This window comes from Kocuria flava, from assembly GCF_001482365.1.
GTDB lineage: Bacteria > Actinomycetota > Actinomycetes > Actinomycetales > Micrococcaceae > Kocuria > Kocuria flava.
Window position 1 is genome coordinate 171,509 of sequence record NZ_CP013254.1, and the last position, 111,949, is coordinate 283,457.

General features: G+C 71.6%; 107 protein-coding genes and 4 pseudogenes (2 of these 111 cut by a window edge). 63 read left to right on the forward strand and 48 right to left on the reverse strand.

From position 1 onward, the window contains the following. The 4 genes from AS188_RS00760 to AS188_RS00775 all read left to right on the forward strand — a co-directional run. Positions 1-560, forward strand: partial view of a succinate dehydrogenase/fumarate reductase transmembrane subunit gene (locus AS188_RS00760; RefSeq protein ID WP_083529110.1) — the 3' portion only. Its footprint begins 256 nt before the window's first position; the window shows 560 of its 816 coding nt (coding positions 257-816); its start codon lies off the left edge, out of view; its stop codon occupies positions 558-560. Between the two features lie 52 nt (positions 561-612). After that, positions 613-1,329: a 2Fe-2S iron-sulfur cluster-binding protein gene (locus tag AS188_RS00765; protein ID WP_058857234.1), complete on the forward strand. Its 717-nt coding sequence runs from the start codon at positions 613-615 to the stop codon at positions 1,327-1,329. A 253-nt stretch (positions 1,330-1,582) separates the two neighbouring features. Beyond that, positions 1,583-2,953: an O-acetylhomoserine aminocarboxypropyltransferase/cysteine synthase family protein gene (locus tag AS188_RS00770; RefSeq protein WP_058857235.1), complete on the forward strand. Its 1,371-nt coding sequence runs from the start codon at positions 1,583-1,585 to the stop codon at positions 2,951-2,953. After that, the gene (locus tag AS188_RS00775; RefSeq protein WP_058857236.1) at positions 2,950-3,444 is read left to right on the forward strand and encodes a CoA-binding protein; all 495 of its coding nucleotides are present in this window, start codon (positions 2,950-2,952) and stop codon (positions 3,442-3,444) included. Before AS188_RS00770 ends, AS188_RS00775 begins: the two co-directional genes overlap by 4 nt. A gap of 85 nt (positions 3,445-3,529) precedes the next feature. Here the strand turns inward: AS188_RS00775 and AS188_RS00780 are convergent, their stop codons facing one another. Together AS188_RS00780 and ilvD are read right to left on the reverse strand one after the other, a co-directional pair. Beyond that, entirely contained in the window at positions 3,530-5,008 is a 1,479-nt protein-coding gene (locus AS188_RS00780; protein WP_058857237.1) for an alanine/glycine:cation symporter family protein, read from the reverse strand. A 212-nt stretch (positions 5,009-5,220) separates the two neighbouring features. Then, positions 5,221-7,056 (reverse strand): dihydroxy-acid dehydratase, encoded by a 1,836-nt coding sequence (gene ilvD / locus AS188_RS00785; protein WP_058857238.1) that lies wholly within the window; start codon positions 7,054-7,056, stop codon positions 5,221-5,223. Between the two features lie 173 nt (positions 7,057-7,229). On the opposite strand from ilvD, the gene AS188_RS00790 reads away from it, so the two are divergent. After that, the gene (locus tag AS188_RS00790) at positions 7,230-8,753 is read left to right on the forward strand and encodes a gluconokinase (protein ID WP_058857239.1); all 1,524 of its coding nucleotides are present in this window, start codon (positions 7,230-7,232) and stop codon (positions 8,751-8,753) included. Between the two features lie 132 nt (positions 8,754-8,885). Next, positions 8,886-9,179, forward strand: a complete 294-nt coding sequence (locus tag AS188_RS00795; RefSeq protein WP_058857240.1) for a hypothetical protein — start codon at positions 8,886-8,888, stop codon at positions 9,177-9,179. Positions 9,180-9,315: 136 nt separating this feature from the next. On the opposite strand, the gene AS188_RS00800 is transcribed toward AS188_RS00795, so the two are convergent. From AS188_RS00800 to AS188_RS00810, 3 genes are read right to left on the reverse strand one after another with little or no spacing between them, the layout of a single operon-like run. Beyond that, the gene (locus AS188_RS00800) at positions 9,316-10,506 is read right to left on the reverse strand and encodes an acetyl-CoA C-acetyltransferase (protein WP_058857241.1); all 1,191 of its coding nucleotides are present in this window, start codon (positions 10,504-10,506) and stop codon (positions 9,316-9,318) included. Next, positions 10,503-11,201 (reverse strand): CoA transferase subunit B, encoded by a 699-nt coding sequence (locus AS188_RS00805; protein ID WP_058857242.1) that lies wholly within the window; start codon positions 11,199-11,201, stop codon positions 10,503-10,505. Before AS188_RS00805 ends, AS188_RS00800 begins: the two co-directional genes overlap by 4 nt. Next, positions 11,198-11,932, reverse strand: a complete 735-nt coding sequence (locus AS188_RS00810) for a CoA transferase subunit A (protein ID WP_058857243.1) — start codon at positions 11,930-11,932, stop codon at positions 11,198-11,200. Before AS188_RS00810 ends, AS188_RS00805 begins: the two co-directional genes overlap by 4 nt. A gap of 145 nt (positions 11,933-12,077) precedes the next feature. On the opposite strand from AS188_RS00810, the gene AS188_RS00815 reads away from it, so the two are divergent. Continuing rightward, positions 12,078-12,878: an IclR family transcriptional regulator gene (locus AS188_RS00815; RefSeq protein WP_058857244.1), complete on the forward strand. Its 801-nt coding sequence runs from the start codon at positions 12,078-12,080 to the stop codon at positions 12,876-12,878. A gap of 10 nt (positions 12,879-12,888) precedes the next feature. Here AS188_RS00815 and AS188_RS00820 read toward each other — a convergent pair whose 3' ends face one another. Next, positions 12,889-13,644: a 3-hydroxybutyrate dehydrogenase gene (locus AS188_RS00820; protein ID WP_058857245.1), complete on the reverse strand. Its 756-nt coding sequence runs from the start codon at positions 13,642-13,644 to the stop codon at positions 12,889-12,891. A gap of 288 nt (positions 13,645-13,932) precedes the next feature. Between AS188_RS00820 and AS188_RS00825 the strand changes: the two genes are divergently transcribed. Together AS188_RS00825 and AS188_RS00830 are read left to right on the forward strand one after the other, a co-directional pair. Further along, a complete protein-coding gene (locus AS188_RS00825) occupies positions 13,933-15,141 on the forward strand; it encodes a cobalamin-independent methionine synthase II family protein (RefSeq protein ID WP_058857246.1) in 1,209 nt (402 codons plus the stop codon). 283 nt (positions 15,142-15,424) lie between these two features. Continuing rightward, a complete protein-coding gene (locus AS188_RS00830; RefSeq protein WP_058857247.1) occupies positions 15,425-16,831 on the forward strand; it encodes an MFS transporter in 1,407 nt (468 codons plus the stop codon). Positions 16,832-16,940: 109 nt separating this feature from the next. On the opposite strand, the gene AS188_RS00835 is transcribed toward AS188_RS00830, so the two are convergent. Beyond that, on the reverse strand, positions 16,941-17,423 hold the full coding sequence (locus tag AS188_RS00835; protein WP_058857248.1) for an Lrp/AsnC family transcriptional regulator: 483 nt from the start codon (positions 17,421-17,423) through the stop codon (positions 16,941-16,943). A 238-nt stretch (positions 17,424-17,661) separates the two neighbouring features. Here AS188_RS00835 and hisC point away from each other — a divergent pair, with 238 nt between their 5' ends. The 5 genes from hisC (at position 17,662) to AS188_RS00860 (ending at position 22,309) form a co-directional block, all read left to right on the forward strand. Next, positions 17,662-18,723: a histidinol-phosphate transaminase gene (hisC, locus tag AS188_RS00840; RefSeq protein ID WP_058859634.1), complete on the forward strand. Its 1,062-nt coding sequence runs from the start codon at positions 17,662-17,664 to the stop codon at positions 18,721-18,723. 29 nt (positions 18,724-18,752) lie between these two features. Next, positions 18,753-20,456, forward strand: coding sequence for a thiamine pyrophosphate-binding protein (locus AS188_RS00845; protein ID WP_058857249.1), 1,704 nt, complete (start codon positions 18,753-18,755; stop codon positions 20,454-20,456). A 100-nt stretch (positions 20,457-20,556) separates the two neighbouring features. Beyond that, complete coding sequence (locus AS188_RS00850) at positions 20,557-21,384, forward strand: GAF and ANTAR domain-containing protein (protein ID WP_083529113.1); 828 nt, start codon at positions 20,557-20,559, stop codon at positions 21,382-21,384. A 177-nt stretch (positions 21,385-21,561) separates the two neighbouring features. Beyond that, positions 21,562-21,816 carry a hypothetical protein gene (locus tag AS188_RS00855; RefSeq protein WP_058857250.1) on the forward strand — a complete coding sequence of 85 codons (255 nt, stop codon included), beginning with the start codon at positions 21,562-21,564 and terminating at the stop codon, positions 21,814-21,816. Positions 21,817-22,024: 208 nt separating this feature from the next. Then, positions 22,025-22,309, forward strand: coding sequence for a hypothetical protein (locus AS188_RS00860; protein ID WP_058857251.1), 285 nt, complete (start codon positions 22,025-22,027; stop codon positions 22,307-22,309). Positions 22,310-22,420: 111 nt separating this feature from the next. Here the strand turns inward: AS188_RS00860 and AS188_RS00865 are convergent, their stop codons facing one another. Continuing rightward, positions 22,421-22,681, reverse strand: a complete 261-nt coding sequence (locus AS188_RS00865) for a hypothetical protein (RefSeq protein WP_147050563.1) — start codon at positions 22,679-22,681, stop codon at positions 22,421-22,423. A 65-nt stretch (positions 22,682-22,746) separates the two neighbouring features. Between AS188_RS00865 and AS188_RS00870 the strand changes: the two genes are divergently transcribed. Next, entirely contained in the window at positions 22,747-23,334 is a 588-nt protein-coding gene (locus AS188_RS00870; RefSeq protein WP_236945019.1) for a CGNR zinc finger domain-containing protein, read from the forward strand. 9 nt (positions 23,335-23,343) lie between these two features. Here the strand turns inward: AS188_RS00870 and AS188_RS00875 are convergent, their stop codons facing one another. The 3 genes from AS188_RS00875 to AS188_RS00885 are packed head-to-tail and all read right to left on the reverse strand — an operon-like array spanning position 23,344 to position 27,162. Further along, entirely contained in the window at positions 23,344-23,754 is a 411-nt protein-coding gene (locus AS188_RS00875) for a DUF1622 domain-containing protein (protein ID WP_058857254.1), read from the reverse strand. Between the two features lie 58 nt (positions 23,755-23,812). Beyond that, the gene (locus AS188_RS00880; protein WP_058857255.1) at positions 23,813-25,231 is read right to left on the reverse strand and encodes an MFS transporter; all 1,419 of its coding nucleotides are present in this window, start codon (positions 25,229-25,231) and stop codon (positions 23,813-23,815) included. A 35-nt stretch (positions 25,232-25,266) separates the two neighbouring features. Further along, the gene (locus AS188_RS00885; protein WP_058857256.1) at positions 25,267-27,162 is read right to left on the reverse strand and encodes an FAD-dependent monooxygenase; all 1,896 of its coding nucleotides are present in this window, start codon (positions 27,160-27,162) and stop codon (positions 25,267-25,269) included. 206 nt (positions 27,163-27,368) lie between these two features. Between AS188_RS00885 and AS188_RS00890 the strand changes: the two genes are divergently transcribed. Next, the gene (locus tag AS188_RS00890; RefSeq protein WP_058857257.1) at positions 27,369-28,169 is read left to right on the forward strand and encodes an IclR family transcriptional regulator; all 801 of its coding nucleotides are present in this window, start codon (positions 27,369-27,371) and stop codon (positions 28,167-28,169) included. On the opposite strand, the gene AS188_RS00895 is transcribed toward AS188_RS00890, so the two are convergent. The 6 genes from AS188_RS00895 to AS188_RS00920 all read right to left on the reverse strand — a co-directional run bounded on the left by AS188_RS00895 (position 28,163) and on the right by AS188_RS00920 (position 34,987). Beyond that, positions 28,163-28,996, reverse strand: coding sequence for an HpcH/HpaI aldolase family protein (locus AS188_RS00895; protein WP_058857258.1), 834 nt, complete (start codon positions 28,994-28,996; stop codon positions 28,163-28,165). The two genes, AS188_RS00890 and AS188_RS00895, sit on opposite strands and share 7 nt — an antisense overlap. Continuing rightward, a complete protein-coding gene (locus tag AS188_RS00900) occupies positions 28,981-29,766 on the reverse strand; it encodes a 2-keto-4-pentenoate hydratase (RefSeq protein ID WP_058857259.1) in 786 nt (261 codons plus the stop codon). Before AS188_RS00900 ends, AS188_RS00895 begins: the two co-directional genes overlap by 16 nt. Positions 29,767-29,864: 98 nt before the next feature. Continuing rightward, positions 29,865-31,031, reverse strand: coding sequence for a 3,4-dihydroxyphenylacetate 2,3-dioxygenase (gene hpaD, locus AS188_RS00905; protein ID WP_058857260.1), 1,167 nt, complete (start codon positions 31,029-31,031; stop codon positions 29,865-29,867). Between the two features lie 49 nt (positions 31,032-31,080). Then, entirely contained in the window at positions 31,081-32,634 is a 1,554-nt protein-coding gene (gene hpaE, locus AS188_RS00910; RefSeq protein WP_058857261.1) for a 5-carboxymethyl-2-hydroxymuconate semialdehyde dehydrogenase, read from the reverse strand. 62 nt (positions 32,635-32,696) lie between these two features. Further along, a complete protein-coding gene (locus tag AS188_RS00915) occupies positions 32,697-33,407 on the reverse strand; it encodes a GntR family transcriptional regulator (RefSeq protein ID WP_058857262.1) in 711 nt (236 codons plus the stop codon). Continuing rightward, a complete protein-coding gene (locus tag AS188_RS00920; protein WP_058857263.1) occupies positions 33,407-34,987 on the reverse strand; it encodes a fumarylacetoacetate hydrolase family protein in 1,581 nt (526 codons plus the stop codon). Before AS188_RS00920 ends, AS188_RS00915 begins: the two co-directional genes overlap by 1 nt. Positions 34,988-35,485: 498 nt before the next feature. On the opposite strand from AS188_RS00920, the gene AS188_RS00925 reads away from it, so the two are divergent. From AS188_RS00925 to AS188_RS16295, 3 genes are all read left to right on the forward strand, one after another. Further along, a complete protein-coding gene (locus AS188_RS00925) occupies positions 35,486-36,124 on the forward strand; it encodes an iron transporter (protein ID WP_058857264.1) in 639 nt (212 codons plus the stop codon). A gap of 144 nt (positions 36,125-36,268) precedes the next feature. Beyond that, positions 36,269-36,616 carry a YdeI/OmpD-associated family protein gene (locus AS188_RS00930; protein ID WP_083529115.1) on the forward strand — a complete coding sequence of 116 codons (348 nt, stop codon included), beginning with the start codon at positions 36,269-36,271 and terminating at the stop codon, positions 36,614-36,616. Positions 36,617-36,900: 284 nt separating this feature from the next. Further along, complete coding sequence (locus AS188_RS16295) at positions 36,901-37,377, forward strand: excalibur calcium-binding domain-containing protein (protein ID WP_083529116.1); 477 nt, start codon at positions 36,901-36,903, stop codon at positions 37,375-37,377. A 99-nt stretch (positions 37,378-37,476) separates the two neighbouring features. Here AS188_RS16295 and AS188_RS00940 read toward each other — a convergent pair whose 3' ends face one another. Next, entirely contained in the window at positions 37,477-38,361 is an 885-nt protein-coding gene (locus AS188_RS00940) for a protein kinase family protein (RefSeq protein WP_058857265.1), read from the reverse strand. Positions 38,362-38,462: 101 nt separating this feature from the next. Between AS188_RS00940 and AS188_RS00945 the strand changes: the two genes are divergently transcribed. Both AS188_RS00945 and AS188_RS00950 read left to right on the forward strand, forming a co-directional pair. Beyond that, complete coding sequence (locus tag AS188_RS00945; RefSeq protein WP_058857266.1) at positions 38,463-39,347, forward strand: sugar phosphate isomerase/epimerase family protein; 885 nt, start codon at positions 38,463-38,465, stop codon at positions 39,345-39,347. An 8-nt stretch (positions 39,348-39,355) separates the two neighbouring features. Beyond that, positions 39,356-40,351, forward strand: coding sequence for a Gfo/Idh/MocA family protein (locus tag AS188_RS00950; RefSeq protein WP_058857267.1), 996 nt, complete (start codon positions 39,356-39,358; stop codon positions 40,349-40,351). A 249-nt stretch (positions 40,352-40,600) separates the two neighbouring features. Here the strand turns inward: AS188_RS00950 and AS188_RS00955 are convergent, their stop codons facing one another. The 10 genes from AS188_RS00955 to AS188_RS01000 form a co-directional block, all read right to left on the reverse strand. After that, entirely contained in the window at positions 40,601-41,938 is a 1,338-nt protein-coding gene (locus tag AS188_RS00955; protein ID WP_236945002.1) for an ISL3 family transposase, read from the reverse strand. A gap of 300 nt (positions 41,939-42,238) precedes the next feature. Beyond that, the gene (locus tag AS188_RS00960) at positions 42,239-43,015 is read right to left on the reverse strand and encodes an urease accessory protein UreD (protein ID WP_204356410.1); all 777 of its coding nucleotides are present in this window, start codon (positions 43,013-43,015) and stop codon (positions 42,239-42,241) included. A 92-nt stretch (positions 43,016-43,107) separates the two neighbouring features. After that, positions 43,108-43,764: an urease accessory protein UreG gene (ureG, locus tag AS188_RS00965; RefSeq protein WP_058857269.1), complete on the reverse strand. Its 657-nt coding sequence runs from the start codon at positions 43,762-43,764 to the stop codon at positions 43,108-43,110. A gap of 36 nt (positions 43,765-43,800) precedes the next feature. Further along, positions 43,801-44,520 (reverse strand): urease accessory protein UreF, encoded by a 720-nt coding sequence (locus tag AS188_RS00970; protein WP_083529118.1) that lies wholly within the window; start codon positions 44,518-44,520, stop codon positions 43,801-43,803. Continuing rightward, entirely contained in the window at positions 44,501-44,989 is a 489-nt protein-coding gene (locus AS188_RS00975; RefSeq protein WP_058857271.1) for an urease accessory protein UreE, read from the reverse strand. Before AS188_RS00975 ends, AS188_RS00970 begins: the two co-directional genes overlap by 20 nt. 42 nt (positions 44,990-45,031) lie before the next feature. Continuing rightward, positions 45,032-46,744, reverse strand: a complete 1,713-nt coding sequence (gene ureC, locus AS188_RS00980) for an urease subunit alpha (protein WP_058857272.1) — start codon at positions 46,742-46,744, stop codon at positions 45,032-45,034. Beyond that, positions 46,741-47,097: an urease subunit beta gene (locus tag AS188_RS00985; RefSeq protein WP_058857273.1), complete on the reverse strand. Its 357-nt coding sequence runs from the start codon at positions 47,095-47,097 to the stop codon at positions 46,741-46,743. The genes ureC and AS188_RS00985 overlap by 4 nt, the downstream gene beginning before the upstream one ends. 28 nt (positions 47,098-47,125) lie before the next feature. Continuing rightward, complete coding sequence (locus tag AS188_RS00990; RefSeq protein WP_058857274.1) at positions 47,126-47,428, reverse strand: urease subunit gamma; 303 nt, start codon at positions 47,426-47,428, stop codon at positions 47,126-47,128. Between the two features lie 31 nt (positions 47,429-47,459). Further along, a complete protein-coding gene (locus tag AS188_RS00995) occupies positions 47,460-48,413 on the reverse strand; it encodes an energy-coupling factor ABC transporter permease (RefSeq protein ID WP_169797977.1) in 954 nt (317 codons plus the stop codon). 196 nt (positions 48,414-48,609) lie between these two features. Then, entirely contained in the window at positions 48,610-50,301 is a 1,692-nt protein-coding gene (locus AS188_RS01000; protein ID WP_373865638.1) for a purine-cytosine permease family protein, read from the reverse strand. Positions 50,302-50,840: 539 nt separating this feature from the next. On the opposite strand from AS188_RS01000, the gene trpS reads away from it, so the two are divergent. Together trpS and AS188_RS17045 are read left to right on the forward strand one after the other, a co-directional pair. After that, on the forward strand, positions 50,841-51,881 hold the full coding sequence (gene trpS, locus AS188_RS01005; protein ID WP_058857277.1) for a tryptophan--tRNA ligase: 1,041 nt from the start codon (positions 50,841-50,843) through the stop codon (positions 51,879-51,881). Between the two features lie 166 nt (positions 51,882-52,047). Continuing rightward, positions 52,048-52,215 (forward strand): hypothetical protein, encoded by a 168-nt coding sequence (locus AS188_RS17045; protein WP_169797978.1) that lies wholly within the window; start codon positions 52,048-52,050, stop codon positions 52,213-52,215. A gap of 7 nt (positions 52,216-52,222) precedes the next feature. On the opposite strand, the gene AS188_RS01010 is transcribed toward AS188_RS17045, so the two are convergent. Then, positions 52,223-52,756, reverse strand: coding sequence for a GNAT family N-acetyltransferase (locus AS188_RS01010; protein ID WP_109223041.1), 534 nt, complete (start codon positions 52,754-52,756; stop codon positions 52,223-52,225). Between the two features lie 120 nt (positions 52,757-52,876). Between AS188_RS01010 and AS188_RS01015 the strand changes: the two genes are divergently transcribed. From AS188_RS01015 to AS188_RS01035, 5 genes are all read left to right on the forward strand, one after another. After that, complete coding sequence (locus AS188_RS01015; RefSeq protein WP_058857279.1) at positions 52,877-53,107, forward strand: tautomerase family protein; 231 nt, start codon at positions 52,877-52,879, stop codon at positions 53,105-53,107. Between the two features lie 110 nt (positions 53,108-53,217). Continuing rightward, positions 53,218-53,751: a GAF and ANTAR domain-containing protein gene (locus AS188_RS01020; protein ID WP_058857280.1), complete on the forward strand. Its 534-nt coding sequence runs from the start codon at positions 53,218-53,220 to the stop codon at positions 53,749-53,751. Positions 53,752-53,926: 175 nt separating this feature from the next. Continuing rightward, a complete protein-coding gene (locus AS188_RS01025) occupies positions 53,927-54,232 on the forward strand; it encodes a DUF4193 family protein (protein WP_058857281.1) in 306 nt (101 codons plus the stop codon). A gap of 1,063 nt (positions 54,233-55,295) precedes the next feature. Further along, entirely contained in the window at positions 55,296-56,651 is a 1,356-nt protein-coding gene (locus AS188_RS01030) for a hemolysin family protein (RefSeq protein WP_058857282.1), read from the forward strand. Positions 56,652-57,038: 387 nt separating this feature from the next. Then, entirely contained in the window at positions 57,039-58,370 is a 1,332-nt protein-coding gene (locus AS188_RS01035) for a TerC family protein (RefSeq protein WP_058857283.1), read from the forward strand. Between the two features lie 258 nt (positions 58,371-58,628). Here the strand turns inward: AS188_RS01035 and AS188_RS01040 are convergent, their stop codons facing one another. Both AS188_RS01040 and AS188_RS01045 read right to left on the reverse strand, forming a co-directional pair. Next, complete coding sequence (locus AS188_RS01040) at positions 58,629-59,195, reverse strand: recombinase family protein (protein WP_083529122.1); 567 nt, start codon at positions 59,193-59,195, stop codon at positions 58,629-58,631. A 257-nt stretch (positions 59,196-59,452) separates the two neighbouring features. After that, a complete protein-coding gene (locus AS188_RS01045) occupies positions 59,453-59,680 on the reverse strand; it encodes a hypothetical protein (RefSeq protein WP_058857285.1) in 228 nt (75 codons plus the stop codon). 719 nt (positions 59,681-60,399) lie between these two features. On the opposite strand from AS188_RS01045, the gene AS188_RS01055 reads away from it, so the two are divergent. The 3 genes from AS188_RS01055 to AS188_RS01065 are packed head-to-tail and all read left to right on the forward strand — an operon-like array spanning position 60,400 to position 63,419. Continuing rightward, a complete protein-coding gene (locus AS188_RS01055) occupies positions 60,400-61,038 on the forward strand; it encodes a recombinase family protein (protein WP_058857287.1) in 639 nt (212 codons plus the stop codon). A 55-nt stretch (positions 61,039-61,093) separates the two neighbouring features. Continuing rightward, positions 61,094-62,509, forward strand: a complete 1,416-nt coding sequence (locus tag AS188_RS01060) for a Mu transposase C-terminal domain-containing protein (protein ID WP_236945020.1) — start codon at positions 61,094-61,096, stop codon at positions 62,507-62,509. Next, positions 62,496-63,419 carry an AAA family ATPase gene (locus tag AS188_RS01065; RefSeq protein WP_083529124.1) on the forward strand — a complete coding sequence of 308 codons (924 nt, stop codon included), beginning with the start codon at positions 62,496-62,498 and terminating at the stop codon, positions 63,417-63,419. The genes AS188_RS01060 and AS188_RS01065 overlap by 14 nt, the downstream gene beginning before the upstream one ends. A gap of 128 nt (positions 63,420-63,547) precedes the next feature. Here AS188_RS01065 and AS188_RS01070 read toward each other — a convergent pair whose 3' ends face one another. After that, positions 63,548-64,000 (reverse strand): hypothetical protein, encoded by a 453-nt coding sequence (locus tag AS188_RS01070; RefSeq protein ID WP_058857289.1) that lies wholly within the window; start codon positions 63,998-64,000, stop codon positions 63,548-63,550. A 478-nt stretch (positions 64,001-64,478) separates the two neighbouring features. Here AS188_RS01070 and AS188_RS01075 point away from each other — a divergent pair, with 478 nt between their 5' ends. From AS188_RS01075 to AS188_RS16300, 3 genes and pseudogenes are all read left to right on the forward strand, one after another. Next, a complete protein-coding gene (locus AS188_RS01075; RefSeq protein ID WP_186815390.1) occupies positions 64,479-65,816 on the forward strand; it encodes an ISL3 family transposase in 1,338 nt (445 codons plus the stop codon). 43 nt (positions 65,817-65,859) lie between these two features. Beyond that, positions 65,860-66,330 (forward strand): hypothetical protein, encoded by a 471-nt coding sequence (locus AS188_RS16745; protein ID WP_147050637.1) that lies wholly within the window; start codon positions 65,860-65,862, stop codon positions 66,328-66,330. Beyond that, positions 66,314-66,642 (forward strand): annotated as a pseudogene (locus AS188_RS16300) (histone-like nucleoid-structuring protein Lsr2). Before AS188_RS16745 ends, AS188_RS16300 begins: the two are co-directional and overlap by 17 nt. Positions 66,643-66,707: 65 nt before the next feature. On the opposite strand, the pseudogene AS188_RS17800 reads toward AS188_RS16300, so the two are convergent. Next, a pseudogene (locus tag AS188_RS17800) lies at positions 66,708-66,890 on the reverse strand (hypothetical protein); the annotation flags it as partial. Between the two features lie 347 nt (positions 66,891-67,237). On the opposite strand from AS188_RS17800, the gene AS188_RS01080 reads away from it, so the two are divergent. From AS188_RS01080 to AS188_RS01105, 6 genes are all read left to right on the forward strand, one after another. Continuing rightward, on the forward strand, positions 67,238-68,191 hold the full coding sequence (locus tag AS188_RS01080; RefSeq protein WP_058857290.1) for an L-lactate dehydrogenase: 954 nt from the start codon (positions 67,238-67,240) through the stop codon (positions 68,189-68,191). A gap of 147 nt (positions 68,192-68,338) precedes the next feature. Continuing rightward, positions 68,339-69,955, forward strand: coding sequence for an L-lactate permease (locus AS188_RS01085; RefSeq protein WP_058857291.1), 1,617 nt, complete (start codon positions 68,339-68,341; stop codon positions 69,953-69,955). A gap of 77 nt (positions 69,956-70,032) precedes the next feature. Then, complete coding sequence (locus tag AS188_RS01090) at positions 70,033-70,926, forward strand: universal stress protein (protein WP_058859639.1); 894 nt, start codon at positions 70,033-70,035, stop codon at positions 70,924-70,926. A 580-nt stretch (positions 70,927-71,506) separates the two neighbouring features. Next, positions 71,507-72,157 (forward strand): succinate dehydrogenase cytochrome b subunit, encoded by a 651-nt coding sequence (locus tag AS188_RS01095; RefSeq protein WP_236945021.1) that lies wholly within the window; start codon positions 71,507-71,509, stop codon positions 72,155-72,157. Continuing rightward, complete coding sequence (locus AS188_RS01100; protein ID WP_058857292.1) at positions 72,154-74,139, forward strand: fumarate reductase/succinate dehydrogenase flavoprotein subunit; 1,986 nt, start codon at positions 72,154-72,156, stop codon at positions 74,137-74,139. The genes AS188_RS01095 and AS188_RS01100 overlap by 4 nt, the downstream gene beginning before the upstream one ends. A 13-nt stretch (positions 74,140-74,152) precedes the next feature. Next, a complete protein-coding gene (locus AS188_RS01105) occupies positions 74,153-74,905 on the forward strand; it encodes a succinate dehydrogenase/fumarate reductase iron-sulfur subunit (RefSeq protein WP_058857293.1) in 753 nt (250 codons plus the stop codon). Between the two features lie 116 nt (positions 74,906-75,021). Here AS188_RS01105 and AS188_RS01110 read toward each other — a convergent pair whose 3' ends face one another. Together AS188_RS01110 and AS188_RS01115 are read right to left on the reverse strand one after the other, a co-directional pair. Beyond that, complete coding sequence (locus AS188_RS01110; RefSeq protein WP_058857294.1) at positions 75,022-76,500, reverse strand: anion permease; 1,479 nt, start codon at positions 76,498-76,500, stop codon at positions 75,022-75,024. Between the two features lie 134 nt (positions 76,501-76,634). Then, positions 76,635-76,868 carry a hypothetical protein gene (locus AS188_RS01115; RefSeq protein ID WP_058857295.1) on the reverse strand — a complete coding sequence of 78 codons (234 nt, stop codon included), beginning with the start codon at positions 76,866-76,868 and terminating at the stop codon, positions 76,635-76,637. Positions 76,869-77,181: 313 nt separating this feature from the next. Here AS188_RS01115 and AS188_RS01120 point away from each other — a divergent pair, with 313 nt between their 5' ends. Both AS188_RS01120 and AS188_RS01125 read left to right on the forward strand, forming a co-directional pair. Then, positions 77,182-77,604, forward strand: coding sequence for a hypothetical protein (locus AS188_RS01120; RefSeq protein ID WP_058857296.1), 423 nt, complete (start codon positions 77,182-77,184; stop codon positions 77,602-77,604). 578 nt (positions 77,605-78,182) lie between these two features. Further along, complete coding sequence (locus AS188_RS01125) at positions 78,183-78,422, forward strand: hypothetical protein (RefSeq protein ID WP_058857297.1); 240 nt, start codon at positions 78,183-78,185, stop codon at positions 78,420-78,422. Positions 78,423-78,503: 81 nt separating this feature from the next. Here AS188_RS01125 and AS188_RS01130 read toward each other — a convergent pair whose 3' ends face one another. Then, positions 78,504-79,136 (reverse strand): recombinase family protein, encoded by a 633-nt coding sequence (locus AS188_RS01130; RefSeq protein WP_058857298.1) that lies wholly within the window; start codon positions 79,134-79,136, stop codon positions 78,504-78,506. A 358-nt stretch (positions 79,137-79,494) separates the two neighbouring features. Here AS188_RS01130 and AS188_RS01135 point away from each other — a divergent pair, with 358 nt between their 5' ends. From AS188_RS01135 to AS188_RS01160, 6 genes and pseudogenes are all read left to right on the forward strand, one after another. Continuing rightward, on the forward strand, positions 79,495-79,989 hold the full coding sequence (locus AS188_RS01135) for an SRPBCC family protein (RefSeq protein WP_058857299.1): 495 nt from the start codon (positions 79,495-79,497) through the stop codon (positions 79,987-79,989). Positions 79,990-80,151: 162 nt separating this feature from the next. After that, complete coding sequence (locus AS188_RS01140) at positions 80,152-80,580, forward strand: DUF1801 domain-containing protein (protein ID WP_058857300.1); 429 nt, start codon at positions 80,152-80,154, stop codon at positions 80,578-80,580. Between the two features lie 149 nt (positions 80,581-80,729). Beyond that, positions 80,730-81,939: pseudogene (locus AS188_RS01145) on the forward strand (thiolase family protein). After that, positions 81,939-82,727, forward strand: coding sequence for an enoyl-CoA hydratase/isomerase family protein (locus AS188_RS01150; RefSeq protein WP_058857301.1), 789 nt, complete (start codon positions 81,939-81,941; stop codon positions 82,725-82,727). Before AS188_RS01145 ends, AS188_RS01150 begins: the two are co-directional and overlap by 1 nt. Next, positions 82,724-83,594, forward strand: a pseudogene (locus tag AS188_RS01155) (3-hydroxyacyl-CoA dehydrogenase family protein). Before AS188_RS01150 ends, AS188_RS01155 begins: the two are co-directional and overlap by 4 nt. A 217-nt stretch (positions 83,595-83,811) precedes the next feature. Further along, positions 83,812-84,528: a tyrosine-protein phosphatase gene (locus AS188_RS01160; RefSeq protein WP_058857302.1), complete on the forward strand. Its 717-nt coding sequence runs from the start codon at positions 83,812-83,814 to the stop codon at positions 84,526-84,528. On the opposite strand, the gene AS188_RS01165 is transcribed toward AS188_RS01160, so the two are convergent. Continuing rightward, entirely contained in the window at positions 84,506-84,922 is a 417-nt protein-coding gene (locus tag AS188_RS01165; RefSeq protein WP_058857303.1) for a PaaI family thioesterase, read from the reverse strand. The genes AS188_RS01160 and AS188_RS01165 overlap by 23 nt on opposite strands. Positions 84,923-85,086: 164 nt before the next feature. Here AS188_RS01165 and paaZ point away from each other — a divergent pair, with 164 nt between their 5' ends. After that, positions 85,087-87,171 (forward strand): phenylacetic acid degradation bifunctional protein PaaZ, encoded by a 2,085-nt coding sequence (gene paaZ / locus AS188_RS01170; protein ID WP_147050643.1) that lies wholly within the window; start codon positions 85,087-85,089, stop codon positions 87,169-87,171. Between the two features lie 178 nt (positions 87,172-87,349). Here paaZ and AS188_RS01175 read toward each other — a convergent pair whose 3' ends face one another. The 3 genes from AS188_RS01175 to paaI all read right to left on the reverse strand — a co-directional run bounded on the left by AS188_RS01175 (position 87,350) and on the right by paaI (position 89,913). Then, entirely contained in the window at positions 87,350-87,973 is a 624-nt protein-coding gene (locus tag AS188_RS01175) for a TetR/AcrR family transcriptional regulator (RefSeq protein ID WP_058857305.1), read from the reverse strand. A 96-nt stretch (positions 87,974-88,069) separates the two neighbouring features. After that, on the reverse strand, positions 88,070-89,410 hold the full coding sequence (locus AS188_RS01180) for a phenylacetate--CoA ligase family protein (protein WP_058857306.1): 1,341 nt from the start codon (positions 89,408-89,410) through the stop codon (positions 88,070-88,072). A 2-nt stretch (positions 89,411-89,412) separates the two neighbouring features. Beyond that, the gene (paaI, locus tag AS188_RS01185; protein ID WP_058857307.1) at positions 89,413-89,913 is read right to left on the reverse strand and encodes a hydroxyphenylacetyl-CoA thioesterase PaaI; all 501 of its coding nucleotides are present in this window, start codon (positions 89,911-89,913) and stop codon (positions 89,413-89,415) included. 182 nt (positions 89,914-90,095) lie between these two features. On the opposite strand from paaI, the gene paaA reads away from it, so the two are divergent. From paaA to AS188_RS01220, 7 genes are all read left to right on the forward strand, one after another. Then, positions 90,096-91,112 carry a 1,2-phenylacetyl-CoA epoxidase subunit PaaA gene (paaA, locus tag AS188_RS01190; RefSeq protein WP_083529125.1) on the forward strand — a complete coding sequence of 339 codons (1,017 nt, stop codon included), beginning with the start codon at positions 90,096-90,098 and terminating at the stop codon, positions 91,110-91,112. 6 nt (positions 91,113-91,118) lie between these two features. After that, complete coding sequence (gene paaB, locus AS188_RS01195) at positions 91,119-91,436, forward strand: 1,2-phenylacetyl-CoA epoxidase subunit PaaB (protein WP_058857308.1); 318 nt, start codon at positions 91,119-91,121, stop codon at positions 91,434-91,436. Next, a complete protein-coding gene (gene paaC, locus AS188_RS01200; RefSeq protein ID WP_058857309.1) occupies positions 91,433-92,260 on the forward strand; it encodes a 1,2-phenylacetyl-CoA epoxidase subunit PaaC in 828 nt (275 codons plus the stop codon). The genes paaB and paaC overlap by 4 nt, the downstream gene beginning before the upstream one ends. A 14-nt stretch (positions 92,261-92,274) precedes the next feature. After that, complete coding sequence (gene paaD / locus AS188_RS01205; protein ID WP_058857310.1) at positions 92,275-92,814, forward strand: 1,2-phenylacetyl-CoA epoxidase subunit PaaD; 540 nt, start codon at positions 92,275-92,277, stop codon at positions 92,812-92,814. Beyond that, positions 92,814-93,980 carry a 1,2-phenylacetyl-CoA epoxidase subunit PaaE gene (paaE, locus tag AS188_RS01210; protein WP_058857311.1) on the forward strand — a complete coding sequence of 389 codons (1,167 nt, stop codon included), beginning with the start codon at positions 92,814-92,816 and terminating at the stop codon, positions 93,978-93,980. The genes paaD and paaE overlap by 1 nt, the downstream gene beginning before the upstream one ends. A gap of 81 nt (positions 93,981-94,061) precedes the next feature. After that, positions 94,062-94,847 (forward strand): enoyl-CoA hydratase/isomerase family protein, encoded by a 786-nt coding sequence (locus AS188_RS01215; protein WP_058857312.1) that lies wholly within the window; start codon positions 94,062-94,064, stop codon positions 94,845-94,847. Positions 94,848-95,024: 177 nt separating this feature from the next. Then, a complete protein-coding gene (locus AS188_RS01220) occupies positions 95,025-97,001 on the forward strand; it encodes a M13 family metallopeptidase (RefSeq protein WP_058859642.1) in 1,977 nt (658 codons plus the stop codon). A 12-nt stretch (positions 97,002-97,013) separates the two neighbouring features. Here AS188_RS01220 and AS188_RS17160 read toward each other — a convergent pair whose 3' ends face one another. Continuing rightward, a complete protein-coding gene (locus AS188_RS17160; protein ID WP_058857313.1) occupies positions 97,014-97,346 on the reverse strand; it encodes a hypothetical protein in 333 nt (110 codons plus the stop codon). Next, positions 97,343-98,182: a carbon-nitrogen hydrolase family protein gene (locus tag AS188_RS01230; RefSeq protein ID WP_058857314.1), complete on the reverse strand. Its 840-nt coding sequence runs from the start codon at positions 98,180-98,182 to the stop codon at positions 97,343-97,345. Before AS188_RS01230 ends, AS188_RS17160 begins: the two co-directional genes overlap by 4 nt. A 74-nt stretch (positions 98,183-98,256) precedes the next feature. Here AS188_RS01230 and AS188_RS01235 point away from each other — a divergent pair, with 74 nt between their 5' ends. Together AS188_RS01235 and AS188_RS01240 are read left to right on the forward strand one after the other, a co-directional pair. After that, complete coding sequence (locus tag AS188_RS01235) at positions 98,257-98,715, forward strand: YidH family protein (RefSeq protein WP_083529127.1); 459 nt, start codon at positions 98,257-98,259, stop codon at positions 98,713-98,715. 2 nt (positions 98,716-98,717) lie between these two features. Beyond that, positions 98,718-99,068: a DUF202 domain-containing protein gene (locus AS188_RS01240; protein WP_058857315.1), complete on the forward strand. Its 351-nt coding sequence runs from the start codon at positions 98,718-98,720 to the stop codon at positions 99,066-99,068. A gap of 28 nt (positions 99,069-99,096) precedes the next feature. Here the strand turns inward: AS188_RS01240 and AS188_RS01245 are convergent, their stop codons facing one another. Further along, a complete protein-coding gene (locus tag AS188_RS01245; RefSeq protein ID WP_058857316.1) occupies positions 99,097-100,383 on the reverse strand; it encodes an adenylosuccinate synthase in 1,287 nt (428 codons plus the stop codon). Positions 100,384-100,603: 220 nt separating this feature from the next. Here AS188_RS01245 and AS188_RS01250 point away from each other — a divergent pair, with 220 nt between their 5' ends. Next, complete coding sequence (locus AS188_RS01250; protein WP_083529130.1) at positions 100,604-102,052, forward strand: amino acid permease; 1,449 nt, start codon at positions 100,604-100,606, stop codon at positions 102,050-102,052. On the opposite strand, the gene AS188_RS01255 is transcribed toward AS188_RS01250, so the two are convergent. Both AS188_RS01255 and AS188_RS01260 read right to left on the reverse strand, forming a co-directional pair. Continuing rightward, positions 101,998-102,495 (reverse strand): SRPBCC family protein, encoded by a 498-nt coding sequence (locus AS188_RS01255; protein WP_058857317.1) that lies wholly within the window; start codon positions 102,493-102,495, stop codon positions 101,998-102,000. The two genes, AS188_RS01250 and AS188_RS01255, sit on opposite strands and share 55 nt — an antisense overlap. Continuing rightward, the gene (locus tag AS188_RS01260; protein ID WP_058857318.1) at positions 102,474-102,878 is read right to left on the reverse strand and encodes an ArsR/SmtB family transcription factor; all 405 of its coding nucleotides are present in this window, start codon (positions 102,876-102,878) and stop codon (positions 102,474-102,476) included. Before AS188_RS01260 ends, AS188_RS01255 begins: the two co-directional genes overlap by 22 nt. 254 nt (positions 102,879-103,132) lie before the next feature. Between AS188_RS01260 and AS188_RS01265 the strand changes: the two genes are divergently transcribed. Then, positions 103,133-104,191: a Gfo/Idh/MocA family protein gene (locus tag AS188_RS01265; RefSeq protein ID WP_083529132.1), complete on the forward strand. Its 1,059-nt coding sequence runs from the start codon at positions 103,133-103,135 to the stop codon at positions 104,189-104,191. An 18-nt stretch (positions 104,192-104,209) separates the two neighbouring features. Here the strand turns inward: AS188_RS01265 and ald are convergent, their stop codons facing one another. After that, the gene (gene ald / locus AS188_RS01270) at positions 104,210-105,304 is read right to left on the reverse strand and encodes an alanine dehydrogenase (RefSeq protein WP_058857319.1); all 1,095 of its coding nucleotides are present in this window, start codon (positions 105,302-105,304) and stop codon (positions 104,210-104,212) included. A gap of 117 nt (positions 105,305-105,421) precedes the next feature. Between ald and AS188_RS01275 the strand changes: the two genes are divergently transcribed. Genes AS188_RS01275 through AS188_RS01285 form a run of 3 tightly spaced genes read left to right on the forward strand, consistent with a single transcriptional unit; the run spans position 105,422 to position 109,201 of the window. Next, complete coding sequence (locus AS188_RS01275) at positions 105,422-106,672, forward strand: M24 family metallopeptidase (protein WP_211268308.1); 1,251 nt, start codon at positions 105,422-105,424, stop codon at positions 106,670-106,672. A 7-nt stretch (positions 106,673-106,679) separates the two neighbouring features. Beyond that, positions 106,680-107,972: an aminotransferase-like domain-containing protein gene (locus AS188_RS01280; protein ID WP_204356385.1), complete on the forward strand. Its 1,293-nt coding sequence runs from the start codon at positions 106,680-106,682 to the stop codon at positions 107,970-107,972. After that, complete coding sequence (locus AS188_RS01285) at positions 107,969-109,201, forward strand: M20 family metallopeptidase (RefSeq protein ID WP_058859648.1); 1,233 nt, start codon at positions 107,969-107,971, stop codon at positions 109,199-109,201. The genes AS188_RS01280 and AS188_RS01285 overlap by 4 nt, the downstream gene beginning before the upstream one ends. A gap of 162 nt (positions 109,202-109,363) precedes the next feature. Here AS188_RS01285 and AS188_RS01290 read toward each other — a convergent pair whose 3' ends face one another. Both AS188_RS01290 and AS188_RS01295 read right to left on the reverse strand, forming a co-directional pair. Then, positions 109,364-110,761 carry an MFS transporter gene (locus tag AS188_RS01290; RefSeq protein ID WP_186815338.1) on the reverse strand — a complete coding sequence of 466 codons (1,398 nt, stop codon included), beginning with the start codon at positions 110,759-110,761 and terminating at the stop codon, positions 109,364-109,366. 162 nt (positions 110,762-110,923) lie between these two features. Beyond that, positions 110,924-111,949, reverse strand: the 3' portion of a protein-coding gene (locus AS188_RS01295) for an amidase (RefSeq protein ID WP_058857320.1). It continues 390 nt past the right edge of the window; the window shows 1,026 of its 1,416 coding nt (coding positions 391-1,416); its start codon lies off the right edge, out of view; its stop codon occupies positions 110,924-110,926.

The following is a 111,949-nucleotide window of genomic DNA, read 5'->3' on the forward strand; positions in this document are numbered from 1 at the left end:
AGCTGCTGCGCACCGCCGGGGCCCCCGTGCTGCCGCGCGGGACCCTGCTGTGGGGGGCCCGCGCGGTCCTGACCGCGAGCCTGCTCGCCCACGCCGGCGGGGCCGCCGTCCTCACGGTCCGGGCCCGGCGGGCCAACGGGACGCTGCTGCCCCGCCGGGGCCGCCGCCCCCGGGGCCGCCGCCGCTCCCCGTGGGCGGTCGCCAAGCGCTCGATGCGCAGCACCGGCGGGGTGCTCGGGCTGTTCACGCTCTTCCACGTCCTGGACCTCACCCTCGGCGCCCGCCCCGCGGCCTCGCGGGACTTCGCCCCCGGCAGCGCCCACGCCAACCTGGTCGCGAGCCTGTCCCGCCCCCCGGTGGCCGCCGCCTACGCCCTGGCCATGGCCGCGCTCGCCGCCCACCTCGTCCACGGCATCCCCGAGATCGCCCACGACACCGGCCTGGCCGGCACGCCCGCCGCCCAGCGGCGGCTGCGGATCGCGGCCGCCGCCCTCGGCGCGGCGGTCGCCGCCGGCAACACGACGATCCCGGTGGCCGTGCTGACCGGCCGGGTCCGCTGACCCGCCCCGGGACGCCCCGAACCACGCTGCGAGACGACAAGGACCTGACCGCGTGAGCACCTTCTGCCTGACCGTCGACGTCTGGCGCCAGCCCGCCCCCGACGCCCCCGGAGCGTTCGAGACCCACGAGGTCCCCGACGCCCGCCCCGAGATGACCGTCCTCGAGCTGCTGGACCGGGTCAACGCCCTCCGGGAGGCCGGGGGCCTGGACCCGGTCGCCTTCGACGACGGCTGCCGGGAGGGGGTCTGCGGCAAGTGCGGGGTCACCGTCGACGGCGTGGCCCACGGGCCCGAGCGCAACGCCGCCAGCTGCATGCAGCACCTGGGCGCCTACCGGGACGGGGACCGGGTGCGGATCGAGCCCCTGCGCGCCGCGTCCCTGCCGGTGAAGCAGGACCTGTCCGTGGACAAGAAGGCCCTGCGCCGGGTGGCCAAGGCCGCGAAGTTCCCGGTGGCCATGAAGGCCCTCGCCAACGGCGGGTGCATCAGCTGCGGGGCCTGCATCTCCTCGTGCCCCAACGGCTCCGGGCAGCTGTTCGTGGGCACGATGCTCAAGGAGCTGCCGCCGCTGGCCCGCACCGAGGACGAGCGGCGCGAGCGCTCCGCGAAGGTGCTGGCCGCCGCCGAGGAGGAGTTCGGCCCGTGCTCGCTGCTGGGCGACTGCGTCGAGGTCTGCCCGGCGGGGCTGCCGGTCGAGAACCTCTCCGCGGTGGCCCGGGAGAACCTGCGCGCGCGCTTCGGGCGCCGGGACGCCCCGGCCGGGGACTGAACGGCCGCCGCGCCGGTCACCGCACGACATCCCCGGTTGGCGCCGGACGCCCCGGACGACGACAATGGGGAGCAGCCATCCCGAGCGGCCGAGAGACCTGGATCGACGACGCCGCAGCAACCGAGGCCGACGTCGCAGGCCCCACGGTGCTACCGCCAGGACCGATGGAGCAGCGCGCTCCCGGCCCCCGCCGGGATCCTCCTCCGCCCCGGGACCGACCAGCGGCACGACTCGCACGAGGAGCACCCTCCCCATGGCCGACCACCAGTTCGGGTTCCGCACCCGCGCCCTGCACGCCGGGGGCACCCCCGACGCCGAGCACGGCGCCCGGGCGGTCCCGATCTACCAGTCCAGTTCGTTCGTCTTCAAGGACGCCGACGACGCCGCGAACCTGTTCGCGCTGCAGAAGTACGGCAACATCTACTCGCGCATCGGCAACCCGACCGTCGCGGCCTTCGAGGAGCGCATCGCCTCCCTCGAGGGCGGGATCGGCGCCGTGGCCACCGCCTCCGGCATGGCCGCCGAGTTCCTCACCTTCGCGGCGCTCGCCCAGGCCGGGGACCACCTCGTGGCCTCCGCCCAGCTCTACGGCGGCACCGTCACCCAGCTCGACGTCACCCTGCGCCGCTTCGGCGTGGAGACGACCTTCGTGCCCGGCACCGACCCGGAGGACTACCGGGCCGCGCTGCGCCCGAACACCAAGGCCGTCTACACCGAGATCGTGGCCAACCCCTCCGGGGAGATCGCCGACCTCGAGGGCCTCGCCGCGGTCGCCCACGACGCCGGCGTGCCCCTGGTCGTCGACGCGACCCTCACCCCGCCCTACCTGATCCGGCCGCTGGAGCACGGTGCGGACATCGTCATCCACTCCGCCACGAAGTTCCTGGGCGGCCACGGCACCACGCTGGGCGGCGTCGTCGTCGAGTCGGGGCGATTCGACTGGGGCAACGGGAACTTCCCGTCCATGACGGAGCCCGTGGCCTCCTACAACGGCGTGTCCTGGTGGGGGAACTTCGGCGAGTACGGCTTCCTCACGAAGCTGCGCTCGGAGCAGCTGCGGGACATCGGCCCGGCCCTGTCCCCGCAGTCCGCGTGGAACCTGCTGCAGGGCGTCGAGACGCTGCCCCAGCGCATGGACGCCCACCTGGCCAACGCGAAGGTTGTGGCCCGCTGGCTCGACGAGGACCCCCGCATCGCCTACGTCAACTACGCGGGCCTGCCGGGCCACCCCCACCACGAGCGGGCGCAGCAGTACCTGCCGCTGGGCGTGGGCTCCGTGTTCTCCTTCGGCGTGGTCTCCACCGAGCAGCTGAGCGGGCGGCAGGTCGGCGCGCGGTTCATCGAGGCCCTGCAGCTGGCCAGCCACCTGGCGAACATCGGCGACGCCCGCACCCTGATCCTGCACCCGGGCTCGACCACCCACCAGCAGCTCACCGCCGAGCAGCTGCTGCAGGGCGGCGTGGGCGAGGACCTGATCCGCATCTCCGTGGGCATCGAGGACGTCGAGGACATCCTGTGGGACCTCGACCAGGCGCTCACCGCCGCGACCGGGCTGACCCGCGAGGACCCCGCCCCCGCCCCCGCCGCCGATCCGGCGCCCGCCCCCGAAGGAGCACTCCGATGACCGCCGAGCCCCGCACCTGGACCGGGCCCTCCGCCCCGGAGCGGCTGAACATCCTGCGCCGCACCGGGTCGATCGCCATCGTGGGCGCCTCGAACAAGCCCTCCCGGGCCTCCTACTTCGTGGCGACCTACCTGCAGTCCTCGTCCCCGTACCGGGTCTACTTCGTCAACCCCGTGGTCGACGAGATCCTGGGGCAGCCGGTGTACAGGTCCCTGGCCGACCTGCCGGAGACCCCGGACCTGGTCGACGTCTTCCGCAAGCACGACGACCTGCCGGGCGTGGCCCGCGAGGCCGTCGAGGCCGGGGCCGGGACGCTGTGGCTGCAGCTGGGCTCCTGGCACGAGGAGGCCGCCGCGATCGCCGAGGACGCCGGGCTGGACGTGGTGATGGACCGCTGCGTGAAGATCGAGCACGCCCGCTTCCACGGCGGCCTGCACCTGGCCGGCTTCAACACCGGGGTGATCTCGGCGAAGCGCCAGGTCCTCGCCTGAGACCGGCCCCGGCGCGCCGACGGCGCCCGCTCCGCCCCTTCGGAAGGGGCGGAGCGGGCGCCGTCGTCGTTGCCGGCGTGCCCCGTCAGCGGGTGCGGGCGGCCCGGCGGTCCTCCCAGTAGGCGCGGGTGGTCACCTCGTCGGTGCCGTCCCAGGCGCCCAGGCCGCTGAGGCCCGGGACGTCGCCGCTGTGGAAGACCGGCTCGAGGCCCTGCCGCCGCTGGGCCTCGTAGTTCTTCAGCACCCGGGTCGCCACGCCGGCGAGCAGGACGAGGGCGATCAGGTTGATGGTGGCCATGAACGCCATGAACAGGTCCGCGAGCGACCACACGAGGTCCAGGGCGAGCACGGCCCCGCCGAAGACGAACACGAGCACGACCACCCGGTAGGCGGTCATCGCCGCGGTGGAGCCGGTGAGGAAGCGGATGTTCGCCTCGCCGTAGTAGTAGTTGCCGATCACCGAGGTGAACGCGAAGAGGAAGATCGCGACCGTCAGGAAGTGCACCGCCCAGTCGCCCAGCTGCAGGGCCAGCGCCGACTGGGTGAGGGAGGCCCCCTCGCGGCCGCCGAACTCGGGGTCGGAGAGCAGCACGATGAACGCGGTGACGGAGCAGATCAGCCAGGTGTCGAAGTAGACGCCCAGCGCCTGCACGAAGCCCTGCTTGGCGGGGTGGGAGATGGAGGCGGTGGCCCCGGCGTTGGGGGCCGAGCCCATGCCCGCCTCGTTGGAGAACAGCCCGCGCTTCATGCCCTGGATGAGCACGCCGATCACACCGCCGGTGACGAACTCGCGGATCCCGAAGGCGCCCTCGACGATCTGGGTCAGCACGGCCGGGACCTCGCCGATGTTCAGCGCCACGACGAGCAGCCCCAGCAGCAGGTAGAGCACCGCCATGATCGGCACGACGACCTCGGAGACGGCGGAGATCCGGCGGATGCCGCCGAAGATGATCGCGGCGGTCAGCCCCACGAGCACCGCGCCGACCAGGATGCGCAGCCACAGGGCGTCCGCGGCGGCGACGTCCGTGCCGAGGGACCCGCCGAGGGCGTCGACGATCGAGTTCGACTGCACGGAGTTGAACACGAAGCCGTAGGTGATCGTGATGATCACGGCGAACAGCAGGCCCATCCAGCGGGCGCCGATGCCGCGCTCCATGTAGTAGGCCGGCCCGCCCACGTACCCGGTGGGGGCCTTGATCTTGTAGAGCTGGCCCAGCAGGGACTCCACGAACGCGGAGGCCGCGCCGATGCCGGCGATCACCCACATCCAGAACACGGCCCCGGGCCCGCCGAGGCTGATGGCGATCGCGACGCCGGCGATGTTGCCGGTGCCCACCCGGGAGGCGGCGGAGACGGTGAAGGCGCGGAAGGCGGAGATGCCCTTCTTGCCGTCCTCGGCCGGGCCGGGCTTGTCGTTGAGCACCTTGAACATCTCGGGGACCAGGCGCAGCTGCACCACGCCGGTGCGGACGGTGAGGTAGAGGCCCACCCCGATGAGGACGGCGAAGACCACGTTCCACACCCAGCCGCCCAGGGTGCCCACGATCTCGGTGACGAGTTCCATTCCAGCTCCGAACTGTGAGGGACGCGCGGCCGCGGGACGGGTGTGCGCGGCGGCGGCGCGTGAACGACGGGAGCGCCCTGTCGGGCGCGCTACGGGCACACTCTAGTGGAGGTGATCCGCGTCTCCACCCCTCCGGGGGCGTCCCGCCGACGACGACGGCGCCGCCCACCCCGTCCGGTGGGCGGCGCCGTCGGGCGTCCGGTGCGGGCGGGTCAGTCGACCACGCGCACCGCGCCCCGGTCCGCGGAGGTGACCATCGAGGCGTAGGCGCGCAGCGCCTGGGAGACCTGGCGCTCGCGCGGCTTCGTCGGCGCCCACGGGGCGGCGCCCTTGGCCTGACGGCGGGCGGCGAGGGTCGCGTCGTCGACGTTGACGCGCAGCACGCGGTTCGCGACGTCGATCTCGATCTCGTCGCCGGTCTCGACGAGCCCCACGGCGCCGCCGGCGGCTGCCTCCGGGGAGATGTGCCCGATCGAGAGCCCGGAGGTGCCCCCGGAGAAGCGGCCGTCGGTGATCAGCGCGCACTCCCGGCCCAGGCCGAGGCCCTTGAGGTAGGAGGTCGGGTAGAGCATCTCCTGCATGCCGGGCCCGCCCCTGGGTCCCTCGTACTGGATGACGACGACGTCGCCCGGCTGCACGTTCTTGGAGAGGATCTCGAACACGGCCTCGTCCTGGGACTCCACCACGAAGGCCCGGCCCACGAAGTGGAAGAGCTCCTCGTCGATGCCGGCGGTCTTGATCACGGCGCCGTCCTCGGCGATGTTGCCGTAGAGGATGGCCAGGCCGCCGTCGGCGGTGTAGGCGTGCGCCACGGAGCGGATGCACCCGTTCTCGGCGTCGAGGTCGAGGGACTCGAAGCGGTTGGCGGTGGAGAACGCCCGGGTGGTGCGCACCCCGCCGGGAGCGGCGAGGAAGAGCTCCTGCGCGCGCTCGGAGGCCCTGCCGCTGCGCACGTCCCACTCGTCGAGCCACGTGGCGAGGTCGGGGGCGTGGACGCTGTGCACGTTCTCGTCGAGCAGCCCGGCCCGGCGCAGCTCGCCGAGGATCGCGGGGATCCCGCCGGCGCGGTGGACGTGCTCGATGTGGTACTGCGTGGAGTTCGGGGCGACCTTGCACAGGCAGGGCACCCGGCGGGAGAGGGCGTCGATGTCCGGGAGGGTGAAGTCGACCCCGCCCTCCTGGGCGGCGGCGAGGATGTGCAGGATCGTGTTGGTGGACCCGCCCATGGCGATGTCCAGGGCCATGGCGTTGCCGAAGGCGGCCTTCGTGGCGATGCTGCGGGGCAGCACCGAGTCGTCGTCCTGGTCGTAGTAGCGCCGGCACAGGTCCACGATCCGGCGTCCGGCCTCGCAGAACAGCTCCTTGCGGGCGACCTGCGTGGCCAGGGTCGTGCCGTTGCCGGGCAGGGAGAGCCCGAGGGCCTCGGTGAGGCAGTTCATGGAGTTGGCGGTGAACATCCCGGAGCACGAGCCGCACGTCGGGCAGGCGTTGCGCTCGATCTGCCCGAGCTGCTCGTCGGTGATCGATTCGTCCGCGGCCAGGGAGATCGCGTCGACCAGGTCGAGCCGGTGCTCCACGACGCCCTCGACGGCCTCGCCGGACTCCATGGGCCCGCCCGAGACGAAGACCACCGGGATGTTCAGGCGCATGGCGGCCAGCAGCATGCCCGGGGTGATCTTGTCGCAGTTGGAGATGCACACGAGCGCGTCGGCGCGGTGGGCGTTGACCATGTACTCCACCGAGTCCGCGATGAGGTCGCGGGAGGGCAGGGAGTAGAGCATGCCGTCGTGGCCCATCGCGATGCCGTCGTCGACCGCGATGGTGTTGAACTCCTTGGTCACCCCGCCGGCCTCGCGCACGGCGGAGGCCACGAGGTCGCCCATGTCCTTGAGGTGCACGTGGCCCGGGACGAACTGCGTGTAGGAGTTGGCGATCGCGATGATCGGCTTCCCGAAGTCGTCGTCGCCCATGCCGGTGGCCCGCCACAGGGCGCGGGCGCCGGCCATGTTGCGGCCGTGGGTCGAGGTGCGGGAGCGCAGCTGGGGCATGGCGTGCTCGGTCTCTTTCGCTCGGGGTCCGGTGGGCGCGGCGCGCCCGGGGGTCCGTCCCGAAGAATACGCGGGTCCGTGCCGGCGCATGCGTCCGTGGACGTCCGTCTCAGCATGTGGTCGCCGCCACGGTCCCTAGACTGGGGCCCACGACGCGAGGAGGCCCGAAGAGCATGAGCACCCGACCCGCACCACCGCGGCCGCAGGACGGCACGTCCTTCAGCGTGGAGCTCGCCGACGCCCTGGACCCGCTGGTCCTGGCCCTCGACGTCGGCTCGACGGCCAGCCGCGGCGGGCTGCACGACGCGACCGGCACCCCCGTGCGCGGCTACCGGCACAAGATCGAGCACGCGTTCACCACCGCCGGGGACGGGACCTCCGTGCTCGACCCGGACCGGGTGGTCGAGGAGCTGGCCCGGATCACGGATCTCGTCGTGGCCGGGCCGGAGCTGCGCGGCCGGGTCGCCGGGGTCGCCCTGGACACCTTCGCGTCCTCGCTCGTGGGCACCGGGCCCGACGGCGCGGCGCTGACCCCCTGCTACACCTACGCGGACTCCCGGTGCGCGCCCCAGCTGGCGGCGCTGCGCGCGGAGCTCGACGAGGCGGAGGTCCAGCAGCGCACCGGCGCGCGGCTGCACACCTCCTACCTCGCCCCCCGCCTGCGCTGGCTGCGCGAGGAGAACCCGGGGACGTGGGGCCGGGTCGCGCGCTGGGTCTCGCTGGGCGAGTACGTCCACCTGCGGCTGCTGGGCGCCGCCCGGGCCGGGACCTCGACCGCCGCGTGGACCGGGCTGCTGGACCGGCGCACCGGCCGGTGGGACGAGGCCCTGCTGGCGGCGTGCGGGCTCGAGCCCTCCGCGCTCGGGGAGCTCGCCGACCCGCAGGACCCGCTCCTCAACGTCGACCCGGCCGTGGGGCGGCGCTGGCCCAATCTCGCCGCGGCGGCGTGGTTCCCGCCGGTCGCGGACGGGCTCGGCGCCAACCTGGGCTCGGGCGGCGCGGACGCGGCGACCACGGTCGTCTCCCTGGCCACCTCCGGCGCGGCCCGGGTGCTGCTGCACGAGATCCCCGAGGAGGTCCCGGCCGGGCTGTGGTGCTACCGCGTGGACGCGCGGCGGTGCCTGCTGGGCGGGGCGCTCAACGACGTCGGGCGGGCCCTGAGCTGGGTGCAGCGCACGCTCGCCCTGCCCGAGGGCACGGACCTCGACGGCATCGCCCGCGCCGAGCCCTCCCCCGGCACGCCCGCGGTGCTGCCCTTCCTCACCGGCGAGCGCTCGACCGGGTGGGCCGGCGGGGCCCGGGCGGTGCTGGCCGGCGTCACCGCGGACCACGACGGCCCCGCCCTGGCCCGGGGCGTGCTGGAGGGCATCGGGGTCTCCTACGGACGGGTCGCCGACGAGCTCGCCCGGGCCGCCCCGGGCGCGGAGCGCGTGGTGGCCTCGGGGCGGGTCGCGCAGGAGGTGCCGGGGCTGCTGCAGGTCCTCGCCGACGTGCTGGGAGCGCCCGTGGCCCGTGCCGACTTCAAGCGGGCCACGCTGCGCGGGACCGCCCTGCTGGCCCTGGAGACCCTCGCCGCGGGGGTGGTCCCGGCGGAGCCTCCCTACGGGCCCGAGCACCGGCCCGTGCCCGCGCGCGCGGAGCACTACCGCGGGGTCCGCGACCGGTTCGAGGAGCTCTACGCGGCGCTGGTGCGCTGACGCGCCACGGGAGGACACGAACGTGTGCTCCGGGAAACCCCCTTGTGGCCCCGCGTGCGCCCTTCCTAGCCTGGTCTGCGGGCAGGATCCCCGGTGACCCGCCCCTCCCCGCCGCGACGGAAGGACCCACGGATGGACGACGACGCCCTCGCCCGGGAGCAGGCCCGGCGCCTGCGCGAGGCCCTGGAACGGGCCGTGATCGGCTCCCACCGGCTGTGGCTGCGCTACCTCGGCCTCGGCGGCCGGGAGGGCGAGCTCGAGGTCGAGGCCTACCTGCACGAGTGCCTGGTCCTGCCCGCCCGCCAGCGCGACCTGCTGGCCTGGGCCGCGAACACGCTGCTGGACCCGCGGGTCCACCCGCGGGTCCCCTCGACCCGGGACCTCGTTCCCCCGGAGTCCGGGGGCCGGGGACCGGCGGAGGGCTGAGCCGGCCCGGGGTCCGGCAGCTGCAGGGCCCGCCCTCTGGGCGCGAGTGACCCCGTTCGCGTCCGGTGACCACGGCAAGGCGTGGTCACCGGACGCGAACGGGGTCACTCGGCGGTGGGGGCGGCGCAGCGGCCGGTCAGTCGCGGTGGAGCAGCAGCGCCTCGCCCTGGCCGCCGCCGCCGCACAGGGACACCGCGGCCCTCCCGGTGCCGCGGCGGGCGAGCTCGAACGCCGCGTGCAGGGCCAGCCGGGCCCCGGACGCGCCGATCGGGTGGCCCACCGCCACGGCGCCGCCGTGGACGTTGGCCCGCTCCAGCGGGTAGTCGAGGTCCCGCAGGGACTGGATGAGCACGGACGCGAAGGCCTCGTTGATCTCGATGAAGTCGAGGTCCTGCACCGACCAGCCCGCCTTCGCCACGGCGGCCTCGATCGCCCGCGAGGGCTGGGAGTGCAGCGAGGTGTCGGGCCCGGCCACCTGGCCGGGGGCGCCGACGACGGCGAGCCACTCGAGGCCGTGGCGCTGCGCGTACTCCCGGGTGCTCAGCACGAGCGCGGCGGCCCCGTCGGACAGCGGCGAGGAGTTGCCGGCGGTGATGGTGCCGTCCTGGGCGAACGCCGGGCGCAGCCGCGCCATGGACTCCGCGGTGGCCTCCGGGCGCACGCCCTGGTCGGTGTCGACCACGAGCGGGTCGCCCTTGCGCTGCGGGACGGTGACGGGGGCGATCTCCTCGCGGAAGACCCCCTCCTCGGCGGCGCGGGCCGCGCGCCGGTGGCTCTGCGCGGCGACCTCGTCCTGCTCCGCGCGGGAGATGGCGCGCTCGCCGTTGCCGGACTCCGTCAGCGAGCCCATGGACACGCACGCGGCGACGTCCACGAGCCCGTCCTTGGCCACGGCGTCCTCGAGCTTGAGGTCGCCGTAGCTCTTGCCCTGGCGCACGCCCAGCGCCAGGTGCGGGGCGCTGGTCATGGACTCCTGGCCGCCGGCGACGACGACCTCGGCCTCGCCCGCGCGGATCATGCGGGCGGCGTGGGTGACGGCCACGAGCCCGGAGAGGCAGACCTTGTTGACGGTCTCGGCCGGCACGTCCAGCGGGATGCCGGCGGTCACGGCGGCCTGGCGGGCGGGGTTCTGCCCGGCGCCGGCCTGCAGGACGTGGCCCATGAGCACGTAGTCCACCTGCTCGGGGGCGACGCCGGCGCGCTCGAGGGCGTGGCGGACGGCGTGGGCGCCGAGCTCGGCGGCGGTGAAGGAGGCCAGCTGCCCCAGGATCTTGCCCTGGGGGGTGCGGGCGCCGGACAGGACGACGACGTCGGTGGGGCTGCTCATCGGTTCTCCTCGGGTGCTGCGGGGCCGGTCCCGGCCGGGACGGTGGCGGGGGTGATGTCCTGCAGGTCGGTGCGGAAGGCGGCCTCGGTGCGCTCGCGCACCTGCTCCGCGGTCACCCCGGGGGCGAGGCCGCGGAGCACGAGCCCGTCCTCCTCGACGTCGAAGACGCACAGGTCGGTGATGACGCGGTCGACGACGCGCACCCCGGTCAGGGGCAGGTCGCACTCCGTGCGGATCTTGGGCGAGCCGTCCTTGGCGGTGTGCTCGGTGAGCACGACGACGCGCGGGGTGCCGGCGACGAGGTCCATCGCCCCGCCCATGCCCTTGACCATCCTCCCGGGGATCATCCAGTTGGCGAGGTCGCCGGTGCCGGAGACCTGCATGGCCCCGAGGACGGCGATCTTGACGTGGCCGCCGCGGATCATCCCGAAGGACGTGGCGGAGTCGAAGATCGAGGCCCCGGGCTGGAGGGTGATGGTCTGCTTGCCGGCGTTGATCAGGTCCGGGTCCTCCTCGCCCTCGTACGGGAACGGGCCCATGCCCAGCACCCCGTTCTCGGACTGCAGCACCACGCCCACGCCCTCGGGCAGGTTGTTGGCCACGAGGGTGGGGATGCCGATGCCGAGGTTGACGTAGTCGCCGTCCTCGAGCTCGGCGGCGGCGATGGCCGCCATCTCGTCGCGGGTCCAGCTCATGCCCGGTCTCCGTTCTGCTCGGTGCCGGCGGCCGGGCGCGGCCGCACGGTGCGCTGCTCGATCTCCTTCGGGGCGCCGCTGTACTGCACGACGTGCTGGACGTAGACGCCCGGGGTCACCACGTGGTCCGGGTGGAGCTCGCCCACCGGCACGAGGTGCTCGACCTCGGCCACGGTGACCTTCCCGGCCGTGGCCACGACCGGGTTGAAGTTGCGGGCGGTGTAGCGGTAGACGAGGTTGCCGTCGGTGTCCCCGGACCAGGCGTGGACGAGGGCGAGGTCCGCGACGATCCCGCGCTCCTGGACGTAGGTGACGCCGTCGAACTCGGCGTGCGGCTTGCCCTCGGCCACGAGCGTGCCCACGCCGGTGCGCGTGTAGAAGGCGGGGATGCCCGCGCCGCCGGCGCGCAGCCGCTCGGCGAGGGTGCCCTGCGGGTTGAACTCGACCTCGAGCTCCCCGTCGAGGTACTGCTGCGCGAACAGCTTGTTCTCCCCCACGTAGGAGGCCAGGACCTTGCGCACCTGGCGGCCCTCGAGCAGGACCCCGAGGCCCTTGCCGTCGACGCCCATGTTGTTCGAGACCACGGTGAGGTCCCGGGCCCCGGAGGCGCGGACGGCGTCGATGAGGTCGCGCGGGATGCCGCTGAGCCCGAACCCGCCGACGGCGAGCGTCATGCCGTCCCCGAGGTGCTCGGCGAGCAGCTCGGCGGCGTTGCTCCTGACCTTGGACACGGTGTGCCCCTTCCTGTCCGGTGACCTGTGATCCACGACTCAATCTAGGGAGGGCTCACATACCGGTCAACAGGATCGGCGTGCTCCCGGGCGAACCGCTCACCATCCGGCCAACCGGGCCCGGAATGTCCATATAGTGGAGTCCATGACGGAGGCGGTGGAGGCCCCCGGGCGGCGGGGCGCGGGGACGGGCGGGACGCAGGTGGTGCACCGGGCCGCCCAGCTGCTGCGGGCGATCGCGGGCCGGGAGGAGGGGGCCACGGTCGCCGGGCTGGCCGCGGCCACGGGCCTGACCCGGCCCACCGTGCACCGGCTGCTGACCGGCCTGGCCGCCGAGGGCCTCGTGGAGCGCTCGGCGGCGAGCGGGGCGTGGCAGCTGGGCCCGGAGCTGTACGTGCTCGGGGCCGTGGCGGCCCACCGCTACCCGATCCGCGAGCTCGCCGCCCCCTCCCTGCGCCGGCTGGCCGAGGCCACCGGGGAGAGCGCGTTCCTCTCCGCGCGCCGCGGCCTCGAGACCGTGTGCCTGGCCCGGGTCGAGGGCGCCTTCCCGATCCGCTCGCACGTGCTCTACGAGGGCCTGCGGCTGCCGCTGGGCGTGGCCTCGGCGGGGCTGGCGATCCTGGCGCACCTGCCGGAGGCCGAGGTCGAGCGGGTCCTGGACGCGACCGCCGGGGCCCGGGCGCAGTGGGGTCCGCTGCACGTGCCGGAGCGGATCCGGCCGCTGCTGGTCGAGGTCCGCCGGCGGGGCGTCGCGGTGAACCCGGGCATGATCGTCGAGGGCAGCTGGGGCATGGGCGCGGCGGTCTTCGACGCCACGGGCGCCCCCGCCTACGCCCTGAGCCTGACCGGGATCGAGCCGCGCTTCGCCGGGGAGCGCCGGGAACTGCTGGGGCGGGCGCTGCTCGCGGAGGCGCACCGGCTCTCGCGCGAGCTGGGCCACCGCTGAGCGGCCGGGCTCAGCGCGCCGTCCAGCCGCCGTCCATCGTGTAGGAGGCCCCCGTGACCATGGCGGCGTGGGGACCGGCGAGCCACGCGACGAGGCTGCCGACGTCCTCGGGCTCGACGAGCTTCTTGACCGGGGTCTCCCCCAGCATGATCCGGCCGACGACCTCCTCCTCGGGGATCCCGTGCACCGCCGCCTGGTCGGCGACCTGCTTCTCGACGAGCGGGGTGCGCACGTAGCCGGGGTTGACGCAGTTGCTGGTGACCCCGTGCGGGGCCCCCTCGAGGGCGACGGTCTTCGACAGCCCCTCGAGCCCGTGCTTGGCGGAGACGTAGGCGCTCTTGTAGGCCGAGGCGCGCAGGCCGTGCACCGAGGAGATGTTGACGATCCGGCCCCAGCCGCGCTCGTACATGTGCGGCAGCGCGGCCCGCACGAGCAGGAACGGGGCCTCGAGCATGAGCACGAGGATGCGGTGGAAGTCCGCGGGGTCGAACTCGTGGACCGGGGCGACCTTCTGGATCCCGGCGTTGTTGACGAGCACGTCCACCTCGAGGTGCAGCCCGGCCAGCGCCGCGGTGTCGAGCAGGTCCACCGCCCAGGCCCGGCCCCCGAGCTCGCCGGCCGTGCGCTGCGCGCCCTCCTCGTCGACGTCGGCCACCACCACCTCGGCGCCCGCGGCGGCCAGGGCGCGGGCCGCGGCCAGGCCGATGCCGCTGGCCCCGCCGGTGACGAGCGCGGTGCGCCCCTCGAGGTTCTGCTGCTGGGTCATGGGTCTCCTCCTCGTGCGGCGCGCCCCCGGGCGGGCGCGGACCATCGCCACGGTATGTGATCGGGCGCACGACGGCGAGCACCCCGCCGCGCGTCACACGGCGTCACGCCCGTCATGCGGGTGCGGAATGGCGCGGGCCCCCGCCCGTGCGGTGGGATGGGACGGCCCCCTCCGCGGCGGCCGGGGAGCCTGGCCCGGCGACGCCGCGGCACCCGCGCCGCCGCGGCCCCGCGCCCGGGGCCGCGGCGCCGAGCACACCAGGACCGACATGGAAAGGACGGCATCCCCATGCTGCGAAGCACCGAGCGCATCCTCACGTCCCACGCCGGGTCGCTGCCACGCTCCCCCGAACTGCTCGAGGCCAACGAGGCCCGGCGGTCGGGCACCTCCTCCCCCGGGGCCCACGGGCGGCTGCTGCAGGACGCGGTGGTCGACGTCGTGCGCCGGCAGCGCGAGGCGGGGGTGGACGTGGTCAACGACGGCGAGTACGGCCACGCGATGGCCTCGCCCGTGGACTACGGGGCCTGGTGGCACTACATCTTCGACCGGATCTCGGGGCTGACCCCGGGCGAGGTGGGGCTGTGGGAGCAGGAGCCGCGCCGTTCCGCACCGGGCCGCGTGGTGCTCACGAGCTTCGGCGACCGCCGCGACCGGCAGCGCTTCGCCGAGGCCTACACGGATCCCGACTCGGGGATCACCACGGGCAAGCAGAAGCCGTTCCCGACGATCACGGGCAAGCTGGAGTACGTGGGCCAGGAGGCCGTGGCCGCGGACATCCGCAACCTCAAGGCCGCCCTGGACGCGACCGGGGCGCAGGAGGGCTACCTGGCGGCGCTGTCCCCCGGGTCCTGCGCGCGCCTGCAGAACGAGCACTACGCCGACGAGGACGAGGTGCTCACCGCGTGCGCCGAGGCCCTGCGGGAGGAGTACCGGGCGATCACGGACGCCGGGCTGATCGTGCAGATCGACGACCCCTCGATCGCCGAGAACTGGGACCAGATCAACCCGGAGCCCACGGTCGAGGACTACCTCGCGTTCACCCGCAAGCGCGTGGAGGCCCTGAACTACGCCCTCGCGGGCATCCCGGCCGAGCAGGTGCGCTTCCACCTGTGCTGGGGCTCCTGGCACGGGCCCCACACCACGGACCTGGAGTTCCGCCACCTCGTGGACCTGATGCTGGAGATCGACGCCGGCGCCTACAGCTTCGAGGGCGCCAACGTCCGCCACGAGCACGAGTGGCGGGTGTGGGAGGACCGCGCGCTGCCCGAGGGCAAGCTCATCGTCCCGGGCATCGTCTCGCACGCCACCAACGTGGTGGAGCACCCCGAGCTGGTGGCCGACCGGATCGAGCGCTTCGCCCGGGCCGTGGGCCGGGAGAACGTCATCGCCTCCACCGACTGCGGGCTCGGCGGGCGCATCCACCCCCAGATCGCCTGGGCCAAGCTCGAGACCCTCGCCCGCGGCGCCGAGCTCGCCACCCGGCGGCTCTGGGGCTGAGCACTCCGGACCGCACGGGCAGCCCCCGGGGCCCCGGTTCCTCCGCGCAGGAGCCGGGGCCCCGGCGCGTCCGGGGCGCATCCGGCGCGTGTCCGGAGTGCCGCCGGAGTGCCGCCGGGGACGTCGGCGACCCCGGATCCCGACATCCTCCGGACGGCTCGAGGGGCAGGGTGACACGGATCACGCGGATCCGTATCATGGCACTCAATTACCGAACGTTCGGTCGACACGGACGTCCGGCCGCCGAGAACGGCTCCCGTTCCCGATCCACTGGAGACCACACATGGCCCACACCGCTTCCGCCCCGGCCGGGCGGCACGAGATGTCCCACGAGGAGCGCAAGGTCCTCGCCGGCACCCTCGTCGGCACCACCATCGAGTGGTACGACTTCTTCATCTACGCGCAGGCCGCCGCCTTCGTGCTCGCCCCGCTGTTCTTCGAGCCCCTGGCCCAGGAGAACGCCGGCCTCGCCCAGGTCGTGGCGTGGGCCTCGCTGGGCATCAGCTTCCTGTTCCGCCCGCTCGGGGCGGTCGTGGCCGGCCACCTGGGCGACAAGCACGGCCGCAAGCTCGTGCTCGTGCTCACCCTGGTCGGCATGGGCGCGGCCACGATGCTCATCGGCCTGCTGCCCACCTACGCCACGATCGGCGTGTGGGCCCCGATCCTCCTGATCCTGCTGCGCGTGATCCAGGGCTTCTCCGCCGGCGGCGAGTGGGGCGGCGCGGCCCTGATGTCCGTCGAGCACGCCCCCCGCCACAAGCGCGGGCTCTTCGGTGCGTACCCGCAGATCGGCGTGCCCCTGGGCATGCTCCTGGCCACCGGCTTCATGTTCGCGATCACCTCGATGGTGAGCCCCGAGGACTTCCAGGCCTGGGGCTGGCGCATCCCGTTCCTGTCCTCGGTGGTGCTCATCGTGGTCGGCTACCTGATCCGCAAGACCGTCGACGAGTCCCCGGTCTTCAAGGAGATGCAGCTGCGCAAGAAGGAGTCCTCGGCGCCGCTGGGCCAGCTGTTCAAGCACAACTCCAAGGAGGTCACCCTCGCGGCCCTGATCTTCGCCGCCAACAACGCCGCCGGCTACCTGGTCATCGCCTTCTTCGCCTCCTACGGCGCCAAGTCCCTGGGCATGGACCGCTCCGCGACCCTGATCGCCTCCCTGATCGGCGGCGTCGGCTGGCTGGTCTTCACGATGATCGGCGGGTGGATGTCGGACACCGTCGGGCGCGTGCGCACCTTCCAGATCGGCTACGGCATCATCATCCTGTGGGCGATCCCGATGTGGTTCCTGCTCGACACCGCCTCCCTGCCGCTGTTCGCCCTGGCCATCGTGATCCTCACCATCGGCCTCGGCCCGTCCTACGGCCCGCAGTCGGCGCTCTACGCCGAGATGTTCCCGGCCCGCGTGCGCTACTCCGGGGTCTCGATCGGCTACGCGTTCGGCTCCATCATCGGCGGCGCCTTCGCGCCGATGATCGCCCAGCTGCTGCTCAACGAGACGGGCATGTCCTGGACCATCGGTGTGTACATCGCCGCCCTGGCCCTGGTGTCCTTCATCGCCGTGTCCATGGTCCCGAAGTCGCTGCAGGGCACCGACCTGCACGTCGAGGAGGTCCACGAGCAGTACGTGGCCGAGCACCCCGAGGCCCGGCAGGTCCTCGACGCCGCCCGGGCCGCCGAGCAGCGCGACTGAGCCCCACCGGCGCCGCCTCCGACGGACGCCCGCCGCCGCCCCTCCCCGGGGCCGCGGCGGGCGTCCGTCGTCGTCGGGCCCGGCGCGGACCGGACCGCCGCGCCCCGGCTCAGGACTCCCCGGCGGTGCGGCGCAGCAGCCCGGTGAGCCGCAGCGGCATCACCTCGAGCAGCGAGATCGCCGTGCTCGTGCGCAGCACCCCCGGGGTCTCGACCACGAGGTTCGTGATCCGGTGCAGGTCCTCGGTGTCGCGGGCCACCACGCGCGCCAGCAGGTCGGCGTCCCCGGTGGTCGCGTGGATCTCGATGATCTCCGGGATCGCCCGCAGCCCGGCCAGCGCCTCCTCCCCCGCGCCCTGGCGGATGGACAGCTCCACGAAGGCCGTCAGGTCGCAGCCCAGCGCCCGCGGGTCCAGCCGGCGGCTGGGCGAGCGCAGCACCCCGCCCTCGGTCAGGCGGCGCAGCCGGGCGTGGACGGTGTTGCGGGCGACCCCGAGCGTGCGGGCCAGGGCGAGCACGCTGGCCGCCGGGTCCTGGTCGAGGGCGAGGAGGATCCGGGCGTCGAGAGCGTCGAGGCGGTGCATGCTGCGCATTCTGTCAGCAAGGAGGTCTTCCGGTGAGCACCTGTCGCAGTCGGGACCCCGTGTGTTGCACAGCTCACGGCCGCCCCGGGAGCATGGCGGGAGAACCCGGCAGCACCGGGGCGCACCGGCCGACCGGGCGCCCCGGACTCGAGGAAGGCCTCCCGTGACCACCAGTTCCACCGCCCGCCCCGCCGGCGCGACCTCCGCCCCGGCCGCCACCGTCCCCGTCCCCTCCGCGGAGCCGCCGCTGCGCCCGGTCGTGGCGCAGCTGCCCGGCTACGTGGCCGGGCGCCGGGCCTCCGGCGCGCTCACCGCCGCGCTGGCCTCCAACGAGAGCCACTACGACCCCCTGCCCTCGGTGCTCGAGGAGGTCCGGGAGGCGGCCGGGCGGATGAACCGCTACCCGGACATGGGGGCGGTGCAGCTGCGCGAGCGGATCGCGGCGTTCCTGGGCGTGCGCCCGGAGGAGGTCGCCGTGGGCCCGGGCAGCGTGGGCGTGCTCCAGCAGATCCTCGGGGCGACCTGCGGGCCCGGCGACGAGGTCGTCTTCGCGTGGCGCTCCTTCGAGGCCTACCCCATCCTGGTGAGCCTCACCGGGGCCACCGCCGTGCCCGTGCCCCTGGCCGCGGACGAGGGCCACGACCTGGAGGCCATGGCCGCGGCGGTCACCGACCGCACCCGGGCGGTGCTCGTGTGCTCCCCCAACAACCCCACGGGCACGTCCGTGCCGCAGGCGGCGCTGGAGCGCTTCCTGGCCGCCGTCCCGCCGCACGTGCTCGTCGTCGTCGACGAGGCCTACGTCGAGTTCGTCGACGAGGAGCGCCCGCTCGACGCCCTGGCGCTGTTCCGCGCCCACCCCAACGTCTGCGTGCTGCGCACGTTCTCGAAGGCCTACGGGCTGGCCGGCCTGCGGGTGGGCTACGCGGTGGCCCACGAGGGGCTCGCCGAGGGCCTGCGCAAGGTCGCGCTGCCCTTCGGCGTGAGCACCGTGGCCCAGCGGGCGGCGATCCGCTCCCTCGACGCCGCCGGCGAGCTGCGCGAGCGCGCCGCCGCCGTGGCCGCCGAGCGCCGCCGGGTCGTCGACGCCCTGCGCGCGGCCGGGTGGGAGCTCCCGGAGAGCCAGGCCAACTTCGTGTGGCTGCGCGCCGGCGACGCCCTGCGCGAGGCCCTCACCGGGGCCTTCGACCGGGCCGGCGTGCTCGTGCGCGCCTACCCCGGCGACGGCGTGCGGATCACCCTCGCCGACCCCGCCACGAACGACCGCGTGCTGGCCGTGCTGGCCGACCGCGCGGCGTTCCCCGCCCGCTGACCGCCCCGCCGACCCGAGAGGCCGACCCCGTGACCACCTCCGCCCCGGAGACCTCCGCCGCCCCGTCCCCCGCCGCGGGGGCCCCGACCGTCTCGACCGCCGTGGCGGACGTGCTCGCCGAGCGCACCGGGCACCTGTTCGGGCTGATGGGCAACGGCAACGCCCACCTGATCAGCACCCTCACCCGCCGGGGCTTCCCGTTCACCTCCGCCCGGCACGAGGCCGCGACCGTCGCGATGGCCGACGCCTGGCACCGGGCCACCGGCCGCACCGGGGCGGCGACGACGACGTACGGCGCCGGCTTCACCAACGCCTACACCGCCCTGGCCGAGGCACGGCTGGCCCGGATCCCGCTGGTGCTCGTCGTCGGCGACGCCCCGAGCACGGGACGCCGCGCCTTCGACGTCGACCAGACGGCCGCGGCCGCCGCCGTGGGGGTGACCACCCTGGTCGCGCGCCCGGACAACGCCGTGGCGATCGCCCACCGGGCCTTCGACCTCGCCGAGCGCACGGTGCAGCCGGTCGTGCTGGCGATCCCCTACGACCACGGCACGGCCCCGCTCACCGACCCGGTCGCCCTGGACCCGCTGCCGGCCAAGCCCGTCTGGCACGCCACGACCGAGGAGCTGGACCGGGTGGCCGAGATCCTGCGCGCGGCGCGGCGGCCGCTGCTGCTCGCGGGCCGGGGCGTGGTGCTGGCCGGCGCCGTGACCCCCCTGAAGGAGCTCGGGGACCGGATCGGCGGCCTGTTCATGACCTCCGTGATGGCCGCCGGGGCCTTCGCCAGCCCGTGGGACCTCGGCATCGCCGGCGGCTTCACCCGCGACCACCGCCTGGCCCTGGCGCGGCAGGCCGACGTCGTGCTCGTGGCCGGGGCGTCGCTGAACGCCTTCCAGTCCCGCTACGGCACCCTCTTCGCGGAGGGCACCCGGGTGCTGCGGATCGACAACGAGCCCGCGGAGGAGCTGACCCACCCGCAGGTCACCGACTACGTCCGCGCCGACCTCGCCCCGTTCCTCGAGGCCCTCACGGGTCGGGTCCCCGCCGCGGAGCAGTCGCGCACCTGGCGGGCCGCCGTGCCGGAGGTCGCCACGGAGGCGTTCCGCTCGGCCGAGCCCGTCGAGGACCCGGCGGAGTTCGGCCCGGACGGCCGGCTCAACCCGCGCGCGGTCGTCGCCGCGCTCGAGCGGATCCTGCCGCGGGAGCGCTCCGTGGTGATGGACGGCGGGCACTTCATCGGCTGGGCGCCGATGTACCTGTCCGTGCCCGACCCGCAGGCCATGGTGCTCGTGGGCACGGCCTTCCAGTCCATCGGGCTGGGCTTCGGCTCCGCGGCCGGGGTCTCGGCGGCCCGCCCGGACCGCACCACGGTCTTCTTCTCCGGCGACGGCGGCGGGCTGATGGGCCTGGCCGACCTCGAGACGTTCCTGCGCACCACCCGCCGCGGCGTGGTCGTGGTGCTCAACGACTCCGCCTACGGCGCGGAGCTGCACCAGTACGCCGCCAAGGGCCTGCACGAGCAGGCGATGCTCATCGACGAGGTGGACTTCGCCGCGCTGGGCCGGGCGATGGGCGCCGACGGCGCGAAGATCACGGACCTCGCCGGGCTGGCGCGGCTCGAGCAGTGGCTGGCCGGCCACGAGGAGGGGGTGTTCGTGCTCGACGTCGCCATCTCGCAGAAGGTCGTGGCCGAGTTCATGAGCGCCTCGATGTCCGCCGGGCGGCGGCTCTGAGCCGCCGCCCGGCGGACCCGGGACGGTGACGGGCGCCGGGACCGGTCGGTAGGATGCGGGCAGCGCCGCCCGGCGCCGTCGTCGAAGGATGCCCGCACCCATGACCGGTTCCCGCCCCGCCCCCGCCGCCGCGACCGGGAACTCCCCCGCCGTCCCGCTGCACGAGGCCCTGGCGGGCAGCGAGGACCTCCGGGAGTTCCTCGAGGAGTTCGCGCGCATCATGGCCGCCCGTCTCTCCGCGGACGGGGCGGAGGTCTGGTGCGCGATCACGCTGCTGCGCGACGGGACGGTCGGCACGGTCGCCGCCAGCACCGCGCACGCCGAGGCCCTCGACGAGCTCCAGTACGACCACGACGACGGGCCGTGCCTGACCGCGGCCCGCGAGCAGGAGCTCGTGCACGTCCCGGACCTCGCGGCCGACGGGCGGTGGGGCGACTACGGCGCCGCCGCCCTCGCCCGCGGCGTCCACGGCGCGGCCGCGGCCCCCTTCGACCTGCCGGAGCCCGACCGCGCGGCCCTGAACGTCTACGCCGGGGCCCCGCACGCCCTCGACGACGACGCGCTCGCCGCCGTGGTCCGGGAGGTGTCCTCCGCCTCGACGGCCCTGCGCCTGGCCCTGCGGCTCGCCCGGCACCGGGAGACGGAGGCGGACCTGCGCACCGCCCTGTCCTCGCGCACCACGATCGACCTCGCCGTGGGCATCCTCATGGGCCAGCAGCGCTGCTCCCAGGACGAGGCCTTCGAGCTGCTCGCCGCCGCCGCGGGCGCCCGCGGCGCCAAGCTGCGCGAGATCGCCGCCGAGCTGGTGCGGACCACCGGCGGCGCGCAGGCGCGCACCCACTTCAACGACGCCCGGGCCTCGTCCCGGCCGCGTCCGGGGACCGGGGAGAGCCCTCCCGGGACCGGCGGGGGCGACCGGATGGCGTAGGCTGGTCGCGGTCGAGTAGGGGCCCAGCACTTCCTCCTGCCCAGCGAAAGACCGTCTCCCCATGGCCCTGCCGCCCCCTGTGCACCGCCGCCCCGTGCCGGCCGCGCCGCCCTCCGTTCCCGACCCGCCGACGGCCCCTGCGGCCGGCGCCGTCGCGCGCCCCCCGGAGGGCTCCCGGTGACCGGGACCGCCGGAGCGAGCCCGCTCGCCGTCCCGGAGCGGCCGGCCGGGGCCGACCCGACCGTGCTCGTGCCCGACGACCCGTTCCCCGACGACCTCATGGAGCTGCCCCTCGTGGCGCTGCAGGTGCTGCACAGCCGGCTCTGCCGCCAGCTCGAGCGCGAGCACCGGGACCCGGGCGGCCCGCACCCGCTGACCCTCGACCGGCTCCGGGACGTCGGCGTGGAGCTGGACAGCCGCCTGATCGCCTGAGCGTCCCCGTGCCCACGCCTGCGCCGCCCGGGCGCGGAGGGAGCCGGTGCGGCACCGGACGGTCCCGCACCGCTCGGTCCCGGACCGTCTCGGGTGGGCTCGGTCCGGGGTGGGCCCTGTCCGGCGAAGAGGGGGCATTGCTTTCGCACCTGAAGGCGGATCATGGGAACAGGACGCCCGTCCGCTCCACGACCCAGGGGGACCCGCCATGACCGCCACCGCCCACCCCAGACCCGCCGCCGGCCCCGCCGCGGGCGCCGAGGACGCCGTGCGCGCCGAGGTGGTCAACGCCCTCGCGCTGCAGGGTGTGCAGGTCTCGGCCGTGACCACGCTCTTCGACGGGCGGGAGTGGGGCGTGACCGTCACCGGTCACAGCCCCGGCCTGGCCGAGGGGGACGTGCGGGTCGCCGTGTGGAACACCGTGCTCAACTGCACCGCGCTCTACGGGGTGCGCCGCCCGGTCGAGAGCGTGCGCGTGCGCTTCGAGGGCTGAGCGGACCGCACCGCCGGCCCCGGACGGGGCCCGTGCCCCGGCCCCGTGCGCGCGGCCCGCGTCAGGCAGCCGCGCCGCCGGGCTCCCTGCGCGCGCCCCGCGGGGACCGCGTCAGGCCGCCGCGCCGCCGGGCTCCCCGTGCAGGCCCCGCAGGCTCCGCCCCGGGCCGTCCTGCGGCCCGGGCAGGGGCCGGGCGTGGTCGCCGAGGACCGTCCAGCCGCGCCGGACGTTGCCCCACGCGTCGCGCAGGGTCCACGCGCGCAGGGGCAGTCGTTCGCGCGCGGGCACGGTGAACCGCCCGAGGGCGGCGAGGACCGCCAGGAGGACGAGGACGTAGAGGGCGCCGACCACGAGGAGCTCCTTGCCGCGCAACCGCACTGTAATGGTCTAATGGATGGACGGTTCTGACATTAGAGACGAGACCTGTAAGGGGTCAAGTGCATTTTGCTTATGACGTGGAGGACATGCTCGAGTTCGTCCTCGCCCTTCTGAACACCGCGCCGGACGCCTCGTCCTCGGGGGAGGACGAGCTGACGACCGTGCAGGAGCTGCGGGACCTGCTGGCCGAGCACCGGTTCTCCGGACGCTCCGACGGGACGGCCAAGGAGCTCGCCGAGATCCGGGCGCTGCGCCAGGAGCTGCGGCAGCTGTGGGTCCTGGACCGCGAGCCGATGGTCGAGGCCGTCAACGCGCTGCTCGCCAGCGAGGACCTCGCGCCGCGGCTGGCCCGCCACGACGGTCTCGACTGGCACCTGCACGCCGCGGCCCCGGACGCTCCCCTGGCCGTGCGGCTGCACCTGGAGACGGCCGTGGCCCTCGTGGAGGTCATCCGGTCCGGGGAGACGGACCGGCTGCGCGTGTGCGAGGCCGGGGACTGCGACGGCGTCCTGCTCGACCTCTCCCGCAACCGCTCCAAGCGCTTCTGCGGGGCGCGCTGCGCCAACCGGACCAACGTGGCCGCCTACCGCCGGCGCCGGGGCTCCGCCGAGGAGCCCGGGCGCGGCGGCGGGTCCGCGAGCGCCTGAAGCCCGGTCTCAGCGCTCCGGGCGGTCGGCGCCGCCGGGGACGGCCGAGTCGTCCCGCCCGCCGGTCGTTCCCGCCGGCTCCTTCTGCCAGGGCCAGCGGCCGCTGATCTCGAGCTCGAGGGACCAGCTGAGGAAGGTGCGGATGAGCACGATCAGCGCCAGCACCCCCACCGACTCGAAGGTGGGGGTGATGGCGACCGTGCGGATGATGTCGGCGGCCACGAGCAGCTCCAGCCCGAGCAGGATCGAGCGCCCGAGCCGCCGGCGGTAGCGGGTGTAGACGGCGCGCCCGCCGGGGCGGGGCCGGACCAGCTCGGCCAGGGCCAGCAGCGTCGCCACCAGCGCGCCCACGACGATCGCCGCGACGCCCGCGGCGTCGACCGTCCTGCCGACGAGCTCCATCGTCGCGGAGAACTCCACCGTGCACCTCCTCCCCCGGCGCCGGGCCGGCCGGGCCAGGAGGCCAGGATGGCACGGCTCACCGCGGGGTGGGGACCTCCGGTCCCACGGCGCCGTCCGGCGTGCGGGACGGGGCCGGCACGGGGCGCTTGTCGAAGACCGTGCTCCCGACCTCCTGCTCGGCCTGGTTGCTGATGGACAGGTCGATCCCGGAGCGGTTGCGGGTCAGACTGACCGCGACCAGGGCCACCGCGCACATCCCGATCAGGTACACGGCGATGGCGGGCGTGCCGCCGGTGGCGTCGAGCAGCGCCTGGGCGATCATCGGCGCGAAGGCGCCGCCGAGGATCGCCCCGATCGCATAGGAGATCGACACCCCGGAGAACCGGATGGACGCCGGGAACAGCTCCGAGTACAGGGACGCCTGCGGGCCGTAGGTCAGGCCCGTGCCGATGCAGATCAGGCCCAGCCCGAGATAGAGGTTGGCGAGGGAGCCCGAGTCGATGAGCAGGAACAGCGGCCAGACGGTGAGGATCAGCCAGACGTAGCCGATCTGGTAGGTGAGCCTGCGCCCGATGCGGTCGGAGAGGATCCCGGCCCCCAGCGTGGCGAACAGCCACACGGTGGCGGCGAACGTCATGGCCACCAGCACGTCGGTCCGGGAGAGCCCGACGGCGTCCGACGTGGCGTAGGCGGGGATGAAGCCGCCGGTGGACATGTAGCCCACGGCGTTGTTGCCCACGAAGATCAGGGCCGCGATGACCACGAGGTGCCAGTAGTTGCGGAACAGCTCCACGATCGGGACGCTCGCCTGCTCCTTCTTCTCGGCGATCTCCTGGAAGACGGGGGACTCGTCCACGGCGATGCGCACGAAGCAGCCGACGGCGATGAGGACGATCGAGGCGATGAACGGGACCCGCCAGCCCCACTCGAGGAACTGCTCCCCGGGGGAGACCACCCCGGTCATCAGGGCGGTGACGGCGGTGGCCAGCAGCAGGCCCAGGGGCACGCCCAGCTGGGGCATGGACCCGGCCAGTCCGCGGCGCCCGGCCGGCGCGTGCTCCACGGCCATCAGGGCCGCCCCGCCCCACTCGCCGCCGGCGGAGACGCCCTGCAGGATGCGCAGGAGGATCAGCAGCACCGGGGCGATCACGCCGGCGGACGCGTAGGTGGGCAGCAGGCCGATCAGGGTGGTGGCCCCGCCCATCAGGACGAGGGTGACCACCAGGATGGCCCGCCGGCCCACCTTGTCGCCGTAGTGCCCCGCGAGGAAGGCCCCCAGCGGGCGGAACAGGAAGGAGATCCCGACCGAGGCGAAGGCCAGCAGCAGGCCGATGGACTCCCCGGCGGGCTCGAAGAACAGCCGGGAGAACACCAGGCCGGCCATGGTGGCGTAGATGAAGAAGTCGTACCACTCGACGGTGGTGCCGACGAGGGTGGCGGCGGCCACCCGGCGCTGGTTGGCCCGGTCGGAGTGTCGGGTTGCGGTCACGGTCACCTCTGGGTCGTTGCTGCCGGGGAGCGGGGGCGGGATCAGGCGGTGTAGATCCGCTCCAGGAACTGGGCGAGCTCGGCGGTCGCGCCCAGGGGCAGCACGTGGGCCACGTACTGGTCGGGCCGCACGAGCACCACGACGCCGTCGCGGCTCAGGCCGCGGGCCTCGAAGATGTCGTCGGCCGGGTCCACGGCCCACACCTTGTTGAGGTTCGAGAGCTGGAACGGGCCGACCTTCGGGCGGAAGATCGACGGCGTCCGCATCAGCTCGACCTCCTCGTGCGGCTGCTGGTAGACGACGTGGACGTCGAACAGGGCGTCGAGGTCCTTGCCCTCAGGGGTGAACCGGTGCACCGGGGACTCGGGCGAGTCCATCCACTCGGCCCACGCCCGCAGCGCCGAGTCCGGCGCGGAGGACGCGGCGGCGTCGGCGAAGGCGTAGACCCGCCAGCGGCCGTCGGCGGTGTGCTGGTGGCCCAGGTGCTTGGGGTTGGTGTCGCACACGCGCTTGACCGGGTGGGCCTTGAAGCGCTTGCCGAGGGGGAAGCCGGCGGCGAGGTCCTGGTGCACGGCCTCGCCCCGGAGCAGGCTCACCGGGTACTCGGTCATGAAGCCGGCCGGGAACTCGGCGGTCTTCACGTAGAAGTCCTCCAGCGCGGTCGCGCTCTCGAGCTCCTCCGGCTTGGCCGCCATCATGGAGGACCACTCGCGGTCGAAGTCGATGAGGTCCTGGGCGATCTGCTGGCGCTCGGCCGTGTAGGTGGCCAGCAGCTTCGCCGGGGCGATCCCGCTGAGCACCTGGCCGAGCTTCCAGCCGAGGTTGAAGGCGTCCTGGATGGAGACGTTCATGCCCTGGCCCGCCTTGGCGGAGTGGGTGTGGCAGGCGTCGCCGGCGATGAACACGCGCGGGTCGCGCTGTCCGGCCTCCTCGACGGGGACGTCGTCGAAGCGGTCGGTCACCCGGTGGCCGACCTCGTAGACGCTCCACCAGGCCACGTCCTTCACGTCGACGCTGTAGGGCGTAACGATCGCGTTGGCCTGGCGCACGATCTCCTCCAGCGGGGTCTTCCGGACGGCGCGGGCGTCGTCCGGGCCCACCTCGCCGAGGTCCACGTACATGCGGAACAGGAAGCCGCCCTCGCGCGGGATGAGCAGGATCGAGCCGTGCCGGGACTGGATGGCGCACTTGGTGCGGATGTCCGGGAAGTCGGTCTCGGCCAGCACGTCCATCACGCCCCAGGCGTGGTAGGACACGGCGCCGACGTGCTGGGCGCCGATGTCCCGGCGGACCCCGGAGCGGGCGCCGTCGGCGCCCAGCACGTACTTGGCGCGCACCACGCGCTCCTCACCGGGGTTCGTCCCGGACTCGGGGCTCTCCCCGGTGCGCCTGAGGGTCACGGTCACGGGGTGCTCCCCCTCGCCGACCTCGAGCTCGACGAACTCCCAGCCCCAGTACGGCTCGGTCCGGGACGGGGCGTTCCTCGCGTAGCGGGCGAAGTAGTCCAGCACGCGCGCCTGGTTCACGATCAGGTGCGGGAACTCGCTGACGCCGGCCGGGTCGTCGACGGTGCGGGCGGTGCGCACGATGTGGTCGGGGTTCTGCGGGTCCGGCTTCCAGAAGTTCATCTCGGTGAGGTCGTAGGCCTCGGCGGTGATCTCCTCGGCGAAGCCGAACGCCTGGAAGGTCTCGACGCTGCGCGCCTGGATGCCGTCGGCCTGGCCGATCTCGAGGCGGTGCGGGCGGCGGTCGATCAGGCACGTCATGACGGCGGGGAAGGCGGCCAGCTGGGCGGTGGCGGTCATGCCGGCGGGGCCGGAGCCGACCACGAGCACGTCCATGACCTCCGGCAGCTCGGGGGACCGGTCGATGCCGACCCCCGCGGCGGGCTGGACCCGGGGGTCCGTGGACACGTAGCCGTGGTGGTGGAACAGCATGGGGCCTCCTGGGGCGACGGTGCGGAAGAAACGAGCCAAATGTTCTATACTCGAACACGTCGTTCTTTTATCGAACTCTTGGTCGGGATCATATACGGTGGGTGACCGCCCTCACAAGACCCTGCGACGCCGCTCACGGTGCCGCACGGCCACCCGCCGACCCGGCCACGGGGACAGCACCGGACCGCCCACGGAAAGAGGCCACGATGACCGCTCCGGCAGAGCCGCCCGTCCGGGCGCCGGCGAACAGCACGCCGGCCGCCCCGCCGTCCGGGAGGGCGCAGGACCGCTCCCCCGCGCCGCCCTCGCAGACCCTCTCCCGGGGGCTGCGCATGCTCGAGCTGGTGGTCTCGGCGGAGGAGCCGCCCACGATCGCCGACGTGGCCGGCCGGCTCGGCGTCCACCGCTCGATCGCCTACCGGATCCTGCGCACCCTGGAGAGCCACGGCCTCCTGACCCGGGACTCCACCGGCCGGCTGATCGGCGCCCCCGGGCTGGCGGTGCTCGCGCGGGGGGTGCAGCAGGACCTGCAGTCGGCGGCCCTGCCGGAGCTGACCACCCTGGCCAACGAGCTGGGTATGAGCGCCTTCGTGGCGGTCTGGGGCCAGGAGGAGTGCATCACGCTGGTCACGGTGGAGCCCTCCCGCGGCCAGGCCGTCACCCAGCGCCCGGGCACGCGCCACCCGCTGGACCGCGGCGCCCCCGGGCTCGCGGTGCAGGCCGGCATGGACCCGGAGGAGCTCGCCGAGCTGACCGGGGGCGTGCGCCCCCGCGCGGAGGTGGAGCAGACCCGGGAGCGCGGCTTCGCCGTCAGCAGCAACGAGGTGCTGGACGGCGTCTCGGCCGTGGCCGTCCCCCTGCGCGTGCCCGGCCACCTGCCGGCGGCGCTGGCCGTCGTCTACGCCACGCGCAGCCTCGACGTCGAGGCGCTGGGGCGGCGCCTGGCGCACAGCGCGGGCCTGGTCGCCGCCCGCCTGGGGCGGCGACCGGGCCCGCCGGATCAGTAGGACCCGCGCGGGGCGGCGCCCGGCTCCGCCGGGGCGCACCAGGCGTCGGCGAGCGCCTCGGTCCCGCGGGCCAGCAGGGCGACGTCGGCGCCCACGTTGACGAAGTCGGCGCCGGCGTCGAGGTAGTCCTGGGCCTGGTCGGGCACGAAGGCGTTGACCCCCACGAACTTCCCGGTCCGCCGCACGGCGGCGATGACGTCCTTGACGGCGGCCACCACGTCGGGGTGGGTCTGCCGGCCGAGCAGGCCCATGGAGGCCGCGAGGTCCGAGGGCCCGACGAAGACGCCGTCCACCCCGTCCACCGCGGCGATCCGCGCGGCCGCCGCGACCGCGGCCGCGCTCTCGACCTGCACCACGAGGGTGAGCAGGTCGGCGGCGCGCTCGAGGTAGTCGGGGACCCGGTTCCACCGGGCCGAGCGGGCGAGCGCCGAGCCCACCCCGCGCACCCCGCGCGGCGGGTAGTGCACGGCGCGCACGGCGGCCTCGGCGTCGGCCGCGCTGTTGACCATGGGCACCACGAGGGACTGGGCGCCGAGGTCGAGGTACTGCTTGACCAGGACCTCGTCCAGGCCGGGGAGCCGGACCACCGGGACGGCGCCGTGGCCGGCCGCGGCCCGCAGCTGCGCCTGGACCGTCTCCAGGCCCAGCGGCGCGTGCTCGGCGTCGATCAGCAGGTAGTCCAGCCCGGCCGAGGCGCAGATCTCGGTCACGGTGGGGTCCCCCGAGCAGACGAACATCCCGGCCGCCGCGCGTCCGCCGCGCTCGGCGCGGGCGGTCTCGGTGAACAGGTCCTTGAGGCTCGGCGGGAGCTCTAGACGAATCGGCACGTGACGGTCCCCAGCTTCCCGTAGTCGGCGTGGACGGTGTCCCCGGCGTGGACCCACATGGGCCGGGTGAAGGAGCCGGCGAGGACGATCTCCCCGGCCTCCAGGCGGTCGCCGTGCCCGGCGATCCGGTTGGCCAGCCAGTGCACCCCGTTGGCCGGGTGGTTCAGCACGCCGCAGGCGACCCCGGTCTCGACGATCTCCTCGTTGCGCGAGAGCGCCCCGGCGACCCAGCGCAGGTCCACGGCGTCGGGGGCGACCGGGCGGCCGCCGATGACCATGGAGCCGAGGGCGGCGTTGTCCGAGATGGTGTCGACGATGGTCCGGCCCTGCATCTCGATGCGGGAGTCGAGCACCTCCAGGGCCGGGACCACGTACTCGGTGGCGCGCAGCACGTCGAAGAGGTTCACCCCGGGGCCGGCCAGGTCCTCCTTGAGCACGAAGGCCAGCTCCATCTCGATGCGCGGGTGGGTGTACCGCGCCCACTCGTAGACGTGGCCGGACTCGACCACCTGGTCGTCGAAGATCACCCCGTAGTCGGGCTCGTCGATGCCGGTGGCGTCCTGCATGGCCTTGGAGGTCAGGCCGATCTTGTGGCCGGCCTTGCGCCGGCCGGCCTCCTCCTGGCGCTGCGCCCAGATCCGCTGCACCGCGTAGGAGTCCTCGATCTCCATCTGCGGGTGGCGCTGGGTCAGCAGCGGCACGGGGGTGCGGTCCAGCCCGGCCCGGTGCAGCTCGTCGGCGATCGCCACGTGCGTGTCGTGGTCCAGCATGTGCTCTCCTGTCTGTGCGGTGCGGGTGCCCTGCCCGGGGCGACGGCGGCCGGCCGGCTCCGTGCGGGAGCCGGCCGGCCGCCGTCGCCCCGGGGAGCTCAGAGCTGGTTGCCGATCTTGAAGCCCTTGGCGGCCTCGCCCTTGTAGCTGCCGGACTCGTCGCCGGCGCGGGTGTAGGAGAACCCGTCGGCGCCGATGGTGACCTCCATCTCGGAGTCGTCGGTGCGGGCCACGACCTCCTTCGGGTTGCCGTCCAGGTCCAGCACCAGGGAGGCCTCGGTGTACCAGGACGGCACGACCGGGTTGCCCCACCAGTCGCGGCGCTGGTTGTCGTGCACGTCCCAGGTGACGACCGGGTTGTCGGGGTCGCCCGTGTAGTAGTCCTGCGTGTAGATCTCCACGCGGTGCCCGTCCGGGTCCCGGAGGTAGAGGTAGAAGGCGTTGGAGACGCCGTGGCGGCCGGGGCCGCGCTCGATCATGTCGGACATGCGCAGCGCGCCGAGCTTGTCGCAGATCGCCAGGATGTTGTGCTTCTCGTGGGTCGCGAAGGCCACGTGGTGCATGCGCGGGCCGTCGCCGCCGGTCATGGCGGTGTCGTGCACGGTGGGCTTGCGGCGCATCCAGGCCGCGTACACGGTGCCGTTGTCGTCCTGGATGTCCTCCGTGACCCGGAAGCCCAGGTCCTGCATGAACTTGGTGGCCCGCGGCACGTCCGGGGTGACCTGGTTGAAGTGGTCCAGGCGGACCAGGGAGCCGGGGGTGTACAGGTCGTAGCGCCAGGCCAGGCGCTCGACGTGCTCGACCTCGTGGAAGAACTCGTAGGGGAAGCCCAGGGGGTCCTCGACCCGCACGGAGTCGCCGATGCCCTTGGTGAAGCCCTCCGGGCGGCGCTCCACGCGGCAGCCCAGCTCCTCGTAGAAGGCCACGGCCTTCTCCAGGTCCTCCGGGGTGCGGACGCGGTAGGAGAAGGCGGCGACGGCGGCCACCGGGCCCTGGCGCAGCACCAGGTTGTGGTGGATGAACTCCTCCAGCGAGCGCAGGTAGACAGTGTCCCCGTCCTCCTCGGTCACGGTCAGCCCGAGCACGTCCACGTAGAAGTCGCGCGAGCGCTGCAGGTCGGTGACCACGAGCTCCATGTAGGCGCAGCGCAGGATGTCGGGGGCCGGGGCGGAGGGGGTCGGGACGGGGTTGTCGGCGGCGATGGGGGCCTCCTGCGAGACGTAGAAGCCCGAGGACGTCATCGTCCGGTCGTCGAGGTGGGTCATGGTGCTGTCCTTCGGCGGTGAGGGGTGGGTGTCGTCCGGGCGCGGAGGCTCAGGCCTGCAGCTTCTCGGCGGCCTGCTCCTGGCGGCCGAAGACCGGGTTGTGGACCTCGCCCAGGTTGATGTGCACGGCCTGCTGGTCGGTGTAGAAGTCGATCGAGCGGTAGCCGCCCTCGTGGCCCAGGCCCGAGGCCTTGACGCCGCCGAACGGGGTGCGCAGGTCGCGGACGTTGTTGGAGTTCAGCCAGACCATGCCGGCCTCGACGTTCTGGGCGAAGTTGTGGGCCCGCTTGAGGTCGTTGGTCCAGATGTAGGCGGCCAGTCCGTACTTGGTGTTGTTGGCCAGCGCCAGCGCCTCCTCGTCCGTGTCGAACGGGGTGATGGCCACGACCGGGCCGAAGATCTCCTCCTGGAAGATCCGGGCGTCCGGGGCCACGTCGGCGAAGACGGTCGGGCGGATGAAGTTGCCCTCCGGGAACTCCTCGGGGCGCCCGCCGCCGGCGGTCAGGCGGGCCTCGCCCTTGCCGATCTCCACGTAGGACATGACCTTCTCGAAGTGCTCCGGGTGCACGAGGGCGCCGACCTCGGTGCTCTCGTCGTGCGGCAGGCCGACCCGCACGCGCTGGGCCTGGGCGGAGTAGCGCTCCACGAACTCGTCGTAGACCCCGCGCTGGACGAGGATGCGCGAGCCGGCGGTGCAGCGCTCGCCGTTGAGGGAGAAGACGCCGAAGATCGTCGCGTCGATGGCGGCGTCCAGGTCGGCGTCCGCGAAGACGACGGCCGGGGACTTCCCGCCCAGCTCCATGGACAGCCCCTTGAGGTGCGGGGCGGCGTTGCCGAAGATGATCTGGCCGGTGCGGGACTCGCCGGTGAAGGAGATCAGCGGCACGTCCGGGTGCTTGACCAGCGAGTCGCCGGCGTAGCCCTCCTCGCCGAAGCCGTGGACGATGTTGAACACGCCCTTCGGCAGGCCGGCCTCCTCGAAGATGCCCGGCCACAGGGAGGCGGAGAGCGGGGTGAACTCGGCCGGCTTGAGGACCACGGTGTTGCCGGTGGCCAGGGCCGGGCCCAGCTTCCAGGACTCGAGCATGAACGGGGTGTTCCACGGGGTGATCAGCCCGGCGACGCCGATCGGCTTGCGGTTGACGTAGTTGACCTGCCGGCCGGGGACCTTGAAGGCGTCGTCGTGCTGGGCGACGATCAGGTCCGCGAAGAAGCGGAAGTTCTCCGCGGCGCGGCGGGCCTGCCCGAGGGCCTGCTTGATCGGCAGGCCGGTGTCGTAGCACTCCATCTCGGCCAGGGCCTGGCCGCGGGTCTCGACGATGTCGGCGATCCGGTGCAGCACGCGGGAGCGCTCCCGCGGGAGCATGCCCGGCCAGGGACCGTTCTCGAAGGCGTCCTTGGCGGCGGCGACGGCGGCGTCGACGTCGGCGACCTTGCCCGAGGCGGCGGTGATGTAGGCCTCGTTGGTCACCGGGTCCAGCACCTCGAAGGTGTCGCCGTCGATCGAGTCGACGTGCTCGCCGTCGATGTAGTGCTGGATCTTCTCGGGCAGGTCGGCCGGGGCCCAGGTGCGGGCGTCGGTCGCGGTGTTCTGGGTGTTCACAGGAAGTCCTTCCGGAGGGAACGTCGTCGGGTTCGGGTGTGGCCGGGCGGGCCCGGGAGGGCTCAGCCCGTCCCGGTGCCGGCGGGCAGCGCGGCGAGGTAGGCGTCGAGGGTGTTCATCCGGTGCTGGCGGGCGGCGGCCTCGACGACCTCGAAGGGCGCCTTCTCGGCGATGAGGTCCAGCAGCCGGTCGTGCTCCTCCACCGAGGCCTGCGCCCGTCCGGGGACGTAGGCGAAGGTGGAGGAGCGCAGGGCGGCCAGGCGGTTCCAGCCCCGGTGCACCAGGTCCAGGATGTGCGCGTTCTGGTGGTGCTCGTAGAGCGTGGAGTGGAACTGCTTGTTGAGCTCGGTGAACTCCACCGGGTCGAAGTCCTCGAGCGCCCGGCGCATCCGCCGGTTAATCTCCCGGGCGCGCTGCAGCTCCTCGTCCGTGACCAGCGGGGCGCACTGGGCGGTGGAGAAGCCCTCCACCAGCGCCAGCGTCTCCATGGTGTAGCGGTACTCCACCGGGTCGATGCCCACCACGGTGGCGCCCACGTTGCGCTCGTAGGCGACCAGTCCGTCCTGCTGCAGCCGCCGGACCGCCTCGCGCACGGGCACCACGGACATGCCCAGCTCGGCGGCCAGCTGGGCCAGCACGAGGCGGCTGCCCGGGGCGAAGCGGCCCTGCTGCACGCCCTCCAGGATGGACCGGTAGGCCGTGTCCGCCTTGGACGGCGCCGCGGGGGCGCCCCGCTCCCCCGGGGCGGGGCCGGCGTGCGGGACGGCGGTCATCAGGGCCGCTCCGCCCGCTGCCGGGACGCCCGGTACTGCTCGTACTTCTGCTTCCACTCGGCGTTGGGCGGGAACAGCCCGTCCACCGGGTGGCCCTCGGCCACGCGGTCGTACACCCAGGCGTCCTGCTGCTCCTGCTCGTGGGCGGCCTCGACGACCTCCTCGAGCAGCGACGGCGGCACGACGACGACGCCGTCGTCGTCGCCGATGACGATGTCGCCCGGCTGCACCGTGGTGCCGCCGCAGGCGATGGTGCCGCCCACCTCCCAGGGCACGTGGCGGCGGCCCAGCACGGCCGGGTGCGCGCCGTTGGAGTAGACCTGGATGCCGACCTCGGCGACGGCGGCGGAGTCGCGGACCCCGCCGTCGGTGATCACGGCGGCGGCGCCGCGCACCCGGGCGCGCAGGGCCAGGACGTCGCCGAGCGTGCCGGTGCCCCTCTCACCGCGGGCCTCCATGACCACCACGTCGTCGGGCTGCACCGAGTCCATGGCGCGCTTCTGCGCGTTGAACCCGCCGCCGTGGGCCGTGAAGAGGTCCTCGCGATTGGGCACGTAGCGCAGGGTCTTGGCGTAGCCGAGGATGCGCCGGCCGGGGTGGGTGGGGCGCACACCGTCGATCGTGGCGTTGTCGATGCCCTTCTTCCGCAGCTGCGCGGTGATGGTGGCCACCGCCGTCGCGTCGATCTTGGCCCGCAGCTCGTCGGTGAGCAGGGTGCGGTCCGGGCGCGGGGTGGCGGGCACGTAGTGGTCGCTCTCCTCCGCGCCGCCCCCGGCCTCCTGGACCGGCGGCAGGCCGGCGGCCTCGCGGGAGCCCCACGCCTCCTCCCGCTGGGTGTCGTCGACCTGAGGCTGCGCCCCGTACGGGGCCATGGCGTGCTCCCCCGCCACCACGCGGGTGACCAGGCGGCCGCTGGAGGGCGCCCCGGGCGCCCCGGGCGCGTCCACCTCCACCTCGACGACGTCGCCGGGCCGGGCCACGGAGGACCCGGCCGGCGTGCCGGTCAGGATGACGTCGCCCTCCTCCAGCGTCATCAGCTGGGAGAGGTCGGCGACCAGCCGGCCGAACGGGAAGACGAGGTCCTCGGTGGTGTCCTCCTGGACGAGCTCGCCGTTGACCCAGGTGCGCACGCGCAGCCCGGCGGGGTCGACCCGGTCGGCCGCGATGACCTCCGGGCCCAGGGGCGTGTAGCCGTCCCCGGACTTGTTCTTGACGTTGGAGCCCTTGTCCGCGTGCCGCAGGTCGTAGAGGCCCCAGTCGTTGGCGGCGGTCACGCCGGAGACCTTGGACCAGCCGTCCTCCGGGCGCACGCGGCGGCACGTCTGCCCGATGACCAGGGCGATCTCCCCCTCGTAGGCCAGCAGCTCGGTGCCGGCCGGGCGCTCGATCGTGTCGCCGGTCCGGGCGATCGAGGTCCCTGCCTTGAGGAAGTAGCCGGGGAACTTCGGGGAGCGGCCCCGCTGGGCGATGCGGGAGGGGTAGTTCAGGTGCAGGGCGATGACCTTCCCGGGGCGGTGCGCCCTGTCGGTGAAGTCAACGGGCCCGGTGGTCCCGGCGGAATCCGGTGTCGTCTCTGCCATGCCGTCCTGCCTTCGTGGTCGTCAGGTCCCCGGGTCACCGCGTCCGGCGGTGTGTCCGGGATCTCGTTGCTCAAGATCGTATCTGATACGAAGCATCCCGACCACCCCTCTGCGGGAGTTTTCTGACGCCCTCGGATGCCCGCACCGTGGGCCCACTCCTGCCGATTACCGCAGCAAAGTGTTCGCTAATTCCGGATCCCCTGCTACTGTGAGCCGCAGCGCACTCGGGTGAGGCGACCCTTACCGGAAGTGCCCTGCTCCGCCGGTGGCCCGCCCCCCGGTCACCGGCGGGCTCCGTCGCCGCCGGCCGGCGCCCGGGGGAACCGGCTCTCGCCACCCGGTCCTCCCGGGCGCCGTCCGGCGGCGGCCGAGAGCGACGACCGGCCCGGGCATCCGTGGGGACGCCCCGGGCCCGTGAGCGCCCGCCCCGGAACCACCCGCCCACCCCGTGCCGGCACACCCCGCCCGGCCGCCCTGCTCCCGGAGGAACCGAGAACCATGCCCCAGCACCGACCTCTCGCCGTCACCGCCGCGCTCGCCGCCCTGCTCCTGGCCGGCTGCGGCGCCGAGGAGGCCCAGGCGCCCGCGCCCGGGACCACGACCGCCGCCCCCACGACCACGACCCCCGCCGCCGAGGGCACCGCCCCGGCCGGGGAGGTGCCCCAGGGCGTGGCCGCCCAGTACGCCGTCCTGGACGAGGAGGTCGCCGCCGAGGGCGGCCGCACGAGCTCCGGGGACTGGGAGGTCGCCTACATCGTGGAACCGGCCGAGGCCTGGTTCGAGACCACCGGGGGCGAGCCGACCCGGCGCGCACCGGCCGAGGGCGAGACCCACCACCTGGAGATCATCCCGATCGACGCGGCCACCGGCCGGATCGTGCCCGACGTCCCGGTCCGGCTGGAGGTCCTCGACGAGAACGGCGAGGTCGTGGACGCGAAGGAGCTGATGTTCTTCCACGCCGAGTTCTTCCACTACGCCAACAACTTCAGCGTTCCCGAGGCCGGCGACTACACCCTGCGCGCCACCCTGCAGCCGCCGAGCTCGCCGCGGCACGGGGAGAGCGTCGAGGAGCTGACCCTGCTGGAGCCGGCGACCGTGACCTTCGAGGACGTCCGCCTGGAACCGGCCGCCCCCTGAGCCGCCGCTCCCCGGACACGCTCCGGCTCGGGTGCCGCCGCCCACCGGCCTGCTGCCGCCCCGACCTTGCCCGCCGCGCCCCCGCGGGGCACGATGCCGGGACGAGGCCGGATCCGGGCACACGACGAGAAGGGCGGAGATCCCATGACGACGACGGAGGACCACGGGGCCGGTGCGGCGGGCACGGTCCCTGCCCGCCCGGACCCGTCCGGCGAACGCCCCACGGGGCACGACCAGGACGTGCCCGGCGGGGTCGTCCACGCGCTGCCGGCGGACCTGCGCGAGGCGCTGACCGCCGACGCCGCGGTGCTCTCCGCCTGGCGGGACATCACGCCCCTGGCCCGCAACGAGTTCATCTGCTGGGTCGACGACGCCAAGCAGCAGGCGACCCGGCAGCGCCGCATCCGCCGGACCGGGGAGGAGCTCGCGGAGGGCATGCGCCGGCCCTGCTGCTGGCCGGGGTGCGCGCACCGCGAGCGCACCGGCAGGTGAGGCGGGTCGCCCCGGAAGACGCCCCCTCTCCGGGGTGACGCGCCGAGAACGCGGGCAGACGCCGCGCCCCGCAACGAGTCGCGGGCCCAGGTGGCGGTCCCCGGTGCCCCGGACGACGGGCGGGCCCGTCCGCGCCGGGCCGCGCCCCGGGTCGGCAGCCTGTCCGGAGGCGAAGTCAACAGCGCCTCGTCCGTGCCGTCTTCTGCAGGACTTCCGGTGGTTCCGTGCACGCCCCACGGATACGTTGCAAAGGCAAGCACCCCCCACAGAGAGCGAGCACGACCATGAGACGAAGCGCAGCAGGCGCCGCACTGATCACCGCCGTCGGGTTCTCGGCCCTGAGCCTCACCCCGGCCACCGCCGCGGTGCTGCCGTTCCCCGACTGTGACGCCGCCGCAGCCGCCGGCATCCACAACATCCCCGCCGACAGCCCTGCCTACGCCCCCGCCCTGGACAGCGACTCCGACGGCATCGGCTGCGAGAGCCCGATCCACGCCTACGACGCCGCGAAGGTGGCGCAGATCGTGGCCACGGACGAGCAGGTCGCGCAGCTGCCCCCGCACACCGGGATCATCTCCGGACCCGGGGGCACCGGCGTGGATCAGTCGACCGGGGGCGGGACGAACGCCGGGATGAACGTCGACTCCGGCGTCGCCGCCCCGCCCGCGGACGGCACCGCGGCCACCGCGGTGGCCGGCGGCCTGGTCCTGGCCGCGGCCGGGGGCGGGCTCCTGCTGCGCCGGCGCGCCCGGTCGGCCTAGTCCTCCGCCGACGGCCCCGGCGCCTCCGGCAGGAGGAGCCGGGGCCGTGCGCAGCCGTCGTCGGCAGCGCACGGCAGGCCCCGGCGCTGGGACGAGGTGCTAGGGGTGCGGCTCGGGCTGCGGCGCGGGACCCTCCGCTCCGGTGCTGCGCAACCAGGCGGTGAGCACCTGGCAGGCGAGCTCGAGGTTGGCCATCTGGCAGTGCTGGTCGGCCTGCTCGGGGCGGGTGAACATCCGCGTCGTGACGCTGCGGGCGCCCGTGAACGCCCGGGCCTGGGCGCGCGTGAGCACCGGGGGCTGGAAGGCGTCGTGCTCCCCGCACAGCAGCAGCACGTCGTGGCGCACCCGCCCGCTGCCCAGGTGCCGGGCGTTCATGCCCAGGAACCAGTCCGGGACGTCGGCCGGGTCGGAGCTGTCGAGCATGTACAGGACCTGCTCGACCACCGCGCGCAGGGTCGGCGAGAGACGGGCGCGGGTGCGCACGCTGACGCGCATGAAGGACCGGCGGCGGCGATCCGCCGGCAGATCGGGAGGAACTCCTCGATCACCGAGTCGAACCCCCCCGTGCACCAGCACGGTCGCACCGGCTCGCGGCCCCGACGCCGGCAGCGTGTAGGCCGGCAGCGCCGCGCCGGCATAGGGCACCTCGTGGCGGGCCAGACCGGGGACCGCCGCATCGAACAGCTCACGGTACCGGCGGTAGCGCTCCGCCTTCAGCGCCGAACTCGGCGGGGTGAAGAACTCTGCGAGCCGCGCACAGCCGGCCGCTTCCCGGAGCCGCCCCTCGGCCGCGGCCCGACGGGACAGGGCCGCGAACACCGGGGCGCCGTCCGCCGTCGATCGCAGGCGCGCCGCCGCCGCGGCCAGTTCCGGGCGGTCGGCGGAGCCCAGGGCACGGGCGCGGTTGAGCTGGTAGTTGACGAAGTCCTGCCGGTGGAACCGTTCGAATCCCACGGGCAGGGCCACGAGGCCCGGGTCGTCCACGCCGTCAGCGTACGCCCGACCCCTCCGGTGTGTCGCCGATCACGCAACAACGACTTACACTTATTGTCAAGACAAAGTGAACGAGCTGAAGGAGCCGTGCCATGCCCCAGCTGTCGATGAACGTCACGACGACGTTCCACGGCAACGTCGTCAACGACATCGCCGTGGCCAAGGCCGCGGGCTACGGCGGGATCGAGCTGCAGAGCCCGAAGCTCTACCGCTACCTCGACGCCGGCTACTCCCCCGAGTCGCTGCTGCCGCACCTGGAGGGTCTTCAGGTCACCGGGCTCGGCGCGGTGCTCGACCTCGAGCGCCAGGGTCAGGCCCGCGCCGGCTTCCTCGCCGAGGTGTCGCGGATGGCGGGTGTCGCCGAGGTGCTGGGCGCGCCGATCCTGCAGCTGTGCACCGGGCCCGTGGACTGGAACGTGGCGAAGGACTTCAAGGCCGGGAAGCTCGGCCCCGAGGACCCCCGCTACCGCGGGACACTGGGGCTGAGCGAGGACGAGGCGCTGGACGCGGCCGCGGCCAACGTCCGGGAGGCCGCCGACATCGCGGCCGGCCACGGCCTGGAGCTCTACCTGGAGCCGCTGGCCTGGTCGAACCTCAACCGGCACCGCCACTCGCTTCAGATCATCGAGCGCGCCGGGCGCGAGAACGTCGGCATCGCCCTGGACACCTGGCACTACTGGACCACCGGCGACACCCTCGAGGAGGTCGCCGCCACCCCGAAGGAGCTCATCAAGGCCGCGCACATCTCCGACGGGCTCGACCTCGACCGTGAGCACGACGTGCCGGACCAGAGCGTGCACCGCAACGTCGTCATCGGCGGCGGGGCGATCCCGCTGCAGGAGTGGATCGACGCGATCAAGTCCACCGGCTACGAGGGGTGGTGGGTCTCGGAGATGTTCAGCGACAAGGCCAACGAGCACGACTTCCTCAAGGTCGCCACCACCATGCGCAACCTGCTCGACATCATGACCTCGTGAGGAAACCCATGCAGCGCTTCGCTCTGATCGGCGCCGGATTCATCGGCTCCGTCCACGCCCAGAGTCTCGCAGCCCACCCCGGAGTGGATCTCCGCTGCGTCTACGATCTCGACCCCGCCCGGGCAGCACATGTCTCCGCGGCCCACGGCGCCCGCCCCGCCCGCTCCCTGGAGGAGGCCTTCGATCCTGCTCAGGTGGACGCCGTGTTCATCGCGTCCTCGACCGACACCCACGCCGCGCACCTCCGCCGCGCCGCCGACGCCGGGATCGCCGCCCTCGTCGAGAAGCCGATCGACCTCGACCTCGCCCACGCCAAAGACGTCGTCGCCCATGTCGAGGCCGCCGGCATTCCCGCGATGGTGGACTTCAACCGGCGCTTCGACCGCGACCACGCCTCCCTCAAGCGCGTGGTCGACTCCGGGGAGCTCGGGGAGATCGCGCTCGTCCAGCTCACCTCCCGCGGCCCGTCGCTGCCGCCGATCGAGTACCTGAAGGTCTCGGGTGGGCAGATGCGCGATCAGACCGTGCACTTCTTCGACCTCGCCCGCTGGCTCACCGGCGCCGACCCGGTCGAAGTGCACGTGATGGGCTCAGCACTGTCCGATCCCCAAGTCGCCGACATCGGCGACGTCGACACCTCTATCGCGACCCTGCGCCTGCCCGGCGGGGCCCTGGTGCAGATCGACAGCGTGCGCCACACCGGCTACGGCTACGACGAACGCCTCGAAGTGCTCGGATCGGCCGGCATGGCCGAATCCGGCCGCATGCGCGCCGGCAACCTCACCCGCTTCGCCGGCCCCACCGCCACGAGCGAGGGCCTGCACCCCGGGTGGTTCGAGCGGGTCCAGCCCACCTACGCCGCCGCACTGGCGGCGTTCGTGACAGCCCTCGAGGAGAACACGCCCCCACCCGTCACCCTGCGCGACGGACTGCGCGCCCAGGCCATCGCCGAGGCCGCCACCCTCTCACTGCGCACCGGACAGCCACAGACGATCACCTACTGAGCGACAGCAAGAAGCGCGCTGGCACTCTGCGCTACCGGTGGACAGCACGAGTCAGCACCCGAAAAACGCCCTCACGCGGCGCGATCCGCCCATATCCGGCCATATGTAAAGCACAGGAGATTGATTCACTTATGTGATCACTGTCCATGGCCGAATCAGCAACCGGTCGGCCCGTCCAAGACCACAGCAGCCTCAGAGCCCAAGGAGCGCGGTCCGCAACGACGACATGGTGAAACCGGTCCTTCGGATTTAAGCGGGGGCGGCGCTGTTTCGCCAGGGCCGGTGGCCACCGGCGGCGAGCAGTGCTCGTAGCCGATAGTTGTCGAAGTTCCGGAACCCTCGGGCGACCCGTCGCATCGTCTCGATCACCCCGTTCACGGCTTCGACGGGCCCGTTCGAGGCTCCGGCGGTGTCGAAATAGGCCAGAATCGCCGCCCTCCACCGCCGTAGCGTTCTTCCGAGCCGGGCGATTTCCGGGATCGGGCAGGACGGGAACGAGGCGAGGACCTCGGCCACGAGCCGGCGCCCTTGCTCGGGGCGAGCATGGTAGACGGCTCGGAGCTTCTGATAGCAGTGCCAGGCCACAGTGACCTCGTGGTGCGGGTCCCCGGCCACCAGCTTCGCGTTCAGACGGGTGATCTGCTTGGGCGTGAGATGCTCGGCGCCGATCTGCAGGGTGCGCCGGATGCCGTAGAGCGGGTCCCCTGCCCTGCCGCGGTGGCCCAGGGTGTCCTGCTGCACGCGGCGACGCACCTCATCGACGACCTGCCCGCCGAGCTTGACCACATGGAACGCGTCGAGCACCGTGATCGCCTCCGGCAACTCGTCGCGGATCGCGTTGGCGTAGCCGTGGAACGGGTCCAGTGTGGCCGTGCGAATCCCGCTCGTGAACCCCAGGCCCTGGGTGGTGAGCCAGTCGGCGTAGACGGTTCCGGTGCGGCCCTTCACCAGGTCGAGCAGTCGCGCTCTGGGGCGGCCGTTCTCGTCGCGGGAGTGGTCCACGATCCCGGTGATGAGCCCGGTCCCGGGTGGACCCACATGGGACCAGACGTGCTCATCAACCCCCAGTGCGTCCACCCCTGCCAGCCGATCGGGCCGCTCGAGGGCTTCCTCGATCAGCGGCTTGGCGGCGTCCCACAGGGTGTGCCAGTCCACCCCAAGCATCTCGGCCAGGGCCGAGACGGCGATGTCGTGGGAACGCAGCTGCGCCACGGCCCAGGTGATGGCCCGGCGAGTCAGTTTCGCCCGCGGGGAGGCCAGCTCGTGGACCTCGCTGAACGTCATCACCTCGCAGGCGTCCTCCGGGCACCGGTAGATCCGCTTGCGCCAGAGCAGACGCACCGGCGCCCCGAAGCAGGGCAGATCGTGGACGAGGACCGACCGGCGACCCTTGGAAGCGGCTACGACCCCACACTGCGGGCATCCGGTCGGGCCCGGGGCGGTGGCCACGCCCAGCAGCAGCCCGTCCTCGGTCCTCACGACGGACTCGACGTGGATGCCGTCCACGCCCAGCATCGCGTCCGCGCGGACGCACCACCGCTCGGTGCAAGCAGACACGGCAAGGTCAGGGTCGGTACTCTCAGGCATGTCGGGGCTTTCTTCGGACGGGTTTGCTTGGTCGCTTCCCATCCAAGGAAGCCCTGACGCCTACCCGGTTCCCGACACGCCGAGAGCCCTGCTCACGGTGACGAGCCCAGCCCCCTCACCCCGCTCAAATCCGAAGGGCCGTGAAACCTCCGGTCGACATTTCCCGGAGCAGGAAAGGGAACACGACCTGTCCGGGAAAGCGGAAACAGGCCAGTCGCAATCTACCGCTGCAGCAATATGTATAAACGGCTGAATTCTTGGGCCCCACTTTTGTCCTTCGCGGGTTTAGACAGAATTCGATCAGTACTTGCGCAGGTCTACCCGCGGCTGTCCCGTCCACTCCGACCGCAGGAGCGCGGAGATGTCGTGGAGCAGCTCGGTCAGCTCGTCCGAACCAGGACCGAGGGCTCGTACGATGAGGCCTGGCACGGGTAACGGTGAGACGCCGCAGCGCAGTCCCGGCATCCGGCTCTCGGCCGTGGTGAGCCGAGTGTGAACCCGTTCGATGAGCCCCCGATCCGCGCGAGGGTCCACGACCAGCAGGGAGCCGAGATGGCTATGGCCTTCCAGGAAGCCGAGCTCGGCCACGGCGTCTTCTCCTGGGCGCAAACGGAGGTTGTCGAGAACCACCGTGTGCCCGCCCATCACGACTTCGGTGCGCAGTACGACGCTGCGGTACCGGAAAGAAGTCCCGTCGGGTGCCCAGCCGGGGGTGACCACCTCGCCCGCCATGAAGCAGGCCGTGGGATCCATCTTGACCATGGTGTGCTGAACGTAGTCGGCGTTCGCGTAGGCGATGAGCTGGTCCGGCAGGTACTCGAGTACCGCGTCCGGGCCGAGCGTGAACCGCACGTCCTGCCGGGCCGGGGCGACCGGGGTGCGGTAGACCTTGGTCGCGGACTGGGTGGTGACCAGGGCGGTGCCGGCGGCCTCCACCGCGACGTCCAGCTCGTAGTGGTCCCCGCCGAGGTAGCCTCCGCCGGGATTGACGACGACGAAGCACGGCTGTCCTGACCCGTCCAGGTGGTGCGGGCGCAGCACGCGCAGGGCACCGGTGTGGAACTGGTGGACGGCCACGGTCCGCTCTCCGCGAGGTGCGAGGATCAGCTCGAGCCGGCCGGTCGGGGCCGCGGTTGGTGGCGCGGCTGACCCACCGGCCGCGGTGACGGTCACTGGGCCATGTCCAGCATCAGGACGTCGTGGCGGATCCACTCGAGAATCCGATCGAGGCCCTCGTCTGTGCGCAGGTTCGTGAAGCAGAACGGCCGGTCCTTGCGGAACACCGCGGAGTCCGCGGCCATGACGTCGAGGTCAGCGCCGACGTGCGGGGCGAGGTCGGTTTTGTTGATCACGAACAGGTCGGATTTGATCATGCCCTGCCCGGCCTTCCGGGGAATCTTTTCGCCCTGGGCCACGTCGATGATGTAGATCGAGAAGTCGACCAGCTCGGGGCTGAACGTGGCGGAGAGGTTGTCCCCGCCGGACTCGACGAACACGATCTGCAGGTCCGGGTGCTCCCGGCACAGCTGCTCGATCGCGGCCTCGTTCATGGAGGTGTCTTCACGGATCGCGGTGTGCGGGCAGCCGCCGGTCTCGATGCCCACGATCCGGTCCAGGGGCAGCACGCCGTTGCGGGCGAGGATCTTGGCGTCCTCGATCGTGTAGATGTCGTTGGTGATCGCGGCCATCGAGACCTCGTCGATCAGCGCCCGGGTGACCCGCTCCACGAGCTGGGTCTTGCCGGCGCCCACGGGCCCGCCCACCCCGATACGCACCGGTCCGCGGCCGGTCGGTGTGGAGGAGGTGATGGTGGGGACTGTGGTCATGGAGAGCTCCTGGGTCGGTGTTGTCGGTCGGGTGGGTCAGGACATGAACATGCGGGCCCGCTGCCAGGCGTGACGCATCTGAGCGATCTCCAGGCCGGGGCTGGTCGCCCCGAACTCGTCGTCGGACATGCACCCGATCCGCTCGACGCCGCGGGCGACGTCGTCGTGCAGGGCACGCAGGACACGCTGGCCCGCGTTCTGGCCGATGGGGATGCCTCGCACGGCGTTCTGGGTCAGGGAGGTCACGGTCGAGAACAGGTATGCACCGGCCAGCTGCTCCCAGGCCACGCCCAGCTCGGTGCCCACGAGGGCGAAAGCCACGGCCGGGTTGCCCCGGCTCGTTCCCGCCCGCAGCCGGTTCGCGTAGCTCAGCAGCCGCGGGGAGGGAAAGTTCTCCGCCCCGATCTCGGTCATCCGCTGTCCCATCGCAGCCGCGGCGTCGCGCACCTGGACGGGCAGGGCCTGGGCGGCCAGCAGGTCGTCGGCGCGCCACACGGCCTCGTCGTCGGGCGCCGTGGCGACCGCTCGGACGGCCCAGCCCTCAGCGGGCACCACTTGGTGGTGCAGGCAGTGGCGTATCCAGGCCAGGAAACTCGGTTCGTCGTGGACCGTGCCCTCGTCGATGTAGGTCTCGAGGCCCAGGGAATGGGCGAACATGCCTGTGGGCAGCGCGGAGTCGCACAGTTGCAGGACGGCGAGCATCCCGGCGGTTCCCGCGGTGCTGCCCGAGATGCGCTCAGTGGGTGTGCTCTGCATGGCGGAACGGGGCCTCCATCTGCCGTTCGACGCGCGCGTAGCGGACTCCGGCCCTCTCCAGGAAGGCTTCGGCCGTGTGGTCGTACTGGACCAGCAGAAGACCATCGTGTTCCGGCAGCTCCGGGATCTCGGTTTCGGGACCCAGGAACTGGGCGGGCAGGTGCCGGTTGCCCAGGGAGTGCGCCACGAAACCCATCTGCTCGATCGTGGCCGGGGCGACAACCAGGACGTCGGTGGGCAGGGAGGAGATCACCACGGCGTTGGCGCCCTCCCGGTGCAAGATGTCCCCGTCCCTGAGCTCCTGCCGCTGCGCGAGACGGATCCCCACCTCGGTGCCGTGGTCGGTCACGACCCGTTGGACGCGCTTGCGCAACGCGGTCCCGGACAGGGCGATCCGCTCCAGGTGCAGACCGGAGCGCTCCTGCTCGGTCAGCTCGGCCAGGTTGCCGATCACGGTGTCGACGATCACGGGGCGATTCCTTTCGAAGTGTTCTCAGGGGTCGGGACAGGATCAGAACAGGAAGTAGCGCTGGGCCATGGCCAGCTCCTCGGCGGGCTCGCAGGTGGCGAGGACCCCGTCCACCCGAACCTCGTAGGTCTGCGGGTCCACCTCGATCACCGGCGTCGCGTGGTTGTGCCGCATGTCCTTCTTGGACAGCCCGCGGATCCCACCCACCGGCAGGACACGCTTGCGCAGCCCCAGCCGCTCACCGACGCCAGCCTCGACGGCGGCACCGGACATGAAGGTGATGGAGTTCGCGTGCGGGGCGGTGCCCTTGGCCCCGAAGGCGTCGCGCATCAGCTGGGGCTGGGGGGTGGGGATCGAGGCGTTGGGGTCGCCCATCAGGGAGTGCACGATCTGCCCGCCCTTGAGTACCGCGTGCGGCTTCACCCCGAAGAACACTGGGTCCCACAGCACGAGATCGGCGAACTTGCCGGTCTCGACCGAGCCCACGACGTCGGCGATCCCGTGGGCGATCGCGGGGTTGATCGTGTACTTGGCCACGTAGCGCCTCAACCGGGCGTTGTCCCCGCGGCCCGTCTCCTCCGGCAGAGGGCCGGTACGCCGCTTCATCTGGTCGGCCAGCTGCCAGGTGCGCAGCACCACCTCGCCCACGCGGCCCATCGCCTGGGAGTCCGAGGACGTCATGGAGAAGACACCGAGATCGTGCAGGACGTCCTCGGCGGCGATCGTCTCAGGCCGGATCCGGGAGTCGGCGAAGGCCACGTCCTCGGGGATGTCCGGGTTGAGGTGGTGGCAAACCATGAGCATGTCCAGGTGCTCCTCGGCCGTGTTGCGCGTGTAGGGCAGCGTGGGGTTCGTGGAGGAGGGCAGGACGTGGGAGAGGGAAGCGATGCGGATGATGTCCGGGGCGTGGCCGCCTCCGGCGCCCTCGGTGTGGAACGTGTGGATCACCCGGCCCGCGATGGCGGCCATCGTGTCCTCGAGGAACCCGCACTCGTTGAGGGTGTCGGTGTGAATGGCCACCTGCACGTCGAACTCGTCGGCGACGGACAGCGCGGTGTCAATCGCCGAGGTCGTGGCACCCCAGTCCTCGTGGATCTTCAGGCCTGCGGCCCCAGCTCGGATCTGCTCCGCCAGCGGTTCGCGGGCGGAGGCGTGGCCCTTGCCGAGCAGGCCGAAGTTCATGGGGTAATCGTCGAGTGCCCGGAACATCCGATCCAGGTGCCACGCTCCGGGAGTGATCGTGGTGGCGTTGGAGCCCTCGGCCGGGCCCGTGCCACCGCCGAACATCGTGGTGATCCCCGAGGACAGGGCGGTGCCGATCTGGTCGGCGCCGATGAAGTGGATGTGGGAGTCGACGCCGCCTGCGGTGAGGATACGCCCCTCGCCGGCGATCACCTCGGTGGAGGCCCCGATCAGGATGTCGACGCCGTCCATGATGTCCGGGTTGCCGGCTTTGCCGATCGCGCTGATGTGCCCGTCCCGCAGGCCCACATCCGCCTTGTAGATCCCTGAGGCGTCCAGGACCACGGCGTTGGTGATCACGGTGTCCACCACGCCGTCGTCCCGGGTGAGCCGGCCGTTGTGGCCCATGCCGTCCCGGATCACCTTGCCGCCGCCGAAGACCGCCTCGTCTCCGGGGACCGTGAGGTCGCGCTCCACCTCGAGGAACAACTCGGTGTCAGCCAGACGCACCAGGTCTCCGGTGGTAGGCCCGTAGAGGCTCGTGTACTGGGCGCGGGACATCTCGTGGCTCATGCCTGCTCCCCTTCGGGCGCCGGGGCGGTGGATGCCCCAGCGGGCGGGTCCAGGGGACCGTTCACCCGGTTCGCCAGGCCGTGCACCTCGCGGCGCCCGGCCAGGCCCACGAGGCGCACCCGCTTGCGGTCGCCGGGCTCGAACCGCACCGCAGTGCCCGCCGGGATGTCGAGGCGGAAACCATGGGCGGTGTCCCGGTCGAACTCCAGCTGCGGGTTGACCTCGGCGAAGTGGAAGTGAGAGCCCACCTGCACAGGGCGGTCGCCGCGGTTGACCACGTCGACCTGCACGGTGGGCCGGCCCGCGTTGATCACCACCGGATCAGGTCCAAGGACGTACTCTCCAGGGATCACAGCAGCTCCTCGTCTCGACGCGGTTGGGTCAGCGGATGGGGTCATGCACGGTGACGAGCTTGGTGCCGTCCGGGAAGGTTGCCTCGATCTGAACGGAGTGAACCATCTCGGGCACCCCCTCCATGACGTCTTCACGGGACAGCAAAGTGGAACCCCACGACATGAGCTCGGCCACGGTTCGGCCGTCCCGGGCGCCTTCGAGCAGCTCCGCGGTGATCAGGGCAACGGCCTCCGGGTGGTTGAGCTTCAGCCCCCGCTCCCGGCGGCGGCGAGCCAGGTCCCCGGCGACGACGATCAACAGCTTCTCCTGCTCACGGGGTGTCAGGTGCACGGTTGTCCTTCAGGTGGTGGGAGCGGTGGGATCAAGCGGGGCAAGTTGCCGCACGAGAGCGAGACGAGCGGAGTGTCACCAGCAGCAGCAGCCACGCCGAGGCACCCGTCAGCGCCCATCCCAGAACCCCGACCGGAGCGGTCGGCCACCCCGTGGACTCCCCGTATCCGGCCAGGACGCTACCGGCGAAGGGATGGGTTCCGGAGGTGTCGACGAAGGAGTAGGCCATCGCCACGGACTCCAGTCCGTCGGGGGCGGAGGAGGCCACACCGGACAGGACAGCGGCGCAGACCAATCCCGCGCCGACCAGGCCCAGGACCCCGCGCGGCTGCGCCGACCCGACAAAAGCGCGCTCATCAGCGGCGGCCAGACCCGGAGCCAGCGCCATGACAAAGGCCAGGACCGACACGGAAATCACTGCCTCCCCGACCCCGATCAAGGCGTGGACGCCGAGCATGGATCCCAGGAGATCACCGGCCGGCACCGACGTAGCGCCGCCGAGGAGATAGAGCCCGCAGAACACCAGCGCAGCCGCCGGCACCGAGATCAGCGCGCCCAGTCCCGCACCGAGCAACGGCGACGGTCGTGCGGCCACACGGTCGACCAGGCCCATGACGGCGGCCGTGCAGCCGACCCCCAGGAGAGCCATGAGCGCCACGTTCGTGCCCAGCGCGGTGAGCCCGCCGTCGGCGAAGACCAGGCACTGGACGACCAGCACCATCGTGACCGAGAGGATCCCCCGCCACGGTCCCAACAGGGCCGCGGCCAGGGCAGCGCCCATGAGGTGACCGCTGGTGCCCGGCAGCACCGCGTAGTTGACCATCTGGGCCGCGAAGACGAATCCAGTCACCGCTGCACCGAAGGTGAGGTCGTGCCGGGACCTCTCGCCGCCGGCCCGCCACGCCGCGACTGCGACGCTGGTGGCGGCGACCGCCGCTGTCGTCAAAGACACTGCGGGATCAAGAAGATGATCAGGAACGTGCACGGGAATCAGCCGCCTTCCGGAAGGACCGTCTTGCGGGCTGGTGACGCGACCCGCACTGCCGGAAGCATGACAAGGCCGTATTACGGGTCTGTGTCGTCAGCGTTTTCTCGATGTATCACGCCGTGCGTCGGGTCACAGACCGCTGCGGTGGTGCGGACCGGAGGGCCGCACCACCGCAGAATGTGCACAACCCGGACTAGGACGTCTGGGCAGGCAGCACGTACCGCCCGGTTTTGTCGGTCGCCAGGGCGAGTGAGGAGATGTACTGCTTCTCCCCGTGCGGTCCGGGCTCGGCAGAGAGCATCATGTCCGGGCGCTCGAACTCCAGGCCGCTGACGTGACACATGAGCTTGACGTCAGAGGGGTTGCCGTCGGCGTCGAACATCGGCAGATCGATGCCGTCGTCGATGCGCCGCAGGTAGTACTTCCCACGGGTGGCCACAGCGAGCAGAGGCGGGCAGACCAACGCCAGCCCAATCGCGAACATCGGCGAGTACGGCTGCACGGCGGCCCCGAAAGCGCCGAAGAACACGGCGATCGACACGCCCGCGGAGAGCAGCATCGAGACGAAGCCGACCGGGTTGACGGCGTAGAGCATGCCGCGGCGGAATTCGGGGGCCTTGGGCGAGAGCTTGAGCAGGTACTTGTTGACGGCGATGTCGGTGGCAACCGTGACCACCCAAGCCATCGCGCAGTTGGCGTAGAAGCCCAGGATGGTGTTGAGGAAGTCGAACATGTTCGCCTCCATCAGCACGAGAGCGATGGCGAGGTTGAACAGGATGAAGACGAACCGGCCCGGGTAGTGCTTGGTGATCCGGGTGAAGCTGTTGGTCCAGGCCAGGGAGCCGGAGTAGGCGTTGGTGACGTTGATCTTCAGCTGCGAGACCACCACGAGGATCAGGGCCAGGGTGAGCGCCAGCCAGGTCGGCATCATTTCCTCGTAGACACCGAGGAACTGATGCACCGGCTCGGTGGCCGTAGCGGAGGCGGCCGGGTCAAGCTTGGCCAGGAGCCAGACCGTGATGAACAGGCCCGTGGCCTGCTTGAGGGCGCCGAAGACCACCCAGCCGGGCCCGCCCATGACCACGGCGGTCCACCACGCGCGGCGGTTGGCGGCGGTCTTGGGCGGCATGAAGCGCAGGTAGTCGATCTGCTCGGCGATCTGCGCCATCAGGGACAGACACACCCCAGCGGCCAGCATGACCGCGGACATACTGAGTCCGCCGTCGCCGCTCTGCCCCTGGTAGGCGAAGAAGGTCTCCACCGATTCCGGATTGGTGACCACGAGGAAGGCCAACGGGAAGACCATCAGCAACAGCCACAACGGGGTGGTCCACACCTGCAGCTTGGCCAGGGTGTTCATTCCGTAAATCACCAGCGGGATGACGACGAGCGTGGAAATCGCGTACCCGATCGCCTGCGGGATGCCCAGCACCAGCTCGAGACCCTGGGCCATGATCGAGCCCTCAAGGGCGAAGAAGATGAACGTGAACGTGGCGAAGATGATGTTGGTGACCACGGACCCGTAGTAGCCGAAGCCCGAGCCGCGGGTGATGAGGTCCAGGTCGATGTTGTACCGGGCCGCGTAGTAGGCCAGCGGCAGACCGGTGGCAAAAATGATGACCGCGGCCACGGCGATGCCCAGCAGGGCGTTGGCCGTGCCGTGGGTCATGCCGATACTGGCGCCGATGGAGAAATCGGCCAGGTAGGCGATGCCACCCAAGGCACTGGTCGCCACCACGCCCGGGCCCCACTTCCGGTACGAGCGCGGGGCGAAGCGCAGCGTGTAGTCCTCCAAGGACTCCTTGGTGGCCTGGCTGACGTCGCGCTCGGGGGCTCCCGGGGCGTGCGCGCCGGCGGGAGCTGCCGGCGAGTCGAGAACAGAAATCCCGGCAGCGGGATGCGCCCCCGGGTCGGTAAAAGGCGGGGGCAGCTGATCGGTCACGGTGCTTCCTTCGGTCGGCGGGCGTCGCCTGCGAACCTAGCGACGCCATGATGCCGCACCATGTCGCCATTGTTTCTCGAGCGTAAAGAGCGCCCGAGGCCGCGGGGCATACGGTGAACCGTCATGGACCGAAGGTCCAACCCGTGCCACTCCTATTCATCGAATTCTTCATCGTCACGACCAGACAATCCTGCATCGATACAAGAAGGGACGGGACTGCTGCGTCGCTGGGTGCCATGAAAGGTAGCCTGATGGCCGCTATCTGGGCCATATGTAAAGCGAGTGGTGGCGGTGAGCTACCCACCCTTGATCCCCGGGTGGTTGGTGCGCCGTGTGCGTAGAGTATGGGCATGATCTTCAACCGTCTGGCGTGGTGGTGGCTGCGATAGCAGCCGGTTGAAGCACGACCACGGGCTGCACAGCAGCCCGTGCCCCACCGCCACGGCCTTGCGTGCAGCTCCCTTTCGAACAGGAGCACGCACATGGACTCGTTCGCCGTCGCCGAGCAGCGCTCAGCCGAACTGACCCGCACCATCGCCCAGGCCCCGCAGAACTTCCGGGTACTCACCGGGGAACGCCCCACCGGGGCTCTGCACCTGGGCCACTACTTCGGCAGCATCATCGAACGCCTCCGGCTGCAGCAGGCCGGGGTGGAGACGTTCTTGGTGCTGGCCGACTACCAGGTCATCACCGACCGCGACACCACCGACCGCGTGCAGGAGAACGTGCACAGTGCGGTGCTGGACTACCTGGCCGCCGGGCTGGACCCGAAGCGCACCACGATCTTCACCCACTCGGCGATACCGGCGCTGAACCAGCTGCTGCTGCCCTTCCTGAGCCTGGTCACCGAGGCCGAGCTGCACCGCAACCCCACGGTCAAGGCCGAGGCCGCCGCCTCCGGCCGGGCGTTGAGCGGGCTGCTGCTGACCTATCCGGTGCACCAGGCCGCCGACATCCTCTTCTGCAAGGGCAACCTCGTGCCCGTGGGCAAGGACAACCTGCCCCACGTGGAAATCACCCGGGTCATCGCCCGCCGTTTCAACGACCGCTACGGGCACGTCTTCCCCGTCCCCGACGCCCTGCTCACCGCCGCCCCGGAAGTACCGGGACTGGACGGGCGGAAGATGTCCAAGAGCTACGGCAACACCATCGCCCTGTCGATGACCGCCGAGGAGACCGCGGCGGTGATCCGGCGTACCGTCACCGACGCCGACCGCCGGATCACCTTCGACCCAGCAACCCGCCCCGGGGTCGCCGCGCTGCTGTCCACCGCGGCCCTGTGCCGGGGCACCACCCCGGCACAGATCGCCGAACAGGTCGGCGACGCCGGGGCCGGGCGCCTGAAACAGCTCACCACCGAGGCCGTCAACGACTTCCTCACCGACCACCGGCGACGCCGACAGGAACTGGCCCGGGACCCGCACCTGGTGCGCGACATCCTGCGCCGCGGCACTGCACGAGCCCACGAGATCGCCGAGGCCACCCTCACCGAAGTCCGCGAAACCATGGGCACCACCTACTGAACCTCCACACCCACCCAGTCCTCCCCCCCCCCCCGGGCCGGGATGTGAAGCCGGCGCACGATGTGCGGAACACAGGAGGAGCGGCCGACACGCACAGCACGGGCGGGGTGGAGAAGAACACGGCAATCCTCTATAGCGTGGAAAGACCTACCCCAGGAGGATCCTCATGATGGACGTCGCCGGCTTCGGAGCGTTCCTCGGACTGTTCATCTGGTCGCTCATGGTCGCCCTCACCTTGTGGCTGCTCTACTGGGTGGTGCGCAAGGGCGTCACCGCCGGCATCAAGGACTACGCGCACCAGCACGGCGACCGCACCGGCAACTGGCGGCCATAGACGAACGTCAGCACTTCCGGAAGACGCGGCACAGCCGGCCCTTGACCAGGGTCTCCTCCACGAGTTCCAGCCCTGCTTTCTCGAGGACGCGCTGCGATGCGCTGTTCTGCGCGAACGTCTCCGCCCAGACCGACAGACCCAGCTCCTCGCCGATGCCCACGAGCTCGGTGGCCACCTCGGTCGCCAGGCCGCGCCCCCACACCTCCGGTCGCAGCGCGTAGCCGATCCACAACTGCCAGGACTGCCCTGCAGGAGCCGGCTGAAGACGCAGCGTCGCATCCCCGATCATCCGGCCCTCCAGGAAGACCGCCACCCCGCGCACGAACCACCCCGGCACCGCATCCTGCCCGGACAAACGGGCCCGGATGCGCTCCTGCACCTCATCGCGCGACAACGCGGCATGGCCCAGGTACTCGGTGACGTGCGGGTCACCCCGGTAGACGAGCATCGCATCCAGGTCGGCGGCCCGCACCGGACGCAGCAGGCATCGGCCGGTGCGCCGAGGCCACACCCCAGCGATCGGGTCAGGCGGATCGAACATGTCCCCCAGTCGACCACGAGCCCGCGGCACCACAGCGCACAGAACTTCTGGTGTCGCTTCAGAACCCCTACCGCACATCTGTTGGCGCCTATGGTGGGATCCCGACCAAGGAGCTGACCCATGCCGATGATCCACGTCCTCAACGCCACCGCTTCCAGCACGGAACGCAAACGTGAGCTCATCGCCGAGCTCACGAACACCTACGCACGCGTGATGAACATGCGCCCGGACACCATCCGGGTGGTCATCGAGGAGTTTCCGCGGGAGAACTGGGGCGTAGCCGGGGTGACACTGGCCGACTCCGGACAGAACGAATCCCTCGGAGCACCCACGAACGGCGTTCCCTCCTAGCATCGATCCGGAGCAGGACATGCACCCGGATCCTGGCCGACGGCCTGTCCTGTGGCGACCAGCAGGCCTGGTGCACGATCACCGCGCTGCACGAGGGCGAAGCCTCCACCGTGGCCTGCAGCGATGACCGTGCCCGGGAACTGGACGAGATGCAGATCCGCTTCGCCGACGACCCCTGTCTGACGGCCGCCCGCGAGCAGCTCCTCGTCCATGCCGGGGACATCCGCACCGATCGGCGGTGGCCGCCCTACGCCACCGCCGCCGCCTACGACGGCATCCGCTCCGTCCTGGCGGTGCCCTTCGACCTGGCCGGTGTCGGCCCGGCGTGCCTGAACACCCATTGCGACCGTCCCCACGCGTTCGACAGCGCGCAGATCCAGGCGGTGCAGCAGATGGTCGCCGCCACCTCCCGGACACTGCGAGAGGCGTCGCTGCTGCTGCGCCGCCGGGATCGGGAGGCGGAGCTGGCCGCGGCCACTGCCTCGCGCACCACCGTGGAGCGGGCCGTGGGCATCGTCATGGGCCAATACGGTTGCCCGCAGGAGGAGGCCTTCCGCCTCCTGCGTACGGCCTCCCACCGCCGCGGAATCAAGCTGCGGGAACTGGTCGCCGAGCTGGTGGCCGCCCACCCTGCTGATCACTGAGTGCCATCCTCGTCCGGCCACCCCCGCCCGGGGCCGCCAGACCGCACTGCAGATACACCGTCGGCTGACCGACACCGAAACACGTCCTACCCCCAGGGCGACGAAATGGCAGAACACCGTACTACCACCGCTCACCTGAGCCTTCCCAAGCCTTCATCACCCGGAGAGGACCACCATGGCCACCGATTACGACGCTCCGCGCCCCAGCCCGGAGGACGCGCAGGCCAACGAGTCGTTGGAGGTGATCCGCGCCGCCGGCAGCGGGCCCCTCCAAAGCCCGGACATCGACGATGCCGAGGCCGACGCCGCTGAGAGCATCGACCTGCCTGGGGCAGATCTGTTGGCGGAAGAACTGGTCATCCAGATCATCCCCGAACAGGACGACAAGTTCCTCTGCGCCTCCTGCTTCCTGGTCCACCACCGAAGCCGGCTGGCCCGTGAGACCGGTGGTCACCGGTTCTGCACCGACTGCGAGGCCTGACTCGCCAGGCACCCGAGTAGCCCGGTCGCCGCCGGGAGAGACCCACCGGTGATCTCGGGCCATGCCGAAGAGCACCGGCCCCCAGCAGTGCCCAGGTGTGGTGGTAGGGAACGGCCAGGATCCACCGTTCGGGGGGGGACCGGCGCGGTAGTACACCGTGATCACCTCCCCGGTGGTCAGTGCGGGCTGTGTTGGGGGAAGCCACGGTTCCTCGCGGAGGCCCGTGTACGTGCTCGAGGGCAATGGGGGCTGGCCGCCCCCCGAGCACGTGCACGGGCCTCGGCGGTGAGCCACCGGAGGTAGCAGCAGCGCAGGAGCAGCCCACCGGCCAGCAGCACCAGCCCGGTGATGGTGACCGCGCCACCGAGCACCTCCAGCAGGACAGGGGTGCTGAGGGTAGCCACGACCCCAGGCTAGGGTCCCGGACCCGGTGCCTTGCGGTCGTGGGGTGGAACTCACAGCGTTTTTCCGGCCAACACTGCTATCTGGGCGTTTCCTGCGGCCTGATACCCAGGCCCCGACCGTTAGTGGAATACTGAGATCATGAGCGCCGCCTGCGACGCCCCCGATGACAGACCCTGGCCTTCGGGCCGGACGGATCCTGCGGGGCAGTGGAGCAGAGGCCCCTGCTCTGCCTCCTGGTCGGAGTGACACTGAACGCCGCACCCACGCACTGATACTTCCCTCCCGCCCGGGCAGAGGGCCACCGGGACGCCCATCGATGCGGTGCACGCTCGCCACGGCATGACCGCGCTGGTAGCCGGGGCAGCACGACCACGGTCGGGCAGGTGCTGAGCGAGCCCATCGTCGGGCCCGATACCGTGACCCGGCTGTCGGGCATCCTGCGCGCCGGAGGCCTGCAGAGAGCAACCCCAGACACCGAGTTCGGCGGCGCCCTCCCACACAAAGCGCCCTGGCAGCAGCGACGGCGCCCTCGACCCGGGCCGCCGGTTGTTGCCGCGGAGCCCGTGCACCGCTTGTCAACTACCTCTTGCGCTGATGCCCTACCGGTACTGACCCGGTGCGCTTGAACCTGATCTGTATTGGAGACTGAAGGACTTTTATGGACAGCGACACATTGATCAACCTCGGCCTCGTGCTGGCCTTCGTGGTGGTCGGAGGCGTCTTCGCCGGCACGGAGATGGCGATCGTGAGCCTGCGCGAGAGCCAGATCAAAAAGATCGAACGCTCCGGGCGCAAGGGTGCGCGGACCGCAGCACTGGTGCGGGACCCGAACCTGTTCCTCTCCGCCGTGCAGATCGGGGTGACCGTGGCCGGGTTCTTCTCCTCCGCATACGGCGCCTCCACCATCGCCCCGGACATCGCCCCACTGTTCGAACAAGCCGGGCTGTCGGGCGCCGCCGCGCAGACCACGGCGCTGATCGGAATGACTCTGGTCATCGCCTACCTCTCCCTGGTCTTCGGGGAGCTGGTGCCCAAGCGCCTGGCCATGCAGCGCTCCGTGGGCTTCACCCGCGTGTTGGCCCCGCCACTGAGCTTTTTCGCGAAGCTGATGCGCCCGGTCATCTGGCTGCTGTCGGTCTCCACCAACGCCGTGGTGCGCCTGCTCGGCGGGAATCCGCACGCGGTCACCGAGGAAGTCACGGCCGAGGAGATCCGGGAAATGGTCGTGGACACCCGCGGCCTCGGCCCCGTCTCCCGGTCGATCCTCACCGACGTCTTCGAGGCCGACGACCGCCGGCTGGCCGAGGTCATGCGCCCGCGCCCCGACGTGCACTTCCTCGACGGCACCCTGCCCGTCACGGAGGCCTACCGGCAGGCCCTGGCCCTGCCGCACTCCCGCTACCCGGTCACCGGTGAAGACATCGATGACGTCCTGGGCTTCGTGCACATCCGCGATCTGGTGGTGGTCGACGCCGACGGGGACGGGGTCATCGAGTCACCCCCGCGCACCCTGGCCGAAATCCTGCGCCCGATACCCTATCTGCCCGAGACCAACTCCGTGCTGCGCACCCTGCAGTTCATGCGCAAGGGCGGTCACCACATCGGGTTGGTCGTGGACGAGTACGGCGGGACCGCGGGCATCGTGACCCTGGAGGACCTCGTCGAGGAGCTCGTCGGCGAGATCTACGACGAGTTCGACACCGGGGCGAAGGAGCACGAGGATACCGTGTTGCGTAAAGGCGAGGCGGTGCTCGTGGACGGCGGGCTCATCATCCAGGAGGTCCCGGCGGAGACCGGGCTGGTCATCCCGGAGGGTCACTACGAGACCGTCGGCGGGTTCATCATGGAGCGGCTGGGACGGGTGGCGCGCACCGGCGACGCCGTGGAGGTCGACGGTTACCGGCTGGAAGTGATCGCCACCGACCGCAACCGGGTGGAGCGCGTGCGCATCATCCGCCTGCCAGAAACCAACGCCACCGAAGCCAGCACCACCGAGACAGAACCGGCCGGTTGACCCGCCGGTGCGCCCAGGCACCCAGTCGCCAGCACCCCCTTCCGGGATCGAGACTGCGTCGGGCGCGCCGACCACTCCGGCCCGGGCGCCGGGTGCGCTCCTCCAGCGACCGTCGCTGGATATCGCCTCGCAAGTGGCCCCCATTGCTCTGTTCCCATCAAGGGGCCACCCGCCGTAGGTGCCCTTCCTCATAGAAGGCAGCACAGGACCTCGTATACCCTGGCAAAAGCCTAGGGGAGTATCCTTCAGCGCTGTGGACGTCAGCACGTCGGGTCCCCGGACCCGGCCGGACGCAGCGGCCGGACCCAGCGCGGCGCACCCGAAGGGTGCGGCGTGCTCGGCGGAGAGACTTACGGCTGTCCCGTACTCGACCCCGAAAGCAGAACCATGGAAGTCTCACCCACCGTCTGGATCGTCACCATCGCGGCCATTGCCGGCCTGCTCCTCTTCGACTACGTGTTCCACGTGCGCAAGGCGCACGAGCCCCAGCTGAAGGAAGCCGCGATCTGGTCGGCGATCTACGTGGGCCTCGCGCTCCTGTTCGGCCTGTTCGTCCTGGTGGAGTGGGGTGGTCGCTACGCCGGGGAGTACTACGCCGGGTACATCACCGAGAAGGCGCTGTCCGTGGACAACCTCTTCGTCTTCCTCATCATCATGGCGTCCTTCAAGGTGCCGCGCGAGGACCAGCAGAAGGTGCTGCTCTTCGGCATCACCTTCGCCCTGGTGGCCCGCACCGCCCTGATCTTCGTGGGCGCCGGGCTGATCAACCAGTTCGCGTGGGTGTTCTACGCCTTCGGCCTGATCCTGCTGCTCACCGCCGGCTCGCTCATCAAGGGCGAGCTCTCGGAGTCGGGCCACGACGAGGCCGACAACTTCGTGGTCCGCCTGGCCAAGCGCTTCATCCACACCACCGACTACTACGACGGCGACAAGCTGTTCACCGTCCACAACGGCAAGCGGGCGATGACCCCGATGCTGCTGGTCATGGTCGCCATCGGCGGCACCGACATCCTCTTCGCCCTGGACTCCATCCCGGCGATCTTCGGCCTGACCCAGGAGACCTACCTGGTGTTCACCGCCGTGGCGTTCTCGCTGATGGGCCTGCGCCAGCTGTACTTCCTCATCGACGGGCTGCTGGACCGGCTCATCTACCTCTCCTGGGGCCTGGCGATCATCCTGGGCTTCATCGGGGTGAAGCTGATCATCCACGCCCTGCACGAGAACACCCTGGGCTTCATCAACAACGGGCAGCACGTCGACGTCGTGGAGATCAGCATCGGGCTGTCGCTGTCGGTGATCATCGGCGTGCTGATGATCACGGTTCTGGCCTCACTGTTCAGTCCAAAGGGGCGGGCCCTGCGCATCATCGGTGGACTGCAGACGACCGCCGAGCAGTACGTCACCCTGCCGCAGGACGCCCCGGATGAGCAGCGCCGGGCCCTGGCCGCCAAAGTCGCCCGCTACCAGGAGAAGATGGATTCGATCTCCCCCCGCTACCGGGAGGAGCTCATCGAATCCGAGAGGCACTTCCACGAGCTGCTGGACCGCGCCCACGGCAAGCACCGCCAGTACGAGCGCACCGGCGTGGCCCCCGAACCCGAGCCAGTGTCCGCCGCTGCGGCCGAGTCGGTCAAAGGCACCCACGCCGACACGCAGGCCGCCGCCGGGACCACCACCTCGGACAACCGACGCGACGACGACGGCACCAGTACCATCTGAGCCCGCCCTCCGGGGGAGGGACCGCCCCCGAGGAGATTCCTCCCCCGCGCACACGGGACTCCACCCCCCATCGCCCTCACCGGAACTCCCGCATCCAGTGCCGACGTGCTGGCCCGCCGGGGAACCACGAGCGGGCCCCGTTGCGCTTGTCCGGGCTGCTGGCATTCAGGCGGGATGGCCATGCCCGTTCGCCCCGAGTGGTGAAAAGCCCGCTGGGGCACGACATGTGCATCACGATGTCCACAGACAACGACTGCCTCAGATGGTCGTCGCCTGCGGCAGCTCCCGGATCCGCAGGTAGAGCGTCGCCCGCGACATCCCGAGGTCCTTGGTCACTTGGGTGGCCGGCTCCCCGCCGTCGATCAGCCGCAGCGCGTTGCCGACCTGGGAGTCGGTGAAGGTCTGGCGCCGCCCGCCGAGGTCCTTGCCGGCGGCCCGGCGTTTGGCCACCGAGTCGGTGATCCTCTCCCGTTTGATCTCCAGCTCCATCTGCGCCAGAGCGGACATGACGGTGAACACCATCGAGCCCATCGGAGTGGTGGTGTCCACGTCTCCCCCACCGAGGTTGAGCACCCGCAACCCCGCACCCCTCCACCGCAGCGCTTCGGCGAAGGCCAGCATGTTCTGCGTCGACCGACCCAAACGGTCCAGCGTGGTGATGACCAGAGTATCCCGCGACTCGAGCGCCGCCACCGCCCGGTCGAACTGCGGACGCGAAGCACGGGCGCCAGACACTCCACTGTCGACATATACGTCATCGCGCCGAACACCGGCATTCAGAAGGTCAGCCACTTGACGGTCTGCATCCTGCTGGCGCGTCGACACCCTGGCGTACCGATCAACTTCCCCATGCCCACCTCATTTGTCTCGCAACTGACGTTGAGTATCCGATTCTAGGGGCATGGATAAAGCACAAGGATGCGAGACAAGCCAAACCGCGGAAACATGCGGGTGTGAACCACAGCGATAAGTGGCGCGCTTCTCACAGAGCTAACTGACGGCCTCGAGGGTGTGTGGTCCGATCAGCTGGACCGCTGGGGGCCGAAGTGCATGGGACAGGTTTCGGGGCGTCGGGGGTAGAACTAATCGCCTTTCAGGCGCTCTTCCAGGCGTTCCATGCGCTCTCGGTACTCCCGATCCTGCTCTTTCGCTCCTCGCCACACCATGACGAAGAGCGCGAGATTGAGGAACGCGCCCACCACCGTGCTCCAGGAGACTCCGTCGAAAATCGCGAGGACCAAGAGGGTCACAGCCAGAACGCCCAAGACGATGGCGATGCTCCCGCTGATCGGCGCTTTTCCCGTGGCCACGATGCCCCCTATCGGTCTGCCCGTCCGAAGCGCGGAGCACAACACCCCACGACGGATCTCACGAAGTACTACGAAGGCGGGGCTCAGAGCCCGTGCCGGCCTCGGCCTGCTGCACCCTGACGGGCGCGCCGACTTCCCGATCGGGGGTACCCCACCCAGGGCGCCGGCGGCTCAGCTGGACTCGTCGTGATGCTCTCTCCCGTGCAGCCGGTCGTACTCGGCTCTGGCTTCCATCGCTTCGGTCGTCCGGCCGCGCTTCACGGCGCGCCAACCGGCATAGACCAGGCCAAGAGTTAGCACGACAAGCCCCAGCCCCAGGAGCGTGTACCCCGCCGCGAAGCAACCGGCGGCCGCCAGAGCCGTCGGGGCGGCCATTCCCGTCAGCAGCCCCTGCGTCTTTGATCCCCGCATGTGTCCCCTCTTCCCCCGTTCCAGACCCTCTATGGATCAGGCAATCAGGTGAGGTTGCAAAGGGGAATGGTCCACCACAGAAATGTACGCACCGGGCCCGACCCGCGAGGGGATGGGAGACCTCTTGTCGAGGTCGAGCCGATCGAGGGCGCCGGCTCAAGATGGGCGTCCCACTTCCTAGGTACTGGGACGGTCGGCGCCGAGATCCACGTTCGGGGACTATGGATATCGATTTGAATGCCAGAAGTTAGGCCTAGAACTCAGTGCCATCTAGGTCGTACGGAACCGACTTCCGGTACGCTGAGCGCATGGAATTGGGCTACGCGCGGGTCTCGACGGCCAAACAGGACCTCGACCGGCAGATCGATACCCTCCGGCAGGTCGGGATCGCCCCGGAGCGGATCTATGTGGACAAGAAGTCCGGGGCCACCACCGAGCGTCCCGGACTGACTGCCGCCCTGGCCTACGCACGGGAGGGCGATGTGATCGTGGTGCACACCCTGGACCGGCTCGGGCGCACCGTGCGCGACACCCTGAACCTGATCCACGATCTGGCCGAGCGAGGGGTGGGTGTACGGAACCTCGCGGATCCGATCAAGGTGGACTCCACCAACCCGAACGATCCGATGGCGCAGCTGGCGGTGGTGCTACTGGCGTTGTTCGGGCAGATGGAGCGCACCTACACTCTCGAGCGCGTTGCCCACGCCCGATCGGTGGCCACGGCCAAGGGCCGGCGGATCGGACGGCCTACAGTGGTGGATCCGGACAAGCTGGCCTACGCGGTGCACCTGCGCGAGGCCGGGCACACGATGGCGGAGATCGTGGCGAAGACCGGGATCACCCGCACCAGTCTCTACCGCCACCTTCCGCCCCGACCGCCGGAGCCGGTGACGGCTGGACCGGTCACCGCCGCCGAACCCGAGCCCGACCGCGGTCCGGTGGGCTGATCCCCGTGGGGTGATGGTGGTGGTGCAGCTGAGTCCGCAGGAGAAAGCGGCACTGTTGCGCCAGCACCTCGACGACGGGGTGCCGCTGACCCGGCTCGTCGTCCACGCCCATGTCTCGGTCCGCACCCTGCAGCGCTGGGCCGCCGAGTACCGGGCGGATTCCTCGACGGCCGGACTGGAACGCCAGGTCCGCAGCGACCGCGGCCACCGCCGGCTGCCTCAGGAGCTGATCGCGGTGATCGAGGCCCTGGCGCTGCGCCGGCCGGCACCGACGACCACGTTCATCCACCGCCGGGTGTGCGATCTGGCCCCGGAGCGCGGCTGGGCGCCCCCGAGCTACTCGAGCGTGCGCAGCGTGATCGCCGCGATCGACCCCGGGCTGCGCACCCTGGCCCTGGAAGGAGACACCGCCTACCGGGACCGGTTCGAACTGGTGCACCGCCGGACGGCCACCAGGCCCAATGAGCAGTGGCAGGCCGATCACACCCTGCTCGACGTGGCGATCCTCGACCGCCGGGGGAACCCGGTGCGACCGTGGCTGAGCGTGATCCTCGACGACTACTCCCGCGCGGTCGCCGGCTACACGGTCTTCACCGGCGCCCCAAATGCGGAGCAGACCGCCCTGGCCCTGCACCAGGCCGTGCGGGCCAAGCCCGACCCGGCCTGGCCGGTCCAGGGGCTGCCCGAGGTGCTCTACAGCGACCACGGGGCCGACTTCACCAGCACCCGGCTCGAGCGGGTCTGCCTGGACACCCACATCCGGCTCATCCACTCCCGCGTCGGGGTCCCGCAGGGGAGGGGGAAGATCGAACGCTTCTACGGCACGATCACCACCGAGGTGCTCCCGCACCTGCCCGGACACATCCCGCACGGCACCGGCGGCACCCCCACCTCACCACCTGCCCTGAGCCTGGAGCAGCTCGACGCAGTGGTCCAGCGCTATCTCATCGAGGACTACCACGCCCGGGTGCACTCCGAGACCGGACAGGCCCCGGCCACCCGCTGGATCGGGGCCGGGTGGATCCCCCGAGCCCCAGCACGGCCGGAAGATCTCGACCTGCTGCTGCTCACCGCCGCGACCACCCGCATCGTCCAGCGCGACGGCATCCGCTTTCACGGCACCCGCTACATCTGTCCGGTGCTGGCCGCCTACGTCTCCGAGACCGTGACCATCCGCTACGACCCCCGCGACGCCGGCGAGGTGCGCGTCTACCACCAGGACACCTTCCTGTGCCGGGCGATCGCCCCCGAACTGGCCGCCGAGACCATCACCCTCCAGCAGCTGCAGCAGGCCCGGAGCGCACGGCGCAAGGAGTTGAAGCAGCAGTTGCGCGCCCGGCGCAGCCTCGCCGACGCCCTGCCCGCCGACGACCGCTGGGCACCACCACCCGCCCCGGCGCCGCGCCCGACCGCGGGCCCGCCGGCGGAGCCGGCGTCCCGACACCGGTTGCGGACCTATGCCACCGACTGAGCCGGACTCCTCCCGCAGCCTGTTGGGCAAGGGCGACGACGGCCGGCGCTTCCTCTCCGGCACGTTCGGGGAGATCAACGGGCTCACCTCATCCCCGCCCCCGGGCGCACCGGCGTTCTTGCCCACCCGGGAGCACCGCCGGTTCACCGAGTTCGCCGACACCGTCCGCACCCACCGCTACATCGGCCTGTGCTGGGGCCCGCCCGGGGTCGGCAAGACGCTCTCGGCCCGCCACTACGCCGGGGCCACCGAATGGGAGCAGTGGCAACGAGACCTGGGCGAGGACCGCGACCCCGGCCCCATCCCCGAACAAGTCCTCCAGGCCCGCACCGCGCTGTGGACCCCGACCGTCACCGCCAGCCCCCGACAGATCGACCAAGCCCTCCCGCGGGCCTGCCAGCAGATCTCCTACGCCATCGACTACCACCGCCACGGCCGCGTCGACCCGTTCGTGCACCCCGACTCCCGCTCCTCCGGGCTCACCGAGCTGCTCATCATCGACGAGGCCGACCGGCTCAAGACCACCGGCCTGGAACAAGTCCGCGACTACTACGACCGTCACACCCTCGGGGTGATCCTCATCGGGATGCCCGGTATCGACAAACGCCTGGGACGCTACCCCCAGCTCTACAGCCGTGTGGGCTTCGCCCACGAATACCGCCAGCTCACCCCCGAAGAGCTCACCGCCATCCTGGCCCGCCGCTGGCACACCGACGGGCTGGCCGGCGAGGACGACGAGTTCACCCGCACCGTCGCGATCGCCACCATCGCCCGGATCACCGGCGGCAACTTCCGCCTCGTCGACCGCCTCCTCACCCAGATCAAACGCATCCTGGAGATCAACCAGCTCGAGACCGTCACCCCAGAAGTCGTCGAAGCCGCCCGCGACGCACTCCTCATCGGCCACTGAGCGAGGAAGTGCGTCGCCACGGCACTCCGCCGATCACAAGTCGTTGCTGACCCTGCACGCCATCTGTGCTGGGTACGCCCGTCCATACGGTTCCAAGTCTGCGGCGGGATTCCACGGGTGAAGAAGAGCTATTGCTCCACGGTGTACTGGGCGTCGAGAACCTCCGCGAGCTGCTCCATATCGATCTTGCGCTCCGGAACCGAGCCCGCCTGTACTTCGGAATAGTCAGCGACGAACCAATTCCGGCCCTCCACGAAGTACACCGCGCCGGTGGATCCGGCCGCGCTGGCCAGGAGCTCGTAGACGTCGTCGCGGGCTTCGTCGTTGTCAAACCACAGCACTTCGACCGTGTTGGTGCACAACTCCGACTCGCCTGCGTCCTTACCAGACCCGGGGGACTTCACCGGTGGCTCCGATACGTCCTCCGAGCAGTCCACGACCTCGTCGACGGCCTGGTAGGTGGCATTCAAGGAGTCGAACGCCGGCAGATCCTCGGTGTCACTACTGCAACCAGCAACGACCCCGGCAAGCCCGAGCGCCGCCATCAAGGACATGTACTTTCTCGCGCGGTGCTTCATCATCGACACCCATCCAGTTCGCTTTCGCAATACCGTAGCCGATCAGGGGCACGTCCTCTTGAAGCCACCCCCGTGGTCGGAGCCCCGCGGCCGCAGCCCCAGAACGAAAAAACTCTTGTACGACGCGGTTCATGCCACCGAGGAAATCCCGAGAGCGTCATTTACCTCTGCGAGAAGACGGCCACTTATCTCTGCACCTCACACATGCGGGCGCAAATTTCTTCGGCGAGACGTCTCGCATCCCTTGGCTTCCAAGACACGGTCCAGTGCATACCGGTGGCTTCCTCATTATTGGAAGCAATGGAGACAATGACCTCGGTGTGATTAGTTAGGAGCTACAGGAGGAACGTCGCCGTTTGAGGGGTTCGACAAGAGAATGACTCCACCGGAAAAGGGGCCCTTCCCAAATGAGTGTGGGTAAGGGCCCAAGCGGGGTGCGTGTCACGGGGGTCGGGTAGGGGTCGAGGCCTCCAGGATGGGGGTGCTGAATCCAACCGTCCTCGAAGGCCTCGACGTGTCCCATGCTATGTGCGCGCCGGCGTGCGCGCTCTTCGACCTGCCCGATGTCCACGTGCTCACGATCGAGCGGCACCGCTCCTCGTTCACCCTGATGGTCGAGACCGTGCCGTCACTGGTGGGCTGTCCGGCTTGCGGGGTGCTCGCCGTCGGCCATGGCCGGGTGGCGGTGCTGCTGCACGACCTGCCTTGCGCCGGGGTGCCCGTGCGGGTGGTCTGGCGCAAACGCCGCTACCGCTGCCATGAGACGGCGTGCGAGGTGACGACCTTCAGTGAGGTCCACGAGCTGGCGGCACCGCGGGCCAAGCTCACCACCCGCGCGATTGCTTGGGCGGTGACGCAGCTGCGTTGCCACGACATCGCGGTCTCGGCCCTGGCCCAGATGCTCGGGGTCGCCTGGAACACCGTCTGGGACGCCATCACTCCGGTCATCGAGGCCCAGCTGGCCGCCGAGGACCGGCTGGCCGGGGTGAACGCCCTGGGCGTGGACGAGCACCTCTGGCGCCACGTGGGCCCACCCGGCACTGGGCTGGTCACCGGGATCGTGGACCACTCCCGCGGCGAGGACGGCCGGCCCCGGGCACGACTGCTGGATCTGGTGCCCGGGCGCACGGGGGCGGCCTACGGCGACTGGCTCATCGAGCAGGGACCGGCGTTCACGAGCGGGATCCGCACGGCGACGCTGGATCCGTTCCACGGCTACGCCAATGCCATCCGCGACGAGCTCCCGGAGGCGATCACCGTTCTCGACGCTTTCCATGTGGTCAAGCTCGGCGGGCAGGTCGTCGATGAGGTCCGCCGCCGCGTGCAGCAGGACACTCTGGGTCACCGCGGGAGAGCCGGGGACCCGTTGTACGGGATCCGCCGCACCCTGCAGATCGGCGCCGAGCACCTGACCGAGAGGCAGGTCCGCCGACTCAACACGAAGCTCGAGGCCGGGGACCCGCATCACGAGGTCACCCTTGCCTGGCATTGCTACCAGAAGCTGCGCGCGGTCTACCACGCCCGCCCCGAGCAGGGGCGCCGGCTCGTCGCCGAGATTCTCGGTGCCTTCCCGTCCTGTCCCATTCCGGAGATCGCCCGGCTCGGACGGACCTTACGCCGGTGGAAGGCCGCGATCCTGGCCTACTTCGATACCGCAGGGGCCTCGAACGGGCCCACGGAAGCGGTCAATGGCGTCATCGAGACCATGCGTCGCGTCGCCCGCGGCTTCCGCAACTTCGACAACTACCGGTTACGGGCTCTGCTCGCCGCAGGCGGTCATCGCCCCTGGCGGAGAACCGCTACCCACACTCAGCTGTGAAGGCCCGGAAAAGGCGCCAAGCGTGAAAATTCAGTAACGTGGGGTGACCTCGTTGAACAAGACGGCCCACGACCTGATCGACAACAATGACACGGTGGAGCTGCTCTACGATCGCGACCGACAGGTCATGGCACTACGTGCGGCTGATGAATCCGCCCCGCATGCCTACGCGGTCCGCACCGGCTCGAAGCGCGGTCCTGGACAGGCGATGATCGCGGCAACCGCGTTCACCGCTCACTACGATATCGATACCACCGCCACGAGGCGGTGGAAGCCTTTCGTGGAGGACGGCATGTTGTGCCGGGACTTATCTGAAAAAGGTACGGTTATTACCGGCAATCGCACCAAAAGCACGGCGTTGATAGATTCTGTTGCTAAGGATCATTCCTCGGTCGACGATGTTGTGGTTGATTCGCTGGCCGAAGACCCTTCCGACCCCGCTAGCGTCACGCTGACACCATCACTCCCCGATGTGGGAAATGAAAGGAACAGCCCCTATGGCTCAGAAAGTTGAAGTGCGCCTCGAGGATGACCTCGACGGCGGCCCCGCCGAGCACACCGTGACGTTCGCCCTGGACGGCAAGGACTACGAGATCGACCTCTCGAACTCCAACGCGGAGAAGTTGCGCGAAGCGCTGCGGCCCTACGTGGCCACCGGCCGCAAGGCCTCTCGCACTTGCGGCACCCGCAACGCCTGGACCCGCCCCCGAGCACTGATCCGGACACGGCGAAGATCCGCGCATGGGCCAAAGACAACGGTCACCCGGTTTCCGACCGCGGCCGCATCCACCAGTCCGTCAAGGACGCCTACTATGCCGCTCACTAACCCCTCTGCCGGTGGACACGTCCGCTGCCGCGCCGTTGCATAGCCCGTGCGCGTTTGGGCCCGGGTCATCTGACAGGATCTACTGCGGCTGCAGGGACAGAGGACGGCTCAAATGCGGAGGGGAAGCCCTGCACCCGATCCAAGGCCTTACGCCTTGCCATGGCCAGGAAGGCCTGCCCGCGGGCTGATTTCTCGCAGGCTACTGCGTTGCCGTCACGGTCCAGACAGAGACCGTCGCCGGGTTGACTGACGGAGACCGTCGCAGCCTCTGCCGCGCGGGCGGCGGAACAGTTGGCGTGGTTGCCCGTCGTGACCTAATCGGCCGGTGCAGGATCAGGAGACGGAAGCGCTGGCGCCACCGGAGCAGAATCCCGTGGTCCTGGAGCCAATACCGCAGGGGCCGGAGTGATGGACTCATACCCCACACCCCCCCGACATAAATGAGGACATGAACACAACCTGAATGAATGTTGATTATACTCAGAGGCGATTCGTCAGTGAATTGATTGTGTCCAATCTCATGGTCCGCAACGTTGAAGTCCCGACAGGTGGAAGTGATTTCCGCACTTATCTCGTACGGGGATATTATTCAGGTATGAGGACTATGCAGAACTCGAAACTAACAGTCGTCGGAGCTGGCAGCGTAGGGACCAGCATCGCCTATGCCGCCCTGATCCGAGGATCCGCCAGACATGTCGCCCTTTACGACATAGCCACCGAAAAAGTCGAGGCCGAGGTGCTCGATCTTGCGCACGGGACCCAGTTCACCGGCGCGAGCGACATCACCGGCGGGTCCGACCTCTCGGTTGTCGAGGGGTCCCAGGTTGTCGTTATCACCGCAGGCGCCAAGCAGAAGCCGGGACAGTCGCGCACCGAACTTGCCTCGGTCAACGCCGACATCATCTCCGGAATGATGCCTGATCTCCTCGCAGTCGCCCCCGATGCCGTCTACGTCCTGGTGACCAACCCCTGCGACGTGCTCACAGTGCTCGCGGCAGAAGCCTCAGGCCTGCCGCGGAACCGGATCTTCTCCTCGGGCACCGTGCTCGACACCTCGCGCCTGCGATGGAAGCTGGCCCAGCGCGTCGGCGTGAACACCAGCAGCATCCACGCCTTCATCGTGGGCGAGCACGGCGACACGGAGTTCCCCCTGTGGTCGGAGGCCAGGATCGGTCCCGTCCCGATCCTGGACTGGGAAACAGAGGACCACCCCCGCCTGACCGTCGATGAACTGCACCACATCGCCACCGACGTCCGTGATGCCGCTTACAAGGTGATCAAGGGCAAGGGGGCGACGAACAACGCGATCGGCCTGTCCAGCGCCCGCATCATCGAAGCGATCCTGCAGGACGAGAAGGCGGTGCTGCCCGTGAGCACGGTCCTGGAGGACTTTCACGGCATCGACGGAATAGCGCTGTCGGTTCCCTCCGTCGTGGGTTCCACCGGAGCCACACCGATTCCCAACACGCCGTTCTCACAGGAAGAGCTTCAGCTCCTCCATCGCTCCTCCGACGCCCTGGCCGGCGTCCTGGAATCGTTGCGCAACTGACCGGCCGTCATCCGACCCATCGCTCGACCCGTCGCTCGGCTTGTTACGACGGTAAATCATCTCCGCCCTTTTCCCGGCACACCCATGTCGCGGTGCCCTCGCAGAAAGGCGGCCCGCAAAGACATGAAAGCTTGAGGACGTGCCCTGATGTGGACCCAGACGACCGACCCCCTAGGCCTCTTGTGGCTGTCAGCCCTCGTGGCCGCACTCCCGATCGTGACATTTTTGCTGTGCCTGGTCGTGTTCAAGATGACGGGCATCAAAGCAGCAGGGATCGCTCTCCTTTTGGAAGTGCTCGTGGCCCTGTGGGTCTTCGGGATGCCGGCACCGTCCGTGGCCGGGGCAGGGTTGCTGGGCCTGCTGACCGCCATCTGGCCCATCGCCTACATCATCGTGATGTCGGTGTGGCTCTACAAACTAGCGGTCGCCAGCGGACGATTCGACGTGATCCGTTCCTCGATCGCGCAGATCTCAGCGGATCAACGAATCCAGGTCCTGCTGATCAGCTTCTCCTTCGGGTCGTTCTTGGAAGGAGTGGCAGGTTTTGGTGTTCCGATCGCCATCTGCGCCGCCATGCTGGTGCAGCTGGGATTCCGGCCGCTCAAAGCGGCGATGGTGAGCCTCGTGGCCAATTTCGCCGCCGGCGCCTACGGCGCCGTCGGCATCCCGGTGATCGTCGGCGCGCAGGTCGGCGGGGTGGACGTGATGGAGCTCTCCCGCGATCTGGTCCTCATCCTGCAACCGCTGACCTTTCTCATCCCATTCCTGCTGGTGGTGATCCTCGACGGCTGGCGCGGACTGCGGGAGACGTGGCCGGCGACCGTGGCGTTGACTGTGGTGTTCTCCCTCAGCCAGGCCGGCATCCTGATCTTCCTCGGTCCCGAGCTCGCCGCTATTGTGCCGGGCCTGCTGGGCATGGTGACTCTCGCGGCTCTGGGTCGGGTGTGGCGGCCTCGGCGGATCTTCCGCGAGGACGGCGTCGAGGCGCCCTCCCTGGAGCGGCACACCCCGGGTGAGGTCGTCGCTGCGTGGAGCCCGTTCTACATCCTCACGGCGTTCGTCTTCGTGTGGAGCACCCCGTACTTCAAGGGACTTTTCCTTCCCGGAGGCGCGTTGGACTGGTCCGTGCTCACCCTGCCCATCCCGGGCGTGACCGAGCAGATCACCACGGCCGCCGGCGCCGTCGTCGCAAGCACGTGGAGCTGGACCCCGATCAATGCCACCGGTACCGCACTTCTGCTGGCAGTGCTCGCGACCTACCTCACCACGTCGAAGATCACCGGAGCGATGTTCCTTGGACAGCTGCAACTCACGGTCCGCGAGCTGTGGCGGGCGCTGGTGCTGATCGGGGTGATCCTGGTTCTCGCGAACATCGCCAATCTTTCCGGAGGGTCAGCGAGCATCGGCAACGCCCTGTCGGCGGCCGGACCTCTGTTCCCCCTGTTCGCGCCCATCATCGGGTGGGTCGGGGTTTTCCTCACCGGCTCGGTCGTGAACAACAACACTCTGTTCGCTCAGCTGCAAGCGACAACGGCCAGCGAGATCGGCGTCGGTTCGACACTGTTGGTTGCCGCCAACACGGCCGGGGGTACTGCCGCTAAGGTCATCTCACCCCAATCGATCGCGATCGCAGCAGGCGCCGTCGGACTCTCCGGGCGGGAGAGCGAAATCCTCCGGGCCTCGATCGTCTACAGCGCCGGCCTGCTGGCCTTCATCAGCGTGTGGACCCTGGTGCTGTCCTTGACCGGGATCTCCCTCCACTGAGGCCAGCACGGCACCCTGGCCCTGCCCACAGGAGGGCCAGGACAAGAGCTCGAGACAACGAAAGGAAAGCAAGAGTGATGGCAGAGCAAGCAAAGCACATCGCGGTGGGGTACGACGGGTCCGAGTTCAGTGACCGTGCCCTGGACTGGGCGATCCGCGAAGCCGGGACCTTATCGGTGGCATTGAAGGTGGTGGTATCCCTGGGCCGTCCCGTAGCCGGGGAGCCCAGCGTTTACGGTGCTTTCTTGGAGTCCATCGAGGAAGAGGCCGAGCAGGTCGCAGAAGCCGCCGTGGCACGAGCTCGGGCTCAGGGCGTGAGGGCTGTCGGGGTGGTTCAGCACGGGGACGCGGCCGGGGTATTGGTGCACGAGTCGCAGACCGCTTCGGCGCTAGTGGTGGGCAAGCACGGCCGGCACGGAGTGCGGGGACGGGTCGGATCCGTCTCGGCTGCGGTGGCAGCCCACGCCAAGTGCCCGGTCATGGTCCTGCCTGCCCGCTGGGACCCGCAGGCCCAGACCCGTGAGGGTTCCTTCGCAGGCCAGGTCGTGATTGGGGTGGACAAGCTCGGGGCGGACAATCCCGCGGTCAGGGCCGCCGCCCAGTACGCCGAGGACCACGCCCTGGGCCTGGCGTTGGTCACCGTGGTACCCGAGGCGGTAAGCGTGCTTCCAGGATCGGTGGGAGCACACCAGGCAGTGCACGAGCAGCTCATCCGCTCCTCCCAGTCCTTGGTGGAGCGGGTCGCTGAGGAGATCTCATCGGAACATTCTGGGCTGATGGTCGAGACGTCGGTGCTGTCCGGTGTGCCAGCCGACCAACTCCTCGAAGCCAGCCGATCGGCTGAGATCGTGGCCGTGGGCAGCCGCGGCTACGGCGGGTTCCGAGGTCTGCTCATGGGCTCGGTCTCCCAGGCTGTGCTCAACGACGGTGAGAGCCCAGTCATGATCGTTCCCACCCACCAGGACAACTGATCCGGGCAACGTCCGGTGAAAGCTGCCGCCGCGACGTCGTCATGGGGTGGCCGTAGGTGCGCCCCCGGCGCGGACTGTTGGGGTGGCGGTTGGGGTTCGGTCGCTCTGTTGCCTCGCGGCACCACTGAGTGCCCGGCGCATGTTGTCACGACAGAGACCGTCCTTTGTGAGGCGTTCATCATCGGAGGCACTTCCTCATGACGGTGGCGCCGGTCGTGCTCACGGCAGGACCACAAGGAGGTGCGCATCGGCCCGGTCGAGGGCTTCCTGACGGCAGAGTCACGCTCGATGAGGTGCGCCGGTGTTCGGGCTGTCGGGGATGACCCGAGGATGCCCGGCCCCGGAGGCAGCTCGGGGCAGGTTCTGATGTGCTTAGACTGGGCGTGATGCGGCTGAGCCTGCAGCGGGCAGGACTTCCCGGTGTTGCAGGTTGTGGGTGTCGGTCGTGACGGAGATTCCCTGTCAGTTGGGAGCTGCCATGGTACAGCCCACCGTCCGTCCTCGTTCCGCAGCCCCGCACGGGCGCAGCCCGGCAGCGGTGCGTCCCCGTGGACCGTCGAACGTCACGGTCAAGGTGGTCATGGCCGTCACGGGCGGGGTCTTCGCCTTGTATGTGCTGGTGCACATGATCGGCAATCTGAAGATCTACCAGGGGCCGGAGCACTTCAACGACTACGCGCACTGGTTGCGCGCGGCCTTCGAACCGGTGTTACCCCACGAGGGGTTGTTGTGGATCGTGCGCGGGGTGCTGGTGGTGTGTCTGCTGGCGCACGTGTACTGCTCGGCGCTGTTGGTAGTGCGGGCTCGTCGTGCCCGGGGTGCCTTTCGCCGCAAAGGTCTGGGACGGGAGGCGTTCACCGCCCGGACCATGGCGAGCACCGGTGTGATCCTGTTGTTGTTCACGGTCTTCCACGTCCTGGACCTCACCCTGGGTGCTCAGCCGATGGCCCCGGACGATTTCCGCGCAGCGAGCACTACCTCCAGCGACGCCTACCACAACACGGTCGCCAGTTTCAGCCGGCTACCGGTTTCCCTGTTCTATATCCTGGCGATGCTCGCCCTGGCCGCCCACCTGATCCACGGCATCGTGAGCATGGTCGTGGATCTTGGGATCGCCGGCGGGCCCAAATTCTGGAGGATCCTGCGTCTCGTGGCGCTGGTGATCGGACTGGGCGTAGCGATCGGCAACATCACCATCCCCATCGCCGTTCTCACCGGAGGACTGACATGAGCGTCCGAACCACCACACAGTCCTCGCCGGCGCAGAGCACCACGGAGGGTCAGGTGCTCGACGGGCGCGCTCCGGGTGGGGATCCGGCCACCGCTTGGGGGCGGCGCAAGCTGGAGTACCGGCTGGTCAGTCCGTTGAACCGCCGCAAGTTCACCGTGATCGTCGTGGGCACGGGCCTGGCCGGGGCCGGATGTGCGGCCGCCCTGGGAGAACTGGGGTACCACGTGGTGGCCTACACCATCCACGACTCCGCCCGGCGGGCCCACTCCGTGGCCGCCCAGGGCGGGATCAATGCAGCCCGAGCTCGGAAGGTCGACAACGACTCCCTGGAACGCTTCGTGAAAGACACCATCAAGGGCGGAGACTTCCGCGCCCGGGAAGCCGACTGCTTCCGGCTGGCGGAGGAGTCCGTGCGCGTCATCGACCACGCGACCGCCATCGGCGCTCCCTTCGCCCGCGAATACGGGGGACAGCTACGCACCCGCTCCTTCGGCGGCGTCCAGGTCTCCCGGACCTTCTACACCCGAGGACAGACCGGCCAGCAACTGGAAGTGGCCGCGTTCCGGTCCCTGCAGCGCCAGGTCGCCGCGGGCACCGTGGAGCTGCGCACCCGCCAGGAGATGCTCGACGTGATCGTGACCGACGGCCGGGCCCAGGGCGTGGTGACACGCGATCTGCACACCGGGCAGATCGAGGCCCAGACCGCCCACGCGGTGGTGCTGGCCACCGGCGGATACGGCAGTGTGTTCCACAAATCAACGCTGGCCCGCAATTCCAACGTCACCGCCGCCTGGCGGGCGCACCGCCGGGGCGCGTATTTCGCCTCGCCGTCCTTCATCCAGTTCCATCCCACCGCCCTGCCGGTCAGTTCCCGGTGGCAGTCCAAGACCACGCTGATGAGCGAGTCCCTGCGCAACGACGGACGGATCTGGGTGCCCGCCCGCCCCGGCGATGACCGCTCCCCCGGGGAGATCCCTGAGCAGGAGCGCGACTACTACCTGGAGCGCAAGTACCCGGCCTACGGCAATCTGGCCCCGCGCGACATCTCCTCCCGGGCGGCACGGGAGCAAATCGCGGCCGGCCACGGGGTGGGCCCGTTGCGCAACAGCGTGTACCTGGACTTCCAGGACGCGATCGACCGGTGGGGGATGCAGGTCATCAAAGAGCGCTACGGCAACCTCTTCGAGATGTACTTCGACGCCACCGGCGAGGACCCTTTCACGGTGCCGATGCGTATCGCCCCGGGCGCCCATTTCGCGATGGGCGGGCTGTGGAGCGACTACAACATGATGACCAGCATCCCGGGCCTGTTCGTGGCCGGGGAAGCCGGCTGGGGATACCACGGGGCCAACCGGCTGGGCGCCAACTCCCTGCTCTCGGCGTGCGTGGACGGGTGGTTCACCCTCCCCTACGCAGTCCCGGACTATCTGGCGGGCCAGCTGGGCCAACCGGTGCTCTCCGTTCAAGACCCGGCGGTGCAGGCGACGATCTCGGCGGTGCAGCAGCGCACCGATCGGTTGCTGTCCATCGGCGGTACCCAGGGCGCGGACCGGTTCCACGCCCGGCTCGGGGAGATCCTCTACACCGGGTGCGGGGTCAGCCGCTCCGCTGCCGGTCTGACCGAGGCACTGGAGCAGATCCGGGGCTTACGCGAACAGTTCTGGGCCGATCTGCGAGTACCGGGCCGCGGGCACCAGCTCAACCAGGAGCTCGAGCGCGCCGGACGGGTCGCCGATTTCCTCGACATGGGCGAGCTGATGTGCCTTGATGCCCTGGACCGGGAGGAGTCCTGCGGGGCCCATTTCCGAGAAGAACACCAGACCCCCGAAGGGGAGGCCCTGCGCGACGACGCGAACTGGTGCTTCGTCTCCGCCTGGGAACACACCCCGGGAACGGACAAGGTCCATCCGGGCCTGCCCGTGCGGCACACAGAGCCCCTGGACTTCACCGTGGTCCAGCTACAGACCCGCAACTACACCTAAGGGGCGAAAGCACATGAGACTGACCCTGGAAATCTGGCGCCAGGAATCCCCCGAGACCGACGGCCAGTTCGTGGCCTACCAGGTGGACGACGCCTCCGCGGAGATGTCCTTGCTCGAGCTGTTGGACCGGCTCAACGACCAGCTGGTGGAAGACGGGCAGGAACCGGTCGCCTTCGACTCCGACTGCCGAGAAGGCATCTGCGGCACGTGCGGAATCACGGTCAACGACCAACCCCACGGACCAGTGCCCAACACCCCATCGTGCCGTCAGCACCTGCGTTCCTACCAGGACGGGGACCATCTGCGGCTGGAACCATTTCGCTCCAATGCCTTCCCCGTCCTGCACGACCTGATCGTGGACCGCAGCGCGCTGGACCGGATCATCGCATCCGGCGGGTTCATCGCCGTGGATGTCGGGACCGCCCCGGACGCCGACGCCCAACCGGTGCCGTTCCGCACCGCGGAGAAGGCCCTGGACTTCGCCGCCTGCATCCAGTGCGGGGCCTGCATCGCGGCCTGCCCCAACGGCTCCTCACACCTGTTCACCGGATCACTGCTCGAACACCTCGCCACCTTGCCCCAAGGCCGTCCGGAACGAGGCCGACGGGCGCGATCCGTGGCGCAGACCGCCGACGAGGAATTCGGGCCCTGCTCCATCTACGGCGAATGCGCCGAGGTGTGCCCGGCCGGGATTCCCCTCTCAGCCATCAGCGCGGTCAACCGCGAAACCCTGCGTTCCCGACTGCGCGGCAACCGCGACAACTGAGAACCAGCACCCAAAACACACCCGCCCGGTCCCTGACCCTGAACGGGATGTCACAGCAAGCACCGCGGGGTCATCGGCTGCTCACCAGGGACCGGGCGACGCCCCCCTGATGGTGTTCACCACATGCCCAGCAGTTTCATCCATGCCCCGCCGATCACCGTCCAGATCACAATGTTGACCACGCTGATCATGAAACCGACCCGGAACCACTCCGTGGTGGTCACGTACCCGGAACCGTAGACCACCCCGGCCGGGCCCGAGGAGTAGTGGGCCAACCCGCCGAAGAGGTTGCCGATGAACCCGAACACCAGAGCCGCGAACAACGGCGGGGCCCCAGCCCCGATAGCAGCACCGAGGAACACCGCATACATCGCCACGATCTGGGCGGTGTTGGAAGCGAACAAGTAGTGGATGTAGAAGTACACCAAGGCCAGGATGCCGAAGGCCAGCAACCAGGACAGGCTCCCCACGGCACCGGCCACGCTAGAACCGATCCAGTCGATGACCCCCAGGTTGTTCAGGTGCGTGGCCATGCCGACCAGCACGCCGAAGAAGATCAGCGTGGACCACGCACCTCCGTTGGCCGCCAGGTTCTTCCACGTGAGCACCCCGGTGACCAGCAGAGTCGCGACCCCCACGAAGGCCACCGCCGTGGCGTTGAGACCCAACACGGAACCCAGGCACCACATCACCAACAACCCGACGAAGGTAGCCGCCATGATCGTCTCCTGCCGGCTCATCCGCCCCGCCTCATGCAGCTCCGCCCGCGCTTGCCCAGGTGCTTCAGGAGTCTTCTTCAGCGTGGGGGGATAGATCTTGGACATCACCCAGGGCACCGCCAGCAACGACACCACCCCGGGCACGACCGCGGCCAGAGCCCAAGAGCCCCACGTGATCTCCACACCGGCATCGGCGGCGAACTGGACCGCCAACGGGTTGCCGGCCATGGCCGTGACGAACATGGCTGAGGTCACCGTGTTGACCTGTACCGAGGTCATCGCCAGGTAAGCACCCAACCGGCGCCGGGATTCCGTCGACTTCGTCGTCGACCCCTGGACCTGGGACAGGGAAGAGATGATCGGGAACACGACCCCACCGGCTCGTGCCGTGTTCGACGGCGTGGCCGGGGCCAGCAACAGATCCGTCACTGCCATCCCATAGCTCAGCCCCAGGCTGGACCGCCCCAGCTTGGTGACGAACCACAGGGCGATCCGCCGACCCAGGCCCGTCAACAGAAAGCCGTCCGCGATGAAGAACGCGGCCACGATCAACCACACCGCACTGTTGGCGAACCCCGTCAGGGCTTCCTCGCCCGGATCCATGGTCCCGGTGATCATCGCCGCCGCCAAGCCGACCAATGCCACGGGCGCGGTCGGCAACGGCTGCAAGATCAACGCCAGAACCGTGCCCAGAAAGATCCCCGCCATGTGCATTCCCCGAGGATCAACCCCCTCCGGGGCCGGCACCACCCACACGGCCAAGGTCACCACCAGGATCAACCCGATTTTCACCACCGTGCCAACAGGACGTCGTTTCTCAGGCGTCGTGGGAGCAGGAGCAGAAGAACCAACGGAAGCAGTATCCAACGGGGTCATCCCCTTACGGGTCGAGCCGGGCAGGCATCGGTGTATCCGCTCTCCGACTCTACTCGCGAGCCCCCTCCCCCAGCTGCGCAGTGTCTCACAACACAGATATCTCGCATCCCTCGAGGATGCAAGACGGGGTCAGTTCAGAGCCCCGTGGCGTCCTGGCCGCGGACTATGTCCAAGCTGGCTTCCCGTGCCCAGGCGTTCCACTGCTCGGCCGCGCGGACCGCGTCCTCCCGGCGCCAGTAGAAACCATCCAGGGACAGGACGACTTCCCACCCGCCGGTGCCCTCGGCGTTCGGCTGGGTCTGGACCGCCCGCAACGTATGCGGGATCGATCCCCTGGCAAGGAAATTGGCGGCAGCGTCGGAGCTCATGATTCCACCGTAGGGCAGGTCACCAGACGCACGAGGATCGGGACGACCATGACCTCTGTGCTGGTCCGCTACCGTGTGCCGGCAGGTTGAACGCTCCCAACCGTCAGTGACAGTCGAGTCTTGCAACTTAAACGGCTTGTAACCCTTGGCATGCGGAGCGGCCTGACGTCACATTGCTCAGCTTGCTTCTAGAATTATCAACCCTGCGCCTACCCTGGTAAATCACCACGGGGCCCCGGTCTGCCGGCACTGCCCTGCCCTGCCCCAAGTCGGCGCCGCGAGACCATCCCTCACCTGCGAACAGGAACAACACATGACGACCTCTGCACCTGGAGCCCTGGCCGTCGAGTTGCACCCGGCCTCTCCCACCCAGTGGGCCGCCATCTACTACCCCATGGTGGTCACCCCCGTGGGCCGTTGGGCCGAGGTGACCTGGGAGCTGCACCAGCACCTGATGACCACCACGTCCGCCCCACGGGAGCCGGCACGGTGGCTGGAGGCGTGCAGCTCCGATCCCGATCACCCCTGCTACGCCGGGCACCAGGAGTGGGCCACCGAACTGGCCGCCGGCTATGCAGCCGCACGGGCCGTCCACGACACCGAGGTCACCGAGGAACCCCTCTCGGACCAGGAGACGCAGTTGCTGCGCGAGGACACGCTCGTCGTCCCGGCCGGACAGCTCTCGGAGTGGGTGCTCGACGACCTCAAGGACGAGACCTCGAGCATCGGCGGCTGACCCCGCGCACGGGCCACCCCTTCCCGCCGCGCCCGACCACCCCGACCCCTTCTATTCACAAGCGCACATTGTTGTTTCAGGTTGTGAACGCGAACACAGCCCCGACATTGCCGCACGCGACGGGAGCGAGCATCCTGGCTTACCAGGGGGACAGGCGATCTGCATCAGACCATCCTCCAGCTTCGGCCGTGTTGACCGGGCGCACCGTGGTTCCGGGGGGATCCATGGTGCGAGCCAGATCATGGTCCGCGACGAAGCAGCACGGGGCGGGATGGCCGGGGGGCCACCCCGCCCCTGCCACATCTATCCACCATCTCGCAGCGACGGCAGGCGCATCCGCCCCCAGAAGACGTCGCTCAGCCCAGCCCCCGACTGACGAGCCATCCCCTCGGTCGGGCGGCGCCCTTGTGAGCGACGTTGATCCCAGGGCAACCATCGTCATCGACGCCACCCCCTGGACTCACTCGGTCATACGCGTCCACCACGGCACGAAACCTCTCGTCAGCGGCCCCTACGGTGTTTCACACTGGTGCTGTGGCGGAAAGGCATCTCCCACACAGAAAGCCGGACACCATCCCATGTCCGGCTTTCTGCTTTCCCAGCACAGCGAGGGATTCTCCGCCCAGGAGCAGGACCCGGCCCTGCCCTTGACCCATCAGCTCTCCCACCCGGTGGTCCTGCGTAGCACCGCCACCGCAGCACCGGCAGCCCAACGCGCTGCTCACCCATGGTCCGAGGCGGTCGAGCAACCAATGCAGAAGCTCAAGACGTACGTCGAGAACACCGACGTCGGTTCGGAGGGGATCATCGGCCACTAACGCCCATGACCGTAGGCAGAGCCCAGCCAGCTGGGGATACCCATCCGGCTGAGCCCTGACAGTCAGGGGTGTAATGAGGAGTCAGCCTGCCGGACCAGGGTCGGCTTCGGCGGCGGTGACCGGCCCGGCGGTCACCGACTCCGGAGGCCTCGGCGGCAGGTGGCGGTAGAGGGTGGTGCGGGTGATGCCAGTCTTGGCCACGATCTCCGCCATGGTGTGCCCGCTGGCGCGCAGATGGGCTGCGTAGGCCAGCTTGTCCGGATCCACCACCGAAGGCCGCCCGATCCGCCGGCCCTTGGCCGTGGCCACCGACCGGGCATGGGCGGCGCGCTCGAGGGTGTAGGTACGCTCCATCTGCCCGAACAACGCCAGCAGCACCACCGCCAGCTGCGCCATCGGATCATTCGGGTTAGTGGAGTCCACCTTGATCGGATCCGCCAGGTTGCGCACCCCCACTCCCCGCTCGGCGAGGTCATGGATCAGGTTCAGGGTGTCGCGCACGGTACGTCCGAGCCGGTCCAGAGTGTGCACCACGATCACGTCGCCCTGGCGGGCGTAGGCCAGCGCCGCGGCCAGACCGGGACGGTCAGTGGTGGCCCCAGACTTTTTGTCCACATAGATCCGCTCCGGCGCGATCCCGACCTGCCGAAGAGCATCGATCTGCCGGTCGAGGTCCTGTTTAGCCGTCGAGACCCGCGCGTAGCCCAATTCCATGCCGCTAGCGTACCGGAAGTCGTTACCGTACGTCTGAAACGGAACTCTTTTATGGGCCTAGCTTTTGGGACCTCAATGACTATACATAATGCTCGTGAATGGACCTCGCCGCCGACCGTCCCACTACCAAGGAAGTGGGACGGTCACTTCGAGTCCGACGAGACGTCTCGCATCCCATCGCTTGAACCACAGCGAGCGCACTCCACCCACCGGCACTCCGACATCGGCCGCCCGTCCCGTCCTGCCCCGGACTCTCTCCCGTCCCCCCACCGGGAAGTCGGCAGCCCCCGCACCGCCGGCGGGAACACCGGTCCCGTCCTCCCTGGAGGAGGACGGGACCGGGACCTACCATGACGACATGGCCCGCACGGACACCGCCGCACGAGTGGTCCCCGCCTCCCCCGAACGGGTCTACGCCGCCCTGATCGATCCAGACGCGCTCACGAGCTGGCTGCCACCGGAGGGAATGACGGCCCGTTTCGACCACTTCGACGCCCGCCCGGGCGGGTCCTATCGCATGATCCTCACCTACGACGACGCCTCCGGCGCCCCGGGCAAGACCACCGCCGCGTCCGACGTCGTGGAGGCCCGCTTCGTGGAGCTCGTCCCCGGCGTGCGCGTCGTGCAGGCCGGGGACTTCGTCTCCGACGACCCGGCCTACGCCGGCTCCATGACCATGACGTGGGAGCTCACCCCGGTCGAGGGCGGCACCCGCGTGGAGGTCCGCGCAGAGAACGTCCCCGACGGGATCTCCGCGGAGGACCACGCCGCCGGGCTCGCCTCGTCGCTGGCGAACCTGGCGGCCCACGTGCGGTCCGCGGCCGGACACGACGGCGGCCCCGCGGCCCCCTAGCCGACGCCGTTCGACCCCTGGGTCGTGTGCGCACCGGCGCGGCCCGCACCGGCGTCGACGGCGGCGCGGCGGTGCCCGTCGCCGGCGCCCGCCACTACACTCGGCCGCAGGGCCGCCCGCACGGACCGGGCAGCCGCGGACCGCCCCGAGGAGCGCCGACCGATGACCGACCCCCGTGCGAACGACGCCGGACCGAAGCTGCTCGCCGGCGGGAACCCGCAGATCCCCAAGGGCGAGGGCGAGGCCCCGGTGCGGGCCTACATCGCCGCGATGCCCGGCTGGAAGCGGGCGGTCGGGCAGCGCCTCGACGAGCTGGTCACCGAGACGGTCCCCGGCGTGCACAAGGCCGTGAAGTGGAACCAGCCGTTCTACGGCCACGAGGGCGAGGGCTGGTTCCTGGCCTTCCGCTGCTACACGAGGTACGTGCAGGTGCAGTTCTTCCGGGGCTCCTCGCTGGACCCGGTCCCGCCGAAGGCCTCGAAGCACCCGGAGGTGCGCTACCTCGACCTCCACGAGGACGACGAGCCGGACGAGGCGCAGCTGCGCTCCTGGATCGGGCAGGCCGCCCGCCTGCCCGGCGAGCGGATGTGAGCGGACGGCGGCCGCCGGGAGCCCGGCAGGGCGCCGTCGTCTGTTGACCCCGCGCGCGCGGACGTGGGATTGTTAGTCGAACGTTCGGTCGGTTATTGCTGGGCACCGTCGCCCGCGCCGGCCTCTCCCGACGCGACAGGAGCTCTCCCATGTCCTCAGCCCCTCAGGCCTTCCTCGTCGGCGGCGCCCGCACCCCCGTGGGCCGGTACGGCGGCGCGCTCTCGAGCGTGCGCCCGGACGACCTCGCCGCCCTGGTCGTCAAGCAGGTGGTCACCGACGCCGGGATCGACCCGCACGACGTCGACGAGGTGATCCTGGGCAACGCCAACGGCGCCGGCGAGGAGAACCGCAACGTCGCCCGCATGGCCTGGCTGCTGTCCGGCTTCCCCGACACCGTCCCGGGCATGACCGTCAACCGCCTGTGCGCCTCGGGGCTGTCGGCGATCACCATGGCCTCGCAGATGATCAAGGCCGGGGCGGCGGACATCGTCGTCGCCGGTGGCGTGGAGTCGATGTCCCGGGCACCGTGGGTCATGGAGAAGCCGGCCACCGCGTTCGCCAAGCCCGGGGAGGTCTTCGACACCTCGATCGGCTGGCGCTTCACGAACCCCGAGTTCAAGAAGCACGACAAGATGACCTACTCGATGCCCGAGACGGCCGAGGAGGTCGCCGCCGTGGACGGCATCACCCGCGAGGACGCCGACGCCTTCGCCGTGGCCTCCCACGAGAAGGCGATCGCCGCGATCGACGCCGGGCACTTCGCCGACGAGATCGTCCCGGTCACGGTCAGGGGCCGCAAGGGCGCCGAGACCGTCGTGGACACCGACGAGGGCCCCCGCCCCGGCACCACCGCCGAGGTGCTCGCCAAGCTGCGCCCGGTCGTGAAGACCGACGGCGTCGTCACCGCCGGCAACTCCTCCTCCCTCAACGACGGCGCCTCGGCGATCCTCGTCGTCTCGGAGCGGGCAGCCGAGAAGTACGGCCTGACGCGCCCGGGCGCGCGTCGTCGACGGCGCCTCGGCCGGGGTGCCCCCGCACATCATGGGCATCGGGCCGGTCCCCGCGACCCAGAAGGTGCTCGAGCGCACCGGCTGGTCGATCGGCGACCTCGGCGCCGTCGAGCTCAACGAGGCCTTCGCGACCCAGTCCCTGGCGTGCATCCGCCGCCTCGACCTCGACCCGGGCATCGTCAACAACGACGGCGGGGCGATCGCGCTCGGCCACCCCCTGGGCTCCTCCGGGTCGCGGCTGGTCGTGACCCTGCTCGGGCGCATGGAGCGCGAGGGCGCCACCAGGGGCCTGGCCACCATGTGCGTGGGCGTGGGCCAGGGCTCCGCGATGCTCGTGGAGACCCTCTGATGGCGCCCGCGCCGACCGGGGAGTTCACGGCCCTGCGGCTCGAGGAGCGCGAGGACCGCCTGCACGTGGTCCTCGACCGCCCCGCGGTGCGCAACGCGATCGACGCGACCATGGTCGAGGAGCTGCACGCGGTGTGCGACCACCTCGAGCGCCACCCGAAGATCCTGATCCTCTCCGGCACCGAGGTGAACGGGAAGGGCATCTTCGCCTCCGGGGCGGACATCGCCCAGCTGCGCGAGCGCCGCCGCGACGACGCCCTGGCCGGGATCAACTCCCAGATCTTCGACCGCATCCACCGGCTGCCCCTGCCGGTGATCGCCGCGATCGACGGCTACGCCCTCGGCGGCGGCGCCGAGCTGGCCTACGCGGCCGACTTCCGCCTCGCGACCCCGCACCTGAGGATCGGCCAGCCCGAGACGAACCTGGGCATCATCGCCGCCGCCGGCGGGCTGTGGCGGCTCAAGGAGCTCGTGGGTGAGCCGCTGGCCCTGGAGATCCTGCTGGCCGGGCGGATCCTCGACGCCCAGGAGGCCCTGGCGGCCCGCCTGGTCACCGAGCTGCACGAGCCGGCCGAGCTGGTCGGCGCCGCCCACGCGCTCGCCGACCGGATCGCCGCCCAGGACCCCCTGGCCGTGCGCATCACCAAGCGGGTCTTCGCCATGCCGCGCGAGGCCCACCCGCACGTCGACGAGCTGGCCCAGGCCGTGCTCTTCGAGTCGCAGGCGAAGTTCGACCGGATGCAGGCGTTCCTGGACCGGAAGCAGAAGAAGCAGGAGCAGCACGGATGACCGAGAAGCACGAACGCACCGTCCCCGCCGTCGTCGGCGTCCTGGGCGGGGGCCGCATGGGCGCCGGGATCGCCCACGCCTTCCTCCTCGCCGGGGCGGAGGTGACCGTCGTCGAGTGCGACGCCCAGGCCGCCGAGGCGGCGAAGGAGCGCATCGAGCGCGACCTGCGCGAAGTCGCTCGAGCGCGGGGCGATCGACGGCAACCTCGACGCGTGGGCCGAGAACCTCACCGTCTCCCTCGACCACGCCGACTTCGCCCCGGCCGGGCTCGTCGTCGAGGCCGTGCCCGAGTCCTGGGACCTGAAGGTCGCAGCACTGCAGGAGACCGAGCGGCACCTGGGCGAGGACGCGTGGCTGGCGACCAACACCTCCTCGCTGTCCGTGGACGGGCTCGCCGAGCAGCTGGCCCGCCCCGAGCGCTTCTGCGGCCTGCACTTCTTCAACCCCGTGCCGGCCTCGAAGCTCGTGGAGGTCGTGCTCTCGAAGCACACCGGGGAGCAGCTGCGGACGCTGTCCGTGCAGTGGGTCGAGGGCCTCGGCAAGACCCCGGTGGTCGTCAACGACGCCCCCGGCTTCGCCTCCTCCCGCCTGGGCGTGGCGATCGCCCTCGAGGCCATCCGCATGGTCGAAGAGGGCGTGGCCTCCCCCGAGGACATCGACAACGCCATGGTGCTGGGCTACAAGTTCCCCGTCGGCCCGCTGGCGCTGACCGACATCGTGGGCCTGGACGTGCGCCTGGGCATCGCCGAGTACCTCGCCTCCGAGCTCGGGCCCCGCTTCGAGCCCCCGCAGCTGATGCGCGAGATGGTCGCCCGCGGCGAGCTGGGCCGCAAGAGCGGCAAGGGCTTCTTCGACTACGAGCAGTAGGCCCGTCCGCACCGGCCGCAGGGCCCCGGTCCCGCGCGGGACCGGGGCCCTGCGGCCGATCGGGAGCCCGTGCCGGCCGTGCGGCCTCCCCCGGCGGCCGGGACCCGCCCCGTCCGCGACAGGCGCACCGCCCGCCGCCCCGCGACAGCCCGGGGCCTGCGCGCCCCGGGCGGCCGTGGGGCACTCCGTCGTCGGACCGGGGGCCTACGGTGGGGCCATGGACGATCGACCGGGGCCCCCCGCGGGCTGGGACGGGGCGCTCAACGCCCGGCGGCTGGCCGGGGACGTGTGGCGGATGGGCCGCTCCGAGCGGCTGACCCCTGCCGGCTGGCGCGCGGCCGCGGCCGCGGGCGTGCGCACCGTGGTGGACCTGCGCAACGGGGACGAGCGGCGGCGCCGGCCGGAGGACCCCGTGGACGAGCCGGCCGCCCGCGCCGGGATCACCGTGCTGCACCGGCCCACCGAGGACCCGGCCCACCCCGAGTTCTCCCTCGTGGGCACCCCCTACCTCAACCACCCGCGCGCCTACCCCGACTACCTGCGGCTGTTCCCCGGCCCGGTGGGGGCGGCCGTGCGGGCGGTGGCCGCCGCCGAGGGCGCGGTCGTGGTCCACTGCTCCGCGGGCCGGGACCGCACGGGCCTGCTGGCGCTGCTCCTGCTGCGGCTCGCGGGGGCCTCCCCGGAGCGGATCCTCGCCGAGGACGAGGCCGCCGTGCGCGGGATCAACGCGTGGCACCGCGTCGCGCCGGTGCCGCACCCGGTCGAGCGCCACCACCCGCCGGAGCGGCTCGAGGCCGTGCTCGCCGACCGCAGGGCCGCCCTGGCCCCGCTCGCCCGGGGCCTCGACGCCGCGGCCTGGCTGCGCGCCGCCGGCCTCGGCGCCGGGGAGCTGACCGCCCTGCGCGAGCGGCTCAGCCGGCCGGGCGGTCCTTGAGGAAGTTCGTGATCCGCACGGTGCACAGCCGGGTGCCGTCCTCGTGCTCGATGAGCACCTCGTGGCAGGTCAGGCTGCGGCCGAGCTGGATCGCCGTCGCCGTCGCCCGCACGGTGCCGTCGGTCGAGGACCGGTGGTGGGTCGCGTTGACGTCGACCCCCACCGCGACCTTGCCCATGGTCGAGGCGTGGATGACCGCCGCCCACGAGCCCACGGCCTCCCCGAGGGCGACCATCGCCCCGCCGTGGAGCAGGCCCAGCGACTGCCGGTTGCCGGCCACGGGCATCGTGGCCACCACCCGCTGCGCCGACTGCTCCAGGACGGTCACGCCCATCTTCTCGTCCAACTCGCCCAGCACGATCCGCCAGGGCTCGGGGGTCTCGGTCGCGGTCATGGAGCTCCTCGGTCGGGGGTCGGCGCCGGGTCCGCAGCCGCTGCCGGCTGCCGGTGGTCCCAGGATGTGACGTGGGCTATCGTGGTCATAATACCGAACGATCGGTCAGGATGCGGCCGGGGTCCTCCCCGCCCGCGCGCACCCGAGCGAAAGGACCACGCACCGTGGCAGCACAGACCCAGACCATCCTGCCCAGCTACGTCGCGGGCCGGTGGTGGAGCCCGGAGAACCCGCAGAAGGTCACCGAGGTCGCCGACGCCTCGACCGGTGAGGTCGTGGCCCGGGTGTCCACGGACGGCATCGACACCGCCGGTGCCGTCGAGCACGGGCGCACGGTCGGGCAGAAGGCCCTCGGCGAGCTCACGATCCACGAGCGGGCGCTGAAGCTCAAGCAGCTCGCCCAGCACCTCACCGAGCACAAGCAGGTCCTCTACGACCTCTCCTACGCGACCGGGGCCACGCTCAAGGACCACTTCTTCGACGTCGACGGCGGGATCGGCACCCTCTTCACCTTCTCCTCCAAGGGCCGCCGCGAGCTGCCCAACGCCAACGTGATCGTGGACGGGGCCGTGGAGCAGCTGTCCAAGGACGGCTCGTTCCTGGGCGAGCACGTCTACACCCGCATGCCCGGGGTCGCCGTGCAGATCAACGCGTTCAACTTCCCCGTGTGGGGGATGCTCGAGAAGTTCGCCCCCGCGTTCGTCGCCGGCATGCCCACGATCGTCAAGCCCGCGACGCCCACCGGCTACGTCACCGAGGCGTGCGTGCGGCTGATGGTCGAGTCCGGGATCCTGCCCGAGGGCTCGCTCCAGCTGATCTCCGGCTCCGCCCGGGACCTGCTCGACCACCTCGACTACCGCGACCACGTCGCCTTCACCGGCTCGGCCGCCACCGCCCGCTCCCTGCGCGAGCACGACAACGTGGTCAACGGCGGCGTGCGCTTCACCGCCGAGACCGACTCCCTCAACGCCGCGATCCTCGGCCCCGACGCCACCCCGGACACCCCGGAGTTCGAGGCCTTCGTGAAGGCCGTGTTCACCGAGATCACCTCGAAGGCCGGGCAGAAGTGCACCGCCATCCGCCGCGTCATCGTGCCGAAGGAGCGCGTCGAGGACGTCGTGGCGGCCGTGGCCGAGCGCGTGCGCCGGCGGGTGGTCATCGGCGACCCCCGCACCGAGGGCGTGACCATGGGCGCCCTGGCCTCCAAGGAGCAGCAGACGGAGGTCCGCAAGGCCGTGGAGCGGCTCGTGGCCGCCGGCGGCACCGTCCGCCTCGGCGGGCCCGACGAGGCCGTGGACGGCGCGGGGACCGGCGCCTTCTTCCCCGTCACCGTCCTGTCCTTCGACGACCCCGAGACCCCCGAGGTCCACTTCGTCGAGGCCTTCGGCCCGGTCACCTCCGTGATCGGCTACGAGGACGTCGACGACGCCGTGCGGCTGGCCGCCCTCGGCGGCGGGTCGCTGGTGGCGACCGTGTGCACGAACGACGGCCCGACCGCCGCGGCCTTCGCCGCCGGCATCGGCGCCCACCACGGTCGTGTGCACTTCCTCAACCGCCAGGACGCGAAGACCTCCACCGGCCACGGCTCACCCATGCCCCACCTCGTCCACGGCGGCCCCGGCCGCGCCGGCGGCGGCGAGGAGCTGGGCGGCGTGCGCGGCGTGAAGCACTACATGCAGCGCACCGCCCTGCAGGGCTCCCCCGACATCCTCACCGCCGTCACCGGCGTGTGGCATCGGGGCGCGGCGGCGAACACCGTGACCCGTGAGGCGGTCGAGAACGGCACCGGCGAGCATCCCTTCCGCAAGTCGCTGGAGACCCTGCGGATCGGCGACCAGTTCGCCTCCGAGCTGCGCACGGTGACCCTCGAGGACATCCTCGAGTTCGCCGAGAGGACCGGCGACACCTTCTACGCGCACACCGACGAGGAGGCCGCCACCGCCAACCCGTTCTTCCCGCGCCGGGTGGCCCACGGCTACCTGCTCGTCTCGTGGGCGGCCGGGCTGTTCGTAGAGCCCGCCCCGGGTCCGGTGCTGGCCAACTACGGGCTCGAGAACCTGCGGTTCATCACCCCCGTGACCTACGACGACGCCATCCGGGTGACCCTCACCGCCAAGCAGATCACCCCGCGGGTGACCGACGAGTACGGCGAGGTCTGCTGGGACGCGGTCCTGCACAACCAGCACGACGAGATCGTGGCGACCTACGACGTGCTGACCCTCGTGGCGAAGACCTGGCCCACCGCCTGATCCGACCCGCTCCGCCCGGGACCGCCGGACCCGCCGGGTCCGGCGGGCCTGGTGGTCCCGCCGGAGTCCGCGAGATCCCACGGTGAGCACGAGACCCCGTGCTGCACACGCGTGCGGCTCGGGGTCTCGTGCGTGCCGGTGGGACCTCGCGGGAGGAGGAGGCCGGACCGGGTGGGCGTCAGGGGGCGCGCAGGCCCGAGAAGGCCAGGCCGACCACCGTGTCGGCCAGCTGGTCCGTGGTGTCCCCGGCCTCGGGCCGGTACCAGTCCACGATCGAGTTGATCATGCCCAGCAGCAGACGGGCCGCCGAGCGGCCGGAGAGGTCGTCGCGCACGGCGCCCTCGGCCTGGGCCTGCTCGATGAGCTCGCCCACGCGGCGGGTGACCGTGCGGCGCCGCTCGAGGGCGCGGGTCTCGACCTCCGAGTTCCCGCGCAGCCGCAGCAGCAGGGTCACGTAGGGCATCTGCTCCACGAGCACGCGCACGGTCCCCCGGATCACCTGCTCGAGCCGCGCCACGGCCGGCCCCTCGGCGGCCGCCGCGCCGGCCAGGACCTCCTCGAGCGCGTCGAGGGCGCGGGCGAGCGCCTGCTCGAGGATCTCCTCCTTGGACGCCACGTGGTGGTAGATCGCGGACTTGGAGATCCCCAGGTGCTTGGAGAGGGTCCCCATCGACGTCGCGTCGTAGCCGTGGACGTTGAAGACCTCCACGCAGACGCTCAGCAGCGTCTCGCGGTCGTAGCCGGGCCGACCGCGGCGCGGCGTCTCGCCGGCCGGGGCGGCCGGCGCCGGGGCGTGCGTCATGGGGACCTCGATCGGGTGGGGAGGGCGCGGGGAGCAACGATCCTACCCCGCCGCCGGGCCCCAGGGCCCCCGGGGCCCGGCGGCGGGGTCAGCGGCTCACTTGTCCCGCAGGTCGTAGACCCGGCGCAGCTTGCCCGAGGAGCGGGCGAGCGTGCCGGGCTCGGCGATGCGGATCGCGGCGGAGGAGCCGATCTTGGTCTTGATGGCGTGGACGAGCTTCTGCCCGCCGGCCTCGGCGGCCTCCACCGTGACCTCCTCGCGGCGCTCGATGTTGATGGTCATCTGGTCCATCCGGTTCGGCCGGGTGATCTCGAGCGTGAAGTGCGGGCTCAGCTCGGGCACCTGCAGGGCCAGCTCCTCGATCTGCGAGGGGAACAGGTTGACCCCCCGCAGGATGATCATGTCGTCCGAGCGCCCGGTGATCCGCCCCATGCGCCGGTGGCCGGGGCGGTCGGTGCCGGGTAGCAGCCGGGTGAGGTCGTGGGTGCGGTAGCGGATGATCGGCAGGGCCTCCTTGGTGAGGGAGGTGAACACCAGCTCGCCGGGGCGGCCCGTCTCCTGGACCTCGTCCGTGAGGGGGTCGATGATCTCGGGGCGGAAGTGGTCCTCCCAGATGTGGGAGCCGTCCTTGGACTGCGCCGACTCCCCGGCCACGCCGGGGCCCATGACCTCGGAGAGCCCGTAGATGTCGCAGGCGTCGATGCCGAAGGTCGTCTCGATCTCCCGGCGCATCTCCTCGGTCCACGGCTCGGCGCCGAGCACGGCGGTGCGCAGGGAGGTCTCCCGGGGGTCGAGGCCGAGCTTCCGGAAGCCGTCGGCGATGGTCAGCAGGTAGGTGGGGGTCGAGAGGATGGCCTGCGGCTCGAAGTCGCGGATCATCTGGACCTGCTTCTCGGTCTGCCCGCCGGACATCGGGATGACGGCGCAGCCCAGGCGCTCGGCGCCGTAGTGGGCGCCGAGGCCACCGGTGAACAGGCCGTAGCCGTAGGCGTTGTGCACCTTGTCCCCGGGGCGCACGCCCGAGAGCCGGAAGCAGCGGGCCACGAGGCTCGCCCAGGTGCTGATGTCGTTCTCGGTGTAGGCGACCACGGTGGGCTGGCCGGTCGTGCCGGAGGAGGCGTGGATGCGCCGGACCTCGCTCATCGGCACCGCGAGGGACTTGAAGGGGTAGGCCTTCCGGAGGAACTCCTTGTCCGTGTACGGGAACAGGCGCAGGTCCTCGAGCTCCTTCAGGTCGCCCGGGTGCACGCCGTGGTCGTCGAAGAGCTCCTTGTAGGCGGGCACGTTCTCGTAGGCGTGGTGGACGGTCCAGCGCAGCCGCTCGAACTGCAGCGCCTCGATCCGGTCCCGGCTCATCGTCTCCTCGGGGTCCGGCTGGGACCGGTCCGCGGCAGGAGCGGCGGGGGCGTAGGGGTTCGGCACGGAGCACTCGGTCATGGTCAGGCCTCCTGGGACTGCGGGGCGGACGGCTGGGCGGACCCGGACGGCAGGGCGGGCTCGGGCTCCGCGGGCTGCTCGGCCGGGGGCGCGGCGCGGCGCGCCGGGTTGGGGATGGTGCGGCTGCGGCCGCGGAACTCGGCGACGAGCTCGCCGTCGGCCGTGACCTGGATGTCGTAGACACCGCTGCGGCCGGCCCGGGCGCGGACGGTGCCCACGGCCGTGAGGGTCTGCCCCCGGCGGGCGGAGGAGATGAAGTTGATGTCGCCGCCGGAGGCCACCGTGATGGTGCTGCCGTCGCCGGCGGGGTCGTTGCAGGCGAGGGCGAAGCACGTGTCGGCGAACGCGAAGATCATGCCGCCGTGGGCGATGCCGAAGCCGTTGAGCATCTCCTCGCGCAGGGTCATGCGGATCTGCGCGCTGCCGTACTCGGCGCGGTCCACCTCGATGCCCATCCAGCGGGACGCGTGGTCCCCGGCGAGGATGGGGTGGTCCTGGGCCATGTAACACTCCTCACAATTCACGACCGAATGTTCAGTAGACAATCCCAGAACGGCTCCCGTGTCAACCCGGAACGGACCCGCGGACCTGTTGACGGAGCCGCCGGGGGCGCATATTCTGAACGAACGGTCAGTTAGTCGCGGGGCACCCCGCGGACCCCACCACGTTTCGGAAGAGGGACACCATGACGTCGCAGAACACCGGGCTCCACGCCGTGCCCGCCGCGGACGCGGCCGAGCAGGCGGAGGCCGAGCGCGCGGGCCAGGAGCACTTCGACCGCATCATCGCCGAGGACTCCCGCATCGAGCCCCGCGACTGGATGCCCGCCGCCTACCGCAAGACGCTCGTCCGCCAGGTCTCGCAGCACGCCCACTCGGAGATCATCGGCATGCAGCCCGAGGGCAACTGGATCTCCCGGGCGCCCTCCCTCAAGCGCAAGGCCATCCTCATGGCGAAGGTCCAGGACGAGGCCGGCCACGGGCTCTACCTCTACTCCGCCGCCGAGACCCTGGGCACCCCGCGCCACGAGCTCAACCAGCAGCTGCTCGAGGGCCGGGCCAAGTACTCCTCGATCTTCAACTACCCCGCCCGCACCTGGGCGGACATGGGCGCCATCGGCTGGCTCGTGGACGGCGCGGCGATCGCCAACCAGGTCCCGCTGTGCCGGGCCTCCTACGGCCCCTACGGCCGGGCCATGGTGCGCATCTGCAAGGAGGAGTCCTTCCACCAGCGCCAGGGCTGGGAGATCCTCTACGAGCTCTCCCACGGCACCCCCGCCCAGAAGAAGATGGCCCAGGACGCCGTGAACCGCTTCTACGGCCCCGCCCTGCAGATGTTCGGCCCGCCGGACGAGGACTCCCCCAACTCCAAGCAGTCGATGGCCTGGAACATCAAGCGCTTCTCCAACGACGAGCTGCGCCAGCGCTTCGTGGACATGATCGTCCCGCAGGCCGAGGCCCTGGGCCTGACCCTGCCGGACCCGGACCTGAAGTGGAACGAGGAGCGCGGCCACTACGACTACGGCCCCCTGGACTGGAACGAGTTCAAGGCCGTGATCGCCGGCAAGGGCCCGTGCAGCTCCCAGCGCATGCAGCGCCGCCGGCAGGCCCACGACGACGGCGCGTGGGTCCGCGAGGCCGCCGCCGCCTACGCCCGCAAGACCGCCGCGGAGCACGCCTCCGCCGAGCTGATCGGAGCCTGACGCCCCATGAGCGAGAACACCGTGAGCACGATCGACGCCTCGGCCGGCGAGTGGCCCCTGTGGGAGGTGTTCGTGCGGTCCTCGCGCGGGCTCTCCCACGTCCACGCCGGGTCGCTGCACGCCCCCGACGCGACGATGGCGCTGCGCAACGCCCGCGACCTCTACACCCGCCGCAACGAGGGGACCTCCGTGTGGGTCGTGCCCGCCGACGCCGTCTCCGCCTCGGACCCCGACTCCAAGGGCGGGTACTTCGAGTCCCCGCAGGGCAAGAGCTACCGCCACGCGACCTACTACACGAAGAGCGAAGGGGTGAAGCACCTGTGAGCTTCGCGTCCCACGACTCCGCGACCAAGCAGAGCGCCGGCCAGGCCATCACCGCCGAGGAGATCGGCGCGAGCGGGGCCACCGCCCCCGAGGACGTGGCCCGCTACGCCCTGTGGCTCGGCGATGACGCCCTGATGCTCGCCCAGCGCCTCGGCTGGTGGATCGCCCGCGCCCCCGAGCTCGAGGAGGACATCGCGCTGGCCAACATCGCGCTGGACCTGCTCGGCCACGCCCGGTTCTTCCTCACCTACGCCGGCACGGCCTGGGGGAAGACCGAGGACGACCTCGCCTACTTCCGCGACGAGGAGGAGTTCCGCTCCTGCCGCCTCGTGGAGCAGGAGAACGGCGACTTCGGACAGACCATCGCCCGGCAGCTGATCTTCTCCTACTACCAGTACGAGCTCTACCGCCGGCTCGTGGACTCCTCCGACGCCACCCTCGCCGCGATCGCCGACAAGGCGCTCAAGGAGGTCCAGTACCACCAGGACCACGCGAGCCAGTGGATCCTGCGCCTGGGCCTGGGCACCGAGGAGTCCAAGCGCCGCGTGCAGGACGGGCTGGACTACATGTGGCCCTACGTCGACGAGCTCTTCCACGACGACGAGCTCATCGACGCCCTCGAGGGGATCGCCGTGCGCCCGTCCACGCTGCGGGCCGACTTCGACCGCCGCATCGCCGAGATCCTGGGCGAGGCCGGCCTCGAGGTCCCCGGGATCCCGGGCGCCTGGGGCGGGGACCGCTCCGGGGAGTTCAGCGAGCAGCGCGGGCACATCCTGGCGGAGATGCAGGTGCTGGCCCGCCAGCACCCCGGCGCCACCTGGTGACAGGAGGACCTCCCATGACCCCGCACGACCACGGCGCCGAGGCCCCCCCGGCCGGTCTGGCGGTGCGCCCGGCCGACCCCGCGGCGGCCCGGGTGTGGGACGTCGCCACCACGGTGAACGACCCCGAGATCCCCGTGCTCTCCGTCGCCGACCTCGGCATCCTCCGCGACGCCCGGGTCGAGGACGGCCGGGCCGTCGTCGTCATCACCCCGACGTACTCGGGGTGCCCGGCGATGGGGACCATCACCGAGGACCTCGAGCGGGCCCTGCACGCCGCCGGCTGGGCGGACGTGCGCGTGGACCTCGTCCTGCAGCCCGCCTGGACCACCGACTGGATGACCCCGGAGGGGCGGGCCAAGCTCGAGGAGTACGGCATCGCCCCGCCCACAGGGCGCGCGGCGGCCGGGCCCGTCCGGCTCGGCCTGGCCGTGAAGTGCCCCCGCTGCCACTCCCTGAACACCCGCGAGATGACCCGCTTCGGGTCCACCGCGTGCAAGGCGCTCCACGTCTGCAACGAGTGCCTCGAACCCTTCGACTACTTCAAGGTGCACTGATGACCGACTCCACCGCCCAGGCCCCGGCCAAGCGCCGCGCCTCCTTCAACTCCCTCGAGGTCTCGCAGGTCCGCCGGCTCACCGCGGACTCGGTCGAGGTCGCCTTCGCCGTGCCGCCGGAGCTGGTCGAGGACTACGACTACCTGCCCGGTCAGTACGTGGCCCTGCGCGCCGAGATCGGCGGCCACGAGGTCCGCCGCTCCTACTCGATCTGCGCCGAGCCGCGCCCCGGCGAGATCCGCGTGGCGATCAAGAAGGACATCGGCGGGGTCTTCTCCACCTGGGCCAACGAGCAGCTCAAGGCGGGCGACCGCCTCGACGTGATGAACCCCCAGGGCGCGTTCACCTCGAAGCTGCGGCTGACCTCGCTGAACGACCCCGAGAAGCTCGCCGCGGAGGAGGTCGCGAAGAACAGCAGCGTGCACCTGGTCGCCTTCGCCGCCGGCTCCGGGATCACCCCGATCATGGCCATCGCCAAGGCCGTGCTGCGCGCCTCGGAGACCTCGACCTTCGACCTCGTCTACGCCAACCGCTCGGCGATGGACGTGATGTTCGCCGAGGAGCTCGGGGACCTCAAGGACAAGTACCCCTCCCGCCTGGCCGTCCACCACGTGCTCTCCCGCGAGCAGCGGATCAGCCCCCTGATGTCGGGGCGGATCGACGCCGACAAGCTCAACGAGATCCTCGACGAGGTCGTCCAGGTCGACCGCACCGACGAGTGGTTCCTGTGCGGGCCCTTCGAGCTCGTCCAGCTGTGCCGCGACACCCTCGCCGCCCGCGGCGTGCCCGAGGAGAGCATCCGCTTCGAGCTGTTCACCACCGGCCGCCCCGAGAACCCGCAGGGCCAGCAGGGCCGCGTGGTCGAGGCCGACCCGTCCGGGGAGAACTACGGGATCGAGTTCACCCTCGACGGGCTCTCCAGCCGGATCGAGTCCCCGAAGAGCGCCCACGAGACCGTCCTCAACGCCGCCCTGCGCGTGCGCCCCGACGTCCCGTTCGCCTGCGCCGGCGGGGTGTGCGGCACCTGCCGCGCCAAGGTCGTCTCCGGGGAGTTCGAGATGGAGGAGAACTACGCCCTGGAGAAGGACGAGGTCGACGCCGGCTACGTGCTGACCTGCCAGACCCGCCCCACCACCGACGAGCTCGTGGTCGACTTCGACGCCTGAGCCCGCCCCGGGAGCCCGGTGCCGTCCCCGGCACCGGGCTCCCGTCCTGCCCGACCGCCCCGAGAACCCCGAGGAGACCCAGTGATCGACCTGACCATCGACGGCGCCGTGGCGGAGGTGGTGCTGAACGCGCCGCAGAAGATGAACGCCCTGGACGAGACCGCCCTCGCCGAGCTGGGCGAGGCCTACGCCGAGGCCGAGCGCGCCGGGGTGCGCGCCCTGGTGCTGCGCGGCGAGGGCCGCGGCTTCTGCGCCGGCCGGGACATCTCCGGGGTCGAGCCCGCCACCGACGACGCCTACGGCTACCTCGCCGGCAGGGTCACCCCGCTGCTGCGCACCATGAGCCGCTTCCCGGCCCCGACCTTCGCCGCCGTGCAGGGCGCGTGCCTCGGCGTGGGCCTGGGCCTGGCCATCGCCACCGACGTGGTCTACGTGGCGGAGAACGCCAAGATCGGCTCCCCCTTCGCCAACCTCGGGGCGACCCTCGACTCCGGCGGCCACGCCCTGTTCACCGAGCGGCTCGGCGCCCACCGCACGCTCGACCTGATCTACACCGCGGAGCTGATGAGCGGGGCCGAGGCCGTGCGCTCCGGCCTGTTCAGCCGCGCCGTGCCCGCCGAGGAGCTGCTCGAGTTCACCCGGGCCCGGGCCGCCGCCGTGGCCGAGGGCGCGACCGGAGCGTTCCTCGCCTCCCGCGAGCTCGTCGCCCAGATCCGCGACGAGCGGATCGGGCTGTGGGAGTCGGTGGAGAACGAGAACCGGGTGCAGGGCGAGCTGTGCCGCAGCGCGGACTACGCCGAGGGCTTCGCGGCGTTCCAGCAGAAGCGCAAGCCGCAGTTCACGGGTGCCCGCCCCGCCGCGCACTGACCCGCGAGATCCCACGGCAACGCCGAGTCCCCACCGCAGCCACGCCGCTGCGGTGGGGACTCGGCGTTGCCGTGGGATCTCGCAGAAGGAGAGGGCGGGCGAGGAGGGGCCGGGGCGGCGTTACGCGGTCGGGGAACACGGCCGCCGGTGCGCCGCCGCGGCCGCTACCGTGGGGACATGACTGATACGGCGACCTCCTCGGTGTTCGACCTCTCGGGCTTCGACCGCTCCGTGCGGCCGCAGGACGACCTCTACCGCCACGTCAACGGCGCGTGGCTGGCCCGCACCGAGATCCCCGACGACAAGCCCTCGGTGGGGGCCTTCATCGAGCTGCGCGACCAGGCCGAGGCCGCGGTGCGCGAGCTGATCACGACCGCCCGCGCCGGGGACCCGCAGGAGGTCGAGTCGAAGATCGCGAACCTCTACGCGTCCTTCATGGACGAGGAGCGCATCGAGGCCCTCGGCGCCGAGCCGCTGGCCGCGGACCTCGCCGAGGTCGACGCCGTCACCGACGTCCCGGGCCTCGTGCGCCACCTGGGCCGGATGATCCGCCGCGGGATCGGCGGGCTGGTCGAGATCGACGTCGACTCCGACCCGGGCGACCCGGAGCGCTACCTGGCCTTCGTCGGCCAGTCCGGGCTGGGCCTGCCGGACGAGGAGTACTACCGGGACGACCAGCACGCGCCCGTGCGCGCGGAGTACCTCGCCCACGTGGAGCAGATGCTCGCCCTGGCCGGGGTCGAGGACGCCGGGGAGCAGGCCCGGGCGGTCGTGGACCTCGAGACCCGCATCGCCGCCCACCACTGGGACAAGGTCACCGTGCGGGACCTGACGAAGATGTACAACCCCATGGCCTTCGAGGAGCTCGCGGGCACGACGACGGCGCTGGACTGGGCGCTGCTGGCCGAGGGCGCCGAGCTGCCCGTGTCCGCGCTGGCGACCGTCGTCAACGCCCAGCCCACCTTCTTCACCGGCGTGGAGGAGCTGCTGGACGAGCAGCTGCTGGACGCCTGGCGCGCCTGGGCCCGCTGGCACCTCGTCTCGGCCCGGGCGCCGTGGCTGTCCGCGGAGTTCGTCGAGGCCGACTTCGCGTTCTACGGCACCGTCCTCTCCGGCACGCCCCGCCTGAAGGACCGGTGGAAGCGCGGCGTGGAGCTCGTCAACGGCGTGCTGGGCGAGGCGGTGGGCGAGCTCTACGTCGCCGCGCACTTCTCCCCCACCGCGAAGGAGCGGATGGACGAGCTGGTCGCGAACCTGCTGGAGGCCTACCGGATCTCCATCACGGAGCTGGACTGGATGACGGAGCCGACCCGGCAGGAGGCGCTGAAGAAGCTCTCGCAGTTCACCCCGAAGATCGGCTACCCCGAGAAGTGGAAGGACTACTCCGCCCTGGAGATCCGTCCCGACGACCTCGTGGGCAACCTCGTGCGCACCCGCGCGTTCCGGCTCGCGGAGCTCGTGCGCAAGGCCGGCAACCCGGTGGAGAGGCACGAGTGGCTGATGACCCCGCAGACGGTCAACGCCTACTACCACCCGCTGCGCAACGAGATCGTCTTCCCGGCGGCGATCCTGCAGCCGCCGTTCTTCGACGAGCACGCCGACGACGCCGTGAACTACGGGGCGATCGGCGCGGTGATCGGCCACGAGATCGGCCACGGCTTCGACGACAAGGGCTCGACCTGCGACGGCGACGGCCGGCTGCGCAACTGGTGGTCGGACGAGGACCGCCGCGCCTTCGAGGAGCGCACCGCGGCGCTCGTGCGCCAGTTCGACGACCTCGTCCCCGCCCAGTTCGGGGACGACGGCCCGTCGGTCAACGGGGAGCTGACCCTGGGCGAGAACATCGGCGACCTCGGCGGGCTGTCGATCGCCCACCGGGCGTGGGAGCTCTCCCGGGACAGCGCCTTCGGGGCGGGCGAGCTGGTCGACGGCTACACCCCGGCCCAGCGGCTCTTCCTGTCCTGGGCCTACGTGTGGCAGCAGAAGTCCCGCGACGAGGCCCTGCGCCAGCGCATCGCCACGGACCCGCACTCCCCCAACGAGTTCCGGGCCAACCAGACGCTGCGCAACGTCCCGGCCTTCTACGAGGCCTTCGGGCTCACGGACGCGGACGAGCTGTGGCTGCCCGAGGCCGAGCGCGTGCGCATCTGGTGAGCACCCGGGGGCTCAGCCCCCGTTCGAGGTGACGAGGTAGACGGCCACGGCGGCCCACAGGGCGAAGAGCACCGCCCCGACGACGAGCAGGGCCGTGCCGACCCAGCCGAGCACCCGCCCGGCGGTGGCGGGCACGCCCAGCTTCTCGGCCTCCCCGGCCTGCCACACCGCGAAGGGCCCCAGCAGCGGCAGCACGACCACGCTGAGGATCCCGAGCACGAGCGCGGTCTCCGCGCGGGAGCGGCCCTCGAGCGCCTGCGGGCTCAGCCACGGCGGCACCGGGCCCCACGGCGGGGGCTGCTGCGGGGGCACCGGCTCCCCGCCGGGTCCGGACGGGGTGCTCACGACCGCTCCTCCGTCCCGGCGGCCGGGACCTCCCCGGCGGGGTCGCTGATGGCCGCGTTGGGCGCGAAGCGGCGGTTGGCGAGCACGGGCACGACCTCCCGCACCTCGTCGATGCGGGCCCGGTCGACCTCGGCGCACAGCACGGTCTCCTCCTCCCCCGCCTCGGCCACGACGACCCCGAGCGGGTCGAGCACCGCCGAGCGCCCGATCGTGTGCTCCGAGCAGGTGTCGGCGGCGACGACCCACACGGTGTTCTCGATCGCCCGCGCCTTCAGCAGCGCCTGCCAGTGGTCGACCTTGTGCTCCCCGGCGAACCAGGCGGCGGGCACGGCGAGCACCTCGGCCCCGGCGTCGACGACCGCCCGGCAGACCTCCGGGAAGCGCAGGTCGTAGCAGGTGATCATCCCGACCCGCAGCTCGCCCACCGGCACGACGGTCACGCCCCTGTCCCCGGGGCGGATGCGGTCGGACTCCCGGTGGCTGAACGCGTCGTAGAGGTGGAGCTTGCGGTAGGTGCCCAGGATCGCGCCGTCGGCGCCCACGGTCACGAGCGTGTTGTAGGGCCGCCCGTCCGCGGAGGTCTCGTAGCCGCCGGCGAGCACCGCGATGCGCGTGCGCGCGGCCAGGAAGGACAGCTGCTGGACGAACCCCGACCAGCCCTCCAGGACCCGCACGGCGAAGTCCTCGCCGATCAGCCGCTCGGCGAGCATCGCCTCCTCGGGGAAGACGATCAGCCCCGCCCCGGCGGCGGCGGCCTCCTCGGCCTGGCGGGCCATCGTCTCCAGGTTGCGGGCCGTGTCCGCGGTGGGCGCGAACTGTCCGACGGCGATCTTCACGGGGTCCTCCTCGGCGGGCGCGGGTGGGGCTCCCACTGTAGCCCCGGCCCCGCCGCCGGTCCCCGCGTGACAGGATGGTGCCGCTGCCGCGCTCCCCCCGCGGCCACGGCACCGAGGAGGGCGCACAGGACGTGGACGGGACGACGACGCAGGAACCGCACGAGCCCCCGTGGCGGGGACGGCTCACCGAGCGCGTGCTGGGCGGCGGGGAGGACCCGGACCCGCGGTTCACGCTGGCCAACGAGCGGACCTTCCTCGCGTGGATCCGCACGTCGCTGGCCTTCCTCGCCGGCGGCATCGCGATCGAGGCGTTCACCGGCGAGCTCTTCGACGAGCCGGTCCGCACGTTCCTCGCCGTGGTCCTGCTGTTGCTGAGCATGCTCGTCAGCGCGGGGGCGACGTTCCGCTGGATCGGCGTCGAGCGCAGCATGCGCCGGCAGGCGCCGCTGCCGCTGCCCCTCATCGCGCCGCTGCTGGCCGTGGGCGGGGCGGTCGCGGCGGGGGTGCTCGTCGTCGTCGTCCTGCAGGCCTGACCGTGGCCGCCGCACGCCGCGGGCGGCTCCCGGCCCGGCCGCACCGCGACCCCGGGCTGCAGCCCGAGCGCACCACGATGGCCTGGGGGCGCACCCTGATGTCCCTCGTGGTGGTCGCGGCGGTGTTCCTGCGCTGGCTCCCCCACCACGGGCCGTTCGTGCTCGTGCTCTTCGCCCTCGCGTGCCTGAGCGCCGGGACCATCTACCTCACCCAGCGGCCCCGCTACGCGCGCGGGGCCCGGGGCATCGCCCGGGAGCGGGCCGAGCCGGAGGTCACCGCGGTGCTGGCGACCTCCGTGGCGGTGCTCGCCCTCGCCTCGCTGGGGATCTGGGTCGTGCTCGTGCTGGTCTGACCCCGCCCGGCCGGCCCGGCGCGGGGCCTCAGTCGATGAGGTCGCGGACCACGATGGTGGCGTCCCGGTCCGGGCCCACGCCGATGGCCGACATCCGGGTCCCGCTCATGGCCTCGAGCGCCTCCACGTAGGCGCGGGCGTTGGCGGGCAGGTCCTCGAGGGTGCGGCAGCCGGTGATGTCCTCGTCCCAGCCGTCGAAGTGCTCGAGGACCGGCTTCGCGTGGTGGAACTCGGTCTGGGTCATCGGCATCTCGTCGTGCCGCACGCCGTCGACGTCGTAGGCCACGCAGACCGGAATGCGCTCGATGCCGGTGAGGACGTCGAGCTTGGTCAGGAAGTAGTCCGTGAAGCCGTTGATGCGGGAGGCGTGGCGGGCCATCACGGCGTCGTACCAGCCGGTGCGGCGGGGCCGGCCGGTGTTGACCCCGAACTCCCCGCCGGTCGTGCGCAGCTGCTCGCCCATCGCGTCGAAGAGCTCGGTGGGGAACGGGCCGGCGCCCACGCGGGTCGTGTAGGCCTTGATGATCCCGATCGAGCGGGTGATGCGGGTGGGGCCGATGCCCGAGCCCACGGAGGCGCCGCCGGCGGTCGGGTTGGAGGAGGTCACGAACGGGTAGGTGCCGTGGTCGACGTCCAGGAAGGTCGCCTGCCCGCCCTCCATGAGCACCACCTTGTCCTCGTCCAGGGCCCGGTTGAGCAGCAGGGTGGAGTCCACGATCATCGGGGCCAGCCGCTCGGCGTAGGCCAGGAAGTACTCCACGACCTCCTCGACCTCGATGGCCCGGCGGTTGTAGAGCTTCACGAGCAGCTCGTTCTTCTGCCGCAGCGCACCCTCGATCTTCTGCCGCAGGATCGACTCGTCGAGCACGTCCTGGACCCGGATGCCGAGTCGGCCGACCTTGTCCATGTAGGTGGGGCCGATGCCGCGGCCGGTCGTGCCGATCGCGCGCTTGCCGAGGAAGCGCTCCGAGACCTGGTCCATCGTCTGGTGGTAGGGGGCCACGAGGTGGGCGTTGGCGGAGATCCGCAGCCGGGAGGTGTCCGCCCCGCGCGCCTCGAGGCCGTCGATCTCCTCGAACAGGGCCTGGGGGTTGACCACCACGCCGTTGCCGATCACGGGCACGGCGTTGGGGCTGAGGATCCCGGCGGGCAGGAGCTTGAGCTCGAACTTGTCCCCGCCCACCACCACGGTGTGCCCGGCGTTGTTGCCGCCGTTGGGCTTGACCACGTAGTCCACGCGGCCCCCCAGCAGGTCGGTGGCCTTGCCCTTGCCCTCGTCGCCCCACTGGGCGCCGACGATCACGATTGCTGGCATCGAACGTCTCTCCTGCCTGGCTGGTGCGGGACGGCGCCCGCGGCGCCCGGCGGCGTGCACCGGCCGGACACGACAACGCCCCGGGTCCGTCCGGTCCCGCCCGCCCGGTCGATCGGGTGCCACGGCGGCGGGAGGAGGTCCAGGGGCTCTTACCGGGCAAGTCTACCGGTCCGTCGGGGCCAGGGACCGCGACGCCGCCGGTGGGCTACCCTCGGTGCCCATGAGCTCCCCCTCCTCGTGGACCGCACCCGGCCCGGAGGCCCCCGGCGCGGCCCCTGCCGCACCGGGGGCCCGGCTGAAGGCCCGCCACCTCGTGATGATGGCCCTGGGCAGCGCGATCGGCACGGGGCTGTTCATCGGCTCCGGGGCCGCGGTGCGCACCGCCGGGCCCGCCGTGCTGCTGTCCTTCCTCGTGGCCTGCGTGCTGCTCGTGCTCGTGATGCGCGCCCTCGGCGAGATGGCCGCCGCCGACCCGTCCCCCGGCGCCTTCTCGACCTGGGCCGAGAACGCCATGGGCCGCACGGTGGGGCGGACCCTGGGCTGGCTGTGGTGGGCGCAGATCGTGGTGGTCGTCGCCGCGGAGGCCACGGCCGCCGCCCAGCTGCTCACGGAGCTGTGGCCGGTGACCGAGCAGTGGGTGCTCGCCCTCGTGTTCATGGTCGTGTTCACGGTGATCAACCTCGTGAAGGTGCGCACGCTGGGCGAGACGGAGTTCTGGTTCGCGCTCATGAAGGTCCTGGCCGTGCTGGTGTTCCTCGCGGTCGGGGTGGCGCTGCTGCTGGGCCTGCTCGAGGTCCCCTCCCCGGGGCTGCGCAACCTCACCGCGCACGGCGGCTTCCTGCCCACCGGCCTGACCGGGGTCGCGGCGGCGCTGCTCGTGGTGATCTTCGCCTTCGGCGGCACGGAGCTCGTGACCATCGCCGCGGCCGAGACCGAGGACCCGCAGCACAACGTGGCGCGGGCGATCCGCACGATCCTCGTGCGCATCCTCGTCTTCTACGTCGGGGCGGTGACCGTCATGGTCCTCGTGCTGCCGTGGAACGACGAGCAGCTCTCGGTCAGCCCGTTCGTCGCCGTCCTGGAGGCCGCCGGCGTGCCCGGGGCCGACGTGGTCATGGCCGTGATCATCATCCTGGCGCTGCTCTCGGCGCTCAACGCCAACATCTACGGCTCCTCGCGGATGCTGTACTCGCTCGCCCGCCGCGGCTCCGCCCCGCGCGCGTTCGCGGACCTCAGCGACCGGGGCGTGCCCCGCACCGCGGTGGTGGTCTCCGTGGTCTTCGGCTTCGCCGCCGTGGTGCTCAACTACCTGTGGCCCGAGACCGTGCTGCTGTGGATGCTCAACACCGTGGGCGCGACCTGCCTCGTGGTCTGGGGCCTCGCGCTCGTCTCCCAGATCGTGCTGCGCCGCCGCGCGGACCGCGCCGGGACCGTGCTGCCCCTGCGGATGTGGGCGTTCCCGTGGCTGTCCTGGTTCGCGCTGGCCCTGCTGGCCGGGATCGTGCTGCTCGGCCTGCTCGACGACGCCGTGCGGGTGCAGCTGCTCCTGACCGCCGGGCTGGTGGCGCTGATCGCCCTGCTGGCCCGCACCCTCGGCCGGGGGCGGGCTGCCGCTCAGCCGCCCTGCCCGCCGGCCAGCTCGGCGAGCAGCTCGTCCAGCCGCTCGTAGCCCTGGGTCATGCCGTCCTCCATCCCGGAGGCGGCCATGGCGTCGCGGGCGGCGACGGAGGCGTGGACGGTGTGACCGGCCAGCCGGCAGCGGCCGTCGCCGAGGTCCTCGAAGCGCAGGAACTCGAGGTCGACCGCGTCCGGTGCACCCAGGTACTCGAAGGTCTGGACGATGAGCTCGTCGCGGCGCACGGTGTGGAAGGTCCCGCGGAAGCCGTACTCCTCCCCGCCCTCCTCGGGGGTCTGGGCGAAGGCCCACGCGCCCCCGGTGCGGCAGTCGTGCTGCTCGATGCGGGTCCGCAGCCCGCGCGGGCCGATCCACCGGGCGTAGAGCTCGGGGTCGGCGTGGGCGCGGAAGACCTCCGCGACGGGGTGGTCGAACTCGCGGGCGAAGTCGATGTACGGCAGCCCGTCCGGGATGCTCAGCTCGAGGGGGTGTCCCATGGTGATCGGTCCTTCTCGGCGGCGCCGCGGGGCGCGGCGCGGGTCTCGAGCACGGCGTCGAGGCGGCGGAACTGCTCCTCGCGGACCGTCCGGTACCGGTCGATCCAGGCGGTGAGCGCCTCCAGCCGTGCGGGCTCCAGGTGGACGGGCCGGCGCTGGGCGTTCCGGCTGCGCGTGACGAGCCCGGCCCGCTCGAGCACCCGGACGTGCCTCGAGATCGCCTGGACGGAGATCTCGAAGGGTTCCGCCAGCTCGGTCACCGTGGCCGGCCCCCTGCTGAGGCGGGCGACGAGGCGGCGGCGGACCGGGTCGGCGAGCGCCAGGAAGGCCCGGTCCAGCTGCTCCTCGTCCACGGCGGCCTCGCCCTTCCTGCTTCTCAACATCCCGGTTGATCAACTGAGATGTTGAGAACAACGCTACGCCGCCCGCCGCGCCACGGGAAGGGCGCCGCCCGTGGCCACGGCCACCCCGCTGGTCCACGTCCCGCACGACGTCGAGGCCGGGTCCGGGCTCGACCCGGTGCTGCGCCGCCGGCCGGCCCTCGCCGACCGGAAGGCCGGCGGGGTGGGCGTGCTCGCCCGCGGCCGGCCCGGCGGGGCCGTCCCGCCGGGCGGGCCCGGTCCGCTAGCGTGGCGGGATGCACACGGACGCCGCAGCAGCGCACACCGCACAGGATCCGGACCACCGGGTGCTGCGCGCCGGGATCGTCGGCTACGGGATGGCCGGGCGGGACTTCCACGCCCCGCTGCTGCGCCGGGCGGGGTGGCGGGTCGGCGACGTCGTCACCGCCGACCCGGGCCGCCGCGCCGCCGCCGAGGCCGACTGGCCGGGAGTGCGGGCGCACCCGGACCTGACCGCCCTGCTCGAGCGGTCCCGGCCGGACCTGCTCGTCGTGGCCTCCCCCAGCGGCCGGCACGTCGAGCACGCCCTGGCGGGGCTCGAGGCGGGGGTCCCGGTGGTCGTCGACAAGCCGATGGCCCTGGACCGGGACGGGGCGGCGGCCCTCGTGCGGCGGGCCGAGGAGACCGGGACGCCGCTGACCGTCTTCCACAACCGGCGCTGGGACGCCGAGCAGCTGACCCTGGAGCAGGTGCTGGCCGAGGGGCGCCTGGGCACGGTCCACCGCTTCGAGCGGCGCTGGGAGCGGTGGCGCCCGGTGCCCAAGGACCGGTGGCGGGAGAACGCCGTGGGCGAGGGCGGGCTGCTGCTGGACCTCGGCCCGCACCTGGTCGACGCCGCGCTGCGGCTGTTCGGGCCCGTCACCGCGGTGCGCGCCGAGCTGCGGGCGCTGACCACCCCGACCGAGGACGACGTCTTCCTGGCCCTGGAGCACGCCGGGGGCGTGCTCAGCCACCTCACGGCCGGCAGCCTGGTCGGCGCCCCGGGACCGCGCACCCGGGTGCTCGGCTCGGCCGGGGCGTTCCTGGTCCCCGGCCACGACGACGCCCCGGGCCCCTTCGACGTCCTGGACCCGGGCGAGGGCATGGCCGGGTGGCTGGTCCGCGGCGCCGAGGCCGAGCCCGTGCCCACCGCCGCGGGCGGACCCGCGGACTTCTACCGGGCCGTGACCCGCTGGCTCACCGACGGCGGGACGGTGCCGGTGGACCCGCGCGAGGCCGTCGCGGTCGCCGCGGTCCTCGACGCCGCCCGGCGCAGCGCCCGCACGGGCACCGCGCAGCACCCGGCCGGGGACTGAGCCGGGCGGGCCCCGGCCTCAGTCCGCCTGCGCGGGCAGGTCCGGGAACGCGGCCGCGACCCCCGCGTGGCGGATCCGCCCGGCCTCGACGTTGAGCCCGGCGGCGAACTCGGGGTCCTCGGCCAGGGCCCGTTCGGGACCGCGGGCCAGGCGCACCACGTACGGGGTCGTGGCGTGGGCCAGGGCGCGGGTCGCTGTGCGCGGCACGGCGCCGGGCATGTTGGCCACGCAGTAGTGGGTGATGCCGTCGACCTCGAACGTGGGCTCGTCCCAGGTCGTGGCGTGGGAGGTCTCGAAGCACCCGCCCTGGTCGATGGCGACGTCGACGAGCAGCGCGTGCTCGTGCAGGGTCGGCAGGTGCTCCCGGCGCACGAGCTTGGGCGCGGCCGCGCCGGGGACCAGCACCGCGCCGATCACGACGTCGGCCCCGGCGATCTCCTCGGCGAGCACGTGCTCGTCGCTCATCAGCACGCGGGCGCGGTGGCCCATCAGGTCGGTCAGCTCCCGCACCCGCACCCCGGAGGCGTCCAGCACGGTGACGTCGGCCATCAGCCCGGAGGCCGCGAGCGCCGCCTGGGTGCCCACGGCGCCGCCGCCGATCACCACGACCCGGGCCGCCGCCACCCCGGGGACCCCGCCCATGAGGATCCCCGGTCCGCCGGCGTTGGACTGCAGGTGGTGGGCGGCGGCCTGGGCGGCGAGCCGGCCGGCGATCTCGGACATCGGCTGCAGCAGCGGCAGGGTGCGTCCGGCGCGGACGGTCTCGAAGGCCACGGCCCGGGTCCCGGCGGCCACGAGCGCCTCGGTGAGGGGCCGGTCGGCGGCCAGGTGCAGGTAGGCGAAGAGGGTGAGGTCGGGGCGGAGGAAGCCGTGCTCGGCCGCGACCGGCTCCTTGACCTTGACCAGCAGCTCCGCCTGCTCCCAGACCTCCTGCTGGGTGGCCGGCCGGGCCCCGGCGGCGGCGTAGGCGTCGTCGTCGAAGCCCGAGCCCTCCCCCGCGCCCGACTCCACGAGGACCTCGTGGCCCTCCTGCACGAGCCGGGTGACGCCGGCGGGGACGAGCCCCACCCGCCGCTCGGCCGGCTTGATCTCCCGGGGCACCCCGATGCGCATGGCTCCCGCCCTCCTCCGGTCGCGGCCGCGGCGCCGTCACCGGGCGCAGCGGTGCCGCTCAGCCTACGCCCCCGCCGGATTGTTGACAATCTGCAATGGGCGTTCCCATCATGGGTCATGGCCACTTCGTACCTGCCCGCCGAGCCGGCGGACCCGGCCGGCGCCCGCCCCGCGGACCCCGACGTGCGCCCGGCGCTGTTCTCCCCGGCGGAGTACGACCGGCGCCTGGAGGCCGTGCGCCGGCGGATGGCGTACCAGGGCCTGAGCGCCCTGGTGGTCACCGACCCCGCGAACCTCTTCTACCTGACCGGCTACGACGCCTGGTCCTTCTACACCCCGCAGATGCTCTTCGTCCCGCTCGAGGGCGAGATGCTCCTGTACCTGCGCGAGATGGACGCCAACGGCGCCTTCCGCACGAGCTGGCTGCCGCAGGAGCAGCTCATCGGCTACCCCGAGCGCTACGTCCACCGCCCCCACCTGCACCCCTTCGACTGGGTGGCCTTCGACCTGCGCCGGCGCGGCCGGATCGCCCCGGCCGCCAAGGGGTGCGTGGGCCTGGAGATGGACGCGCACTTCTTCTCCCCCAAGGGCTACCGCGCGCTGGTCAACGCCCTGCCGGAGTGGACGCTCGTCGACGCCTTCGAGCTGGTGAACTGGGTGCGGGCCGTGAAGTCGGAGGCCGAGATCCAGTACCTGCGCACCGCCGGACGGGTCACCGCCGCCGCCATGCAGGCGGCCATCGACGCCGTCGAGCCGGGAGCGCCCCAGAACCGGGTCGCCGCCCAGATCGCCCGCGCGCAGGCCGAGGGCGTCGACGGCGCCTGGGGGGACTTCCCGGCCATCGTCCCGATGCTGCCCACCGGGGCCTCCGCCGACACCCCGCACCTGACGTGGTCCGACCGGGTCCTGCAGCCCGGCGACGCCGTGGTCGTGGAGCTGGCCGGGGCCCACCGCCGCTACCACGTGCCGCTCGCGCGCACCGTGATGCTGGGCCCGCCCTCCGACGAGCTGCTGCGCCTCGAGGCGGCCGTGGCCGAGGGGCTGCAGAGCGTGCTCGACACCATGGCGGAGGGGGTGCCGGTCCGGGAGCTCGCGAGCGCGTGGAACTGGGCGCTCGCCGGGCACGGGCTCGAGAAGCACAGCCGGCTCGGCTACTCCATCGGCATCGGCTACCCGCCCGACTGGGGCGAGCGCACCATCAGCATCCGCAGCGAGGACGAGTCCGTGCTCGCCGAGAACATGACCTTCCACATCATCTGCGGCATGTGGATGACCGGGTACGGCTACGAGGTCTCGGAGTCGGTGCGCGTCACGCGCACCGGCGTGGAGACCTTCACCTCGTTCCCCCGAGCCCTCATCAGGAAGTGAGATCCCCATGACGATCACCACCGCCCGCCTGACCACGGTCGACGACCTCGCCGTCAAGCCCACCCGGGGCCTCTCCGGGGACCCCGCCCAGGGCCTGCTGCCGCTGGCCCGCCGGGCCGACGGGCTCATCGGCTCGGTCATCGACTCCTCCACGTCCCTGCTCGCGGCCCAGAGCCACGACGTCGTGCGCTTCGCCATGGGCGCCCCGGCCGCCGAGACGGTGCCCACCGAGGAGTTCCGCCGGATCGCGGCGGAGGTCCTCGACAGCTCCTCCTTCACCTACGGAGCGACCGAGGGCGAGCCCGGCCTCATCGAGACGGTCGTGGACCACCACTCCACCACGCCCGAGCCCACCCGCGCCGAGCGCCTGGTCATCACCTCCGGCGGCATGCAGGGCCTGGACCTGGCGTTCAAGCTCTTCGTGGACCCGGGAGACCTCGTGGCGGTCGAGAGCCCCACCTACACCAACGGCTCCGGCACGGCCCTGGGCTACGGCGCCGACATCCTGGAGGTCCCGATGGACCGGGACGGGATGGACGTGGACGCGCTCGAGACCCTCGTGGCCGAGGCCGGCCGGACGCCGCGGGTGATCTACACGATCCCGAACTTCCAGAACCCCTCCGGCACCACCCTCAGCGAGGACCGCCGGCGGCGCCTGCTCGACCTGGCCCACCGGTGGGGCTCGATCATCCTCGACGACGACCCCTACGGCGGGCTGCGCTTCGCCGGCGCCGAGGTCCCCGGCTTCCGCGCGATCAGCCCGGACGACCCGCTGGTCTTCTCGGTGCGCACGTTCTCCAAGGTGCTGGCCCCGGGCCTGCGCGTGGGCTGGGTGGACGCGGACCCGCGGCTGCGCAAGCTGCTCATCGCGGGCAAGCAGACCATGGACACGTGCACGAACGTGCCCGCCCAGCACATCGTGGAGCGCTTCGTGCGCCAGGGCGGCTACGACGAGCACCTGGCCGGCCTGCGTGCGGAGTACCGCCGGCGCAAGGAGGCCATGGACGCCTCGATCGCCCGGCACCTGGGCTCGCGCGTGCGCACGACCGACCCCGAGGGCGGGTTCTTCCTCTGGGTCACCCTGCAGGGCGAGGACGCCCGCGTCCGGACCTCGCGCCTGTTCGAGATCGCCCTCGCCGAGGGCGTGGCCTTCATCCCCGGCCCGGCGCTCTCGCCCTCGGGCCGGTTCGAGGACGCCTTCCGCCTCTGCTTCGCCTCGACCACCCCGGAGCGCACCGAGGTGGGCCTGCAGCGCCTGGCCCGCGCCCTGGACATCGCGCGCGAGGAGGCGGAGCGCTGAGCGGCGCGCCCGCCTCCGCCGCCCGCCGGGGGTCCCCCGGCGGGCTCGAGCGCGCCGTCCTGGCCTCGATCGAGCCCGACGACGTCGTCGCCCTGACCCGCGCCCTCGTGGACGCCGGCGGGGAGAACCCCGGCGGGACGGAGGAGCGCACCGCGGAGGTCCTGGCGGAGGCCGGGCGGGCCCGCGGGCTGGCCGTGCGCACGGACCCGGTCGTCCCCGGGCGGCCGAACGTCGACGTGGAACTGCCCCCGGGCGGGCCCGTCGGGGACGGCCCCGGCCTGCTCTTCCTCGGGCACTCCGACGTGGTGCCCGCCGGGCCGGGGTGGAGCCGGGAGCCGTTCCGCTCGGTCGTGGAGCACGGCCGGCTGTACGGGCGCGGGGCCACCGACATGAAGGGCGGCCTGGCGGCCGTGCTGGTGGCCGTGGCCGCCCTGCGGCGGGCCGGGGCGCCGCTCGCGGGGCCCGTGCGCCTGGCCTGCACCGTGGACGAGGAGGACCTCGGCACCGGCATCCGGCACCTGACCCGACGCGGCCTCGGCCGGGCGTTCCGCGGCTGCGTGGTGGCCGAGCCCACCGACCTGCAGACCGTCGTGGCCTGCCGGGGCGACGCCTACCTCGAGCTCGAGGTGACCGGGGTGCCGGCGCACTCCGGGCGGCCGGCGGACGGGCGCAACGCCGTCGACGCCGCGGCGCGGGTGCTCGAGCTCGTGCGCGCCGACCACGCGCGCCTGCAGCAGGACCTCGACCCGCTGCTGGGCGCCGGGTCGTGGAACGTGGGCCGGATCGAGGGCGGGCGCACCACCTCGATGGTCGCCCCCTCCTGCCGCGTGTGGCTGGACCGCCGGCTGATGCCCGGGGAGGACCCGCACCGGATCGTCCGGGAGCTGCTGGCCGCCGTGGCCGCCGCCGGCATCGACCGGGACGGCATCACGGTGGCCGCCGAGGTCACCATGGCCATGCCCGGCTTCCGCACCCCCGTCGACCACCCCCTGGTCACCACGGTCCACGGCGCCGTCGCCGAGCTCGGCGGGCCGGCCTCGGTCGGCGGCTGGACCGCGGCCTGCGACGGCGGCTTCGTCGCCCGCGACCACGGCGTGCCCACGGTCGTCATGGGCCCGGGCGGTCTCAACGACCAGGCGCACCAGGTCGACGAGTCCGTGGGCACGGACGAGCTCGTCCTCGCCGCCCGCGCCTACGCCCTGACCGCCCTGCGCCTGCTGGGCGCCTGAGGGCCCGCCGGGACGGCCGTCGCGGCGCCCCTCCCGGGGCCGCGGCGGCCGTCCGCCCGTCCGGCCCCGCCGCCCTGCTCCGGGTCCGCGGCGTCCCGGCGCAGGGCCGCCCGCCGGCGGCCCGCGCCGACCACCGTGCGCAGCGCCCCCGGCGGCCGGCGCTCAGGAGCGGGCGCGGACGAGGTCCTGGGGCTTGGTCTCCGGGATCTCCGTGCCGCGCAGGGAGGCGCCGACGGTCTCCTTCATGGCGCGCACCGCGACGAGTCCCACGACGCAGGCGGCCATCATGTAGAAGGCGGGCACCAGCGGGTTGCCCGTGGCGCCGATGAGCGCCTCGTTGGCCAGCGGGGCGGTGCCGCCGAAGACGGCCGTGGCGAGGTTGTAGGTGATCGCGAACCCGGCGTAGCGCACCTGGGTCGGGAACATCGCGGGGAAGGTCGCCGAGATGGTGGCCAGCTGCGGGATGTAGAGCAGGCCCAGGACCGCGAAGCCCAGCAGCGCCCACCAGAACCCGTTGGCCATCAGCATGTACATCGGGATGGCCAGCACGAACAGCCCGATCAGCGAGGTGTACCACATGGGCTTGCGCCCGACGCGGTCCGAGAGGGCCCCCGCGAACGGGATGACGAGCATCATGGCGAACTGGGCGACGAACATGATGGTCAGCACCGTCCGGTTCGCCATCCCCGTCTGCCCCTCGAGGTAGGTGGGCATGTAGCTCAGCAGCGTGTAGTTCACGACGTTGAGCGCGATGACGAGGCCCGTCATGATCAGCATGGGGCGCCAGTAGCGGGTGACCAGGTCCTTGAGCGCCATCCCGGCGGAGGACTCGGTGTGCCCGGACTCCTCGAGCTCCTGGAAGACGGGCGAGTCGGCGAGCCGGGAGCGCAGGTAGAGGCCGACCAGCCCCATGGGGCCGGCGAGCAGGAACGGGATGCGCCAGCCCCACTCGCTCATGGCGTCGTTGCCCAGCACGACCTCGCCGAGCAGGACGATCAGCGAGCCGAGGGCGAAGCCGGCCAGGGTGCCGAACTCGAGGAAGCTGCCGAGGAAGCCGCGCCGCTTGTCCGGGGCGTACTCGGCCATGAAGGTCGCGGCGCCGCCGTACTCGCCGCCGGTCGAGAAGCCCTGGACGGCGCGCAGCAGGATCAGCAGGATCGGCGCGGCGATCCCGATGGTCTCCACCGTGGGCAGCAGGCCGATGCAGAAGGTCGCCCCGGCCATCAGGATGATCGTCAGGGCGAGGATGCGCTTGCGGCCGAGGCGGTCGCCCAGCGGCCCCCAGAACAGGCCCCCCAGCGGGCGGACGAGGAACGAGAACGCGAAGGTGCTCAGCGCCAGGATCGTCCCGTACTCGCCGGGGAAGAAGTTCTGGGTGATGTAGACGACCGACACGGCGTAGACGCCGTAGTCGAACCACTCGGTGGCGTTGCCGATCGCGGAGGCCGCGACGGCGCGGTTGACCGTCCTGGCGTCCGGCTCGAGGCGGCCCGTCTCCGGGTTCCGGGGCACGTGCTCGTCCCCGTGGGCGGGACGGCCGGGCGTGTGGTGCGCGTTCATGGAAGCCTCCGTCGGAGTTCGTGCGGTGCACGGGCCGGGAGCCCGGTCGTGCGGGGCCCGGCACTCGGCGCGCCGGAGCCCGGGTTCTTCGTGGTCAGGAGCCCGGGGTGCCGGGGTCCGTCCCGGTGGCCTCGCCGGCCGCGGTGCCCGGCGGCCGGGCGCTCAGCCACGGCCGGCCACCGCCCGGGCCGGTCGCCGCGTCCCCCAGTCGACGGCCTGCTCGTAGGCCTGCGCCGCGCGCAGCACCGTCCGGTCCGCGTGGCGGGGGCCGACGACCTGCAGCCCGGCGGGGAGGCCGGCCTCCGTGAAGCCGCAGGGCACGCTCACCGCCGGCTGCTGGGTCATGTTGAACGGGTAGGTGTACGGGGTCCAGCTGGTCCAGTCCCGCGAGTGCCAGCCCTCGGGCACGTCGCGGCCCCGCGGGAAGGCGGGGATCGGCAGGGTGGGGGTGAGCAGCAGGTCGTAGGTCTCGTGGAAGCGGCCCATGGTCACGCCCAGGGCCGTCCGCACCGCGGTGGCGTCGAGGAAGTCGGAGGCGCTGATCTCCCCCAGCTCCTCGATGCCGCGGCGCAGCCCCGGGTCGACCCGGTCCATCGCACCGGGACCGTAGCCCTCGAGGACCTTGGCCGCACCGGCGAACCACAGGACGTGGAATGCCTCGACGGGGTCCTCGATGCCGGGGTCCACCTCCTCGACCGCGGCACCGAGCTCCTCGAAGGCCCCGGCGGCCGCCCGGACCAGCCGGTCGACCTCCGGGTCGTTGCGCCCGAAGCCCAGCGTCGGCGAGAAGGCGATGCGCAGCCCGCGCACCCCGTCCTCGAGCCCGTCCAGGAAGGAGCCCGTGGGGGTCGGCAGCGCGGACCAGTCCCGGGAGTCGAAGCCCGTGACGACGTCCAGCAGCAGGGCGGCGTCGGCCACGGTGCGGGTCATCGGACCGGCGTGGGCCAGCGTGCCGAACGGGCTCGCCGGGAACATGGGGACGAGGCCGTAGGTGGGCTTGAGCGCCACCGTGCCCGTGAAGGCGGCCGGGATGCGGACCGAGCCGCCGCCGTCCGTGCCCACCGACCACGGCCCCATGCCCGTGCCCACGGCGGTCGCGCTGCCGCCGCTGGAGCCGCCCGAGGTCAGCTCGGCGTTCCACGGGTTGCCGGTCGAACCGTGGCGCAGGGAGTCGGTGACGCCCTTCCA

What these genes read in the sequence shown, in the direction of transcription:
- AS188_RS00770 (WP_058857235.1), top strand. Translation starts at nt 1,583, where the DNA reads ATGGCCGACCACCAGTTCGGGTTCCGCACCCGCGCCCTGCACGCCGGG.
- AS188_RS00775 (WP_058857236.1), top strand. Translation starts at nt 2,950, where the DNA reads ATGACCGCCGAGCCCCGCACCTGGACCGGGCCCTCCGCCCCGGAGCGG.
- AS188_RS00780 (WP_058857237.1), bottom strand. Translation starts at nt 5,008, where the DNA reads ATGGAACTCGTCACCGAGATCGTGGGCACCCTGGGCGGCTGGGTGTGG.
- ilvD (WP_058857238.1), bottom strand. Translation starts at nt 7,056, where the DNA reads ATGCCCCAGCTGCGCTCCCGCACCTCGACCCACGGCCGCAACATGGCC.
- AS188_RS00790 (WP_058857239.1), top strand. Translation starts at nt 7,230, where the DNA reads ATGAGCACCCGACCCGCACCACCGCGGCCGCAGGACGGCACGTCCTTC.
- AS188_RS00795 (WP_058857240.1), top strand. Translation starts at nt 8,886, where the DNA reads ATGGACGACGACGCCCTCGCCCGGGAGCAGGCCCGGCGCCTGCGCGAG.
- AS188_RS00800 (WP_058857241.1), bottom strand. Translation starts at nt 10,506, where the DNA reads ATGAGCAGCCCCACCGACGTCGTCGTCCTGTCCGGCGCCCGCACCCCC.
- AS188_RS00805 (WP_058857242.1), bottom strand. Translation starts at nt 11,201, where the DNA reads ATGAGCTGGACCCGCGACGAGATGGCGGCCATCGCCGCCGCCGAGCTC.
- AS188_RS00815 (WP_058857244.1), top strand. Translation starts at nt 12,078, where the DNA reads ATGACGGAGGCGGTGGAGGCCCCCGGGCGGCGGGGCGCGGGGACGGGC.
- AS188_RS00820 (WP_058857245.1), bottom strand. Translation starts at nt 13,644, where the DNA reads ATGACCCAGCAGCAGAACCTCGAGGGGCGCACCGCGCTCGTCACCGGC.
- AS188_RS00825 (WP_058857246.1), top strand. Translation starts at nt 13,933, where the DNA reads ATGCTGCGAAGCACCGAGCGCATCCTCACGTCCCACGCCGGGTCGCTG.
- AS188_RS00830 (WP_058857247.1), top strand. Translation starts at nt 15,425, where the DNA reads ATGGCCCACACCGCTTCCGCCCCGGCCGGGCGGCACGAGATGTCCCAC.
- AS188_RS00835 (WP_058857248.1), bottom strand. Translation starts at nt 17,423, where the DNA reads ATGCGCAGCATGCACCGCCTCGACGCTCTCGACGCCCGGATCCTCCTC.
- AS188_RS00850 (WP_083529113.1), top strand. Translation starts at nt 20,557, where the DNA reads ATGACCGGTTCCCGCCCCGCCCCCGCCGCCGCGACCGGGAACTCCCCC.
- AS188_RS00860 (WP_058857251.1), top strand. Translation starts at nt 22,025, where the DNA reads ATGACCGCCACCGCCCACCCCAGACCCGCCGCCGGCCCCGCCGCGGGC.
- AS188_RS00885 (WP_058857256.1), bottom strand. Translation starts at nt 27,162, where the DNA reads ATGCTGTTCCACCACCACGGCTACGTGTCCACGGACCCCCGGGTCCAG.
- AS188_RS00890 (WP_058857257.1), top strand. Translation starts at nt 27,369, where the DNA reads ATGACCGCTCCGGCAGAGCCGCCCGTCCGGGCGCCGGCGAACAGCACG.
- AS188_RS00900 (WP_058857259.1), bottom strand. Translation starts at nt 29,766, where the DNA reads ATGCTGGACCACGACACGCACGTGGCGATCGCCGACGAGCTGCACCGG.
- hpaD (WP_058857260.1), bottom strand. Translation starts at nt 31,031, where the DNA reads ATGACCCACCTCGACGACCGGACGATGACGTCCTCGGGCTTCTACGTC.
- AS188_RS00915 (WP_058857262.1), bottom strand. Translation starts at nt 33,407, where the DNA reads ATGACCGCCGTCCCGCACGCCGGCCCCGCCCCGGGGGAGCGGGGCGCC.
- AS188_RS00920 (WP_058857263.1), bottom strand. Translation starts at nt 34,987, where the DNA reads ATGGCAGAGACGACACCGGATTCCGCCGGGACCACCGGGCCCGTTGAC.
- AS188_RS00925 (WP_058857264.1), top strand. Translation starts at nt 35,486, where the DNA reads ATGCCCCAGCACCGACCTCTCGCCGTCACCGCCGCGCTCGCCGCCCTG.
- AS188_RS00930 (WP_083529115.1), top strand. Translation starts at nt 36,269, where the DNA reads ATGACGACGACGGAGGACCACGGGGCCGGTGCGGCGGGCACGGTCCCT.
- AS188_RS16295 (WP_083529116.1), top strand. Translation starts at nt 36,901, where the DNA reads ATGAGACGAAGCGCAGCAGGCGCCGCACTGATCACCGCCGTCGGGTTC.
- AS188_RS00945 (WP_058857266.1), top strand. Translation starts at nt 38,463, where the DNA reads ATGCCCCAGCTGTCGATGAACGTCACGACGACGTTCCACGGCAACGTC.
- AS188_RS00950 (WP_058857267.1), top strand. Translation starts at nt 39,356, where the DNA reads ATGCAGCGCTTCGCTCTGATCGGCGCCGGATTCATCGGCTCCGTCCAC.
- AS188_RS00955 (WP_236945002.1), bottom strand. Translation starts at nt 41,938, where the DNA reads ATGCCTGAGAGTACCGACCCTGACCTTGCCGTGTCTGCTTGCACCGAG.
- ureG (WP_058857269.1), bottom strand. Translation starts at nt 43,764, where the DNA reads ATGACCACAGTCCCCACCATCACCTCCTCCACACCGACCGGCCGCGGA.
- AS188_RS00970 (WP_083529118.1), bottom strand. Translation starts at nt 44,520, where the DNA reads ATGCAGAGCACACCCACTGAGCGCATCTCGGGCAGCACCGCGGGAACC.
- ureC (WP_058857272.1), bottom strand. Translation starts at nt 46,744, where the DNA reads ATGAGCCACGAGATGTCCCGCGCCCAGTACACGAGCCTCTACGGGCCT.
- trpS (WP_058857277.1), top strand. Translation starts at nt 50,841, where the DNA reads ATGGACTCGTTCGCCGTCGCCGAGCAGCGCTCAGCCGAACTGACCCGC.
- AS188_RS17045 (WP_169797978.1), top strand. Translation starts at nt 52,048, where the DNA reads ATGATGGACGTCGCCGGCTTCGGAGCGTTCCTCGGACTGTTCATCTGG.
- AS188_RS01010 (WP_109223041.1), bottom strand. Translation starts at nt 52,756, where the DNA reads ATGTTCGATCCGCCTGACCCGATCGCTGGGGTGTGGCCTCGGCGCACC.
- AS188_RS01015 (WP_058857279.1), top strand. Translation starts at nt 52,877, where the DNA reads ATGCCGATGATCCACGTCCTCAACGCCACCGCTTCCAGCACGGAACGC.
- AS188_RS01025 (WP_058857281.1), top strand. Translation starts at nt 53,927, where the DNA reads ATGGCCACCGATTACGACGCTCCGCGCCCCAGCCCGGAGGACGCGCAG.
- AS188_RS01030 (WP_058857282.1), top strand. Translation starts at nt 55,296, where the DNA reads ATGGACAGCGACACATTGATCAACCTCGGCCTCGTGCTGGCCTTCGTG.
- AS188_RS01035 (WP_058857283.1), top strand. Translation starts at nt 57,039, where the DNA reads ATGGAAGTCTCACCCACCGTCTGGATCGTCACCATCGCGGCCATTGCC.
- AS188_RS01055 (WP_058857287.1), top strand. Translation starts at nt 60,400, where the DNA reads ATGGAATTGGGCTACGCGCGGGTCTCGACGGCCAAACAGGACCTCGAC.
- AS188_RS01065 (WP_083529124.1), top strand. Translation starts at nt 62,496, where the DNA reads ATGCCACCGACTGAGCCGGACTCCTCCCGCAGCCTGTTGGGCAAGGGC.
- AS188_RS01070 (WP_058857289.1), bottom strand. Translation starts at nt 64,000, where the DNA reads ATGATGAAGCACCGCGCGAGAAAGTACATGTCCTTGATGGCGGCGCTC.
- AS188_RS01080 (WP_058857290.1), top strand. Translation starts at nt 67,238, where the DNA reads ATGAGGACTATGCAGAACTCGAAACTAACAGTCGTCGGAGCTGGCAGC.
- AS188_RS01085 (WP_058857291.1), top strand. Translation starts at nt 68,339, where the DNA reads ATGTGGACCCAGACGACCGACCCCCTAGGCCTCTTGTGGCTGTCAGCC.
- AS188_RS01090 (WP_058859639.1), top strand. Translation starts at nt 70,033, where the DNA reads ATGGCAGAGCAAGCAAAGCACATCGCGGTGGGGTACGACGGGTCCGAG.
- AS188_RS01095 (WP_236945021.1), top strand. Translation starts at nt 71,507, where the DNA reads ATGGCCGTCACGGGCGGGGTCTTCGCCTTGTATGTGCTGGTGCACATG.
- AS188_RS01100 (WP_058857292.1), top strand. Translation starts at nt 72,154, where the DNA reads ATGAGCGTCCGAACCACCACACAGTCCTCGCCGGCGCAGAGCACCACG.
- AS188_RS01105 (WP_058857293.1), top strand. Translation starts at nt 74,153, where the DNA reads ATGAGACTGACCCTGGAAATCTGGCGCCAGGAATCCCCCGAGACCGAC.
- AS188_RS01110 (WP_058857294.1), bottom strand. Translation starts at nt 76,500, where the DNA reads ATGACCCCGTTGGATACTGCTTCCGTTGGTTCTTCTGCTCCTGCTCCC.
- AS188_RS01115 (WP_058857295.1), bottom strand. Translation starts at nt 76,868, where the DNA reads ATGAGCTCCGACGCTGCCGCCAATTTCCTTGCCAGGGGATCGATCCCG.
- AS188_RS01120 (WP_058857296.1), top strand. Translation starts at nt 77,182, where the DNA reads ATGACGACCTCTGCACCTGGAGCCCTGGCCGTCGAGTTGCACCCGGCC.
- AS188_RS01125 (WP_058857297.1), top strand. Translation starts at nt 78,183, where the DNA reads ATGTCCGGCTTTCTGCTTTCCCAGCACAGCGAGGGATTCTCCGCCCAG.
- AS188_RS01130 (WP_058857298.1), bottom strand. Translation starts at nt 79,136, where the DNA reads ATGGAATTGGGCTACGCGCGGGTCTCGACGGCTAAACAGGACCTCGAC.
- AS188_RS01135 (WP_058857299.1), top strand. Translation starts at nt 79,495, where the DNA reads ATGGCCCGCACGGACACCGCCGCACGAGTGGTCCCCGCCTCCCCCGAA.
- AS188_RS01140 (WP_058857300.1), top strand. Translation starts at nt 80,152, where the DNA reads ATGACCGACCCCCGTGCGAACGACGCCGGACCGAAGCTGCTCGCCGGC.
- AS188_RS01150 (WP_058857301.1), top strand. Translation starts at nt 81,939, where the DNA reads ATGGCGCCCGCGCCGACCGGGGAGTTCACGGCCCTGCGGCTCGAGGAG.
- AS188_RS01160 (WP_058857302.1), top strand. Translation starts at nt 83,812, where the DNA reads ATGGACGATCGACCGGGGCCCCCCGCGGGCTGGGACGGGGCGCTCAAC.
- AS188_RS01165 (WP_058857303.1), bottom strand. Translation starts at nt 84,922, where the DNA reads ATGACCGCGACCGAGACCCCCGAGCCCTGGCGGATCGTGCTGGGCGAG.
- AS188_RS01175 (WP_058857305.1), bottom strand. Translation starts at nt 87,973, where the DNA reads ATGACGCACGCCCCGGCGCCGGCCGCCCCGGCCGGCGAGACGCCGCGC.
- AS188_RS01180 (WP_058857306.1), bottom strand. Translation starts at nt 89,410, where the DNA reads ATGACCGAGTGCTCCGTGCCGAACCCCTACGCCCCCGCCGCTCCTGCC.
- paaI (WP_058857307.1), bottom strand. Translation starts at nt 89,913, where the DNA reads ATGGCCCAGGACCACCCCATCCTCGCCGGGGACCACGCGTCCCGCTGG.
- paaA (WP_083529125.1), top strand. Translation starts at nt 90,096, where the DNA reads ATGACGTCGCAGAACACCGGGCTCCACGCCGTGCCCGCCGCGGACGCG.
- paaB (WP_058857308.1), top strand. Translation starts at nt 91,119, where the DNA reads ATGAGCGAGAACACCGTGAGCACGATCGACGCCTCGGCCGGCGAGTGG.
- paaD (WP_058857310.1), top strand. Translation starts at nt 92,275, where the DNA reads ATGACCCCGCACGACCACGGCGCCGAGGCCCCCCCGGCCGGTCTGGCG.
- paaE (WP_058857311.1), top strand. Translation starts at nt 92,814, where the DNA reads ATGACCGACTCCACCGCCCAGGCCCCGGCCAAGCGCCGCGCCTCCTTC.
- AS188_RS01220 (WP_058859642.1), top strand. Translation starts at nt 95,025, where the DNA reads ATGACTGATACGGCGACCTCCTCGGTGTTCGACCTCTCGGGCTTCGAC.
- AS188_RS01235 (WP_083529127.1), top strand. Translation starts at nt 98,257, where the DNA reads ATGGTGCCGCTGCCGCGCTCCCCCCGCGGCCACGGCACCGAGGAGGGC.
- AS188_RS01245 (WP_058857316.1), bottom strand. Translation starts at nt 100,383, where the DNA reads ATGCCAGCAATCGTGATCGTCGGCGCCCAGTGGGGCGACGAGGGCAAG.
- AS188_RS01250 (WP_083529130.1), top strand. Translation starts at nt 100,604, where the DNA reads ATGAGCTCCCCCTCCTCGTGGACCGCACCCGGCCCGGAGGCCCCCGGC.
- AS188_RS01255 (WP_058857317.1), bottom strand. Translation starts at nt 102,495, where the DNA reads ATGGGACACCCCCTCGAGCTGAGCATCCCGGACGGGCTGCCGTACATC.
- AS188_RS01260 (WP_058857318.1), bottom strand. Translation starts at nt 102,878, where the DNA reads ATGTTGAGAAGCAGGAAGGGCGAGGCCGCCGTGGACGAGGAGCAGCTG.
- AS188_RS01265 (WP_083529132.1), top strand. Translation starts at nt 103,133, where the DNA reads ATGCACACGGACGCCGCAGCAGCGCACACCGCACAGGATCCGGACCAC.
- ald (WP_058857319.1), bottom strand. Translation starts at nt 105,304, where the DNA reads ATGCGCATCGGGGTGCCCCGGGAGATCAAGCCGGCCGAGCGGCGGGTG.
- AS188_RS01275 (WP_211268308.1), top strand. Translation starts at nt 105,422, where the DNA reads ATGGCCACTTCGTACCTGCCCGCCGAGCCGGCGGACCCGGCCGGCGCC.
- AS188_RS01280 (WP_204356385.1), top strand. Translation starts at nt 106,680, where the DNA reads ATGACGATCACCACCGCCCGCCTGACCACGGTCGACGACCTCGCCGTC.
- AS188_RS01290 (WP_186815338.1), bottom strand. Translation starts at nt 110,761, where the DNA reads ATGAACGCGCACCACACGCCCGGCCGTCCCGCCCACGGGGACGAGCAC.